This window comes from Gardnerella vaginalis (assembly GCF_040427915.1).
Taxonomy (GTDB): Bacteria; Actinomycetota; Actinomycetes; order Actinomycetales; family Bifidobacteriaceae; genus Bifidobacterium; species Bifidobacterium vaginale_C.
The window spans coordinates 634385-749727 of sequence record NZ_JBETXJ010000002.1; the positions used below are offsets into that span (position 1 = coordinate 634385).

The following is a 115343-nucleotide window of genomic DNA, read 5'->3' on the forward strand; positions in this document are numbered from 1 at the left end:
TATGCGCGAGTGTGCAAAAGCGCGCCAGAAAGTTGCGAGCGCATCGGCATTTTTGTTGTCAATATGCATTTTAATAAGTTGCGCAATGGGAGTAGTCGGATTAGTAGGATTAGTAGGCGAGCCAACCATAGCCTACGCAACTGACGCCGACAAAACCTACAACAGTTGGTCAGAAGTTTCTTCAGCAGTTACAAGCCAAATAGAACAAGGTAAAAACGAATACAATAGTGCAAATATGGCAGGAGCTGCAACCAGATTCCAAGCTGCATACAACTCAGTATACGTAGCATCCAATTTCATAACCGTTGTTCGAGACACAATTGGGCAGGATAAAGTGCAGTCGCAAAGTGACCAGTTCCAGCAACTGCAAACTTTGGTATATCAACAAAATCAAAGCGCACAGATTAGTGAAGTGGCATCTACGCTAGAAAGAGATATTGCGCAAACCGCTTCTCAACTCGATGCAAACACGCAGCTAGATAAGCCGAATGTTTATGCATCTAAATTGCGCGCTCAAATCGCAAAAGAGCGTAAAAAGCTCGACGCAGCAAAAAAGAAAAATCTTGGGCGAAACGGCAGAACTTGGAGCCAAGTAGCGCGAGAAATGAACGTTATACTAGATAAATCTGCATCAACGTACAAAGCAGCAAAAGGAAATAAGCAAGAAGTTGCCAAAGCTGTTGATTTAGTAAACGAAGCCTATTACCAATATTACGAAAAGCTCGGTTTTGAGAAGAATGTGATGAACGCAATAAGCGGAAGCCGAGTAAGCACTGTTGAATACCAGTTCAAAGAGTGCAGACAGGCTATGAACAATGGCAAAACATTTGAGCAAACAAAAAAGTTCGTGACCGATCTTAAGTCAATGCTTGTTGAAGATGCGGCAAAACTAGACGGAGGAGCGACGTCTAACTCCAATCCGTTCATGCAATTTATAACAAGCTCCTTTGGACAGGCTTTTATAATTTTGCTACGTGAAGGATTAGAAGCGCTGCTGGTTGTCGCCGCAATAATCGCGTATCTTATTAAATCTGGGCACAAGCACATGGTTAAGTACATTTACATGGGGCTTGTCGCTGGAATCATAGCTTCGCTTATTGTTGCTGCGCTATTTGGATTGTTGTTTAACGGCTCTGGCCCGCAGCAAGAAATCACTGAAGGCGTTGTGGCGCTGTTTGCAATGCTCATGCTGCTGTACACAAGCAATTGGATGATTTCAAGGTCTTCTGTGCAAGCTTGGAACGAGTATATTCGCAACCAAACGACGGCAGCAGTTTCTAAAGGAAGCCTGATTTCTCTAGCACTGTTAAGCTTCCTAGCAGTGTTCCGCGAAGGTGCAGAAACTGTAATCTTCTACCAAGCGATTTTTGCCGTATCAAGTGGAGCAGACTCCATGATCTGGGGCGGATTTGTGGCTGCAGCCGCTGTTTTGGTTGTAATCTTCCTGCTAATTCGCTTTGCATCCGTTCGCATACCAATTCGCCCATTCTTTACAGGAACCAGCGCTCTAATGTGCATCCTAGTGGTGATTTTTGCTGGCGGCGGCGTACACGCGCTCATAGAGGGTGACGCAATCGCTGGAGTTTATATTCAAGGCTTGCCAACTAACGATTGGCTTGGATTCTATCCGTACGTTGAAACGATTTCAGCACAAGTTGTAGCTGCAATCGTGGTTATTGCACTGCTATGCGTGTCTATTTTGCGCACACATAAGTCGCCAGCAACCGTTCGCGGATAAGTCAAAACTAAAAGTCAAAACTAAAAATCAAGCAATAATAAACAAATAATTAACTAACAGAAAAGGTTAGATATGAAGAACAAAAAGATGATTGCAATCGCAGCCTTGGCGCTCGCAGGAATGCTAACTCTTACGGGTTGCGGTGCAAATGGAAACGCAGCAAAGTCTACGTCAAAGCCACAAGCATCCGAGCAGAAGGCTGACGACAAGGGCGGAGACAAGGGCTTTGAAGAGGTTCCAGTTGGACCTAACCAAGACCAGAACATTGGACCACTTACGATTGGTGCAGTGTACTTCCAGCCAGTCGATATGGTTCCAGCAGGCATGGGCTTAAAGGCAAGCGAGGCAAGCTTCCACCTTGAGGCTGATATTCACGCAAACAAGGAAGGCACAAAGCTTGGCTACGGTAAGGGCGAGTTCATTCCAGATTTGACTGTAAATTATCAAATTATTGATAAGGCGAGCGGCGACGCTGTTGTAAAGGGTACGTTTATGCAAATGAACGCTTCCGATGGCCCACACTACGGCGCAAATGTTAAGCTCGATAAGGCTGGAAACTACAAGTTGGTGCTTTCTGTTGAATCGCCAGAAAAGAAGGGCTGGATGCTTCACGTAGATCCTGCTACGGGCGTGACTGGCAGATTCTGGACTGAGCCAATTACTGCTACATTCGACGATTGGAAGTACACTCCACGTCAGTGGTAGTTTTGCCAGTGGTAGTTTGTGAATAAAAACAACAAATAAATAATGCATAATGCATGAATAAAAAACAAAAATAAGTAAATAAAAAACAAAAATAAGTAAATAAAAAACAAAAATAATATGTAAACAGTAAAGGAGGGAGACATGCTCAGGCTGTTCGTTACAGTACTTCCAGGGCTGCTCCCTCTTGCGCTGCTTACAATGGGATTAAGCGCAACTCTAAGCGTTGGCGAGGGGAGAGATAAGCCAATCAGCTCCCGCTGGCGACTTTTCGGCTTGATTTTTGGAACAGTTGCGGCGCTTGTTTTTGCATTTTTGCGTGCAAGCGTGGTGATTAATCAGCGCAATTTTGTGAATCTTCCAGCGCTTTGCATTGCCGTTCCGCTAGATATTGCCGCAATCGTCTGTGTTGCTGCATCTGGCAAAACGGTTGCAAAATGGCGCAAAAATCCGCTGCCCTTGCACATAAGCAATGCAATTAGTGCGCTATGCCTAGCGTTTACAGTGTTTTACGCGCTTCCAGACGTGATTTTGCAGCTTACGATTTTCGTTGACTCCAGCACGCCTCCGTTTACTTCCGATATGCTTCTTCGCGCACTGGGATTTATTCTTGGCGCGGCTGCTGCGATTTGCATAAGTCTTATGGTTAGGTCTTTGCGCACAACCTCCAGTAAAATCGCCTTTAAAATCGCAATTATTCTAAGCATAATAATCTTGCTAATTCAGCATTTAACGTCTTTGCTGCAAATTATGCAAGGAAGTATTTTGCTGTATATAGACGATTTTTCGTTTAGAATTCTTGTTTGGCTTATAAACAACGCTCCGCTTATGATTATTGCGCAAATTTGCGTGTTCTTGATTCCTGCATTTGCGTCTATTGTGATTGGTTTTAAGACGCCTGTAGTTGGAGAAAATCCTGCACAAATCCGCGCAAAGCGAGCGTTTAAGCGCAAATCTAGAAGGTCCGCGCTTGCAGCTCTTTTGGCTGCAATTGTAGTAATACTTACTCTTACTGCTGGCGTGTCTCTTATGAATATTAAGCCAACACTTACGCCTCCAGAACCGTATGAGTTGCACGATGGCGTAGCAACAATCAACTTTGTTCAAATTAGCGATGGCCACTTGCATCGATTCCAATATAAAGCTAAAGATGGCACTGTTATGCGCTTTATAATCATCAAGAAAAATGGTGGAGCGTATGGCGTGGGCTTGGATGCTTGCGAAAATTGCGGCGATGCTGGCTACTACGAAAAAGATGGCAAGATAATATGCCGAAAATGCGATGTTGCAATAAACTTGGCGACTATTGGATTTAAGGGCGGATGCAACCCGATTCCATTCCCGTACAAGGCTGGTGGTGGCAAAATTACCATTCACACAGCCGATTTAGACGTGCTTAGCTCGCACTTTAAGTAGGAGTGCTTGCAAATGTTTATGATTCGAATGGTTGCGCGATCTCTTGCAAGGCAGATTAAAAAGCGAGTTCTTATAGCGATTGTTGTGTGCTTGAGTGCGTGTGTAAGCGTGGCAATGCTTAGTGTTGTTTACGACGTTGGAGACAAAATTAACGCGGAGCTTAGCTCTTACGGATCCAATATTATTGTTCAGCCTAAGTCGAATGCTGTTGTGAACGACTTGTATGCTTCTCGCACAAAGTCAGCTTATAGTAATTCGCAATCTTCTCAAACTTTGGCTGATGCGGAAAGCGAAGAATCTACTGCTTTTTTGAAGGAATCGGATGCTGCAAAAATCAAAATGATTTTTTGGGCGTTTAACATAACGAATTTTTCGCCAAAACTAACGATTTACGCAAATCTTAAAGCAAATTCTTCTACTGAATCTGCTAATTCTGCTAATTCTGCTAACTCCACTAATTCTGCTAATTCAGTAGTTCCGATTGTTGGCACTTGGTTTAATCGCAAGCTTGCGCTCGCTTCTGGAGAGACAACAGTTGTTGGCGTGCAAGGAATGCGGTCTTGGTGGAAGATGATTGAAGGCAGATTCCCACGTGATTTTAAGCGCGAAGCCGCTGTTGGCACAAATCTTGCTAAAAGTCATAATCTAAAAGTTGGTCAGCTAATAAAACTAACTCGTTCTGGCAGGCAAATCTCACTTAAAATTGTTGGCATCTACGATTCTGGAGATAGCGACAATAACGCGATTTACGCGGATTCAAGCGAAGCTCAAAGCCTTGCAAATAAGCCAAATATGGTTGAGGCGATTGAGGTTAAAGCATTGACTACGCCAGAAAACGATTTAGCGCGTAAAGCGGCTAAGAATCCAGCGGCTCTTAGCCAAGAAGAGTGGGAGACTTGGTATTGCACGGCTTACCCAAGCTCGATTACTTACCAAATTGAAGAAGTGATTCCAGGAGCTGTTGCAAAGCAAGTGCGGCAAGTTTCGGCTATGCAAGGCAGCGTGCTTAACAAGACGCGCGCTGTGATGGTGCTTATGACGGCGCTTAGCTTGGTTGCGGCGGCTGTTGCGGTTGCGAATCTTATGGCGGCTGCGATTTCGGAGCGCTCGGGGGAGCTTGCGCTGCTCAAGGCGCTGGGTGCGCGCGATGGCGCTGTTGCGCGGCTAATGCTTATGGAAACAGCGGTTATTGCGTGCGTTGGTGCGCTTATTGGCATGATTGCAGGCTTTGGAGTTGCGCAAGTGATTGGATTTGGCGTGTTTGGTTCTGCGATTTCGCTTCGACCAATGGTATTTGTGCTGGTGTTTGTTCTTCTTGCGATTACTGTTCTTGTTGCCGCTGGCTCTTCTATTCGCTCTATTTTGCATGTGCGTCCTGCGGAGGTGCTTCATGGGCGTTAAATCTGGTTCTGGTATGACTTCTAATAGCGCAATGTTTGCAACTATGCTTTTTGGCGCGGTTTTTCGCCGAAAGTCGCGTGCGCTTATGGCAGTAGTTGCCACTCTTGTTGGTGCTGCAACGCTATTTTGTTTGGCTGCAATTTGCATTGTTGTTCCTCAACAAATGAGTGACGAAATGCGCGCGTATGGAGCGAATATTATTGTGACGCCGCTTGCAGGCGAGTGGAAGAATGGCATTGATCGCGCAATGGTTTTGCACACTAACGACATGGTTCTTGCAAAAGGCGCTATGCGATCTGCTACGTACCGTTACGAAAATGTGCGCATTAATGCAGCTCCGTACGTGCTTGCTGGAGTAGATGTTTCTGCTGTTAAGTCGCTTAATAAGCATTGGAATGTGGACGGCGCTTGGCCTAGCAGTGGAAACGTTATGGTTGGGCGAGATGTGTCTCTTGCTATGGGCTTAAAGATTGGTTCGCGCATTGCAATCGCGTATCGCGCTGGCGATAATTCCTCGGATTCACATAAGCCTGCACAAAAGTCGCAAGGTAAGTCGCAAGATAATCAAGCAGATAATCAAGCAGATAATCAAACGGAAAAATCTTCCCAAAATAAGCTTGTTGAAGGCAGAGTTTCCACGGATATTATGGATACTCACGGCACAACTTTCCGCGTTTGCGGCATTCTAGACACGGGAGATGCCGAAGATTCCATGCTTTACGCAACTAACGCGGATTTGCGTGCGCTTACAGGCGTTAAGCGCGGCGCGGACGTGATTGCTTACTCGTCTTCTGCGCCGAATGTAGAGGCGGTTGTGCGCAGCATTAACGATATGACTTCTATGCGTGTTCGCGCGCAACAAGTAACCAAAGTTACGGCTGCAGACACTGGCATTATTGCTATGCTTCGCAGCCTATTTTGGATTGTTTCGCTGGTTGTTCTTGCGCTGATGATGGTTGGCGTAAGCACTACGATTTCTTCGATTGTGCAACAGCGCAGAAATGAGATTGGCTTGCGCAAAGCTTTGGGTGCGAGTGCTAAGAGCATTGGCGTTGAATTCACTGCGGAATCTGGGCTTTATGGCTTTATTGGCGGAATCGCCGGTACGGCGGTAGGGTATGGTTTTGCGCGCTTGCTTGCATCAATGGTGTTTTCTAGAGATTTGAGCGTTAACTGGTGGCTGGTTGCGTTTTCTATTGTGTTTAGCGTTGCAGTGTCTTGCGTTGCTGCTTTGCCACCTGTTTTGCGCGCGTCAAAAATCGACCCTGCGATTGTGCTTCGAGAAGAATAGTTTAGAGTGATTTTAGAATGATTTTAGAATGTTTAGTTAAGGATTTTTAAGGATTTGATATGGCAGAGAATGTAGAAAATAGGCAGGAAAATACTGATTCCAAGCCAGAAATGCTGTTGACTTTGGACCATGTTTCCAAGATTTACGGCTCTCTTCGCGCTGTTGACGATTTGTCTCTTACTGTGCCTCAAGGCGAGTGGCTTTCGATTGTTGGCTCGAGCGGTTCTGGCAAAACTACGCTGATGAATATTATTGGGTGCATGGATTCGCCATCTAAAGGCTCTGTTGCTTTGCAAGGCCGAAAGCTCGAGGATTTGAACGCAGGTCAGCTTGCAGACGTTCGAAAAAACGTAATCGGTCTTGTGTTTCAAAAGTTTTATCTTGTGCCGCATTTAACAGCAGTTGAAAACGTGATGGTTGCGCAATACTACCATTCTGTTGTAGACGAATCTCAAGCCATGGAAGCCTTGGAGCGCGTTGGCTTGAAGGATCGCGCTCATCATTTGCCGAGCCAGCTTTCTGGCGGTGAGCAGCAGCGTGTATGCGTTGCTCGCGCGCTTATTAACTGTCCGAAGTTGCTTATTGCGGATGAGCCGACTGGTAATTTGGACGAAAAAAATGAGCAGATTGTGCTCGACTTGTTTAAGCAGCTGCACAAGCAAGGCACTACGATTATTGTTGTAACGCACGATTCTTTGGTTGCTCAATGCGCAGATCGCGAAATCATGCTTAATCACGGTGTGCTTGTTGGCGAGCGTTGGAATAATGATAGTGCACGCAAAGCGTACGAGGCGATTGGTGGCAAGCCTGCGTTTACGAGTGCTCACGTTGATGAAAGTGTTGCAGAAGCTTTGCAAAATCATGAGCCGACTAAATCGCCTAAATTAGCGAATTTAGATGATTAGTTTTTATATGATTAGTTGCGTATGGGTTTAATTTAAGATTTAAAGGCGATGATTTTATGGTTTCAGATAATATGTTTCACGATGTTTCACGCTGTAATAATTTGCGTGATGATTTGAAGTCTAAAAAAATTGCAAAAACGGTTGCTGCGATTGCGGTTTTAGCTAGCTCAAGTGCGCTTCTTGCATCTTGCGGCGAGCCGAGTGCTGTGCCGATGAATGATGAGTTTGCAGGAAACTCTGGTCAAAGCGAAAACGATAGTGGCAATGCTTCGAAATCTTATGATTCTGGCGCTAAACAATCGCATGCTTCCGCGCAAAGTGAGGATTCGCAAAATCAGCAAAATCAGCAGAATCAGCAAAATTCTCCTAAAACAGACACTGGCAACTACAAAGATGGCGATTACAAAATCAAAGCTACGTATGGTCCAGTTGCAGAAGACAGTATTGATGTGAATTTAAGTGTTGCAAGCGGAAATGTGAGCAGTGTTGAAATCACGCCTCATCCGTTTACACCGATTTCCAAAAAACACATGAGCGCTTTTAGCGAGGCTATTCCAGGAAAAATCGTTGGAAAACCGCTAAAAGATTTGCATATTTCGGTTGTTGCTGGAGCAAGTTGGACTAGTGACGCCTTCAACAAAGCGCTTGACGTTGCTCGCCAAGAGGCTTCAATTCAATCCGCGCAATAATATTAACCACCTTACTCCATGACTTCAAGAATAGTGCCTTCGTTGCGAATCATCGTTGCTGCCATAGCTCCGATTCCTGCCATAAGTGGAATAATGGCATCACTGTATTCGTGCATGAACTGTGCAAAATCATGATCATAAGAAATAATCGCAACGTACAAAAGAAGGAATTCGACTGCTGTAAATATTGCCCACTTAAGAATCCAAATAAGCGTTTTTTTAATAAGTTTTATAGAGTCCTTGCTCATGAGTTGCCTTCTTTCTAATTTGCTGTTTTATTTGTGAGCATTGTAGCTAATTCGCGCACATTTCTTATCGTTCGTATGCGTTTTGTATTTCTAGTATAAATATTGCAATCCCTCGAGCAATATGATGTACTCAAAACTCAGTACTCAATATTGCGCGGAAAATGTTTGTAATTAGACTTAAAGCAACGCACAAATATGTTGCGCAAATACGTTACAGATACAAGGAGATACAAACATGAGTAGCGCAGATATGGGTAGTGTAAGCATGAGTGATTTTGGCATAAACTCTTGGCATCCAGAAGATAACGTAAACAAAATAGGAAAAGTTTGCGAAAATAGCATTAATCAAATTCAAAAGCAGGAAGATAACCTTGCGGAAAATAGTAGCGAAGAGCTTTCACAATATGAAATTGATGAATTAGCTAAGCAATTAGAAGAATTCTTTACAAAATATATTGTGCTAGAAAATGGCTCTTTTGTTGTAAAAGAGGATGCTATTATTGCAGACGGCTATGGCGATCATATAGAAGATTTTCGCAATGCCGCAAAAGGATTAAATCTTTCAATGGAAGATCAACAATAAGCTTAAATCCTTAAAGTCTAAATCCTTAAAGCCTTAAATCCTTAAAAATCGCTTTCATCAATAGGGTGACCTTGTGGGCGCTTTATTACTCGCCACAGAATCGCCAATGTTACAACGCCATTTGCAATTCCATAGTAATAAATCCAAGGAACGTGAATAAGCCCACAAATAAAGCATGTAATAATATTTATTAAATTATTTAGATAATTGCTACGTATTTGCTTATTTTGTGATTCGACTTTTTTGCGCTCTTGCTCAAGAGTAATTATGTAATCTTTGTTGCTTTCTATATTCTCAACATCATCACTTGTTCTGTTAGCGCCTGCGCCATCAATCTTAGATATATTATTTTCTATATACGCATTTTTTTCTTTAATAACGCTTTTACGCAAGAAAAAATATGCATAAGAATACAATGCAACAGAAAGAAGTCCTGGTACAAGCCACAAAACGAAAAAGCCAAAACTACGCATAAAAGCAGCTGTTGAGGCAAGCGCCACCGCAGCTACTTCTGCGGAGTGCAATACTACTAATCGTTTTGTCATATAATCCTGCTGCAATCATTATTGAATATGAATTTCAACGCAACCAAAAGTCGCATATTGTTACTTATTATAACCAAGTTTGACTTACGTGCATTACTTGTAATCATTTATTACTACACAATTTGCCCTACTTTGCGCGCGTTTATAAAGTAGAATATAAGAAAAGTAGCGTGTGATTGCAAGAAAGCCATTATGCCAAAAACGTATGCAATAGTAGATAACGACCCACTAGTTTTAGCGGTTATGCGAAACGTGCTCAGCAAGCTTTTGCCAAGTGAGTACGTGTGCAAATGGTGCGTAAAATCAGGCGTTCAAGCTTTGCAACACTGCCAAGTAACAAAAACAACTCCGGATTATATTCTGATAGATATGTCAATGAAAGACATGTCTGGAGTAGAGGTAATACGCGCAATTCGTGAGCAAAACAACAGCATTATTTTAATTGGCATGACTTCTTACGATTGTAGATCCTACGCTTCGATGGTTGCGCAAGTTGGTGGGCAAGCTATGGTTGCTAAAGACAATTTCAAAGGACTAGCAGAAGCTTTGCAATATTGCGATAATCAGCACGTGTATGGCTGCCGATGTGTTAAAGATGTTGCTTACGATTTTGCTACTCCGCAAGAATCTTTTATTAGACTTTCTAAATCAAGGTCGCGTAGCGTTTTGCCGCCTCAAGAACTAAAAATCATGGATCTGCTCGCTAAAGGCTACACAACAAATCAGATTGCGGCTCAACTTGGTCTTATGCCAAACACTATTAACACGCATATTCATAGGATTTACAAAAAATTGCACGTTTCTAACCGCGTGCAAGCAATATCCGCATTTGCTGCAATGCAAAATCGTGAGCAAAATAGCAATATGCAATATTTTAATGATTCGCTGCAAAATCATCCGAATCTTTTGCAAGAAACGGATAGCGCATGTTAATGAAAACATTTTCGCGCGTTATTGAGTTGGTTAAAAGCTGGAAAATTCAGCGAACTTTATTCATAATATTGGCGATTCTTGTAGTGTCAATGGATGTGCAATCGTGCAATACAGCTGGTTTGTGGCATAACCCGCAGCAATCTGTGTGCCAATACGTTTGGATGTTCGTAATATTTCTTTTGATTGCTTTTTCGCGTCAAATATCCCTCGTAACTCCGATTTTATATTGCGTAACGTTAGCAGTACCAGGCGTAAATGCAACTTGCTTTCTTTTTTCATTGATCGCTAGCATGTTTGTTGCAGGCTTTTACGATTCGTGGAAGTATTTGCTTTGTGCGTACATAGTTTCGCTGAATATTATGTACTTTGCAAAAATGGCGTACATTCCGCTTACTTTTCCTTGTTTTATTCTTATTTCCATGATTTGCGGTTACGCTTTGCGCAAGTATTTGAACATGTTGGAAGAAAATAATCGCGCAAAAATGGATATTGTGCGCAGTGAGTTCCAGTCTTATATTGCGTCTGTTGCGTTGCAATTGCATGACGATGTGAACAATGAGATTACGGATATTACATTGCTTGCGACTGATGCTTTGTATGCCGAGAGCGGTGAGCATACAAAAGAGTCATTAGAGCAGATTGTTGAGCATTCTCGTAATGCGCTTTCTAAAACGCGACTTGTTATTAATCTACTCGAGCAAGCTGAGCATAAGTATGATGATTCTTTAGATTCAAATATTGCTAGTATTGCTAGCACGCAGTTCGTTTATGGTTCTAATGGTAATAATTGCGTGACTTTGGCTGATTTTCTATGCAATATTCGCGCACGATTGCAATCTGAGCGTAAGATTTGCGAGCAGCTTGGGTATTATGGCTCGATAACAGTGGTTGATAAAAGTTCGGGGAGTGGTGATTTTACTGCATCTGCAACTGTTAGTACTGAAAAAGCTCAATGTGCTATTCGCATGTGCAGCGAGTTGCTTACTAATATTCGTAAGCATTGCAATACTAGCGTTGATTTTTCTATGAATGTTACGGTTGATGAGCGAGAATGCAAAATAATGTGCATGAATTCGATTTCGACGTTGAATAAGTTTGGCGAAAGACTTGTTTTTGGCAAAGGGCTACTATTCCACAAAAAATCTGTGGAACGCTTAGGTGGATCTTTAAGCGCGCAAAAAGATGACGACACTTGGCTGGTCAATGTTGTTATTCCGCTAAACTAGCATCACTCAAATCATGCGTTATCGTGGCATTTTTTGTTAGATTTGCAATTTCTGCCACGATAACGTGTATAACATAGCAACGAAACAGCATTCTGCATTGCAAATTAACCGCCTACTTGCATCTGCCATGAAGCAGACGCGTCCAAATACTAGATTAACGCGCAAGAGAAAGCACAATAAGTATCTTTCACAATGGCTATTTCTCTACATGAAGCGGAATGTGTACATTAATAATCCACGAATCGCCATCTTCAATAACTTTAAAAGTTCCACCAACGCGTTCCGCAAGTATCTTATGAAAACGCAGTCCATATCCTAATTGCAAGTTAGCAAGAATACCTCGTTGCGCACTATTTATACACGTAATATGACATTCATGGTCATTAAGCATTACATTCATGGCGTATTCTTTAGGCTTTGCAGCATGCTTTTTTACGTTCGCAAGCAGTTCTCGGCAAATATACTCAATTTGAGAACATTCTTCAAAAGGCAAATGCGCTGATCTCGAATCTTCAGCAGCTAAATCACTACTAAAGTCAATGGAACCAATATAGCCAAGCTTCTCAAATGACTTTTGCTCACCATCAAATAAAACGCGTAATCCTGTACAAAAATCTTTATAACATGTAGTCGATTGCATAACATCGCCAGTGCTTGCAGTTGTAGCATTGTCAAGAAGAGAAATGATATTACGTGCTCTATGAACAGTTGTAGTAGCACGTTGAAGAATCTCTCGCGAATTTTCATGCTCTTGGTCATGAGTCGTTTTAGGTTCAATAGATTGTTGAGCCATCATCATAATGCTGGAAAGCTCATTAGTTACTTCATCGTGCATGCGAATTGCGGCAATAGTGGCATATTTTTGAAAAACGTTGTAACGCTGTGCAAATAACTGTTCCTGCTGTTGGTGAATAGTAGAAATATAGTATTTTACGATTGCGCTAGAAATAAGAGTTATAAGAAGCCACCACGCTAACACATGAGCGTTTTGAAAATCGCAGATAATAAAGAACCATGAAGATACTCCGCAAGAAGAAAGCACGGTGTACCAAGGCTGAGTGATTACAGCAATTGCCAAACAAATCAATATGGTAAGCATCATAGATGAGTAGTTGATATTTGGCGCAATAATTACCAACGGCATCCAAATAAGCACAATAAAAGATGCTTTACGAGGCCATATTGCAATACATAAGCAGATTACAATCCATACTATTTCAACTGTAATTGCATGCCAATTAGAGTAGTAATGAAGATTATTATAGGAACAAATTTCAAGAATCAAAGTACAACTTATGATTACACCAATTCCAATTTTCTGCCATGCGTCATGCGGCAAAAAATTGATCATACGCGTTAATAATTTCATAACTACCTACTTTTACACGTTAATTTCTTACACGTTATATGTCATGCGAATATTTTGCGAGCGCAGCAAGCGCCTGCATTCGACTTCGGACTTGAAGTTTTCCATAAATACGCCGTAAATGCGTGTTTACTGTTGAAACTTTCACATTAAGCTGATCTGCAATCTCTTTCGTAGAATACCCCTGTTTGCACAAGCGCATAATTTCCGATTCTTGAGGAGACAAAACTGAAGTCTTCGGAAGTTGAGAAATCATATTAAATGATTCTTGCGGAGTGTGAAAATAGTCAATATATTTTGGCAATTCTGGGCAACCGTAGCTTGTTGTGCGCGATTGGATAGCTGCAACTACGTCTGCTAAATTGTCTTTATGCACTAACGCTTGACCACCCGCCTTAGAAACTTGCAATACGTATTCATCCAGCATGTAGGAAGTAATGCCAATTAAAACAATATTGCTATTGCGCTCGCGAATTGCCTTAATTACATCAACACCACTCATTTCTCTCATTGACATATCTACTAAAAGTACGTCAGGAGTATTTTCTGTAACGCAACGATGAATAGCTTGTTTTGCAGAAGAACACATCCATGCACAAACAAAGTTTTCAGGCAAACGACTTTTCAGAAGGAGTTGCATATATCGCAATACAAGCGTGTCATTATCAACAATTGCGTAAGTAGTGTTCATACAATATATGGTATCTTGTTTTGGAATCCACTTATCAAGAGATGTGCGATTGTATTGTTTTTCTCAAATTATCAAGATTGTACACATTAAAGTGCCATACGCTAGCACTTTCCGTTGGCACACTCCATTCTTCGGTTTTGCCATTCGCAGTAAAACGAATTATTTGAGTTGTTGGTTTACTTATAACTTCAAAATTAGTGAGTTGATTCCACGCAATACGACGAAGATACTTATCGTCTAATTTAGCTAGATTACCCGAGCCTAAAATGACATTCGGATTAACAACAATAAACTCATTATTAGTGGCAGCGACAATACGTGTAGCAGTACCTTCCATGGCGTACCACAGCGTGTTGAAGACAAACAATTTTAGTAAATCTTTCCACCAAGGGTTGTACTTCATAGTAAGCACATATGTTTTACCAACTGAAAGATTATGCGCTTTAAAGTACTTAACAATATCCTCTTCTCTTATACCGCGCAAAGGATTAGTCATAATAAGCACCTCCTTGTGATTCTTGTTTTGTGAATTACCAACATGCTAACGTTCAAATTTTATCTACACAAATAGGCGTACTTATTTTTAACGATAGCGTTTTTAGAAAACTTTTTAAAAACTTTTACTATTAGCAGTTTGTATGTTCTCAACAATCAACATTTAAGAATATTTCCGTTTTGGAACTATTTTTAGATATCCGCGTACTTATGGAGTTATCGTGGCAGTTTTTGCTAGATTTGCAATTTCTGCCACGATAACTTGCTTAAAAAATATGGTTATACAAAAGGAATAACATTTTCAAGCGTACTTGATGAAATTATAAACTTATTGAACGTTCTTAACGCTAAGCAAAATGACTAAATTTTGTATCCATTGGCGACAAAGCGACAATTCTGGCGACATAAAAATGTCTCTTTGCGTCATATCTCTCATGTTCATTCTTGACAAACTCACACAACAACTTTAATATTTTTAATAAAAGTTTAATTTAATTAAAGTTTTATAGGTTGACGAAAGGGGTGATATGGATCATATTCCAAAATGGATGGCTAATCTCACAGACGAAGATATGTCGTTTATAAAGAACTTTGTATTATCGTCTGGATCGTTAAAAGAAATGTCGCAAATGTATCAAGTCTCTTACCCAACGATGAGAATCAGGCTTAACAGGCTCATTGAAAAACTGCGTATAAGCGACAATGAACCAGAAGACCCATTCGTTCTTTTAGTAAAGAGTCTTGCTATTGACGATAAATACGACGTTGACACAGCTCGAACACTCATAAACGAATATAGAAAAAGAAAGGATGAATCATGAGCTATGCATTATTTGGTCCAATAATTGACATTCTTATCGCACTTGCCATATGTGCTTTAGTGTTCTTTATCGCAAGAAGTCTTATTCGCTATGCGCATTCTCTTAAGAAAGACGATAAGTCATCTAAGCAGTCTGCAGAAGATAAAAGAATTGCATTACAAGACTTATAAAACACAAAACTGCCACGATAACTCGAATTTTAACAAGAAAGAAGAGAAGCAATGCAACTACCGAGCTAGCGCCTCAATATGCAACACACGATCACACCGCTGAGCAATCAAAGGATCATGCGTCACTACAAGCAATGTCTTGTTATATTCTTTATTCATCGCTTGCAATTGCGCAAACACTTTATCAGCAAGATCTCTATCAAGTGAACCCGTCGGCTCATCTGCCAAAATCAACGAGCCAGGTTTCAGCATTGCACGAGCAATCGCAACTCGCTGCTGTTCACCACCAGAAAGCACAGCAATACGGTCATTTTTAGCATACTCAATATTGAGTTCAGCAAGAACTGCATCAATCATTTGGTGTTTAACAGACTTTGACTCTTTATTATATGCCATCGCAATCCACAAATTATCAAGCACAGTTCGATCATTGAGCAATGCAAACGATTGAAATAAATAGCTAATATGATAACGACGTAACTTGGTAGCAGCAACGGAATTAATAGCTGGAAGTTCTTTGCCAGCAATCTTTATTTCACCTTTATCATAGGTTTCAAGCATGCCGAGAATGTTGAGAATAGTGGATTTTCCAGAGCCAGAAGCCCCCATGATTGCTAACGATTCTCCTTGTTGCACACTAAAACTAAGATTATGTAAAACCGGTCGATTTCCATATGATTTATAAAGATTGCGTACACTTATTAAAGGTTCAATACCATTGTTTTGCATTATCAACTACTCCTTTACCATAGAAGTAATGTGTTTATTACTCAAATAATATGTTTGTATCGTTAATAATATGAGTTCAATAATTGCCGAAATCAGCACATATATCATGCCAGAACGAGTACGTTCAATCGAAGCAATAACAAAAAGTACTCCTTGAACGATTCCTACAAGCAAGAACGGCATAGAAAATATGCGTAATAGCGAAAAACCAAGCAATCGTTTCACTGCAATACTTTCTTGATAACATGCTGCAAACATAGCAATAACCGCTATAAGCAATATCAACATAAGTAGGGTAATAAGCAGAATTACACTACCAAACAATTGCAACGTCTGCATAATCGTCTTTTGATAGCCTGCAATGCATTCTCCTACTTGTAAGAATTGAAGATGATTATCATCAAGATGATACCGTGCAGTATAAGCGTCGCTCAGATATCGAGCTGCTGCTTGATCATTCAATTTAATGTAACTATTGTCAAGGCCGCCAGCAAGTAATGATTCACTTTCAGATGCATTCAAATTATCACTTGTCGCATAAAAAATAATAGGATCTTTTACAATAACCTTATGATGAATATCTGTGGACCAGTTAAACCACTCGCGAGAAGGATGATACGTGCGGAATGCGAATTGTGGATGCATAGTAAACTTGGTCGAAACATCAGTAGACGTTAAGTTGTCTGACTCTTGAAGCCACCGCCTCATCGAAGTCTGCTCTTGAGGATTATACGTATCGGGAATGAAGTAGATGCGCACACCCTGACGAGCAAGGTTTTTGACCTCGTTATTTACAGTAAACCCTTGATCTTGCAAGTACTTAGGTGATGCCACAAACGACCAGAATGGCTTAGAAGGTACATGCTTATATACGCTACCATTGCGCCAATCTTGTAGTATATCTGCATCAAAGAAGCTTGTGTAAATAAGCCTTACTCCTGGCTTATCCTCAATGGAACGATACCATGCAAAAGCATCTTTGGCGTACTGCGTCGATTGACCAGATACCGAAGCACCATCTTGCCCTACAAGACGGTGATACATAATTCTCTGGTTTAATACAGGATGCCACAAACGAGCAACTTCCACACTTTTCTCCAACTCGCCTATTGGCCCATCTATGCTATGCACACCTTCTAATACGCATGTTGATGCAATAGCATAAACGAGTGCAAGAGCAATAAGCATACCGCGTTTGGTGATACGATTACGAATTGCATCTACTGGTTTTACAGAAATAATCATCAAAATGACTAATGCACTGAGAAGCAACACAACTGCAATAACTGGCAACGCTATAACCAGCGCCTGCATTAACAATTGAATATTCCATATAAATCCGCGAGTAAATAAACTCATCACGATACAAACAAGAGGATATACGGCGAGCGTTGAAACAAGTATCGGCATAAGATGACGCAAAGCAAACGATGAACGCGACCAACCCAGCAATAAGTAGCTTCCCAATGTTCTATACGAAAGATACCCATCAGCAATTATCGTAATGCCAAGAAGCAACACTGTTACAATGCAGACAATAATAAAAGTAAGTTGATTAAAACTATTGGATCGTGCTATTCCAGATTTTCCACGTTGAAAATCTTGGTAGGTTGTACTAGCGATGCGAGCAGCTTGAGTAACTAATGCATGGTAGTCTCGATTGGAAAGTCCCACAATCCTGTAATCGCCAAGCTTTGTTTTACTATTGTCGACGAGGGCATCTAATTGACGAACAACTAAACGCGAACCCTCAATGGAAATAGCGGGCAGATCAGCAAGCATATCTGCTTTTGCCATATCAAGTCCAAGCGTTTTGCTACTTTCGCTGTGCAATAATTGCGTAAAGGCATGCGATGTCAGAATCGGCGTTCCGAGATACGACAAAGTGAGCAAATCATCTTTACCCCGCGGATTGCCAAATATGCCAAGCTCAAAACCATCTACACCAGCATCACTAGCCGCTAGGCGCATATCATTACGAACCACAAAAGCATTATGCTGAGCAACAGTCTTCTTGAGTAATGCATAAATTTGATCAGCTTTGTCTTCTGTCACACCGCGCAATGAAAAAAGGCGACTCGTTTGTGGATATATAGCAATACAATCGCTCAAGGAGTCACTCATTCTTGTCAAACCTAGCAGCGATGCAAATAATGCAAGCAGAAGAACAAGTGCGCATGACAATGAACGCAACAATCGAGACATCGCATCCCCTATGATAAGTTATTCATACATACAGATTATTTGCAATCCCAATAGGCAGTAGCACATGGCACCAATGCCATGGAAACTGCTAGTACTACTGTCGATACAATACGTGAAATTTTCTTCATCGTAAACCTCCAACTTATTTGTCGGGGGGGGGGCAATGTGCCTCCCACTAACATGATAGATTTACTTGTTTGTTGCGTCAACAAGAAATGTTAAGGATGCGTTTTAATCGAGTATTTGGACCTATTTCAATCGAGTACTTGGACGAACCTTTGCGCAGCAGATGCAAGTAGGCGGTTAATCTGTGACGCATAATGCTGTTCCGTTGTTATGTTATACGAGTTATCGTGGCAAAAATTGCAAAATTAGCAAAAACTGCCACGATAACGCATGATTTCGGCTGCGCGATATAGTATGTAACTATTGTCTCGTAATCAGTTAAAAAACATTGTTTGTGCGTCAACAAAGTTGATGCTTGTTTTAGCATGACGAGGATTGTAAGAAGTTGGATACTTTGTAAAAAGCATAAATATTTTCTTATAATCGCGATTTTTTGCATTCTCAACTAAAGTTGCTCGCTGCAACAACTTGCTCACTGTTTCAGCTTCGTTGAGATTATTACGCCACTTACATTCTGCAATAAGAAGCTGCTTGTTAATATCGTCTTCTGCAACAATATCGATATCAGTTTGTTCGCGCGCAATAGGATCAGCACCCCACCATTTACCTAACTTAGTTGGCAAAAAGTCCATTCTGCCAATTTTGCATTGGCGCACAATCCACTGTTCGCACATTTTCTCAAACTGTTGACCTACAAAAGTGCTAAACACTTCATGTTCGCCACCAAGAACGCTACTTGCGGCAGCGATTGAAAGTCCGCGTTCGATCAATCCTTTATTAGGTGCTACAAACCTATACCAATACGCAAAAAATGGGTCACAAATCTGCCATAATCCTTTTTTACAATGAAGTGGATTCATGCCGAATGGAATATTTCTTTCAATTAATCCAAGGCCTTCTAATGTTTTCAAATACACGTTCACCGATGTAGCTGGCAATCCAATACGATCCGATATCAAAGTCGGAGTATTGCATCCCGTAGCAAGAGCATTTAGCACACTATTGTATGTTGACGGATCGCGCAATTCCTGGCGCATAAGCATGTCTGGTTCAGCGTACAAAATTCCCGAAATGTTAAAACATAATTGCTCAAGATTTTCCGCAAACGAAGACTTATTATCTAACTGCTCAATATAGTATGGTGTTCCTCCAAGAGATGCAAAATAGTTGATTTTATCTTCCCAAGTAGCATTATTTGGCATAAGCTCAGATGCTTCAAAAAGATTAAATGGTTGTAAGCGAATCTGTGCGGTACGCCTTCCGTAAAGTGGACTCTTTTTGCCAAGCACTTCACTTTCCATGAATCCTTCGTTACTGCCGCACAAAATAAGAGTCATGTTCGTGTTCTTAAATTTATGATCTATTGCGACTTGGAATGTTGACGCTAAGGATTTATCTGCTTGAGCTGCGTACGGAAATTCGTCGAAAACTAGAATAAGTGGAGATTGAGAAGCGCTTTGATTTGCGTTGTTAGATTGTTTCGCAACAAAATCGAGAGCGTCGTTCCAATTATTAAACGATCCTGTAGTTGACGGTAGATTGAAGAAGTCGTACACAACGCGCGAGAAATCACGTAAATTCTCGATATTGGTTTGTTCGCGAGCAGTAAAAAGTATTGCGCGCTTATTTTTACAAAATTGTGAAATAAGCGAAGTTTTTCCTATTCGTCTTCGGCCATAAACTATTGCCATCTGGAACGAGTGTTTGCTGCTTTCATACAATTTTTCCAGTACTTGCAACTCGTCTTGTCTGCCAACAAAAACCATATTCCACCTGCCGCTATGCCAATAATTGCAATATTTTTCAGCGCATCTTCTGGCTGCCGAATCTGCGCTCTAGTTAATATAATCGCGATTATTATAATCATAATTATAATAATCTAAATTATATTATTTTGCAATATACTCAACGCAACCGCACGTTATCGTGGCAGTTTTTGCGATTTTTGCAATTTCTGCCACGATAACGCCATAAGTACGCGGATATTTAAGAATAGTTACAAAATGTAAACGTTCTTAAATAATTAAATAAAAAAAAGAGGTTGCTTATGAAAAGTGCATAAGCAACCTGATTAATTATCGACTAGTGTCTAGTGACTAGAAGTCCCAATCGTTGTCGTCAGTTTCAACAGACTTGCCCATAATGTAGCTGGAACCAGAGCCAGAGAAGAAGTCGTGGTTTTCGTCGGCAGCAGGAGAAAGAGCTGCGAGAATTTCTGGACTTACATGAGTTTCTTCTTCGCTGTACTTAGCAGGGTAGCCAAGGTTCATCAAAGCCTTGTTAGCGTTATAACGCACGAAATCAAAAACGTCATCGTGGAAGTCAAATCCTTCATAAATCTGACCAGAATACTCAACTTCCAAATCGTACAAAGTATCGAGCAAGTTCATAGTGAACTTTTCAAGATTCTTCTTATCGTTCTCGCTTCTAAGCTCCAAGCCGCGCTGGAACTTGTAGCCAGAATAGTAGCCGTGAATTGCCTTATCACGCAAAATCAAGCGAATCATATCGGCAGTGTTCATCATCTTACCGCGAGAAGCAAAGTAAAGCGGAAGATAGAAGCCCGCGTAAAGAAGCAGCGAAGAAAGCATAGTTGCAGCAATCTTGCGCTTAAGCGGATCTTCGCTCTCGTACTCGCAAAGCACGGTGGTAACACGCTGCTGCAAAACGTCGTTGCCAACAGCCCAACGGTAAGCTTCGTCAATTTCTTCGCTAGAGCAAAGAGTAGAGAAAATAGAGGAGTAGGAGCGAGCGTGAATCGACTGCATAAAAGCAATATTCGTGTAAATAGCCTGCTCGTGCTCAGTGCGAGCGTGCTCAATCTGGCAAAGCTCACCAATAGTTGCCTGGCTGGTATCAAGCAAAGTCAAGCCTGTAAAAACGCGAGTAGTAGTCTTGCGCTCAAGGTCGGTGAGGGAACGCCAAGAAGGAATATCGTTGCTCAGCGGAACCTTTTCTGGAAGCCAGAAGTTAGCAATAAGACGATTCCAAACGTCCAAATCCTTGTCGTCAACAATATTATTCCAATTAACTGGGCGCACGCGCGAACCGTGATGGTAGCGGTACTGAGCTGGAGTGATGGAAGCTGCCATCATAGCGTCATCTGCGATTACGCGATTCGTGCCGAAAGGCTTATCGAGGCTACTTCTAAGCTCGGTTGGGCTGAGTTCTGTCATAATTACTCCTGATTTTGTGTTTACGTTTTTATAAAATTTTTAAGTTTTTGATTTGGCGTTCGAAAGATTTGCAACCATAAGGTTTACAGCGTGCAGCTTACGCAACCCTCGATTTCCGTACCTTCCAAAGCCTTCTGGCGAATACGAATGTAGTAAAGAGTTTTAATTCCCTTACGCCATGCGTAAATCTGAGCCTTGTTCAAATCGCGAGTAGTAGTAGTGTCTGGGAAGAACAAAGTAAGTGACAATCCTTGATCCACATGCTGCGTTGCTTCAGCGTAAGTATCAATAATCGCCTTCCAGCCAATCTCGTATGCATCCTTAAAGTACTGCATATTGTCGTTCGTCATGTATGCAGCAGGGTAGTAGACGCGACCAACTTTGCCCTCTTTGCGAATCTCAATGCGAGAAGCAATCGGGTGAATCGAACTCGTGGAATGGTTGATGTACGAGATTGAGCCAGTTGGAGGAACAGCTTGCAAATACTCGTTGTAAATGCCATCGCTCAAAATCTCATCGCGCAAAGTCGCCCAGTCGTTTGCGTTTGGAATTGCAACGTTAAAACGAGCAAACAAATCGCGAACCTTTTGAGTTCTAGGCTCAAGCGAGCGGCTGCCATCTGTGTACTTATCGAAGTAGTTTCCTTGGCCTGCAGGCTTAGCGTAAGCGCTCGTCTTAAAGCTTGCAAAAGCGTGGCCGCGCTCTACAGCCAAAGCGTGAGAAGCCTTATAAGCGTGGTAGGCAACCGTCATAAAGTACATGTCTGTAAAGTCAAGAGCTTCTTCGCTTCCGTACTGCATGTGTTCGCGAGCAAGGAAACCGTGCAAATTCATTTGACCCAAGCCAATAGCGTGTCCTTCCGCGTTTCCGCGACGAATCGAAGGCACAGAATCAATCGAAGTGTGCTCGGAGACAGAAGTGAGCGCACGCACAGCCAAATCAACGCTTGCGCCTAAGTCACCATCCATCGCCTTAGCAATATTAAGAGAGCCAAGATTGCAAGAAATATCGCGGCCAACGTGACTATAAGACAAGTCGGCGTTATAAGTGCTTGCTTCTTGAGTTTGCAAAATCTCTGAGCACAAGTTGCTCATAGTAATGCGGCCCTCAATAGGATTCGTGCGATTAACAGTATCCTCAAACAAAATGTAAGGGTAGCCAGACTCAAACTGAATTTCCGCAAGAGTCATAAAGAATTCGCGAGCATCAATGTACTTCTTGTGAATACGAGGATTTGCAATCATCTCATCGTAATGCTCGGTAACAGAAATGTCTGCAAACGGCTTGCCATATTCGCGCTCAACGTCGTAAGGGCTAAACAAAGCCATCTTTTCCTTACGCTTAGCAAGCTCAAAAGTAATATCTGGAATCACAACACCCAAAGAAAGCGACTTAATACGAATCTTCTCGTCCGCGTTCTCGCGCTTAGTGTCAAGGAAACGCATAATATCTGGGTGGTGAGCGCTAATATACACGGCACCAGCGCCCTGACGAGCGCCAAGCTGATTAGCGTAAGAGAATGAATCTTCCAAAAGCTTCATAACAGGCACAACGCCACTCGACTGATTTTCGATGCGCTTAATAGGAGCGCCAAGTTCGCGCAAATTCGTAAGCAGAAGAGCCACGCCGCCGCCTCGCTTAGAAAGTTGCAAAGCAGAGTTAATTCCGCGCGCAATAGATTCCATGTTGTCTTCCAAACGAACAAGGAAGCAGCTCACAGCCTCTCCGCGCTGAGCTTTACCAAGATTCAAGAACGTTGGGGTTGCCGGCTGGAAGCGGCCTGCAAGCATCTCGTCTAAATAATTGAGCGCTGCTTTTTCATCGCCGTCTGCGAGTTCCAAAGCGACTGCAGCTGCGCGCTGAGCGAAGTTTTCCAAATACCGCTTGCCATCAAAAGTCTTCAAAGCGTAAGAAGTGTAGAACTTAAAAGCGCCCAAGAATGTGCCAAAAGTGTGGTGAGCGGCTTCTGCGTGCTCATAGAACTTATCTAGAAACTCGTCGCTATATTTGTGGAAAACGTTGCCGTTGTAGTAATAGTTGTCAATTAAATAATTCAAGCGCTCGCGAGTTGAATCAAACTTCATGCTGTGCTCTTGCACGTAACCCGAAACGTAAAGCTTCTCTGCTTCCTGATCTTTATCAAACTGAATGCCTTTTTCTGGGTCGAAAAGACCGAGCATAGCGTTAAGAACGTGGTAGTCGCGGCTGTTGCGAATGCGTTCTGCTGTGCTGCTAGCAATGCTGGCGTCGTCAGTGTGATCAAGATTAAGCGAAGTAGATTCGCTCATCGGATCCGTGCTATTCATGGGTTTTATTCCTTTCCTTGTGCGTTGTTTTTGCTTTTCAAACGCTGGTTGATTTTATTTGTCTTTGTTTGTTTATCTTTATTTATCTGCTTCTTTTAATTGCCTTAAAAATCTTGGTATTCCCTGCGCTACTTTTTCAATATCTTCTTGAGTTCCCGTGAGCTCAAACGAATACATATTTGGAATTGCGCATTTTCCTGCAATTTGACCGCCTGCAGCGCAATATGCGTCACCAAAATTCGTATTTCCAGAAGATATTACGCCGCGAATAAACGAACGATTTTCGCGATTGTTTAAGAATTTGCGCACTTGAATCGGTATCGCTTTCTTAATGTTTCCACCGCCGTAAGTTGGAACAATCAAAACATATGGTTCGCGAACGTGCAATTCTGGCTCTTTTGGACGAAGCGGTATGCGATACACGTTCACATTATTGCTTGGAAAGTCGCAATTTTTCACGAATCGTAGTGTGTTTTCGGAGACGGAAGAAAAATAGACTACAGCTCCGATTGATTCGCCTTGCGCGCGCGCTTCTGGCTCGCTTGGTTGTGACATATTTTCTTGATCACACATTTTTATGCTTCTTAATTGCTTTAATTGCTTTGATTGTTGATTGTTGGTTGCTTTAATTGTTTTCGTTTAGATTTTCGTCTTCTAGTTGACTTGCGATTTGCGCAATCAGGTCTGGACGGTATCCGCTCCAAGACGAATCTGGTGTAATCACAACTGGCGCCCGACGGTATCCTGCTGCGCGCAACTGGTCTAAAGTAGAAGGGCTTTGAGTTAAGTCTACTGTTTCAAAATTCACGCCGAGCTTAGTGAATTGACGCTTTGTGGCATCGCACTGTGGGCAATGTGGCTTGGTGAAAACTGTAATAGTCACGGTTCGTCTCCCTTCGTTATGTGGTGTTTAAGTTTTTTGCTTGATAATTATTTAAGTTTGTGCTTTTTAGCACGATTTAATAGTTTACTATCAGTTAACACTATTTATAGTGGTGTGTTGTATAGCTAATCACTATATTTAGTGTGTCCAAATTTTTGCGATTGCGCGTGTCTGTAAGATTTAAGCGGCATCTAAGACTTTTTAAATAGGTTTGAATAAAAGTAAAAATGTAATCTTTATCACAAAATCGCGATTCTTGTGTGATCTTTAAACATGTGCTTTATCTTGTGCATATAGGTCGATAAACTTAAAAAAGTGTGTTTTGATTGGTTAAGTGTTAAAGATAAAACAATCATAAAATAATAAAACGGTTATAAATATTACTGTTATAAATATTAAAAGATAGAGGTGCAAAATGGCGGAAACTCAAGCTAGAGCAAATATTGGTGTTGTTGGCTTGGCTGCAATGGGATCGAATTTAGCGCGAAATCTTGCGCATCACGGCAATACAGTTGCTGTTTATAATCGTCATTATTCGCGCACTGAAACTTTGATGAATGAGCATGGCAGTGAAGGTGCTTTTGTGCCTGCTAAAACTGTTGAAGAATTTGTGGCTTCGCTTAAGCGTCCACGCACAGCAATCATTATGGTAAAAGCTGGTGCTCCTACAGATGCTGTTATTGAAGAACTTGCGAACGCTATGGAGCCGGGAGATATTATCGTTGACGGCGGAAACTCCTACTTTGAAGACACGATTCGCAGAGAGCGTAATATTCGCGCGCGCGGACTTCATTATGTTGGTTGCGGTGTTTCTGGTGGCGAAGAAGGAGCTTTGCGCGGCCCTTCGATGATGCCAGGTGGCACGGAGGAATCTTGGAAGACTCTTGGTCCTATCTTAAAGTCGATTGCGGCTGTTGCAGAAGGTGAGCCTTGCGTAACTCATATCGGCACCGATGGTGCTGGCCACTTTGTGAAGATGGTTCACAATGGCATCGAGTACTCGGATATGCAGCTTATTGCAGAAAGCTATGATTTAATGCTTCGCGGTTTGGGAATGAAGTCCGACGAAATTGCGGACGTGTTCAGCGAGTGGAACAAGGGCGAGCTTGATTCTTATTTGATTGAGATTACGGCTGATGTTTTGCGTCAGAAAGACGCTAAGACTGGTAAGCCTTTGGTTGAAATGATGGTGGATCACGCTGGTATGAAGGGCACTGGTACTTGGACTGTGCAATCTGCGCTTTCGCTTGGAATCCCTGTAACTGGTATTGCGGAAGCTGTGTTTGCTCGCGGACTTTCAAGCCAGGTTGCTTTGCGAGAAGCTGCAGAAAACCAAGGTTTGACTGGTCCAGATATGCATTTTGATTTGAACGATGCTGAGCGCGAGGCATTTATTGAGGATATTCGCCAAGCTTTGTACGCTTCTAAGATTGTTTCTTATGCTCAGGGCTTCGATGAGATTGCAGCCGCGGCTATTGAACATGATTGGAAGATTGACCAGGCTGCTGTTGCTCGCATTTGGCGCGGCGGATGCATTATTCGTGCTCAGTTCTTGAATCGCGTTTCCGAGGCTTTTGAGTCCGGTGAGGCAAGCGTTTCTCTGCTTTTTGCTCCTTACTTTAAGGATGCTATTGAAAAGTCTCAGGCTGCTTGGCGTCGTGTTATTGCGCGCGCAGTGGAGCACGGTGTGCCTGTTCCAGCGTTCTCCAGCTTGCTTGCATACTACGATGGCTTGCGTTCTAAGCGTTTGCCAGCTTCGCTTATTCAAGCTCAGCGCGATTTCTTCGGTGCGCACACTTACGGTCGCATCGACGAGCCAGGAGTATTCCACACTTTGTGGGCAGATGCTAATCGTCCAGAAGTAAAGCAAGACTAAAACAAATAATATTTAGAGATAACAGACCTTTGCATTATTATGCAGAGGTCTGTACTCTATTCTGATCTTTTTTAGCATATTTTATTGCTGAATTTTACTAATATTCTTAAATTGATTGATTTCTTTGATATTTCAATGGTTTTATAAAGATTTTCGCAAATGCGCCATGTTTTTAGGGGCTGTTTTTCGCAAATGCGCCATGTTTTGAACATGCTATTTTCGCATTTGCGCCAACTTATGTAGCGCATTTAATTTTTGACTTGCTGAATATTATGCAGATTACTGAATTGCGGCGTGCAAAGTTTCTGCAGTGGTTAGCCATGCGATTTCTTCCGTGCCGTTGGCAAAAGACGCAGGATAATCTGGGTTATTATCCGAAGAAAGCGCGTTCATTAAAGCTTTTCCTTTTTTCTCGCCAGCCGTTAAGAACCAAGTGCGGCGGCTATGAGCCAGCACGGGTGCGCTAAGAGTTAATCTCATTGGCGGCTGCTTAGGGGAGTGATTTACGCCTAGAACTATGCGCTCGCGATTATGAATCTGTGGTAATCCTGGGAAAAGTGAAGCCATATGTGCGTCTGGTCCCATTCCAAGAATTGCCAAGTCAAACACTGGCTCTTTGCCTAGTAAGCCTATAATTTCTTCTTCGTAATCGCGTGCTGCTGCGTCTAAAATCGCATTGTTTTCAGCATCGCCAGCATTCGCCACTTCTTGCGCATTGCGATCATCTGCAGGCATTTCGTGAATATGAGACTCCTGCAAAACTTTGTGATCGCTAAGCATGTTAAGAAGTAGCTCGCGAGCCTTGAGCGCATTGCGATCTTCGCTGTTATAAGCTACAAAACGTTCATCTGCCCACCAAATATGAACATTGGACCAGTTGATTGCTGGAAGCAATGGGTTGCTAGCTAACATTTGAAACATGCGAATAGAATCTGTTCCACCTGTTAGCAAAAGATGGAATGGCTTATTAAGATTTTCAACATTGTTTTGCCATTGCATAATCAAAGTCACAAGTTTTTGCGCAGCAACAGCAGCTAGAATATCTTGATTATCGTAGCCGTACACTGTTGCGTTGTGTGCAAATCTAAAATCTTCAGCCATAATGAATCCTTTTATTATTTTTTACCCGTTGTATTAAAGTTCGTTATCTTGCATTGTGCAACAATCTGCGTGAACAAGTTGAGCATAGATCTCGTCTGGATCGATTCTACGCAACTCCTCACTCAAGCAATCTTCTAAAGATCTAATTGGCATTGCAATTGGCTGTGTTGCTTGTCCTGGAAGACTTATCATTGCTTGTTCTTCCCCAGAAGGACGAGTCAAAGAAAGCACGCCATCTTGTCTTTTAAGACTTACTTCCGTAATTGCATGCGCGCTCGAATCCTCAACAATTTCAACAGGAACATTAAGCGATATTTTTAGCCATTGTGCGAGCAAATGCATCGGAACATAATGCTTTGGACCGCTAACCTTAGCGCTAATAACAGGTAAATGCGGAGGCTGGTCAAGCATAGAAGCTAGCATTGCACGCCAAGGAGTGAGACGAGTCCAAGAAAGATCAACATCTTTAGAAGACCAATTTTTGCGCAAATTTTTCACAGTTTCAAGAGTGTTGTCCGCATTTTGAGCATCAGTGATTCTGCTACTTGCCATAGCTCCAAGTAAGTCCTTAGCAGGATTTTCTGGTGCATTTGTAGGCCACCACGCAACAATTGGCGCATCTGGGACAAGCAGAGGAATAACAAGCGTATCTGGATGTCGAACTAAGCCATTATGAGGGTAGAGAATAATGATTTCCCCAGCTCCAGCATCTGCACCAAAACGCACTTGCGCGTCTAAGTTTGGCATTTCTTCGCTTTGTGAATCTGCTGTATTGACTTGTGATTCTCGAACAATGGCAATAACTCGGCAAGGATGCTCTCGACTAGCCGAATTTGCTGCTCCCAGTGCATTTTCCAAATCGTTAAGAGTGGTGTCAATAAGAAGAGTGAGCACGCGTCCAGTTGCAGATTCTCCACGCTCTTCGTGAAGCTCGTCGATTTTTGCAGAGATTTTGCTTGTATTAGTATCAGGAAGATTAATAATCATGGCAGCCTCCAATGGCGATTATCGCGAGCAAGCATAGCGTCAGCTTCTGCTGGACCCCACGTTCCAGCACGGTATGGCTGAGGTTGTGTGCCAAGCGAACTCCAAAAATCTTCAATAGGATCTAAAATTTTCCAGCTTAAATCAACTTCTTGTGTAGTTGGGAAAAGCGGTGGCTCGCCAAGTAAAACGTCTAGAATAAGGCGCTCGTAGGCTTCTGGAGAGTTCTCTGTAAAAGATCTTCCATAACTAAAGTCCATAGAAACATCGCGAACTTCCATAGATGTTCCGCCTGGCACTTTTGCCCCAAACCGCATTGTCACGCCTTCATCTGGCTGCACGCGAATCACAATCGCATTACTACCAAGTTCACGCACAGCAGTGGACTCAAAAGGCAAGTGTGGAGCGCGCTTAAAAATCACGGCAATCTCTGTAACGCGCTTGCCTAAGCGCTTGCCCGTTCGCAAGTAGAATGGCACTCCAGCCCAGCGACGAGTATCTACATCTAAACGCACGGCAGCGTATGTTTCCGTAGTGCTTTTAGGATCTATGCCTTGCTCTTGTAAATATCCAATAGCCTTATACGATCCTTGCCATCCTTCTGCGTATTGTCCTCGCGCAGTATTAGAAGCCAAGTTTTGAGGTAGTCGGATTGCGGATAAAACTTTCGTTTTTTCAGCCGTCAAGTCGCTAGCACTAAAACTCACTGGTTCTTCCATAGCAGTAAGAGCCATTAGTTGCAGCAGATGATTTTGAATAACATCTCTGGCTGCTCCAATTCCATCATAATATCCAGCTCTTCCGCCTATTCCAATGTCTTCTGCCATAGTGATTTGCACGTGATCAACATAATTAGCGTTCCAAATTGGCTCATACATTGCATTTGCAAAACGAAAAGCTAGCAAATTTTGCACAGTTTCTTTGCCTAAATAGTGGTCTATGCGGAATACAGAATTAGGGTCAAAAACTTCGGAAACTACGCGATCCAACTCTTGAGCGCTTGCTAAATCGTGGCCAAATGGTTTTTCGATTATCACTCGTCTCCATGCGTTTTCGGAGGAGTGCGAAAGCCCCGATGCTGCTAACTGCTGTGCCACAACAGGGAAGCTAGAAGGTGGAACTGACATGTAAAACGCGTGATTTCCGCGAGTTCCGCGATCTCTGTCTAGCTCGCTTACTGTTTTGCTTAAGCGTTCAAATGCGCTTGCGTCGTCGAATGTTCCGCGAACAAAACGTATGCCTTTAGCAAGGTTAATCCATGTTGATTCACGAAATGGTGTGCGGCAATGTTGTTGAATATTTTCACGCACAAAGTTTACAAAATGTTCATCCGTCCAGTCGCGTCTTGCGAAGCCAGTTAAGCCAAATCCAGGTGGCAAAAGCCCTCGATTTGCTAAATCGTATACGGCTGGCATCAGTTTTTTGCGCGCTAAATCGCCAGTAATTCCGAAGATTACTAAACTGCATGGTCCTGCAATACGAGCCAAACGTAAGTCTCGTGGATCGCGTAGCGGATTTTTCCAAGCTGTGGTTTCTTCGCTATGTCCAGTCGAGCATATTGTGGTTCTTAATTCAGTCATGTATACCATCGTAATGTTTCGACTTGATTTGCTGCTCAGGACTTACCAGGATTTGCGCATGTCTTACAAGGATTCTCACTAGGATTTACCGGTAAATCATCCTCCGCACACGGCTAGTCTTATCATTCGCGCGTATTGTGGACCTCCAATAGGAGTCAGATGTATTCCATCGTCTGTTAAGAATTCGGAGTGTCCTGCGCTTAAACCATACCAGTCTATTATTCCAACGTTTTTGCGTTTTGCTGCAAAAGCGCGCAGTCTTGCGTTTGTTTCGTCTTGCCAAGGTTGTGGAACGCGAGTCGTTACAAAATACACTGGTTTGCCACCTGTAACATTTACCATATTTTGCAAAACAGATTCATCCCTAGGAGGTCCGTTTGTTCCAAGCTCATAGATTACAACGCTTCCAGGGTGTTTCTCGACTAAATCTTGTTGATAATCTTCCGCTCCGTGGAATATTTGTCTGCTCACTTTTCCGTCAATCCAAGCATTTGGTAATGCTTGCATAAGGTATGGTTTTGCGCCTTCTGTTACGGAATCTCCGACCATTGTTATGTCTGCAGTGCAAACATTGCGTTTTGAATCTATTTTCCACGGTTTTGTATTTATGTTTTCTGGCACTTTTTCTGCAATTGGGTTGAGAATCCTATGGTCAGATGGTTTTGTTGGAAGCGTTTGTTTTTCTATGTTCTCGCGCTTTCCTCTTGTTTTTTTCTTCGTATTAGCGGAATTTTTTTCTTGAGTTTGGTTTTGTGCAGTTTGGTTTTGTGCAGTTTGGTTTTGCGTATTCGCGTCTTGCGCGTTTAATTCTGGTCTTAATTGTATAGCTCGCGCTTGCGCAATACTATTCCAGTTAACTGGCGCTGCAATTATTGCTAGTCCAACGATTGCACAAATCACTATTACCGTTCTTCTCAAAACAAACGGCAATCTTATATTCTTGCTTTTAACGTTTAACGTATCTGAAGATAAATCAGGAGATAAATCAGAGTTTTTCGCGTCAATATTATCCGAGATAATATCGTCTTTCTGGCTAATGCTAAGAGTTATATGTTTATTGGCAATAGGCATTTCGAATATTCTGTAAAAAACTTCTGCTGCAATAATAACTATTACGCATTGTCCTGCCTGTTCCCAAAGAGTTATCTGTGTGGTTCTTGTAGCAGGGTTTAGTATTTCTAGAATAGGGAAGTGGACTATGTAAATCGCAAAAGATCTTACTCCTATATATTTCAGTGGAGCAATTTCAAGTATTTTAGTGCAAATACTATTTTTCTGTAGGCATGACCACATTAAAATCGCGCAAACTATTGCGAATATCGTGTATCCGCCGTAAACAATCCAGGTTTTTGAACCGTCTTCTTTCACTAAGCACCATAGAATAAAAATTAACGCAGCCAATCCTATAATCGATTTTTGTAGTGTGCTTAGAGGTTTTTGAAGAGTTTTTGCTATTTTCGCGAAGTTACCAGATTCTGATTTATTTTTTAGATCAGTTTTTACGTTATTGGTGTTTTCTGACTCGTTGGTTTGTTGCCACTTTTCCTCTGCAATTTCATTATTAGATTCATTGGATTCGTCATATTCGCCATCTTTATCAGATTCCATCATGTTTATTTGCAATCCTGCTCGTAAATCAGCTGGTATCGAGGCTTCTGAGGATTGGCTTTTATCTTGCGCATTTTGCGCTTCTATCTCTGATGAATCTTCTATTTTTTCGATTTGTGTTTTTTCTCTTTTGTTTCCAAAAATATATCTACAAGCATCCGCAATAATTTTGAGAATAGAACGTCCGCTAAACCATGTGAAATACATTGCGAGTAATGCACCAATTAAGAATTCTCCAGCTCGAGTGTCAATAGAGTAATACACGCGAGCAATGGTTTGACCATCTCCATAAAAAAGGGTAATTGCTAGGTTTGCCAACGAACATGCAAGCATAAGAATCGCAGCAACGCACATTCTTACAAATTTAGAGTGCACAATTTTAAGAATCACCCATAGTATAATCGGCCAAAATACAAAGATTTGCATAATAAGTCCCAAATACCAAAGGTGTTTTATTGGGGATGGTAGTCCTGATTGTTCAAAGTAAGATACTTTTCGCAAAATATACGCCATATTGCTTGTAAAGCTAGCGCCTGTTAGTGCGTCAGATTGCAGTTTTGTTAAAAGACTTGGTGAAAATAGCCACATTAGTGGTGCACTCAGAGCAATAATCCCTATAGTAGACGGCCAAATTCGTTTTACGCGTTTAAGCAAGTATTTTAAGTAGGCGATTATTGTAGACTTTGTTTGTGTTTTGGTTTGTTCGTTGGTTGCTGGCGACTTTTGTGCATTTGATGTTTCAAACATTTTTAGCAGAGATACAGTGCTGAAGTATCCAGCCATAACAAGAAACATTGTTACTCCCAAGAATCCTCCTGGAAGTACTATTGGACGTAGGTGGAACGCTACAATCGCAATAACAGCAATAGCACGCATGCCATCTATTGCAGCGTTACGTTTGCTTGTAGTGTTAGCTGCGTTGTTTATCTCTGTCATTTTGCCTGCAACTTGCTAATACGTGGTTTAATTTTGGTTGTGGGCATGAATTGTTTTATGACTAACATCGCCCAAAACGTAGTCATATTATCTACGTATTAAGACACTGTAGTTAGTTATAGCGTGTCTTAGTTTTTCCCTAGTTTTTCCTTGATTTTTCTTATGTTTTTTGCAAGTTTTATAAAATTTTTTAATATGAATTTAAATATTTTTCAAGGTAATTATTCGTTTTTATTAAGATTTTTCTCTGCTATTTTTTAGTGCGGTTGCTTTCGACTTTTGTTTGCTAAAATGCCAATGTTATACAACGCGTTTTACGTGCTCTTTGCTGCGCGCTAGAGTTAGACTGAACAGTCTAATTTAGGTGTATAAACGTTAGATTGATAAACAGTGTGTTTTACGCATTATTTTACGCATTAAGGAGTAAACATGGCAGAAACATTCAATGTTGTGGTAGAAATCCCACGCGGATCCAAGAATAAGTACGAAGTTGATCACGAAACTGGTCGCGTTTTCTTGGATCGTACCCTTTTCACAGCTATGGGTTATCCAGATGATTACGGTTACATTGATGGAACTTTGGGCGAAGATGGTGATCCACTCGATGCTCTTGTTATGATTCCAAACTCTGTGTTCCCGGGATGCGTTGTTGAGTGCCGCGCTGTTGGCTTGTATCACATGGTTGACGAAGCTGGCGGAGACGATAAGGTTTTGTGCGTTCCAGCAGATGTTCGCTTCGACGATATTAAAGATATTGACGATGTTAACGAGTATCACAAGGCTGAAATCAAGCACTTCTTCGAGCAGTACAAGGCTTTGGAGCCAGGTAAGGAAGTTCTTCCTGGTGACTTCTGGGCTGGAGTTGAGCAGGCTGAAAAGGAAATTGTCGCAGCTCGCAAGCGTCTTGAAGAAAGCGAAAAGTAGTTTTCGGGATTGGTCGTAAGCTTCCGAGCGTTTTAGAAACGCGTTTGCTAGTGTCTAACACATTTTTATGTGTTAGACACTTTTTTATTTTAAAAAATTTAAGCTATTAGTAGCATTCCTAAACCAGTTGCGTAAACAACCATTCCGCCCATCATCACGGGAATTAAAGCAGTACCAACTTGTGGCAAAAGCATGTCAGTATTGTATTTTGCATCTTTAACCCAAAGATGAGAAAGACCAGCTAGAACAATCACGGCAAGCAAACCCAATACTGCTACCAGTACGCCAAGTTCTAGAATACGCACGGAGAATGTGAAACGAATAATCGAAGGCAAAAAAAGCCATCCTGGAAGAGCTGCACAAGCAATACTTGCGGTAAGAGAGTGTGAAATATTTCTTACAAGATTAGATCTCTCTTCCCTAAGCATTTGACGACCAAAGCTAACAAAAGTTGCAGCAACAAGAATTAGAGCAAAGCTCACAGCCCAACGTTCATATGGGTGAATAGCTGCAATGAACTTATCCATACTAACTTCTGTATTATCGATTACGCTGCTAGGAAGCCAACCTTTTAAAGCTAATGCTGCGCACCACATAGATGCGATTCCAGCACAAAGCGGAATAGCTTTATCTGCTGTAGAACCTTGTAGCGGCCAGAAAGTAACTAGAGCAAGAAGAATAATCACGCAAACTGTTATAACGGCTTTTGCTGTGGCTATTGGCAGAATGGCCGCAATTGCTAAAAGAGCTATAGCAACGAATTGAGTTACAACAATCGTAATGTGATTATGCATTGCATTATGTGCGATGTTATCGTTGCTCATATTACGCTCCTATCGCGTTTTATAAGATAATTTTAATAAAATATTTAGCCGTATTAACTTATTTTATATGTAAGCGTACACTTGCATGCTCCGATTCGTATTAAGTATCTTAAGTATGGATTACAATTCTCTTTTAACAGCTTGATTTTGAATTTGTTATTCAATTCTATGCGTTCTGGAGGTATCAATATGACGGATATTACATTGATGACCTCTTGTGCCGCGCCTGCAAAGGTTTTGCCATCTTTGACTCTACTTTCGCATAGAGTGCGAGTGCTCCCAATGGAACCGTCTAGTATTCTTAAGATGCCAGAAAACACTATTCTTCTTGTAGATGCTAGAGAAGATTTGTCTTTGGCGAAATCTTTATGCTCTATTGTTCGTGCTTCTAATTTAACAATGTCTGTTATCTTAATTCTTACAGAAGGCGGATTCACGGTTGTTAATGCATCTTGGGGTGTTAGTGACGTTATGCTAACAACCGCTTCGCCAGCCGAAGTAGAAGGTAGACTTAGACTAGCTTCTCAACGAGGTGGGTCGGCTGAATCTACTTCTAAAGAACATGCAGTTGATTCTGGTAGCGTGGAAATTAACAGTAGCGGCCAAATGTGCTCTGGTGATTTAGTCGTAGATACGCAGAGTTACACGGTTAGCTTGCACGGAAAGCCTATTGATTTAGCGTATAAAGAATTTGAGCTTCTTAAATACTTTGTTCAGCATCCTCGGCGAGTATTCACTCGTGCTCACTTACTTCAAGAGGTTTGGGGTTACGATTATTACGGTGGAACTCGTACAGTAGATGTCCACATTCGTAGGCTACGTGCGAAATTAGGCGTTGAATATGAGCACGTTATTGGAACGGTTAGGAATGTTGGGTATCGTTTCGATCCTTTAGAGTCTCAGGATGAAGTTGTAGATTCTGCAGATTCTGATAATAATGATTCGTCGGCGGCTTCCGACTAGAATTCCTGTAGCGGATTAGTGGTTTATTATATTGGTTAAATTACAAAACGTAAATAGTAGTCAAGAATCATCTTCCGATCCTAGAAAATCTAAAAAAATTGCTAGGATGAGCGAAGAGTATCGGATTTTATGCGAAGAAATACCGAATCCAAAGTGTGCATTAAATTTTACAAATCCATTTGAACTACTAGTGTCCACTGTTCTCAGCGCACAAACCACTGATAGACGTGTAAATATTGTAACGGAACAACTTTTTAGAACTTATCCTACTCCAAAAGATTTAGCGCGCGCACCAATATATAAGGTACAAGAGATCATTCATCAACTTGGATTTTATAGAGTAAAAGCGCAGCATATTATAGAGCTTTCGCAAAAACTTATGGACGATTTCAATGGTGTAGTTCCAAATAATATGGATGATCTCACAAAACTTCCAGGTGTAGGAAGAAAAACAGCAAACGTTGTATTAGGCAATGCTTTTGGTATCCCAGGGTTTCCAGTAGATACCCATGTTATGCGTGTAACGTCAAGGCTTAGATGGAGAAGTGATTGGAAAATTGCTAAGTCAGATCCTATAAAAGTTGAGCGTGAAATTACATCTTATTTTCCGCCAGAAGAATGGACTAATTTGTCTCACCGACTTATTCTTCATGGTAGAAAAATATGTACAGCTAGGAATCCGCATTGTGCTGACTGCCCTCTAAGATTTCTGTGCCCATCTGTTTCGCTGTAGCTATGTTGTAGGTTTTGTTGTGGTTTTGTCGTGGTTGTCGTAGTTGTGACGTAACGGATTTTTCTAATATCTCATATAATCAACTTTTAGAATATTCTTAGGGTATTTTTAGATTATTTTCTGCATAAATTCTACGTATGATTCAATCGATGATATAGACTGTTGGCTATGTCTGAATTTGAAAGATACTCATCTGGCTCGCATTTGAGAAAAGCACGTTATGCAAAAAAAGCTAAAAAAGGCGTGTCCTCATGGGTTATTTTTATAGTCTTAATTGCCATTATGTCTGTTGTTGCATGGGGCGGATGGCGATTTTTAGATGGAAGATCAATTATTCCAGAGAGTATTGTTCCGGCATCAAGCTCAGTTTTAAAAATAGGCTTGCGTACAGCCCCAGCATCCTTAGATATTAGGACTGACGACAGTGATTCACTGCAACAAGCTCTTATTGAAAACGTTTATGAAACACTTATTAAACGAGACGGCAATAATGCTTTAAAACCAGGTCTTGCTCAGTCTTGGAGCGTATCTTCCGACGGTTTGAATTATAAGTTTAGGATTCGTTCAGGCGTGAAGTTTGCAAATGGAGACGTAATGGACTCTGGCTCCGTACTGCAATCACTTCAACAAGGTATTACAAAAAGCTATCCAGGCTATGAAAAGTTGACGAATATTACAAGCGTATCTAACTCAGGACCTAATATTCTAAACATTTCATTAAAAATGCCAGATCCATTACTGCTGCGAAGATTAGCAGGTAGAGCTGGAATTGTATATGACACTCGCGCTTCATTAAACTACGCTTCAGACGCTATGGGAACAGGACCTTTTAAAGTTAACGGATATAGTAAAGGTTCAGACCTTGTTCTTGTGAGAAACGACAAATATTGGGGTACAGCATCTGGCTGCGCTAGCATAACTCTTAAATACTTTAATGACGATACATCTTTAGCAAATGCCATGCAGAATGGCGATATTCAAATGGCTGTTCCTCTTGATGGCAATGAAAACAAACGTATGGCGTCAATGCCAAATACTCAACTTGTTGAAGGCCAGAGCACTAGAATACGAATGATTGCGTATAACACTGGAATATCGTCTATTTTCTGCGATCAGCACGTTCGTAGAGCGAGCAGTTACGCAATGGATATAAACACTGTTTTATCGGCTGATCCATTTGGCGGTCAAATTGTGCGCGGACCAATTTCCCCATTGTCGCCAGGATACGAGGATTTAAGCGGCACTTATCCACATGATCCTCAAAAAGCTCGATCTCTATTCTCATATTTCTCTGCTGCCTACCTTGGTAAAATTACATTCCTCGTACCTCTTGGAATGAGCAATATTGGTAATGCGCTTGGTTCTCAGCTAAACGCTACTAGCGGTTTCCGTGTGACTGTAGAAGAAGTAGATGAGAACACCATGAAACAGCGGATTCATGATGGTAAATATGATTTAGCACTCACATGGATGAATCACACTTTGGATTCTGGAGCGTATGCAGACACAAAGTCTACTTATTTGTTCCAAGATCACGAGTCTCAGAAATATTTTGCCCAAGCAATGAAATCACCCAATGCAGAAGGGTATGAGTCAAATATCAAACAGTATGCTAGAGAGTTGAATAATTACGCTGTTTCTGACTGGATGTATGCGCGAAAGAGCATTGTGGTAGCTAAATCTAATGTTAGTGGATATCCTACAAACATGACTGATCAGCTTTTGCCATTGCACGATGTGAGCGTAAAGTAAATCCAAGATTATTTCAGGAATATAAGTGCGTGTGGTTTGAGATTAGTCGCAAGCAACCGTTGATTTGAATAATTTTTACAAATATTAGTAAAAATATTGACGTTGTCGCGCTGAGTTTCTAATATTCAGTTCATGAGCGAACAGGATAATAACACAGTAAAACACGCACATTTAACGCCTCTTCCTAACAAAGTTGGCGTTGATGGTCTTGAAGACAAGTGGCGTAGTAATTGGGACGAAGCTAAGACTTACGCATTCCATAATTCTCGCGATCGTAAGGCCGTATATTCTATCGATACGCCGCCTCCAACAGTTAGTGGCCACTTGCACGTTGGTCACGTATTTTCTTACACGCATACTGATGTGATTGCGCGATATAAGCGCATGCAAGGTTTTGACGTGTTCTACCCAATGGGTTGGGACGATAACGGCTTGCCAACAGAGCGCCGCGTGCAAAACTATTACGGTGTGCGAGTGGACACTTCGCTTAAGTATGACCCTGATTTTAAGCCGCCATTTGAAGGCACAGAAGGCAAGAAGATTGAGGCAAAAGATCAGGTTCCTGTAAGCAGACAGAACTTTATTGAGCTTTGTGAGCGCTTGACTTCTCAAGATGAGAAGCTTTTTGAAGCATTGTGGCGCAGGCTCGGTCTTTCTGTAGACTGGTCGCAAACTTACCACACTATTGGCGAGCAGCCTCGTCGAGTTGCGCAAAAAGCATTCTTGCGCAATCTTGCTCGTGGAGAGGCTTATCAGAAAGATGCTCCAGGATTGTGGGATGTGACTTTCCAGACCGCAGTTGCACAAGCTGAGCTTGAAGCGCGCGAGTATCCTGGTTTCTACCATAAGATTGCGTTCCGTTTTGAAGATGGTACGCCAATTTATATTGAAACTACGCGCCCAGAGTTGCTTGCTGCTTGCACTTCTTTGATTGCGCACCCAGACGATGAGCGTTACAAGAAGTACTTTGGTCAAGAAGTCTACTCACCGCTGTTTAAGGTGAAGGTTCCGATTTTGGCGCATCCTGCAGCTCAAATGGACAAGGGTGCTGGCATTGCAATGTGCTGTACTTTCGGTGACGTAACAGACGTTGAGTGGTGGCGTGATTTGAATTTGCCAACCCGACCAATCATTCAGCGAAACGGCCGCATTGTAATGACGACTCCTGATTGGATTACGGACGAGTCTGGCCGCGAAATGTTCGAGAAGATTGCTGGCAAAACCACGTTCTCTGCTCGCAAGGAAGTTGTTGAAGCTTTGCAAGCAGCTGGAGATATGGAAGGCGATCCAAAGCCAACAAAGCGTATGACGAACTTCTACGAAAAGGGCGATAAGCCTTTGGAAATCGTCACTTCTCGCCAATGGTATTTAAAGAACGGCGGCACAGACGAAAAGTTGAACGCTGAGCTTATTGAGCGCGGTAAGGAACTTAACTTCCATCCAGACTTTATGCGCGTGCGCTATGAGAATTGGGTTCACGGCTTGAATGGTGACTGGCTTATTTCTCGCCAGCGCTTCTTCGGCGTGCCATTCCCATTATGGTACCCAGTAAACGAAAATGGGGAAGTGGATTACGAGCATCCTTTGACGCCTAGCGAAGACAGTTTACCAATCGATCCAACTATTGACGTTCCAGAAGGATTTGATGAATCTCAGCGAGACCAGCCAAATGGCTTTACTGCTGAGCAGGATATTATGGACACTTGGGCTACATCTTCCTTAACTCCACAAATTGTGACTCGTTGGGAAGAGCCAGGTGAGGAAAATCAAGCTTTGTTTAAGGCTACTTTCCCAATGGATTTGCGTCCACAAGGCCAGGATATTATTCGTACTTGGCTGTTTAGTACGGTTGATCGCGCGCATCTTGAAAACGGCTGCTTGCCTTGGAAGCATGCTGCGCTTTCTGGCTGGATTCTTGATCCTGACCATAAGAAGATGTCTAAATCTAAAGGCAACGTGGTTGTGCCAAATAAGCCAATCGAAGAGTTTGGTGCGGATGCTGTGCGCTACTGGGCAACTTCTGCAAAGCTCGGCTTGGATGCAACTTACGACGAAGGCCAAATGAAGATTGGCCGACGCCTTGCGATTAAGCTTTTGAATGCTACAAAGTTTGCGCTCGCGATTGGTCGTGAAAACGAGGAGCATCAGGTTCTTGAGTCTGCCAGTGCGGATTGGGATTTTGCAGATGTTACGGAAGTTTTGGATCGCTCTGTTATGGCAAAGCTTGCATCCGTTATTCGTACCGCAACTGATGCGCTTGAATCTTATGAGCATTCTAAGGCTTTGGAAGCAATCGAAACCTTCTTCTGGGAGTTCTGTGACGATTACATTGAGCTTGCAAAGAATCGTGCTTATGGAACTGCGGAATCCACTGGGCGCACTCCAAGTGAAGCTGCTGTAAAGTCTGCTCGCACAACTCTTGGCCTTGCACTCGACGCTTTGGCTCGTTTGCTTGCTCCTTACTTGCCATACGCTACGGAAGAAGTGTGGAGCTGGATGCATGAAGGCGAAGGTTCTGTGCATCGTGCTAGCTGGCCATGCGCTAAGGCGTATGAGGCTGCTGCAAACGGTGTTTCTGCAGATGCTTTGGCTTACGCGGGCGAGGCTTTGGCTACTTTGCGCAAGATTAAGTCTGAAGCAAAAGTTTCTATGAAGACTCCTATTTTGCAAGTGACTTTGAATGTTGCAGATAATGCTTATAAGGCTGTTGAGGAAACTTTGGATGACGTTGCTGAAGCTGGACGCGTTACTGGAGAAGTAAAGCTTAACGCTGTTAAGGCAGCAGTTGCTGGAGATTCTTCTGATTCTGAATCTGAATCTGCGGAATCTGATGCAGCTAATGTAAACGTTTCTGTTGCTCAAAGCGAACTCGGCGAAGCTCCTGCGAAAAAGAAGTAGTTTGCAAATAGTCGAAAATAATTAGTCGCAAAACAAAAGCGCTGGAAGTCAATCTTCGACCCCAGCGCTTTTTGTGTATTTAAAAACTAAGCATAATCACTTATTATAAATCCTGCTGCGATGGTCAATATCCACAACAAAAACGGTCAGTACATTATTTTCAATTGCACAAATCATTCTGTAATCCCTTACTCTATATCTCCAAAATCCCGAATAGTTACCAGTTAGTGCTTTGCCTCTGATTCGAGGATTGTCGAGATTGCTAATTTCACGAAGTTCCTTAACGATTTGCTTAGCAATTGTTTTGTCAATTTTCCCTAGCTGTTTTTCAGCTCTTTTAGATAAATTAATCTTCCAGATCAAGGCGCTTCACCACATCGTCGAGTGGAGATGTTTCTAATTCTCCACGTTTGTATGCTTCAATATCTGCCATTAGTCCATATTCATGTTCAAGTTCATCGATTTGAGCTTCTAGCGCTTGATTCATGTAAAATGAACGAGTGCGGTGAGTGGTTTTAGCGAGCTGATCATAACGATCTAAAACGTTGGAAGGTACTCTTAATCCTGTAATTGTTGCAGCCATTTCTAATCTCCATTGTAAAACATGTAAAACATATATTACACTATATGTCGAATAATGCAATCCAATACATTGCAATCGCGAAGCATCGCGCGGTAACGCTAGACTGTAAACCATGAATCCAGAAAGCTTAAGTGAATTAATTGAAAAAATTGCTAAAGATTTAGTAGCAAGCGGTAAAGCTGGCAGTTTAACAGAAGATTTGATTCCTGCTGCCGAAAAACTTGCAGTTATGCGACCAAAAGATCGCGCACACGGCGATTGGGCCACGAACGTTGCTATGCAGCTCGCTAAAAAAGCTGGTATGAAGCCTCACGATTTAGCTGAACTTTTTGCCGAGCGTTTGCAAGAAGCAGAAGGTATTTCGCTCGTAGAAGTTGCAGGCCCTGGCTTTATTAATATAACGCTTGACTCTGCTTCTGCAGCGGCTGTTGTTGACGAAGTCTTAAAGCAGGGTGCTGATTTTGGCAAAAATACTCATTTGAGCGGCAAAACTTTGAATCTTGAGTTTGTTTCCGCGAACCCAACTGGTCCAATCCACATTGGTGGCACGCGCTGGGCTGCAGTTGGTGATTCTATGGCTCGAGTCTTGGAAGCGAACGGCGCAAAAGTTGTGCGCGAATACTACTTCAACGATCATGGTGAGCAAATCAACCGTTTTGCTAAGTCTTTAGTTGCTGCAGCTCATGGCGAAGAAACGCCTGCAGACGGCTATAAAGGCGCGTATATTAACGAAATTGCGGACGCTGTTATAAAAGAAGCGAATGCGGACGGTGTTGACGTTCTTTCTTTGCCTAGAATCGATCTTGGAAAAGATGAAGAAGGTTTGCCACTCGGCGAAGGCGATTCCGAGCAGCGAGAAGAGTTCCGAAAGCGTGCAGTGCCAATGATGTTTGCGGAAATTCGCAAATCAATGCGCGATTTTCGCGTTGGTTTCGACGTGTGGTTCCACGAAAACAGCCTGTACGAGGACGGCGAAGTTGAGCGCGCTATTGCAGACTTGCGTGAGCGCGGAGACATTTTTGAAAAAGATGGCGCAACTTGGTTTGAGTCTACTAAGCATGGCGACGACAAAGATCGCGTAATTATTAAGTCCGACGGCAACTACGCTTACTTTGCTGCAGATATTGCGTACTATCGCAACAAGCGTCACCGCGAGCAGAATCCTGCAGACGTAGCAATCTACATGCTCGGCGCGGATCACCACGGTTATATTGGCCGAATGATGGCAATGTGCGCGGCTTTTGGAGACAAGCCAGGCGAAAACATGCAGATTCTTATTGGTCAGATGGTAAACGTTATGAAGGACGGTAAGCCAGTACGCATGAGCAAGCGTGCTGGAAACGTTATTACGATTGACGATTTAGTTGATGCAATTGGTGTTGACGCTTCGCGTTATTCGCTTGCTCGCACCGACTACAACACAAGCGTTGATATTGATTTGGATTTGCTTGCTTCTCACAGTAACGATAATCCTGTGTACTACGTGCAATACGCTCACGCACGCAGCTGCAATGTGGCTCGAAACGCGGCAGACGCTGGAATTAGTGCAGACGGAGCTGATTTAAGCTTGCTTAATACTGAGGCAGATGGCGAAGTACTTGCTGCTTTGGCTCAATGGCCTGCAGCTCTTGCACAAGCTGGCGATTTGCGCGCTCCGCACAGAGTTGCGCATTATCTTGAGGATTTGGCTGCAAGCTACCACAAGTGGTACAACCTTGAGCGCGTAGTGCCAATGGAGTTGAGCGACCCAGAAAATCGCTTGCCAGAAGCGGAGCGTGAGGCAGTTCGCATCGCAAAATGCCCAGAGGCAGCACGTGCAGCAGCGCGTTTAAAGCTTAATGCTGCTGTGCGCACAGTAATCGCCTCTGGCCTTGATTTGCTTGGAGTTTCTGCTCCAGACAAGATGTGATTTAGCGCATTTGCCCTTTATTTAGGACGCTAGCTTTTATGTTAGCGTCCTTTTATTTTTACAAAAAGACACGCGCGAAATTGCAAATTTTTTTCGATTAAGTACATGCGATTTATTAATATACCCCCTAATATTATTTTTCGGTTTCAGTTTTGTTATTCAATGCGTTAAATAATATGCTTAAACAATTTTCACCATATAGGAGGTGTAAGCATGAGCGTCACAACACAAAGTGTCAGCACAGACAGTGCCCCGAAAAAAAGGAACTTGACAATTATTGAATCCGCGTACGTGGCGGTCATGTTGTTTGGCATGTTCTTTGGCGCTGGAAACCTGATTTTCCCAGTATTCCTTGGTGCTAACGCAGGAAACAATTCTGCTCCTGCAGCATTAGGCTTTATTGTTACTGGCGTTGGCTTGCCATTGTTAGGCGTTACTGCTCTTGCAATGAGCCGTGCAAACGGTCTTTTTGAACTTTCAAGCAAAGCTAGCAAAAAATACGGCATGTTCTTTACATGCGTTCTTTATTTAACAATCGGCCCGTTCTTTGCAATTCCGCGCTGTGCAACAACTTCATACACTGTTGGATTGGAGCGAGTTATTCCGCAAGACGGGAACGGTCAATTGTACTTGTTCTTGTTCTCTGTAGTATTCTTTGCGCTCGCGTTCTTCTTTGCTATGAAACCAAGCGGAATACTTACGTGGGTTGGTAAAGTTCTTACGCCAATCTTCCTTGTGTTCCTAGCGATTTTGGTGTTTACCGCACTATTTTCCCCTATAAGCGGTGCTTCTTCAGATGCTGCTCCTATGGGAAATTACGTTAATAAGTCATTCTTTACGGGATTCTTAGATGGTTACAACACAATGGATGCTTTAGCTAGCTTGGCATTTGGAATTGTGGTTGTTAGTACCATTCGCCAGTTTGGTGTAAAAGATCCTAAAGATGTGGCAGTAAATACTGCTCGCTCTGGATTCTTTAGCTGCTTGCTAATGGCTTTGATTTACGTTGCAATTGTTGTTGTTGGTGTGCGTAGCCGCGCGTTATTCCCACCTGCGGAAAATGGTGGTGTAACTTTGGCACAAGTTGCACGCTATCATCTTGGAAATGCTGGCTTATTCGTGCTTGCTGCAACTGTAACGCTTGCCTGCTTAAAGACTGCGGTTGGATTAATCGTAAGTTGCTCGGAAACCTTCTCTAAGTTATTCCCTAAGGGTCCTAGCTACCGTGTTTGGGCTGTATTAATTACGCTTGTTTCGTTTGGTCTTGCAAACTTTGGATTGAGCGCAATTATCGAATACGCGGTTCCAGTATTGATGTTCTTGTATCCACTGTCAATCGTATTGATTCTTTTGGCTTTGTGCGGTCGACTTTTTGGAAATTCCAAAGTCGTGTACGCTTGGACACTTGGTTTTACTGGTGTTGCAGCTGTATTTGACTTTTTGAATAGTTTGCCATCAGCTTTGCGCGACGCATTGCATATGAACGATATGTTGATTGTTGCTCAAAACTGGTTGCCGTTCTCGGAATTTGGAATGGCTTGGGTTTGCCCTGCTGTTGTTGGATTTGTTGTTGGCTATGTTCGCATGGTTATATGTGACAACAAAGGTATGGAAGAAGTGGCTCGTGTAGCTGCTGGTCCAGATCTTGAAGGCAGTGTTGCTAGTAGTGATGACTATTCTTCAAGCAGCTCTGAGTTTGACGAGCCTAATTTTGGCAATCAATCTTAGTGACTATTGGTATCTATTTGTATAGATAGTTGTAATAATAAATAATCGCCATATTGCTGCTCGTATGAGTTGCTATATGGCGATTTTATGCGATTTGCGACTAGCAGTTAGATGCCTACATGGGGACAAAATGTCCCCAGAGCGTAGGCTTGCGACTTGCGACTAGAAGTTGCCGCCGTTCCAACCCCAGTCAGTTGTTGCAGTGTAGCGAATGTAAGTGCGATCTTGTGGAATTCCAAGCTCGCGATTCAAAGCTGCCATAATCTGCTCTGTCAACTTTTCCCAAGCGGATCCTGGTACGCTGGATCCAAACACGTTCACTTCAACGTATGCTGCAGGCTTAGTATTATCTCCAGCAAAATAAATTGGCATGTTGTCTTCAAATGGGCACATAAGCCAATGTTCGCTTTTGCCTGGAACTGCGCTAATCGCCTTGCCGTACGCTGCTTTTAAGGCATCGCGCTGAGCAGGTGTAGTGCTTACGGAAACGTGAGTGTGAATAACTGGCATAATCGCTCCTTTGCTAAGTTTTATGAATTTGCTAAGTTTTATAAACTTGTATCACGCAACTTGCGTTACGCAATAATTATAGTGAATTGTTAGCCTCCGCGTGTTTAATTGAATGTATGAAAAAACTTATTGAACAGGTTGTTAAGTTTGGAATCGTAGGCATTATTGCGCTGATTATTGACGTAGCGTTGTTGAATCTGTTGCTTCTTGTACATTTTAATAACGTTGTTGCTGGAACAATATCTTTTATAATCTCTCTTATTTTTAACTACATTGCCAGCATGAAGTACGTGTTTAAACACCGCGAAGACATGGCTCGTTGGATGGAATTGCTGATTTTTGTTATTTCTGCAGTTATTGGTTTGCTTATCAACGATGCGATTATTTGGCTTAGCACGCTTGGAATGGCGCAAACTTTGCGTGGTACTGCGATTTACATGCTTCGCACAAACATTGGCAAGCTTATTGCAACAGTTGTTGTAGCTGTGTGGAATTTTGTTATTAGAAAATGGCTTTTAGATGATACAAAGTCGCAAAAACCTGGTTATGATGCCGCTAAGGACAATACTTTTGCGCATAAGTTGGGCGAGTGGTCGTTAAGTCACACTCCAAAAGGATGGAAGTAGGTTTGGAAGTAGGTTTAGAAAATATGCCAGCTACGACTATTCATTTTGTACGCCACGGAGAAGTAGAAAATCCAAATCACGTGCTTTACGAGAGGCTACCGGGATTCCACTTATCTAATCGCGGCTTAAAAATGGCTCGCGCTACAGCCAAATATATTGCGACTGTTCCGCAAATGCGCGGAATTAGTGCGATTTATTCGTCTCCTTTGGAGCGTACACAAGAAACGGCGCAACAAATCGCAAACGCTTTACAAATCAGCCCAATTATTTTAGACAATCGTCTAATCGAAGCGGAAAACAATTTTCGAGGAAAAAGAATCGGCTATGGCGAAGGCGCTTTGTGGAAAAACAACAATTGGAAGCTTGTATCTAACTTGTGGAAGCCGAGTTGGGGAGAATCTTACAAAAGTATTGCGGAGCGCGTTGGCGATTTTGCGTGCGAACAAGTGAAAAATCACCCAGGCGAACAAATCGTAGCTGTAACGCACGAATCGCCAATATGGTCTTATCGTCATTTGCTAGAAACGGGTCACGCGGAGCACAATATGCTTTTACGCAAAACGGCTTTGGCGTCAATTACGTCAATTACATATGATTGCGAAAATATGAATGTGCTTTCCATCACATATGTGGATCCTGCGGCGCGTGTGCAGTAGAACGTGTGGAATAATAAGCAGTAGACTTAAAAATATGCGTGAAAGATGCGTAGAAACCGTGTTTTTTAAAGCTTAATGCGAAGGAGCGTTATTATGGGTGATTCTGTAGAAAAGCTGGATTCACAGGCTTTAGATTTGCTTAAAGCCGCATCCATTGCTGCAGCGGATTTAACTAAATTGTGGCCTTTAAGCGAAGCACGCCATTTAGATAATGACGCAAAATATGCTGAAAACCTTGAGGTCAGGGCGATTCGCGCTATTGCTCGAATTGTTACGGATTTAGACGTTACTGTTCCAGATGCAGAATTTGTGTATGAGGGTGCAGATGTGATTCCAGGTCGTCCACAGGAGATAGTTGATGCTCTTTTGGCAGCAGCAAACGCTTACGACGATATGGATTTATGCTACGACCCAGACTATAGTGAAGCGCAAGAAGAACTAGAAAATAACACGAATGATGTTAGTGCTATTTTCAACAAGCTTGAATCTAATATTTCTAAAGACGTTAATGCAATAAATAGTGCAGCGGATTCTTTAGGTGTTGCAGGAAATTGGTGTGCTGAAAGTCTGCAGGATTCTGTTAGATGCGCAAAACAAGAGTGCGAACAATCATATGAACAAGAACGTGATTTTTACGCGTTAAATCTTGTAGAATCGCAAAAAATTACAGCAATACTGTCTATTCTTAAAAGTCTTATTGAAAAAACCAGCAACATTTACGAAACTTTGCCTATATTCCTATATGTTAACGAAGTGTGCGAGTGCGCTGGAGTTCCGCGAATGATGTTTAAGGACGATCAGTGGCGTGAGCTTGTTGATTGCGTAAAAAGTGGCAATGATGGCAATAATGGTGAAAATAGCAGAAATAACGAAAATAATATGAGCGCGCTGGTTGAATTTGCGGCTCCATTGCTTGAGCGTGAATGGTCAAAGCATAAGGAAGATGTTCTTTGGGACCCAGAAGAGGCTAAGAAGCTTGCAAAAGAAGAAGACGATAGAAAGTCTCGCGAAGCTCTTGCTGCTAAGTTTGCGCATGTGGAAGGTAATAAGGAATCAACGCAAGCTCTTGACTAGATTGGCACGTCCGTAACGCGCGGCACAATGGAACCTATGACTGATATCGAGGAAACTCAAGAAGTTGCTAATAATGCAACAAAATCCACAAAGCCTGAACTTCCAAAGAATGTTCGTGTGCGTTTTTGCCCTTCGCCAACTGGTACACCTCACGTTGGCATGGTTCGTACAGCGCTGTTTAACTGGGCGGAGGCTCGCCATACTCACGGCAAATTGCTGTTCCGCATTGAAGATACTGATAATGAGCGCGATAGTGAGGAAAGCTACCAGCAGATTATTGAGGCTCTTCGCTGGCTCAATATTGATTGGGATGAGGGTATTGACGTTGGCGGAGATAACGGGCCATACCGCCAGTCCCAGCGTATGGAAATTTATAAAGATGTAGCGCAAAAGCTTTTTGATGCAGGATACGCTTATGAGTCCTTCTCTACTCCTGAAGAAATTAAAGAGCGTAATATTGCAGCAGGTAGACCAGCTGAGTTTGGTTACGATGGCTACGATCGGAACCTTACTGAGGAACAGAAGCAAGCTTTCCGCGATGAAGGTCGTAAGCCTGCACTTCGCTTGAAGATGCCAAATGAAGACATTACTTTTAATGATTTAATTCGTGGCGAAATCACTTTTAAAGCTGGATCTGTTCCTGATTATGTGATTGTTCGCCCGAATGGCGATCCACTTTACACGCTTACGAACCCTGTTGACGATGCGTTAATGGATGTAAATGTGGTTTTGCGCGGTGAGGATATTCTTAGCTCCACACCTCGTCAGATTGTGCTTTACCGTTATCTTATGGAAATGGGTATTGCTAAGGAAACTCCGCTTTACGGACACATGCCTTACGTTATGGGCGAAGGTAAGAAGAAGCTTTCTAAGCGAGACCCTGAGTCCAACTTGTTCTTGCATAGGGATAATGGCTTTATTCCAGAAGGCTTGTTGAACTATTTGGCTTTGCTTGGCTGGTCGATCGCTCCTGATCGTGACGTGTTCACTATGGAAGAAATGATTGAAAAGTTTGATGTGCGAGACGTTAAGGCAAATCCTGCACACTTCGACTTAGACAAAGCAATTTCCATTAACGCTGAGCATATTCGCATGCTTGATTCGCAAGATTTCTTGAATCGTTCTGTGCCTTACTTGCATAAGGATGGCGTAGTAAGCGCGGACAATTGGGATGCGTTAACTGACCGCGAGCGTGAAGTGCTCACCGCTGCTGCTTCTCTTGTTCAGCCTCGCGTGCGCTTGCTTGGTGAGGTCGCTGGAATGGTTGGCAGTTTGTTAAGCGAAGATGGCTACATTGAGCCAGATGACGATGCGCGTAAACAGTTGAAGGAATCTGCAGGAGCTGTGCTTGACGCGGCTATCTCTGCTTTGAATGGCGTTGATGCTTCTGATTGGCATACTGATTCCTTGCACGAGCTTTTGAACAAGAAGCTTGTTGAGGAAGCTGGATACAAGCCGCGCTTGGCATTTGGTCCTGTGCGAGTTGCACTTTCTGGCCGTCGTGTTTCTCCGCCACTGTTTGAGTCCATGGAAATCGTGGGCAAAGACGTGACATTGGCGCGTTTGGCTGGATTGCGTGAGCATTTGTAAAAATGATTAAGCTTTAACGCGATTTGCCCCAATGCTTGTTGATTTTTGCTTGCATTGGGGCATTTTTGTAGCTGATTTGGGGATTATTTTTCGTTTGGTACGACACGCCGCGGTTGCGTATTGAGCAGTTATGTTGTAAAGTCGACATTTGTTGCGTCAAGAGGCGTAGCAGATAAATGAAGCCCCCGTCGTCTAGCGGCCTAGGACTACGCCCTCTCACGGCGCCAACACCGGTTCAAATCCGGTCGGGGGTACAAGACGGAACGGTTCCAAGAGCCGCGAAGCCTGCCAATTGGGGTATGGTGTAATTGGCAACACAGGTGATTCTGGTTCATCCATTCTTGGTTCGAGTCCAGGTACCCCAGCGAATAACCCTCGTATTTTGCGAGGGCTTTTTTGTATTTCAAAGATAAAAGATATAGCTTACATTGCTCGTACTTTTCTTGTTTGTTATATTTGTATCGCGCATGAGACATTTGTAACGTTTTTCGACTGATTTTCGTTATATTTGCATCATGTGAGCTACAAATATAACGCAAGCTATTGCTTCTGCTCTAATAGGCTCAGCGAATCGAGGTGATCTCGCGCATTGTGCAGCTCGAAGTCGTCGATTCGCGCAATATACACAAAGCATGACACAATAGTATGTAGTGTGTTTTTTGAAGGGAGCAGGTTCCGTGGGAAGTCGACAAACCTTACAGCGTTGGATGATTACAGTAGGTGGTGTCGAGCAGGCGCGCGTTGGAGCGGGTCAGTCTGTAGAGATCGGCAGAAAGCCTATACGACCTTTGCGCGAAGACGGTTTCATGCGTGTAGACATTGTAGATAATAAGCGCTCAATGTCTAAAAGACATGCGCTTTTTATAGTAGACACAAGTGGCGTGGCTACTATTCGAGATTTGCATTCTACAAACGGAACTTATCTTGTAAACGAAAGCGGCGATTTGCTGCGATTAGATCCAGATGTTGATTTTCATATGCCAGACAGCATTGTTCGCATGCAATTTGGAGACGTGCCAATTGACTTTGTGCGTATAGAAGAGCCAGCTCCTTTGGTTGAAAATAGTGCGGAGCCTGTGCGCGACTTGTTCTCTTATGCGGCTGACGGCTCAATTAAAGAGCCAGATGCTTCGGATTTGTCGGTCGATGATATTCTTGATATTCGTGCTGGGGAGCCAACAGGTGTTTTCCGTGCACAGTCTGTTTCGCACCCTAATTTAGTGTGGGATAATCAGTCCAAATTAAATGCTGCTGGTAAAGCTGATGATGTTTATAGTGCAAGTAAGACTGATATTTCAGTAAATCCTGTAAAACAAAGTGATCCAGTGATTGCTAGTCAGGTTGTTCTTCCTGTTGTGCGTGAAGATTTTGAGTCTGATGCAGAACCTCGTAATCTTTTTGATGATGCAGCACAAGTTAATGCAGCACAAGTTAATAGTGACAAAACTAATAGCGATGAAACTGTGAATCCAGATAATATTGTGGATAACAGTGCTGTTGCAGGTAATGCTGCTATTTCTGACAACAGTGTTGTTGCAAATGATTCTTTTGATTCTCACGATGTTCAAGACGATTCTAAAATTCAGGACTCGCAAAATGTAGATGTTGAAAACGAGGATCACACAACGCAAGATCAGAATACTGAACAAAAAGAGATAGCAGAAATTCAAATCAATTATCAAGATGAGAATGAATTACAAGATGGGGCAGAAGATGAGTCGCAAGCAACCGACGATTCATTGCAAGATGAACCTCAAATTCAACTAAATCATGAACAATTCATTCAATCCAATTCAGTCAATATTCAAGAAGATTCGCAATACACTCCAGCTTTTGAACCAGGGTCTGTGTTCGAAAAAGTGTCAAATGGAGAATTCAATGCGCATAAAGAAATTGTACAAGCAGGTGGATTCACTTCGGAAGAAGCTCAGAAAACCACTGATTTCTCTAAGCAGTTTGAGATAGCAAAATATCAAGAATTACTTCCATTTTTAGCCATGAATACAAGTCTTTATGACGATTTATACGCTTGGCTTTCAGCTCAAGGCAATGCAGACGTAGATGAAGCTTTAGCGCAAAATAGCGGGTATAACGCTTACCGCAACGCAGTAGGTTTATAAACAGGGGAGTTTAGTAGTATGAGCGGCGAACAGAATGATTTTATAAGCCAAGTAAATCAAGCGCATAATGCGAGTGAACAAAATTATCAAGAAGCTTACGGGCAGAATGCGCAAATAAAGCATGAAAGTGCGCAGGCTACAGCTTCGCGAGATGAAAAGTTAAGGCGAATAAACTCTTGGCGTGAACAATACAAGTCACAGCTTGCGCCTTCGCCGCTTGAAGACATAACGAAACTTTCCGCACAATTAGAATTAACGCATGCTCACCCATCTGGGATAGCGCAACTTTTTGCGAGTGGAAAAGTAACTCTTCAGGCGTTATTCCGCGATTCTGGAATGTTGCGCGCAGCAGGGCGCAGACTAGACAGGGTTTTTGAAGATAGAGACAATAAAGCGCACGAAAATGGTGTTTCGGAGCTTTCGCTTGTTGTTGGAGTGGCATCGTGGAGCGGTAATCATGTGCCAGTTTTAACATACCCAGTGCGAGTTATTCGAGACTCTGGCAAGGATGAAACATACGCAACAATCTACTTTTCTGGCAATGTGCGCTTAAACCATGCTCTTGTTCTTAGATTGCAAGAGAGAGGCGTGAATCTTAGTGAAGATGCGCTTTTTGACGGCGCAAACTATGAAAGCGGAACACCAGAAACGTCAGCTGTTTTTGATGCAATTTGTGCATCTGCTCGCAGCGTGTTCCCAGATTTTGATATTGAACGAGATATTGTTCTTGGATGTTTTACTGATTCGGGATCCAGATTTTTGGCTGAAACCGCTCAGATTTTGCAGGCGCTTAAAGTTGGGAATGTTGGAAACACTATGATTGATGCGGTTGCTGGCGATGAGCGTGCGCTTCAAGAGTTGGCGGCAAATGATAGGCAAGAGTATTCTCCACTAGATGTAGACCCTCATGGTGAATATGAAGTCGGTGATGTAGATAATGTTGTACGTTATGCATCTGGTTTAGCTGCTAATGGCGTTTCTCTGGCTTTAGACGTGGATGCTGGATCTGATTCTGCTTCTATCGCGGCTGCAATTTCTTCACGCTGTGTTCTTGCTGGAAAGTCCATTTTATATGTTCCAAATGTTATGGAACAACAGCGTCGATTCCGTCATGCTCTTAGTGCGAATGAGATTTCTTCGCTTGCGCTAGACGTTTCGGATTCTCACCTTGCGAAACATGTGGATTCTCAGCTCATAGCTGCAGTTGGGGCGCGTCAAAGCGTTGCTTCTAGCCGTTTTGAGCAGGTTTGTGACGAGTTAGTTGGTGTTAAAACTCGTTTAAATCGTTATTTGGGAGACTTGCACGGAGTAGATGAGCGTTGGGGTGTATCAGCGTATCAGACAATGCAAAATCTTGCTGCTATTGCAATGTTGCCTACTCATCCTTGTACTCATGTAAGACTAGATGTTGCTGCTGCAAGATCGCTTTCTGGTCATTTAGATGAATGGGCGCAAAAATTACATCAAGCAGATGAGCTTGGAGAATTTACGATAAAGCCTGAAGATACCCCGTGGTTTGGCGCGTCTTTGTTCAATGAGAATGAGGCTGTTGCTGTATATCAGCGCGTTGTAGATGTTCTACTAAAGCTCCTTCCTGCAGCACGCGAACATGTTAAATCAACTGTTCAAAACTGCGGTTTCCCTGTTCCTGCTACCGCACGCGAATGGGGTAGACAGGTTACGGTGTTAAAGAATCTTCGCCGAGTTTTAGATGTTTTCCAAGCAGATATTTTTGAACGTGATCTTAGCGCGATGATTGAAGCAAGTAAGCCTAAAGCTGTTCGCAAGCGTGAAGGTACAGTAATGGGCTTCTGGGAGCGTAGACGTCATATTAAAGAAGCGCGTAGTCTTTTGCGTGTAGGAGCTAAAGTAGATGATCTTCATGAGGCTTTGAAGATTGTTGCTCAGCAAGCTGCTCAGTGGCGTACTTTTGTTCCTCATGGAGGGTGGCCTGTGTTACCGCCTAAGTTAGATGAGATTGTTAGTACTCAGGAGCTTTTGGATCGTAATCTTGTAGCTCTTGATGCTGTTCTTTCCACCACGCGTTTGGGTGCTGATCTTGAAAATGTTGAGTTTACTAAACTTGATGAGCGTTTACAGGCTTTACATGACGATCGTGCTTCCTTAGATACTTTACCTGGTAGGTGTGTGATTGAGCGCGATTTACGCGGTGTTGGTTTAGAAGACCTTGTTTGCGATTTGCGTAGGCGTAATGTTACTGGTTCTGCGTTAGATGGTGAGCTTCACTTGGCTTGGTGGACTACGGTTTTTGAAGATATCGTTAATTCTTCCGCGATTATTTCTAACCAAGATGGTTCGGCTATGCAAGATGCTTCTGACCGTTTTGTTCAGGTAGATACTGAGCACGTGCGCTCTGTGGGACCTATGGTTCAACAAGAGACTCTAAAACGTTTGTGTGAACTACTTTTCTCTAGGTCTCAGGAAGCTAATCAGCTTCACACAACTCTGGCAAGTAATAGTTCTGGCGTGACTTTTACCAAATTGATGAATTCTCATGCAGATCTTCTTCTTGCTGCTAAGCCAATTATGGTTGCTATGCCTTCTACTTTGACTATGATGACTGAATTTAAGCCGATTGTAGACATTGTGATCCTTGATTCTGTTGAGCATTTGAGCAATATTGAGCTTCTTAGCATTCTCGCTCGTGCTCGCCAAGTTGTAGTTATTGCTCATAAGAATACGGTAAGTTCACAGAGCGTTAACGATTTAATTAGTGTTTTGCCTTCTGTACATGTTAAATCTCGTGCTACTAGGCGTTCGCTTCGTCTTGCCAATTTCCTTGAAAATCATGGGTATGGTTCGCTTCGTCACGATGTTCCTGTAGATAGAATGCAAGGTAAAGTTAAGCTTCACCAAGTTGAGGCTTCTGGTGTTCCTGTTATGTCTACTGGTTTGATTGAGAGCAGCCAGAGGGAAATTGACGAGGTTGTTTCCTTGATAAAACAGCGTGCTACGACTTTCACTGTAGTTTCTTCCAGCTATGTTCTTGCAGTTGTAACTCTTACAAGTGTGTTTAGGAATCGTTTAGGAGCGGAGCTTAAGGCTCTTGCTATTAAAGATGAAAATATGAATAGATTCCTTCGTCATGTTCGTCTTGTAGATGCTAGTGAGTCTGTTGGTGCTACCGCTACTGATGTTATTCTTTCATTATGCTATGCAAAAACTTCGCACGGTAGGCTTTTGCAACAATTTGGTGTTTTGGAAGAAGAAGGCGGTAAGGGCATACTGCTTGATTCGCTAGCGTTAGCTCGTAGGAATTTAGATATTGTTTGCGCGTTTAAATCTAGTGATATGGAAGATGAACGTTTGCATCAGGATGGTCCTAAGCTACTTAAAGAATTGCTTATTTGGGCTGAGCAGCTGGATGATAGTCCAGTAAATCCAACTGATTTTGACGAACCAAAACCTGAATATGATCAAGATAAGTCAGAAGATAAGTCAGAATCTGCAGGTACAAGTGTGGAGGCTTTTGATTCTTCAGTAGACAGTTTTAATAATGTTTTGTTTACTGATTTGGCGGATCGTATTCGCGCTCGCGGATTGTGCGTAGCGGTGAATTACGGATTTGATAAGGAACACAGTATTCCTCTTGTTGTTGGTTTGCCAGATAAGCCTTTTGCTCTTGCCGTTTTAACGGATGATATGAGATTCATGAATATAGAATCAACGCGTGAACGTCATCGCATGTTTGCTCAAGATCTAGAGTATCTTGGCTGGTCTGTTATGAATGTTTGGAGCGTTGGAGCATTCGTAAATCCTGAAAAAGAGGTTGAGCGAGTTGTTTCTAGAATAGGCGAGCTTTACGGTGAAGATCAGTGAGCTGTGGTAGGTGACTATAGGTGAGTGACTATAATCCCAATCGTAGATGTTCTAGAACGCATAATCGAGTAGTTCGTAAAGGCTCTGAGCTTTTTGATGCTGATGGCGTTAAGCTGGAGCCTTCGGATTTTCAGACTTTAGACCAGCGCTCTAAAGATGACGATAATCGTATTCTTGGAGAGCTTCCACCTCATTGGGCAGTTTTTAGTGAACGTGGTAGATAAGGCTGTTTTATCCTCGTATTGCAATAACCGCAAGGTTTGGAATAATAGATTGTGTATTTATTATCTGTAACGCAGACTCTGCAGACATGGCTAGTAACGCGTTTTGAGATGAATTACCTGTTTTGACTACTATTACGTCGCGGATAAATGAAATGTTTTTGTTTTCTTGAATAATGTCATTCTCGTTATTATCTCCTCTTGAAACTTTGCTAAATGCTATTGAAATATTTTCGCCAATGTTTAAATCTTGGTTGTTGCTTGCCAGTTTTATTGAAATCGTTGTAAATCCTGGTGGAATTTTTGCTTGTTGTGTAATCTGACTAGTAAAAATAGGCATGCCATATTTGATATTGCAGGTTGCGATAATAGCATTTTTGATCAAATCTTTATTAATAACATGATTAAAAACACCGTTTTTTGGCACGTTAACATAAGATAAATCGTCTTGTTTAATAAGAGTGCCTTTAGATATATCTCTAATTGCTACAGGTATGATTTGCGTTTCTTGACAGCTAGTAATCATATTTATTGCAATAAGTGTTGCAACGCTAATAAAAAATACGGTAAGCGCATTTAACAAAAGTGCTTTCTGCCTGCGTTTTAAAAGCATGGCTGGCACTTGATTTTCGTGCGCATCATGCGTGCTAGATGTGTTTTTTAATATTGATATCATGCTCATAGAAGCATCATCTAATAAAAGGTGATGCTTCTACAAGATATTTTTGTCAATGTGGTTAAAGGTTATTTTCTATTGTAAATCAGATGATTTTTATACACTTTTCCACAAATTGGTTAATAAGCGAAATTGCTTATGCACATTTCCACAAATTGTTTGTATCTGCTTGAAAAATTATTTATCAGTGCGATAAAATCCACTACCTTTAAAATTGATTGGTGGTGCAGAAAACACCTTACGAAGCTCTGGTTTTCCGCATTTTGGACACACTGTAATTGGGTCATCCTCAAACGATTGATATTCCGAAAAATCATATCCACATTGCTTGCAACGGTAATGATAAGTAGGCAACGGTTCCTCCGATCTTTATTTCCATCACATATCCTAGCTCATGCCCGCACCGCATGAAAGATGACTTAAAATATACGCAAAAAGACGCAGTAATTTGTAAAAATTTAATGTAATAATTCCTATAATTGCGACACGCCGAATTGATTTTGGCTCTTCACATCCGTAACGCACTTTATATTTATACGTATGGGTTATGAATCGGTGAGTGCGTTAATTGTATTAATCATCATCATAGCCTTAATGTTTGGTTGGTTGCCTAAGCGCACTGTTAACAGCATGAAGTCAATGTTGGAACACAGCGAAGATAGGTATTCACCTTCGCTGCATATTGTGGATGAGCGTAGTGCTTCGCTGTTCCATGAGTGTAGTGGTGCGATGGCGAAAGGGGTTGGAATGCAACCGTCAGAGAAGCGATCGAATAAAAATAAGAACACTAAAAATAAGAGCAATAAGTCAAAGGTGTTAAGAGATAATTTTACTCCACAACATGTGGCTCGTATTCGTGCTCTTCGTCGCGCTGCGGTTCGTCGTCGCCGTATTTTGGTTTTTTCACTTGTTTTCTTGACCCTTGTGGTTCTTGTAGCTGGTTTGTCTGGATTATATTCTGCTTGGTTCGCTCTTATACCATTCGCTATGGTTTCAACAGTTCTTTACTTTGGTTCTATTGCGGCAAAGCATGCGCGAGATTGGGAAGCGCAAGTTGCTGCCTATAACAAATCTGCTGGCGTGCCGCAAAATTATGGTCAAAAAAGCTATGGTGAATCTGGTGAATCTATTGTGGAACCAGTTTTTGACGCGATTGTCAATTCTGTTGTAACTCATGAAGAAGAGTATCAAAATTATTCATCAGGCTCTGTTACACAATATTCGTCGAATACTCAAGACAATACAGAAACTTCTGTTATGCAGCAGCGTGAAATTAGTATGGCTTTAGAACGCGTCAATTCGCAGAATGCTAATGATTATATTGCTGCTGGTAATCAGTCATCGTCTTTGCCTGATGTGTCTGATTCGTCTGATTCTTCTAAATCTCATCAAGATTTAATATCTTTCTCGTTTGGGTCTGATTCTACAGAATCTTCTTCAAATGACAAGAATAATGGTCCGTTAAGCTTAGAAATAAAGTCCACTAAGCAGGTTGCTAAAGCAATTTCAGCTAAAGAACCGCTTTCTACTAAAGAATCTTCCGATAATAATGTGGAGCCACCAGTTAGTACTGAAGATTCATTAGGAAAAGCTGATTTGCGAGATGTTTTAGCTCGTCGCGCCGCATGAAAATAAGCTTAAAAGCAGATTAAAATACATATATTTTTAAAAAATTTTCCAAAATTTTAGCACTCTAGTTGGTAGAGTGCTAAAAACGCGCTATTATAAGTCACAGTGCGCGATAGTTTTGACGTGATCGTCAGCCTCGTCAATATTATTTGTGCGAATAGTTACATTTCTCTTAAGAAAGAGGTGGCGACAGTGTCGATTAAGCTCACACCGTTGGAAGATAAGATTATTGTTAAGCAAGCTCAGGCAGAAACTCAAACTGCTTCTGGCTTGTATATTCCAGATAACGCTAAGGAAAAGCCACAACAGGGCGAAGTATTGGCTGTTGGACCAGGTCGTCGCGACGACAAGGGTGAGCGCATTCCTATGGACGTTAAAGTTGGAGACAAGGTTCTATATTCCAAGTATGGTGGCACAGAAGTTCACTACGAAGGCGAAGATTATTTGATTGTTTCGTCTCGTGACGTTCTCGCAATCCTTGGCTGATTTTGATTAATTGTTTGGTTAATTTCTTTATTAATCATTTGTAATTAATCAAACAATATTTGAATCTATTTAACGCTGAAAATAACGGTTCGCCGCTGTTTTCAGCGTTTTTTGTTTAATTTGTTTAAGACACGACTATTATAAAATCATGGATTATAAACATCGCAGTATTCTAGATACTTTGCCAAATTACAAGCAAGGCAAACCAGCGCCCGCATTAGACGGTATTCGCGCATATAAGATTTCTAGCAACGAGAACCCATTTGAGCCGTTAGAAAGTGTGAAAAACGCCATTTCTAGCCGTGCGCTTGGGGTTATTAATCGTTACCCAAATATGCGTGGAACAGAAGTCGTAGAGGAGTTAGCTAAAAAGTTTAGCGTTACACCAGATGAAGTTGTGCTTGGCTGTGGCTCCACGGAGGTTATTACGCAACTCGTAGACTTAGTTGCAGGTCCTGGAGACGAAGTTATATACCCATGGAGAAGCTTCGAGGCATATCCAATTATTGTTACGGGCGCTGGCGCTACAAGTGTGCAAATTCCTAATCGTGCAGATGGATCGCACGATGTGGATGCAATGATTGATGCAATTAATGAGCACACGCGTCTTGTTATTTTGAACAATCCAAACAATCCTACATCCGCGCAACTTTCTGATGAGGATGCTAGAAAGGTTTTGGATGCTGTACCAAGCGACGTTTTGGTGCTTATTGACGAAGCGTATGTGCAATTTAACAACGCAAAGGGTACGGCGGATGGCATGCAGCTTTACCGTGAATATCCGAATGTTGTTGTTGCTCAAACTTTCTCTAAAGCCTACGGATTGGCTGGGTTGCGTATTGGATATGCTGTTGCTGCAGCAGATGTTGTAGAAGGAATGCGAAAAGTGGCTGTTCCGTTTGGAGTAAGCCAAATCGCACAAGTGGCAGCTCTTGCGTCTTTGGAACCTCAAGCGCTTGTAGAGATGCACAATCGCGTAGATGCGCTTGTTAAGGAGCGTGCGCGCGTTGTAAGCGGCTTGCGTGAGCAAGGTTGGAATATTGCTGAGCCGTATGCAAACTTCTTCTGGATGCCGTTTGGTGAAGGCACAGAGCGAGCTAATCAGCGTTTTGTTGAGGCAGGTCTTTCTGTGCGAGCGTTTGCTGGTGAAGGTATTCGCATCACAATCGCAGAAACCGAAGCAAATGACCGTGTTCTTAAAATATGCGAGTTTTTAAAGAAAGATGGTTTTTCGCTTAAATAATCATATTTTTGACCGCATTTAGATGTGATTTTTGCCTTTCGGCGTGTCTTAATCTTGCATTAGTCTCGCGTTCGTGGCAAAATAACAAAGTTGCCGTTTGGAGATATTCCTCTCCGCTCGGAAACATTGGCGGGTTACCAGAGCGGCCAAATGGGACTGACTGTAAATCAGTTGCTTCGTGCTTCAGTGGTTCAAATCCACTACCCGCCACGCCTCGATAGCTCAGTGGTAGAGCACTTCCTTGGTAAGGAAGAGGTCGTGAGTCCGATTCTCACTCGAGGCTCTCTGGCGGGGTAGCTCAGCTGGCTAGAGCGTACGACTCATAATCGTAAGGTCAAGAGTTCGAGTCTCTTCCTCGCTACAATGGCCAGCAGGAGTTGGTCAACACACAATATTCTAGAGGTGAACGAAATGGCAAGTAAGAGCGCAGACATCCGTCCAGGCATTACGCTTGCATGCACGGAGTGCAAGGAGCGTAATTACATCACGACGAAGAATCGTCGTAATACGCCTGATCGTCTCGAGTTGAGCAAGTTCTGCCCACGTTGCGGCAAGCATACTCTCCATCGCGAGACTCGCTAAGCGAGTGAGCTTCGGCGAAGTTTTGTAGCTTTATTACCCCGCGTTTTGCGGGGTTTTTTGTTATTTAGTGCTGTTAGGATTAGGCATATGAGTATGCAATCATCCTTATCTGGATCTGATAATCCAACTTTCGCAGACCTTACAACAATCGGAGTTGGGGGTACTATTGCTCGTTTTGTAGAACCTAATAGCAGGGTGGCTGTTATTGAAGCTGTAGAAGATGCCGATTGTGCGGGATTGCCATTGTGTGTTATTGGTGGCGGATCTAACATGCTCGTTAGTGATGAGTCGTTTAATGGAGTTGTTGTCCGTGATGCTCGGCGTGAAATTTGTGTTTTAGATGAGGCTGCTCCTAGCGAAGATGGTGTTGATAAGGATAGTGGAGATTGTTTAGTTCACGTTAGTGCAGAAGCAGGATGCAATTGGGATGATTTTGTATCGCACACGATTCAGCTTGGATTGGAAGGCGTAGAAGCACTTTCTGGTATTCCTGGAACTGTTGGGGCATCTGTGGTGCAAAACATTGGCGCATATGGGTCAGAAGTAGCGAAAAGTGTTGAATCCGTAGAGGTTTGGGATCGTAAAGACAAAACCACTTTTTATATGGGTCTAAAAGACCTTAAATTTGGTTACCGTACGTCTGTTCTTAAGCAAAGCATGTATAGGGCGCCTGGTGTTCCTGCTGATTGCTTTTTCCCAACGCCTAGATACGTTGTTTTATCTGTTACTTTTTGCTTAAAGCATTCAAAAACTGGTGTTGTTGCTCATTCGCAGCTTGCTCATGCGCTTGGAGTGCAAGTTGGGGATCGAATGGAAACAGCTAAGATTCGTCGCGAAGTTTTGCGTGTTAGAGCATCTAAGGGCATGCTTGAAGATGCTATGCGCTACGCAAACAAGTGGATGTGCTACGCAAAAAATGAAAGCGGCGTTGAGTCTGCGATTAGTCTTCAAAATGAAGACTATGTTTGTGGAGATTTGTTAGAAGGCGATTCTAAGTATGCCGATCGTCATAGTTGTGGAAGTTTCTTTATGAATCCGATTTTGACAGAATCTCAGGCAGAGTTGCTCCCAGAAGACGCTCCGCGATTTGATGCCACTTTGCCAGATGGATCTAAGGGCATCAAGACTTCTGCAGCATGGCTGATAGATCATTCTGGATTCCATAAAGGATTTAGGCTTACGCAAAACAATGGTATAAAAAGTGAGGCTGGGTTGTCTTCTTTGCACACTTTGGCATTGACCAATCGTAATAACGCAAAATGCAAAGATATTGTTGATTTAGCGCGCAAAATCATAGATGGTGTTTATGATTCTTTTGGCGTAAAACTTGTTCCAGAGCCTGTTCTAATCGGCATTAACTTAGATTGTTAATGTAAGTTGTTAACACAAATTTAGCATAATTTAACATAATAAATCGCGATTTGTGTTGTGATTTTCCGCTGAACACAGTACTATGCTCTTTTAATATCGTAAAAATTATTGTTTGATTGCACTTAATGTGTGTTGAACTGTATTTTTTGCGATTAATAACATATATACCCTTATATGGAATGTTTTAGACGTAGTTTTAGAGAAGGTTGGATTATGCAAATATGGAGAAAAAAGTCTGTTGAACAGACTATTGCAGAAACAATGGATGGTGATCGCCATCTTAAGCGTACGTTAAATGCATGGGATCTTGCCGTTATGGGCGTAGCTGTGGCAGTTGGTGCTGGCATCTTCTCCGTTGGTGCTCAGGCTGCAGCGTTCCACGCAGGTCCTGCAGTTATTATTAGCTTTATCATCGCTGGTATTGTTTGCGGAACGGCTGCAATGTGCTACGCGGAGTTTGCTTCGATGATTCCTGTTGCAGGTTCTGCATACACATTTACATATACCACAGTAGGCGAGCTTATTGCTTGGATTATTGGCTGGGATATGATTCTGGAAATGCTTATGGCAGGATCCGTTATAGCTAAATATTGGGGAGTTTATCTTAACGATTTAATGCACTTGTTTGGTCTTAACGTATCTACTTCGGTAAAGCTTGGTAATTTTACTTTTGATCTTGCTCCAGTAGTTATTGTTGCGTTCTTTACGATTATGCTTGTTGTTGGAACAAAGCTTTCTGCTCGTTTTGATGGTGCTTTAACAATCTTGAAGATTGGTATTGTTCTGTTCGTTGTTGTTGTTGGATTCTTCTACATTAAGGCTTCTAACTTCACTCCATTCGTTCCACCTGCAACAGACGTTGCTAGCGTTAAGGGTATTCACGTTTCTGGCACCATGAGCCAGCCGCTTTGGCAGTGGATTACTGGTATGCAGCCAGCTGTTTATGGCGTTACGGGTATTCTTTCTGGCGCAGCTCTTGTGTTCTTTGCTTTTATTGGTTTTGATGTTGTTGCAACTACTGCAGAAGAAACTAAGGATCCACACAAGAACATCCCTAGGGGTATTGGTCTCGGTCTTTTGATTGTGACTGTTCTGTACATTCTTGTGGCTGTTGTTACAACTGGCATGGTTTCATACAAGGATTTGGCTAAGCAAGAGGCTCCTTCGCTTTCTACAAGCTTTGAGCTTGTAGGCGCAACTTGGGCAGCAAAGATTATTTCTCTTGGCATTGTAATCGGCTTAACAACTGTTGTTATGGTTCTTCTTCTTGGTCTTACGCGTATCGTGTTTGCTGTAAGCCGCGATGGTCTTCTTCCTCGTAGCTTCTCTAAGGTGAGCAAGCGCGGTATTCCTGCACGTATTCAGATTGTTTCTGGCGTTGTAGTTGCTATAATCGCTTCTACATTAGATATTGGAATTCTTTCTGATATGGTGAATATCGGTACGCTTTCTGCGTTCTTGCTTGTTTCTGCAGGTGTTCCGATTATGCGTATGCGTAGGCCAGATTTGCACCGATCCTTTATGGTTCCATGGAATCCAGTTTTGCCTATTTTTGCTGCGCTTTCTACGTTCTGGCTTATGCTAAACCTTTCCGTGCTTACATGGATTCGTTTTGCGATTTGGCTTGCGATTGGCTTTGCAGTGTACTTCGGCTATTCCTACCGCAACTCTTTGCTTGGAAGGCAGTTACGCAAGGCTAAGAAGCTTGGTGTTCCTGTAGAGTCATTGTTTGCTCAAGATGCTGTTGCAGCTGAAAAGATGGCTCAGGGAGAATCTGAAGATCAGGCTCGTGCAGAAGCTGCTCAAGAGACAGGTAATAATTGATTATAAAATCTTGAATTAAGATATTATCTTATTTTTAGATTTATTGATTCTAATCACGTTGAGTCGGCATGCGGTTTTACGCGTGTCGACTCAATTAGTTTTGCGCGACGTGTTTGCACTATAATAGAAAAGTTAAATTGTTTCATTAGTGCAAAATTAATGCAGAAAGGGGGCGTTTGTTATGCCTTATGTTATTGCAGAACCTTGTGTTGACGTTAAGGATAAAGCTTGTGTTGACGAGTGCCCTGTTGATTGCATTTACGAAGGCGATCGCACGCTTTACATAAACCCTAACGAATGCGTTGATTGTGGTGCTTGTGAACCAGCTTGTCCTGTAGAAGCCATTTTCTACGAGGATGATGTTCCAGAAGAATGGGAATGGTATAAAGACGCCGCTGTAGAGTATTTCAACAAACTTGGCGATTTGGGCGGAGCGCAAGAAGCTGGTCCATCTGGCTGGGATGAAGATCGTGTAGCTGCTCTTCCTAAAAGAGATGCTTAAATACCTAGTTGCGCCGCATTGTTTCCATATTTTTCTCTTACAGCATCTAAAACATGTTCTGCGTGACTTATTCGTGCATAAGTATTTTTTACTGCGTTTTCTCTAATTGGTGTTGAATTTTTGTATGTATCGTTGTTTATTGCGGTTTCTCTTTTGCTTTCTTCAAGAATGTCATTAATGGTTGGTTGAATGAACGTTTTGCTGCATTTTACAAGATTGCTAGCGCTTACTCCTGCCAGTCTAACTGGGCTTAATAAGCAAATATTATTTCCGCCTAATTTATGATTGTGTACTATAGGGTCTGCATCCATTAACAATGCGTCAACGTGCTTATATAATTCATGGGAAGAATCCGTTGCGTTTCTTAACGTTTTAGATCTAGTAACATAGTGCAAATCACTGAATCGTAGCTTTAACGTGACAGTTTTGGTTGCCATATTGCGTTTGCGTAGTTCTTGCGCCACGTCATTGCAGCAGTGCCTGATCAGGTTTTTCACTGCTGCAATATCCGTGGTGTCAGAATTGAGAGTTTGTTCTGTACCGATGGATTTTTCTGGAACATGGGGCATGACTTGCCGATTATCGATTCCGCGCGAAGTGTTATAAAGCATTTGTGCAACAATCTTAGAGCCGGCAATTCGTTCCAGAGTCTTTTCATCTATATTTCTTAGTGTTTCTATACTATTTATTCCCCATGCTGCTAGCTTTTTTGCCAGAGCTGGTCCAATTCCTGGTATTGCTCGTAATGGCATTATTGACACAAAGTCAGCGTTGCGGTTCTGGGGGACAACCAGCATTCCATTTGGCTTTGCATTTGTTGATGCCATTTTTGCTATTAATTTATTGGATGCTATTCCCACTGAGCAGGTGATATGAAACTTACGCGCGACTTCGCTTCGTATCCATTCGCCTATAACAATAGGCGAATGCCAGCGTAAAAGTGCGGAGTTAACATCCATATAACATTCGTCTACAGAGACTCGTTCAACCCTATCTGTGATTTTTGAAAAAACCTCCTTAAAAATCCTAGATGAAATGGAAACGTAGTATGGCATGTCTACCGGCAAGAAAATGCCATTAGGGCACAAGCTTCGTGCTCGCGCTGTAGGCATAGCTGAATTCACGCCATACTTACGTGCCTCGTAGCTGGCTGCCGAAACTACGGAGCGCGAACCTGTACCAATAATCACAGGTTTACCAAGTAACCTAGGATTACGCGCCGCCTCGAGTGATGCGTAAAACGCATCCATATCGATATGAAGTATTGTGCAGCCAGACGTGTCATGCCCCCAGTCGCGTTTAGCTGCTGTAACTCGCGGTGCTGTGCTCATGGATTTATAGTAGAACAAACGTTCGATTTTATCTATAGTGTGTCGTAATAAATTTTACGAAAAATATAGTCAAAATATGCAAATATAACTACTGCCGTGTAGGGTATGCTGTATGAAACAAATCATAGTGAACGCGCTAAATCGCATGCCTGTTTTGCTTATTGTTGTTGTAGAAGCGGCGATGGTTTATTTAGCAACATCAATAGCGAAAGTCGCGTTTAGTCAGCTCGATCCGTTGTATTCTGTGTGGTATCGCGTTGGATTTATGACTTTGTTTTTGCTTGCTTGGAGAAGACCTTTTTCGCACAAAAAACGCGCGCGCAATTCTTTGCCTAAAACGTTAAAAGAATGGTTAATTGTTGTTGCAGTAGGAATTTCCGTTGTTCTTATGAATACCATGTTTTATTTAGCTATTAGTTGCATGGCTGTGGGGGTCGCGGTTACTATCGAGTTTGTAGGACCGCTTATGGTTGCTGTTATAACAGGTAAAACGTGGCGTGAGCGCATTGGTATAGTTATTGCCGCGTGTGGAATCGTGCTTCTTGCAAGCGCTTCTATGGGTTCTAATGAAAGTCCGCATTTTCTTGTTGGATTAGTTGCAATTCTTATTGGCGGATCCATGTGGGGAATGTATATTGTCTCTGGGCGAATGTTGGCTAGAGGTTCTAATGCTATAGACAGAGTTAGTGTAGCTATTTTAATTGGATGGTTGTTGCAGTCTAGCGTACTTGCGGTTCCTGCGATTTCTCATGTTATATACCCTAAGCCAGGAGCTACTTGGGCTGCACAGTCTGGCGGTTCTATAAAGCTTTTAGCTTTGATGGTTGTTATTGCGATATGCGCATCTTTTATTCCTACGCTGTTGGATCAGGTTCTTTTAAAGCGCGTGTCTTCGGCAAGATATTCTGTTATGCAGGCTTTATATCCTGCTATTGCGGCAGTTGTTGGAATGGGATTTGGAGAAGTGCCAACTTGGATTGATGTTTGTGGAATGGCTCTAGTTATGTTGGCTGTTGCGATTACATTTTCGGGAGACCATAATCCTGCATAAATATTGTTGTTTGGCTATTCAATCCACTTTTGCGTGTTTGGTGTGTCGCTGAAGCATTGTGCACGTCCTCAAGAGGTGATATAGTCTGAATCTGTTGCTATCTTGAATAGCTACAAAGTGGAGTCATGCCTGAGTGGCCGATAGGGGCACCCTGCTAAGGTGTTAGTCGTGTAAGCGGCTCGAGAGTTCGAATCTCTCTGACTCCGCGGTTTTAGCTCTAAATCGTTGATTTTTCAATGATTTAGAGCTTTTTGCGTTTTGTGTAGATTCCCGTAATTACAATTTTTCCCTTGAAATATTTTGGGCTATAACCCTTGGTTTCCCATTGAATAGTCGCAAGCAACCGCAATTATTGTGGATAACTCTGTGGATAAGTTGCCTTTAAAATAGGCTTTAACCACATTGATAGATTTTTATTTACATATGAAATTCCTTAAACCATAGTTAGACCCATGAGTGTTCTTGTAGCTCATCGTGACTAGCAAAATGTTGGTTACATTAATTGAAAACAATGTTAAGGAGTTTTTTATGGGAAAACATAGTGATAAAAAACCGCCAATCCTGCTGAGAAGTATGAGAAGTAAGCGCGTAAGACTTTTCTCATTATTTACAGCACTAGCTGCTTCAATTTCCATTGTGGTTGGTAACGGTGTAATTAGCGGAGCATATGCATTCGATACGATTCCTACGTATTCAAACACAATTACTGGTTGTGGAGTTGTGAGTAATTATCAGAGATTATCTGCAGTAGACGATAGGGACACGTATTGCGTTGATACTTATGCTGGGAATAGTCTTTATGCGGATACTTCTTGGAATCCTGTAATAAATAATCGTGAAGTTGCGATCGCTGCAATGATGATAAAGCTCAGCAATCGTGAAAACCAGTATAGAGATAAAGTAGCAATTGCCTATGCTATGCATGAGCATTTTGATTCTGATAAATCTAAATGGGAGGATGCTAAAAGGCGTTCGTTCAGTACTAAGGATTTTAGTGAAATAGCTGCTAAAGCTAATGAACTTTGGGAAGAAGCTGCTGGCAAAATTCCTACAAAGGTTTTATTCAAAGATGAAAGTTGGTATGGAAGTGATGTTGGTGAAATAAAGGTAAAAGCAGAAGGTATTACTAGAACAAGATATGACAGAAAAGATGGTGTTAAATTCAAAATAACAGCATCGAATAATAATGTTGTATTCCAAGATAATTCTTATTATGGCAATAAAGAAAAAACAAAAGAACGAAATGGTGTTATATCTACAAGCGAAGACTATGCAGATGATTTTAAATGGATCGCAAATGGAGAAGGAAAAGTTAATATTAAAGGCGAGTATTATCTCCCGAACTTAGAGAAACAAAATACAGAACATGGTTGTTATTTGCTTAGATTATCGCAATCTACTGTGAAATATGATTTTGATGGTTCAGTGTCGGTTGATGTTCATAGAGAATTCTACCCAACTGTTACTTCAAAATCAGACGTTAATGAGCTAAAACTAGGTGATTCGGTTGAAGATAAGGTTAAAATCGGTGTTAAGCATGAAGATAAAAATCCGTGGATAGAAAATAAGAAGATTCGCGCACGTGGGTATTACTTTGTCGGTTCATATGACAGCATTCTAAAAGAACGAGCAGCAGGTGACAATGTATCAAATTATATAAAGAATTTGCGCGCTGATTCTACTATTAGACAAGTAGCTGCAAGTGATGTTTACTTTAACAAATTAGGTGAAGAAGTTAAAGCAATAGCTCATATAACAAATGGTGACATGAATCCAGAAAACCTCAAAAATTCTGCACAATATAAGGTTACTAATGAGGACGCTGGACTATTTGGAACATGGGTTTGGACTATTTCTAAAGATGAACAAGAAGATGATGTTAAAGGTTTTGTAGCTACTGATTTCATCGAAGGATTTGGTAAAACTAAATCTACATCGGCACATAAAGCAAAAATAAGCATAAAGCATATAAAAGATACTAAGAATAAAGATTCAAATAATGTATCAGACACAATAGTTGTTAGTGGTGTGCCAAAAGACTACGGAAAGTTTAATGGCAGTAAAGACTACGGTTTTAGCAGCGATGCAAAGATGAAAGTTCGACTTTGGTGGAATGCTAATTTAGATGAAAAATTAGATGCAGAACCTAATGAAGATTCCAATCACAGTAAGGTTGGAGAGTGGGAAGTTCCATTGCGAAATGGTACATATACACTTGCTGACGGAAAAATTATGTTGAAATACAGAGAAAATTCCTCAGCGGAAGAGAAAGTAGAAAAATTAGCCAGCATTGTGAACGTAAATGCTGGTAATACTGGAAAATCTGGATTATATGTATTTGTATATGATTTCCCTGGATCTTCTAGAGCAGAAGCGTTTAAAACGGCATATAACGATGAAGACAGTAGAAGCAGATTTACTCAAGAAAAAGAAGAGCATAAAACAGTAAATAATAATTCTGCAGGTAATACTGGTGATTCCAAGCCAAGTGGAGATGTTAAGCCGAGTGGCGGGAATAAGCCGAGTGGCGGAGATGTAAAACCAAATGGTGATAAGCCAGATGGTGGTAATAAGCCGAGCGGAGACGTAAAGCCGAGTGGCGGAGATGTAAAACCAAATGGTGACGTTAAGCCAAATGGTGATAAGCCAAATGGTGATTCCAAGCCAAGTGGAGATGTTAAGCCGAGCGGTGGAAATAAGCCAAATGGTGGAAATAAGCCGAATAGTGATTCCAAGCCAAGTGGTGAAAGTAAGCCAAGTGGTGATGTAAAGCCAGATGGTGACGTTAAGCCGAGTGGTGGGAATAAGCCAGATGGTGGAGATGTTAAGCCAAGTGGTGATGCGAAGCCGAGCGGTGACGTTAAGCCAAATGGTGATAAGCCGAGCGGTGATTTAAAGCCGAGCGGTGAAAGTAAGCCAAGTGGTGATGCGAAACCAAGTGGAGATAAGCCAGATGGTGGTGATAAGCCAAGCGGAGATGTAAAACCAAATGGTGATGTAAAACCAAATGGTGACGTAAAGCCGAGTGGTGACGTAAAACCAAAAGGTGACGTTAAGCCAGATGGTAATAAGCCAGATGGTGGGAATAAGCCTAGTGTGGATTCGCAGGGTGGCAACTCTGGTCAGAATACTCAGAATGGTGTTAATAAAGGTGATAACGTATCTACGAATAACAATGATAATAAAAATGATAATAAAGTAGACAACAATGATAATAGTGGGGAAGAATCTGGTGAAGTCACTAAGAATGAGATAGATCCAAAAACGTCTGCTGGAGGCGCTGTTGTAGACAATATCGTCAACAAGCAAGACTCTCATGATCAAGGTGAGCAACAAAATAATAAACAAAATACGCAGCCAAATACTAATCAAAATACACAAAGTCAAGGCAATAGTACCCAGACTGCGCAGAATCAAGGTGACCAAAACGCTGGTTCGCAAAAACAACATCAGCAAACTGGTGATACTGAAGGTAAACAAGATAACAATATTAATGTAGATAATTCTCAGAGTGGTTCTGATTCTCATTCTGATGCTAATAGTGATAATACAAATGTAAACGGTTCTTCGCAAAAGAATAATGAAAGTAATAAAGTAGATAAAAGTAATAAAGAAAATAATGCTGGCGTAATAGATAAAACAGACGCAGGTAAATCAGGTAAATCAGATAATGCTGTGAATGCTGGTAAAGCAGAGAATTCTGGTAAAGCAGATAAAGCAAGAAACGCTGGTAAATCAGATGTGAATGCTGATAACACAGAAAACACAGGTAATGAGAATTTGAGTAGCAAAAATGTTCACAGTGATAAAGCAGATAAGTCATCTAAGAAAGATTCTGGTAGTAGCGTAACTGGGCATAAAGTCAATACGAATAATGATAAAAAAGATGCTCGCACAACAAAGAAAGCAGCTTCTGCAGCAGTTTCTAGCTTAAATACTGATGAACAGAATGATAATAAATATGAAGAAGGAGCATCTGGTTTAGGATCTGAGTCGTTTGCAGAAAGCCAATCAGGGTCTACAAATACAAAAAGGAATAAGCACAGACATGCCCGTGCAGGTGCTGTAAGTGCCACATCTTTATTTAATGCTGGTATAAAAATTGAGAGTGTTTTGATGCTTTCTATGGCAGTATTACTTATTGCTGGTGCTATAGTTTTGGGCAAAAATATATATCGCGTTGTATATTAACAAAATATTAAATACAAATAAAAATTGTTGCGTTGTATAATATGCATAAAGATATGGTTTATTGACGTGGTGTAGTTTATGCATGCATACTATACAACGCACAATTTTGATATAGACAATATGTAAGAAGTGCTGTTTATATTACGAGGTTTTATATGAGCGACTACAACATAGATAAAGAAAAAATGTTGGTTCGTCTGCATAGGGTATGTGGACAGGTTCATGCTGTTGAGAATATGATCGAAAAGGGAGAAGATTACACAAATATTCTTATGCAGCTTTCTGCTTCTACGGCGGCTCTTAGAGCTGTTGCTCTTATAGTTGCTCATCAGGAAATCTCAAAAGCTTTAGAGGCTGCTCAAAATGCTTCAGATCAAAAAGTTACCGACAAGAAAGTTGCTGAACTTGTTGATGTCGTAGATCATTTGATGAGATACGATAAATCGTGATTCGTGATTCTAACGGTTTCGTATGATTTATTTGTAGCGTTTAAAACTGTTTGAATTAAAAACGACTTGAATATTAAATATGAAGAGTATGCGAACCGTAACTGATTTATCTGAAGAGCCTGCGCACTTTGCTTTCGTGGAAAAGAAGTCTGAATTTATTTCAGATGTTTGCCATATAACAACTCTTGAAGAAGCAATAGATTTTGTAGAGTCTATTAGGCTAAAACATCCTAAGGCGAGGCACGTGGCTTATGCTGCTGTGTGCGGAGACAATAATGGCAGACTGTGCGAGCACATGAGTGATGACGGAGAGCCTTCAGGTACTGCTGGGAAACCTATTCTAGATGTTGTAAGAGCTTCCAATCTTACAGATACAGTTGTAACAGTTACGCGCTATTTTGGTGGTATTTTGCTTGGCTCTGGTGGATTGATGCGAGCTTATTCACGTGCAGCAGCTGGTGCTATACAATCGAGCAAAATGTCAGATATCATAGAATGTAATTGTTTTTCTTGCAAAGTCGAATATACTCAGCTAAGAATGTTTAAAAGCTTATTGTTAAAACATAACGCAGAAATTATGGATGAAGAATACGGAATTTCTGTAGATTTAAAGGTTTGTGTTCCTTTTGAAGAGTCAGACAGATTTTTAGAATCAGTAAAAAATACATTTTCAGCTATAGTAATTCCTAAATCATGTGGTGTTTACAGTAGGATTTCCTGATAAAGTTTTTCTCACCTTGTCTGTTTTAGAATTTGTGTCGTAAAACTGATACATTATATTGGACATTGGTAGCTAAAAGGTTGGTGAGTAGATTATGAGTGATATACAAGATCAAAATAATCTTGAGCACAATGATGATTCGCGTAGTAATTCTCATGACGATTCTCATGAAATTTATGAGCCTTTGACATCTATTTATGAGCGTTTACGCCACTCCAGTAACTCTAAAGAGCTTCACGAATTTGCTGTAAAAGAACTCCCAGATAGAGCGGATCAAGCAGAATTTTCTAGGGCTACGGCATTACTAGAAGCTGTAGCTGGGAACATAAATACTCCAGAAGAAGATCGTATTCATCTCGCAACAGTGATGCCATTCCCTAATATTTTGGTTAAACTTTCACAAGATAAATCTGATAATGTTCGTTTAGCTGTTGCTAAAAATCGTAATGCTAAAAATTGGCTAGTAGGAAGACTTACTAAAGATTCTTGCGGAGAAGTTAGAGATGCTGCGTTGTGCAATCCGCAGACATCATGGAAAATGCGTCTCGAGGGTGCTCAAACCGAAGGCGTTGGGTCAAAAACATTAGATTACTTAGCCTCACTTGGTGTAGGTGAAGAAAGTAAGGATTCGCCAGTACTTTCCGCAATGGTAAGAAGAGCAGTGGCGCTTAATCCTGGTGTGTCGCAGCCAACATTGATGGCTTTGTCAAAAGACAAAGACCCAGATGTTTCCTCTGCTGCATTAGAAGTTTTAAATAAATAAAGTTTTAAATAAATAAAAAAATTTATATAAGTCTTGAGTGTAAAATTAAATTAAACAATAATTGCATACGTTTGCATAAAAAACTCACATATATACTACGATGGAAACTATGAACAATAAAAATGAAGAAAGTACTCAGCAGACAAGCCCATTAAGGCGTTTGGCTGAGTTAATGGGAGTACGCTCCAAATTCGTTGGATCGGATGGAGTGGAACATCAGATTGCTGATGACGTGCTTGTAAAAGTATTGCGCTCGCTGTGCGTAGATGCAAGCACCGATAAAGCGATTGAAGAATCAATGCAGAAGATTCTTTTGGAACGTCATACACGTTTAGTTGCTCCAACGGTGTTGCATACGGTTGGTAAAGAAGACACTGTTATAATCAACACGGGTATTTTGGAGTATCCTACAGCGACTTTGATATTGGAAGATGGAGAACAGTACAAAGGTGACTTGCAGATTTCTCCATGCAAAGATGATGTTGCGTTCCCTGTTAATGGTACTTTTGTGGCAAGCTCTTTGTTGACAATTCCAGCAGACGTGCCTATGGGGTATCACACTTTACGAATAAGCGTCGCGGATCGAGTAGAAGAGGCGTCACTTATTAGTGCTCCAGAAAGCATCGATACTCTAGAAAAACTTGAAAAAGATGGAAAGCAGATCTGGGGATGGATGGCTCAGCTTTATTCCATTCGTTCTTCTAAGTCTTGGGGTGTTGGCGATTACGCAGATTTGGCTGATCTTCTTGTGCAATCAAAGAAAAAAACAGGCGCAGATTTTGTGCTTGTAAACCCATTGCATGCAGGTGAACCAGTTGCGCCATTAACACCATCTCCTTATTTGCCAGTTGCAAGAGGAATGGTTAATGTAACCTATATTCGCCCAGAAATCATTCCAGAATACGATTCGCTTAATGATAAGGATCGTAAGACTGTTGACGATCTTCATAACGAAGTAGAGCCTCTTAATAATGATGCTCAAATTGTTGATCGTGACTCCATGTGGCGAGTAAAAATGCATGCTTTGTGGATTATTTTTAAATCTGGGCTTTCTGCTGAACGCTCCGAAGAATTTGAAGCATTTAAGCAGGACATGGGTGAGCGTCTTGAATCTTATGCAACCTGGTGCCTTTGCTACGATAAGTGGGGTGCTCCTAAGGGAGAAGACTGCTGGGAGAAGCATCTTACTAAAGATTCCGATGAAATTAGCGCTTTATGTAAACAATTCCCAGATACTCTAGAGTTTTATCGTTGGCTTGAGTGGATTGCGTTTACGCAATTGCATGATGCTCAAGTTGCAGCTAAAAATGCGGGTATGCGCATCGGCATTATGTCTGATATGGCTGTTGGTGTGCATCCTGCAGGCTCCGAGGTTTGGTGGAATCCAGAGCGATTTGCCAATGGTGCTTGCGTAGGTGCGCCTCCTGATTACTTCAATCAGCAGGGTCAAAACTGGTCTCAGCCTCCTCTTAATCCATTCGAGCTTGAGCGCACTGGATTTAAAGTGTACAAAGATATGGTTCACGGAATGTTTGCGTCTGCTGGTGCTGTGCGAATTGACCATATTCTTGGGCTTTTCCGCTTGTGGTGGATTCCAGAAGGATCTACTCCAGGTGACGGAGCTTACGTTTACTACGATGCAGATGTTATGCTTGGCATTCTTGCGATTGAAGCCACGCGCGCAAATGGTGTTGTAGTTGGAGAAGACCTTGGTGTTGTGCCAGCTGAAACTTTGGAAGTTTTGGCTAAGAATAAGGTTCTTGGATGCACAGTTGAGTGGTTTGAACAAAGGGACGGCGAATTCCGCGAGCCTAAGAAGTGGCGTGAAATGACACTTGCTTCTGTAAACACTCACGATTTGCCACCTGCTGCAGGCTACTTAAACTACGAGCACGTTAATATTCGTGAGCGTTTGAATCTTCTTTCGGGATCCGTAGAAGAATTCCGCGCTGGGGCTGTTAAAGAGCATAATGCAATGTTGAAAATGCTTGTTTCTGGAGGTTTCTTAGACAAGAAGGCTCTAGAAAATGAATCTGAGCATGAGCAAGAGATTGTGGAAGCGTTATATCGAGCGCTTAAAGCTGCTCCTTCCAAGCTGCTTGCTGCATCCATTGTTGATGCAACGGGTGAACATCGTGCTCAGAATCAGCCTGGCACCAATGATGAATATCCAAATTGGCGTATTCCTTTGGCTGATGCTAATTGTAATCCTGTTCTTTTAGACAACTTATTTGACTTGCCTAGAGTTAAGTCTTTAGTGCAAATCATGAATAAGTAGTTCTAGATGTGTGATTAATTGCGGGCTGCAGCGTTTGCCGATATTCGCGAGCGTTGCAGTCCGCATTGTATGTAAAATAGAAACTTGCAAATAGTCGTCATATAGCGATATACTTGCAGATTGTTGTGTTTCCCTAAGGGGTCCTTCAAAGCGCTTTTCCCACTCGCCATCGAGGACTTTCAGGGAGCCCACGGATTATGAGCAGCATATCTCCTATAAACCAAGAAGATATAAAGCTCGAAACACAATAGAGAAAAGGTACGATTGTGAAGACTTTCACACCGAAACCAGCAGATTTAACTCATGACTGGTATATTATCGACGCCACTGATGTGGTGCTTGGTCGTTTGGCTTCCCAGGTAGCCATTTTGCTGCGTGGTAAGAATAAGCCAATATTTGCTCCTCATGCTGATTCTGGCAATCACGTCATTATCATTAACGCAGATAAGATTGCTTTAACTGGCAATAAGTTGAGCAAGGAATTGTATTCTCACTCTGGTCGTCCAGGTGGACTTCGTCGCGACAGCTATGCTGAGCTTTTGGAGAAGAATCCAAAGCGCATCATCGTTTCCGCTGTGAGGGGAATGCTTCCAAAGAATCGTCTTGCTAAGGTTCAGCTTGATCGCCTTCGTGTGTTCACTGGTGCTGAGCATCCTCATATTTCGCAAAAACCACAGGTCTTCGAGATCTCTCAGGTCTCTCAGCAAGCTAAGTGAATCGTAAGGAGAATATGATTATGGTAGATAACAACAACTCCGCGGTTCTTGAGAATGAAGAAGAACTGACTAGCTATACAACTGAGACAAACGCTGGCGCAGGCACTGGTACTTCTGCCGTTGCTCCAGGCTATGGCACTGGTCGTCGTAAGGAAGCCGTTGCTCGCGTTCGTTTGATTCCAGGTACTGGCAAGTGGACTATTAATGGTCGCGCTCTTGAGGAATACTTCCCATCTCGCTTATTGCAGCGTGAAGTTAATTCCCCATTTGTGCTTTTGAAGCTTGAAGGTAAGTTCGACGTTGTCGTCTTGGTAGACGGTGGCGGCACCACTGGTCAGGCAGGTGCAATCCGTTTGGGTGTTGCTCGTGCTTTGAATGCTATTGACCGTGATGCAAACCGTGCTTCCTTGAAGAAGGCTGGCTTCTTGACTCGCGACGCTCGCGTTGTGGAGCGCAAGAAGGCTGGTTTGCACAAGGCACGTCGTGCACCTCAGTTCTCAAAGCGTTAAGCTGCGAAGAATTTATATTTTCAATGGCTTCTGGCTTTTGCTGGAAGCCATTTTTGTATCTAATGCGCTTGAATGTTCTAAATGTTATTAATCGTTTATAAGTAATCATTAAATCTAACATTCTAGAAAATTTAGAGGATAATCGCACATAAATAGTCACAAATAATAACAAATAACGAACATTAGAGGATAAACCTCGCTCATAAATAGCGCAACTCGCTGCAAATCCAAAATAGTACAGTAAATCAAGTAGATTGTGAACTGTATCACATTGTTAGACATTTAAGATGTGTTTATAAAGAAGATTCTTCATGTAAATGTCTGCATATGAAATGTAAATATAAAATATATGAATGATCGAGGAGGACCAAATGGCGCAGGCGCAAGAAAAGGCGCAAGAAACAGTGCTTGATGAAAAAGAGCAAGCAGCATTAGCAGCCAAACGAGAAGTAGATGAATTAGCTAAAAAAGCAAAGGTTGCTTTAGAAGAGTTTGAAAAATTAAATCAGGAGCAAGTAGACAGAATCGTAGCAAAAGCGTCTATTGCAGCGTTAAACAAGCATTTAGTCTTAGCAAAAATGGCTGTTGAAGAAACAGGTCGTGGATTAGTTGAAGATAAAGCCACAAAAAACATTTTTGCATGCGAACATATTACTCATTATCTTGCAGGTCAGCGCACAGTAGGAATTATTCGAGAAGATGACGTTCTTGGAATCGATGAAATCGCTGAGCCAGTAGGCATAGTAGCAGGCGTGACTCCAGTTACAAACCCAACATCTACAGCCATTTTTAAGTCTCTTATAGCTCTTAAAACTCGTTGCCCAATTATTTTTGGCTTCCATCCATTCGCTCAAAAATGCTCCGCAGAAGCTGCAAGAATTGTGCGCGATGCAGCGATAGAAGCAGGAGCGCCAGAAAATTGCATTCAGTGGATTGAACATCCATCAATCGAAGCAACTGGAGCTTTAATGAAGCATACAGATGTTGCAACAATTCTTGCAACAGGCGGTCCTGGAATGGTTAAGGCTGCTTATTCTTCGGGAAAGCCAGCATTAGGTGTGGGTGCAGGAAACGCTCCAGCATATGTTGATGCGGATGTAGATGTTGTGCGAGCTGCAAACGATTTAGTGCTTTCAAAGCATTTCGATTACGGTATGATTTGCGCAACCGAGCAGGCGATTATTGCGCATAAAGACGTGTATGAGCCATTGTTAAAGGAATTGAAGCGCAGAAAAGCATATTTCGTTAATGCTGATGAAAAAGCGAAACTCGAACAGTATATGTTTGGTTGCACTTCGTATTCAGGTCAAACTCCTAAGCTTAATTCAGTTGTTCCAGGAAAATCTCCTCAATATATTGCTCATGAAGCTGGGTTTGAGGTTCCTGAGGATGCTGTGATTTTGATTGCAGAGTGCAAGGAAGTTGGCGAAATGGAGCCTCTAACAATGGAGAAGTTGGCTCCTGTTCACGCTTTGCTTCGCGCGGAAAATAAGGAACAAGGCTTTGAGATGTGCGAGAAAATGCTTGTGCACGGAGCTGGTCACACTGCTGTGATTCATACCAACAATCAGCAGCTTGCTCGCGAATATGGTAGCCGCATGCATGCTTGCCGAATCATTTGGAACTCTCCAGGATCCTTGGGTGGTGTTGGCGATATCTACAATGCAATCGCGCCTTCTCTCACTTTGGGCTGTGGTTCTTATGGTGGAAACTCTGTTTCTGGAAACGTTCAAGCAGTAAATCTTATTAATATAAAGCGCATAGCGCGAAGGAATAACAATATGCAATGGTTCAAGATTCCGGCCAAAACGTATTTTGAGCCGAATGCTGTTCGCTATTTGCGAGATATGTATGGCATTGAGCGCGCAGTTATTGTGTGCGATAAAGTGATGGAACAGCTTGGAATTATAGACAAGGTGATTGATCAGCTTCGCGCTAGAGATAACCGCGTAACGTTTAGGATTATTGACTACGTTGAGCCAGAGCCAAGCGTTGAGACTGTTGAGCGCGGCGCGGAAATGATGCGCGAAGAGTTCCAGCCAGACACGATTATTGCTGTTGGCGGTGGATCTCCTATGGATGCTGCAAAGATTATGTGGCTCCTTTACGAGCATCCAGAAATTTCCTTCGCAGATTTGCGAGAAAAGTTCTTCGATATTCGTAAGCGCGCGTTTAAGATTCCGCCTCTTGGTGAAAAGGCTTGCTTGATTTGTGTGCCAACGTCTTCTGGAACTGGATCGGAAGTTACTCCGTTTGCAGTTATTACAGACCATAAGACTGGCTACAAGTACCCGATTACGGACTATGCGATTACGCCTTCGGTTGCAATCGTGGATCCAGTTTTGGCGCGCACACAGCCTCGTCGTTTGGCTTGCGATTCTGGTTTTGACGCTTTGACGCACTCTATGGAAGCTTTTGCTTCTGTTTATGCTAACGACTTTACGGACGCAATGGCATTGCATGCAGCAAAGTTGATTTGGGATAATCTTAACGATTCTGTGAATTCCAATGATTCCGAGCGCAAGATTCAAGCCCAAGAAAAGATGCATAACGCTGCTACTATGGCTGGAATGGCGTTTGGTTCGGCGTTCCTTGGAATGTGCCACGCAATGGCGCATACAATCGGCGCTTTGTGCCATGTTGCACACGGCCACACAAATGCAATTTTGCTTCCATACGTGATTCGCTACAATGGTCAAATTCCACAAGAGCCTACAAGCTGGCCAAAGTACAATCGCTACATCGCTCCAGAGCGCTACCAGCAGATTGCAAAGAATCTTGGCGTAGATCCTGGTAAAACTCCTCAAGAGGGCGTTGAGAATTTGGCGCGTGCTGTTGAAAATTATCGAGATAATCTTCTTAGTATGGATGCTTCGTTTAAGGCGTGCGGCGTGGATGAAGAATACTATTGGTCTTTGTTGGATCAGATTGGTATGCGTGCTTACGAAGATCAGTGCGCTCCTGCAAATCCGCGTATTCCTCAAATCGAAGATATGAAGGATATTGCGATTGCAGCGTATTATGGTGTTTCCCAAGAAGAAGGACATCGTATGCGTTTAGAGCGCGAATCTAAGTAGAATCTAAGTAATTTTAGATCACGAATATAAGTAATTATTGAATGATTATCTAAGTGATTCTCGAATGATTATTTAGATGATTATTGAGTGATTTATTGTATATTTAGTTGCAAATGGCAGAGGCTGCACTAGCTGTAGTTTCTGCCATTTTTCGTTGGAAAATAGCCGACACGCCCGATTTTTGTTAATCCAAGGTTGATGGTTTAATTACTTAGTTGCCTGTTTTTAAGGCTCGCATATTGTAATTCAAAAAAGCGAGCGCAGAAACAGAAATCGCAATTTTTGTTGATTTTTGTAGGCTGCGCACTGATGTGGAATGACCTTTAGTGTCTATTCTCCCGGTGCCCTTTGATACAGGTTGGTAAACAGTAAACGAATCGCTAGAAAGGGCGGACGGCAATGGCGGGACAGAAAATCCGCATCAGGCTTAAGTCCTATGACCATGAGGTCATCGACCAATCGGCGAAGAAAATCGTCGAGACGGTGACGAACGCGGGCGCCACAGTAGTGGGTCCGGTTCCTCTGCCGACCGAGAAGAACGTGTTTGTTGTTATCCGTTCTCCTCACAAATATAAGGATTCTCGCGAGCATTTCGAGATGCGCACTCATAAGCGCCTCATTGACATCGTTGATCCAACGCCAAAGGCTGTGGATTCTTTGATGCACATTGACCTGCCTGCGGATGTAAATATCGAGATTAAGCTGTAGGAAGGGGGGTAAATAATGTCGCAAAATAAGAATCGCACTGCTTTGCTCGGCCGTAAGCTGGGCATGAGCCAGGTTTGGGATGAGAACGGCCTTTTTGTCCCCGTAACTCTGGTTGAGGTTGCTACTAACGTAGTTACCGCTGTTAAGACCGAAGAAACTGACGGTTATTGCGCCGTACAGCTCGGTTATGGCCAGATTGATCCTACCAAGGTTACCAAGCCATTGGCTGGTCACTTTGCAAAGGCTGGCGTGACTCCTCGTCGTCACCTCGCTGAGGTGCGCACTGAAAATGCAGCAGATTACAAGCCAGGTCAGGAATTGACCGCTGAAGTATTTGCTGAAGGTGCCGAAGTCGACGTAACGGGTACTACAAAGGGTAAAGGCTTTGCTGGCACAATCAAGCGTTGGGGCTTCAAGTCTTACCGTCGTACTCACGGCTCGCACAAGAATGAACGTCGTCCAGGTTCTGTGGGCGCATGTGCAACTCCAAGCCGCATTTTGAAGGGCAAGCGTATGGCTGGTCGCATGGGTCATGTGACTTCTACTGCGCTCAACCTCACAATCGTTTCTTCGGATGTTGAGAACGGTATTTTAGCTATTAAGGGTGCTATTCCAGGACCTAAGGGTGCTATCGTTCTCGTCCGTTCGGCAGTGAAGGGAGCCTGATTTAAATGGCAAACGTAACTCTGAACGTAACTGACACCAAGGGCAATGCAAACGGAACTGTTGAAGCTCCTGCTGAGATTTTCGGCATCTCCAACGAAGACGTTTTGGCTCACGGTCCATTGGTTCATCAGGTCGTTATTGCTCAGCTTGCTGCTGCTCGACAGGGTACTCACGCGGTTAAGAATCGCGCTAATGTATCTGGCGGCGGTAAGAAGCCATGGAAGCAGAAGGGCACTGGTCGTGCTCGTCAAGGCTCCATTCGTGCTCCACAGTGGGTACATGGTGGCGTTGTACATGGTCCAGTTCCTCGCAAGTACGATCAGCGTACTCCAAAGAAGATGAAGGCAGCTGCTCTTCGTTATGCTCTTTCGGATCGTGCAAATGCTGGTCGCATTGCAGTTGTGGACTTTGGTATTAAGGATGTTCCATCCACCAAAGCAGCAGTTGCAGCACTTACACCAGTAACTAAGGATCAGTTCACCACTGTTGTTCTCTCTCGTGAAAACATCAATGAGTGGATGTCTGTTCGTAACATTCCAACGGTGCATGTGATCTTCGCTGATCAGCTCAACACCTACGATGTCATCACCGCTCAGTACGTAGTCTTCTCCAAGGAAGGTTTCGAAGCCTTCGTTGCAGCTAAGACCGAGCCTGAAGTTAAGGAGGCCTGATTTAAATGGTCGCAGTCCATAACCCAGCACATGACATCATTTTAAAGCCAGTTGTTTCTGAAAAAAGCTATGCAGCTTCCGATCGTGGTCAGTACACCTTCGTTGTAGCTCCAAATGCTAACAAGGTTCAGATCAAGCAGGCTATCGAAGAAATCTTCAAAGTCAAGGTAACGAATGTTAACACCTTGAATCGCGCTGGCAAGCTTAAGCGCTCTCGCACCGGCTTCGGTCGTCGTGTGAATCAGAAGCGTGCTATTGTCACCGTGGCACAAGGTCAGACAATCGATATCTTTGGTAACTGAAGGCTAGCCGAGAAAAGTAAAGGAATACTACATTATGGCTATCCGCGTTTATAAGCCTACGACTGCAGGACGTCGTAACGCATCCGTTTCGGACTTCTCCGAGATTACGCGTTCCACTCCTGAAAAGTCGTTGGTACGCAAACTCAGCAAAACTGGCGGTCGTAACTCTTACGGTCGCATGACTTCCCGCCATCGCGGCGGCGGACACAAGCGTCAGTATCGTCTCATCGATTTTAAGCGTTGGGACAAGGATGGCGTGCCAGCAAAGGTTGCTCATATTGAGTATGACCCTAATCGTTCCGCTCGCATCGCATTGTTGCATTATGCAGATGGTGAGAAGCGCTACATTATCGCTCCTGAAGGCATTTCCCAGGGAGATGTTATTGAGACTGGCGCCCAGGCTGATATTAAGCCAGGCAACAACTTGCCTCTTAAGAACATCCCAACTGGTACCGTGGTGCACGCAATCGAGCTTCGTCCACTTGGTGGCGCAAAGATTGCACGCTCCGCAGGTGCTGCCGTTCAGCTCGTAGCTAAGGATGGCGCTTACGCTCAGTTGCGTATGCCATCTGGCGAAATTCGTAACGTGGACGCTCGTTGCCGCGCTACAATCGGCGAGGTTGGTAACTCCGACCACGCTAACATCGAGCTTGGTAAGGCAGGTCGTGCTCGTTGGCTTGGTCGCAGGCCAATCACCCGAGGCGAATCTATGAACCCTGTTGATCACCCTCATGGTGGTCGTACCCGTGGTGGTAAACCACCTGTTTCTCCATGGGGCAAGGGCGAGGTTCGTACCCGCCGTCCGAAGAAGGCTTCGAACAAGATGATTGTTCGTCGTCGTCCGAATGGTAAGAACCGCAAGTAAGGGAGTGTCGAACAGATGACTCGTAGCATCAAGAAGGGCCCTTTCGTCGACGCCCACTTACAGAAGAAAGTCGACGAACAAAACGACAAGGGCACGCATAACGTCATCAAGACGTGGTCGCGTCGTTCGATGATCACTCCTGATTTCATTGGACACACCTTTGCCGTACACGATGGCCGCAAGCATGTGCCGGTATTCGTTACCGAAGCAATGGTTGGTCATAAGCTCGGTGAATTCGCCCCAACCAAGACCTTCAAGGGTCATGTGAAGGACGACAAGAAAGCACGCCGCTAAAGGAGAGTTAGGACACATGGAAGCTAAAGCAATCGCTCGTCACGTACGTGTGACGCCGCGCAAGGCTCGCCGCATGGTCGACCTCATCCGAGGCAAGCGTGCAAGCGAAGCTATTACCATTTTGAAGTTTGCTCCTCAGGACGCATCTTTACCAGTGCGTAAGGTTCTTGAAAGCGCGATCGCTAACGCTCGCGTTAAGGCTGAAAAGGCTGGAGAACCATTCCGTGAGCAAGACTTGGTCATCAAGGAAACCTATGTGGATGAGGGTGTAACGCTTAAGCGTTTCCGCGCTCGTGCACAGGGTCGCGCTGCGCGCATTAACAAGCGCACAAGCCATATCACTGTTATCGTCTCGCTTAAGGAAGGGGATCGCTAAAGATGGGTCAGAAGATCAATCCTTTCGGCTATCGCCTGGGCATTACCGAGAATCATCGCTCTAGGTGGTTCTCTGATTCTACTAAAGCCGGCGAGCGTTACCGTGACTTCGTCCTTGAGGATGACAAGATTCGCAAGGAAATGAGCCATGACCTCGAACGTGCAGGCGTGTCCCGCATCGTTATCGAGCGTACTCGTGACCGCGTTCGTGTTGATATTCACACCGCTCGTCCAGGTATTATTATCGGTCGTCGTGGCGCAGAAGCCGAGCGTGTTCGTGCAAAGCTTGAGAAGCTCACTGGTAAGCAAGTACAGCTCAACATTTTCGAAGTGAAGAACGCTGCACTTGACGCTCAATTGGTTGCTCAGGGAATTGCGGAACAGTTAACCAACCGCGTTACATTCCGTCGCGCTATGCGTAAGGCACAGCAGGATGCAATGCGCGCAGGTGCAAAGGGTATCCGTATTAAGCTCTCCGGTCGCCTTGGTGGCGCCGAAATGAGCCGTTCTGAGTTCTATCGTGAGGGTCGCGTTCCACTGCAGACCCTGCGTGCCCTTATTGATTACGGCTTCTTTGAAGCTAAGACTACCTACGGCCGTATCGGTGTAAAGGTATGGATTTACAAGGGTGATATGACCGAGCGTGAGTTCGAAGAGCAGCAGGCCCAGCAGGGTAAGCGTGAGGGTCGTCGTGGCGATCGTCGTCCACGTCGTGGCGCACGCTCTGCTAACCAGCAGAAGGCTGCCGAAGCACAGGCTGAAAAGCCAGCTGAAGCTGCAGCTGCTGAAGCTCCTGCCGCAACGGAAACGAAGGAGTGAGCAGATGCTTATCCCAAAAAGGACTAAATATCGCAAGCAGCACCGTCCTACCCGTAGCGGCATGTCTAAGGGTGGAACCGCTATCGCTTTCGGCGATTTCGGTATTCAGGCGCTGGCTCCGGCGTACATCACTAACCGTCAGATCGAGGCAGCCCGTATCGCAATGACCCGCTATATTAAGCGTGGTGGTCGCGTGTGGATTACGGTTTTCCCTGATCGTCCATTAACCAAGCACCCGCTTGGTGCACGAATGGGTTCCGGTAAAGGCGCTCCAGAATTCTGGATTGCTAACATCCATCCAGGTCGTGTAATGTTCGAGATCGGTGGTGTTTCTGAGGACGTCGCTCGCGAGGCTTTGCGCCGCGCTATCGACAAGCTCCCAATGAAATGCCGTGTTATTGCGCGTGAAGGCGGTGACATCTGATGCCAGTCGGAACTGCAGACTACACCATCAAGAATTTAAACGAGAAGACTAATGCTGAAATCGAAGGCTTCTTAAAGAAGTCTAAGGAAGAGCTTTTTAACTTGCGCTTCCAGGCAGCAACTGGTCAACTCGAAAACAGCGCTCGCCTCAAGGCGGTCAAGCACGACATAGCCAGGATGTATACTATCCTGCGTGAGCGTGAACTCGGCATCAGCCAAGAGCCTGGCGCCACTGAGGTCAAGGAGAAGTAAGCATGGCTGAGAACCAAGAGCGCAACTTCCGCAAGGTTCGTCGCGGCTACGTCGTGTCCGAGGCCATGGACAAGACAATTGCCGTGGAGCTGGAGCAGCGTTCGACACACCCACTTTACGGTAAAGTCGTCCGCTCCACACGCAAGGTCAAGGCACATGATGAGCACAATGAGGCGCATATTGGCGATCTCGTGAGTATCATGGAAACTCGGCCTTTGAGCAAGACCAAGCGTTGGCGTCTCGACTCGATTATCGAGCGCGCCAAGTAAACAAGTTCAGCAAGGCTCCGCGCTTCACCTGTGCCTGTTGTTTAGTAGGTACGGGTGAGCGGGGAGAACCAGCTCGACTAAGGAGAATCAATGATTCAGCAGGAAACGCGGCTTCATGTCGCCGACAACACGGGTGCTAAGGAATTACTTGCCATCCGCGTGCTCGGTGGATCGAAGCGACGCTATGCCGGCATCGGCGACATCATCGTCGCCTCCGTCAAGGACGCTATCCCTGGCGGGTCGGTCAAGAAAGGCGACGTAGTTAAGGCTGTCGTCGTCCGTACTGTCAAGGAACATCGTCGTGTTGATGGTTCCTATATTAAGTTCGACGAGAACGCCGCTGTTATTCTCGGCTCTGGCCGTGAACCAAAGGGCACTCGTATCTTTGGACCAGTCGGTCGTGAATTGCGTGATAAGCGCTTCATGAAGATTGTGTCCCTCGCCCCGGAGGTGATCTGAGATGGTAGCCAAGATTAAGTCCGGCGACCAGGTAAAGGTTATCCGCGGCAAAGATCGCGGTAAGGAAGGCAAAGTACTCCGTGTACTCGCCGAAGACCGTTTGATCGTCGAGGGTGTCCAGGTTGTTAAGAAGCACGTGCGTGCTACCCAGCAGGGTCAGCAGGCAGGTATCGTCTCTGTTGAGGCTCCAATTCACCGTTCTAACGTTATGGTGATTGACCCAGAGACCAAGCAGCCTACCCGCGTGGGCGTGATTGTCAAGCAAGAGGCTCGTGACGGCAAGGTAAAGACCGTGCGCGTGCGTGTCGCTAAGAAGTCCGGAAAGGAGCTGGCATGACCGATACTACAGTTGAGGCGCCGGCAACTCCGCGCTTAAAGCAGCAATACAATGATCAAATCGTTCCAGCTTTGGAAAAGGAATTTGGCCACACTAATCCTATGCAGGTGGCTCGTTTGCAGAAGGTCGTCGTCTCTATGGGCGTTGGCGCTGCAGCTCGTGATTCCAAGCTTATCGAAGGTGCGATTAAGGATCTCACTTTGATCACTGGTCAAAAGCCAAAGGTTACTAAGGCTAAGAAGTCTGTTGCACAGTTCCATCTGCGCGAAGGACAGGCTATCGGCGCTTACGTAACTCTTCGTGGTGATCGTATGTGGGAGTTCTTGGATCGTTTGCTCACTCTGGCTCTGCCACGTATCCGCGATTTCCGTGGTATCAATGGCAACCAGTTCGACGGTCAGGGTAACTATAACTTTGGTCTTACGGAGCAGTCAATGTTCCACGAGATTGATCCTGATTCGATTGATCATCAGCGTGGTATGGACATCACCGTGGTGACCACCACCAAGGACGATGTGGAAGCGAAGTCGCTACTTAAGCACCTCGGTTTCCCATTCAAGGAGAACTGATATGGCAAAAACCGCTCTGAAAAACAAGGCGGCCGCTAAGCCGAAGTTCAAGGTGCGCGCTTATACGCGTTGCCAGGTTTGTGGTCGTCCTCACTCCGTGTATCGCAAGTTCGGTCTGTGCCGTGTATGCCTTCGTGAAAAGGCACATCGCGGTGAGTTGCCGGGTGTTACGAAGTCCAGTTGGTAAATATCGACGCTGAAGGTCCACTGCTTTAAGAATAACTAAAACAGGCGGTGGAAACCACGGCGAGAAAGGGCGTTAGCCCAACATGACAATGACAGATCCTATCGCAGACATGTTGACACGTCTGCGTAATGCGAGCGCGGCAAAGCACGATACCGTGGAAATGCCGTACTCCAAGTTCAAGGCGAATATCGCCGAGATTCTGAAGCGTGAAGGCTATATTAAAGACTTTGCTGCTAAGGAAGCCAAGGTTGGACAGACTTTGGAAGTCACATTAAAGTATGGCTCCAATGGTCAGCGTTCCATCCAGGGCATCAAGCGCATTTCTAAGCCAGGCTTGCGTCGTTACGCAAAGTCTGATTCTTTGCCTATGCCTCTTGGTGGTCTCGGTATCGCTATTATCTCGACCAGCTCGGGATTGTTGACTCAGAAGGAATGCCTCGACAGAGGCATTGGCGGCGAAATCGTCGCCTACGTATGGTGAGAAAGGAGAGCTGAAAATGGCATCGCATATTGGTAAGCTCCCCGTCGACATTCCTGCAGGCGTGGAAGTAAAAATTGAAGGTCAGTCCTTTAGTGCTAAGGGTGCTAAGGGTGCTGATTCCTATGTAATTCCAGAAGGTATTACCGCTGAAGTTGCTGATGGCAAGATCGTTTTAACCCCAGTTGACGATTTGCGTCCAACTCGTGCAAAGCATGGTTTGGCTCGTGCAATCGTAGCGTCCATGGTTAAAGGTGTGCACGAAGGCTACACCAAGACTTTGGACATTGTTGGAACTGGTTATCGTGCTGTGATGAAGGGTAAGGGCATTGAGTTCTCACTCGGATATTCTCACACTATTACCGTTCAGCCACCTGAGGGCATTGAGTTTGAATTGCCAAACGCAAATCAGGTAATCGTCAAGGGTACTGACAAGCAGGCCGTTGGTCAGGCTGCCGCTAACATTCGCAAGCTGCGTGCTCCAGAACCTTATAAGGGTAAGGGCATTAAGTACAGCGATGAGCGTATTTTGCGCAAGGCTGGAAAGGCTGGTAAGTGATATGAGCGTTAAGATTTTCGGTAAGGGTACCAAAGTCGCGCGTTTGCGTCGTCACGCCCGTCTTCGTAAGCGCATTTCTGGCACTCCAGAGCGCCCACGTTTGGTAGTTTCTCGTTCTAACCGTCACATGGTTGCTCAGATTGTGGATGATACTAAGGGTCTTACCCTTGTAAGTGCTTCCACCTTGACTTCTGACTTCGCTGGTTTTACTGGCACGAAGACTGAAGCTGCTACCAAGGTTGGCGAGTTAATCGCTGCCAAGGCGAAGGAAGCGGGTATTACCGCTGTAATCTTCGATCGTGGCGGTAATAAGTATCATGGTCGCGTCGCAGCAGTAGCTGAAGGCGCCCGTCAGGGAGGTCTAGCACTGTGAGCGATAACGAAAAGGAAACCCAAGTGGCTGAAGAAACTCAGAACACTCAGGCATCCGCCGAGGAGCGTACTGACGATCGCCGTTCCCGTCGCTCTAAGGGCGAAGGTAAGCGCGGAGAGCGTCGTAACCGTCGTGAAGAAAACCGCGGCGAAGAGCTTCTGGATCGCGTAGTTACTATTAACCGTGTTTCCAAGACTCACAAGGGTGGTCGTACCTTTAGCTTTGCAGCACTTGTTGTTGTTGGCGACGGTAAGGGCACTGTTGGTGTTGGCTACGGTAAGTCTCGCGAAGTTCCAGCAGCTATCGCTAAGGGTCAGCTTGATGCTAAGAAGCATATGTTCACTGTTCCACGTATTCGTGGTACCGTAACCCACCCTGTGTTGGGTCACGATGCTGCTGGCACAGTTTTGCTTCGTCCAGCTGCTCCAGGTACTGGTGTAATTGCTGGTGGCGCTGTGCGTGCTGTTATGGAGTGCGCTGGCATTACCGATATCCTCACCAAGTCCATGGGCTCTGCAACCGCTGTTAACGTGGTTCGCGCTACTGTGGATGCTTTGAAGAAGCTTGAAGAGCCAGAGGAGATTTGCGCTCGTCGTGGACTTTCCCTCGAGGAAGTTGCACCAGACGCATTGCTTCGTGAGCGCGCTGCAGGCATTGCCGAAGCTCGCAAGGCTCGTGAAGAAGCTCAGGCTGCTAAGGCTGCCCAAGCAAAGGATGGTGAGTGATGGCTAACTTGAAGATCACTCTGGTGCACGGTTTGGTTCATTCCACCGAGCGTCAGCGCGCGAACGTTCAAACTCTCGGTCTTCACAAGATTGGCCAGAGCGTTGTTCGCGAGGACAATCCAGTCAATCGTGGCTTGGTTATGGCCGTTCGCCACTTGCTGAGCGTTGAGGAGGTTGACTGATTATGGCTAATGAAGAACCAATGTTGCACATGCACACGTTGCGTCCAGCTCCAGGAGCTAAGAAGGATCGCATTCGCGTGGGTCGTGGTGAAGGCTCTAAGGGTAAGACTTCGGGTCGTGGCGATAAGGGTACGAAGAAGCGTTACCAAGTTCGTCCAGGCTTTGAAGGCGGCCAGCTTCCACTTTACATGCGTTTGCCTAAGCTTCGTGGCTTTAAGAGCCCATTCAAGAAAGAGTTCCAGGTTGTTAATGTTGCAGCCCTCGAAGAACTCTTCCCAAATGGTGGCGAAGTTACTGTTGCTGATTTGGTAGTTAAGGGCGCTGTGCGTGATGGCTATCCAGTTAAGGTTTTGGGCGATGGCGATCTTAAGGTTGCTTTGACTCTTAAGGGAGTTAAGGCTTCTGCATCCGCTAAAGCCAAGATTGAGGCTGCTGGTGGCTCTGTTAGCGAAGAGTAATGTACTCAGCTGATAATGCTAATTAACGCAGTGATTTAACTGTTTAATAATCCCTCTAGTTTTAGCTAGAGGGATTATTTTTTATTGACTAAACTCACGGAATAACTGTATCGGTATGCACCGTGATATAAACTATTGCCTCAGAGTTTGTTTTTTTACTGTTGCGCCTAGATCGTAGCGCAAAAAAGGGAGGAAGACCCAGGTGAAAACGTTAATCCAGGCCTTCAGGACGAAGGAGTTGAGGAATAAGATCCTCTTCGTCTTCGCAATGATTATCATCTACAGAATCGGTTCCTTTATTCCGATTCCTGGCGTTGATTACAAAGTTATACGTGCTTGCACAGCCAAGCTTGCTTCTTCTAGTGAAAACTTTATTGGTTTGGTGAACCTGTTCTCTGGTGGTTCGCTTTTGCAGCTGTCTATTTTTGCATTGGGTGTTATGCCTTATATTACGGCATCTATTGTTATTCAGCTGCTTAGAGTTGTGATTCCTCGCTTTGAGGCTCTTCACAAGGAAGGTCAGTCTGGAGAAACAAAGCTTACTCAGTACACTCGTTATTTGACTATTGGCTTGGCAATTTTGCAGTCCACAACCATTTTGGTTACTGCACGTTCTGGTGCACTATTTAATTATCAGTGTGGTCAGGTTATTCCAGATGGCTCTATGTGGAGCTTACTGGTTATGGTTTTGATTATGACTGGTGGCACTGGTTTGATCATGTGGATGGCAGAACTTATTACGGATAAGGGTATTGGTCAGGGCATGTCAGTGTTAATCTTCATGTCTATCTGCTCTGGCTTCCTTCCAAAGCTGTGGGAAATTGGTTGGGGAACTAATGGTACTAATGGCGATTGGACCAAGTTCTCTATTGTCGGTGGTGTTCTGCTTGTAATTCTTATTTTCGTTGATTTCGTGGAGCTCGCTCAGCGTCGAATTCCTGTACAGTATACGCGCCGAATGATTGGTCGTAAGATGTACGGCGGTTCTTCCACATACTTACCTCTTAAGGTCAATATGAGTGGTGTTATCCCACCAATTTTCGCGTCTTCGATTCTTGCTATTCCAACTCTTCTTGCTCAGTTTGGTGATAGTCGTAAGGATTGGGTGCGTTGGATTAATGCCAATTTAGCAAATTCTACTTCTGTGTGGTACATAGCTTTGTACACAGTTATGATTGTGTTCTTCTGCTTCTTCTACACTGAGATTACTTTTAATCCAGATGAAACTGCAGATAACATGAAGGAATACGGTGGTTTTATCCCAGGTATTCGTGCTGGTAGTGCTACAAGCCGTTATCTTAGCTATGTTATGAATAGATTAAACACTGTTGGTGCTGTCTATTTGCTATTCGTAGCGTTGATTCCAACAGTTTTGATTATGTCTTTGCACCTTAATATGAAGCTTCCATTTGGTGGTACTACGATTCTTATTATCGCAGGTGTTGGTTTGGATACTTTGCGTCAAGCCAAGGCTCAGACCGAACAATTCCAGTATGCTGGATTCTTGTTTGATCATGACGATAGTAAGCAAGTTACTAAGTAGTATTACTAGATAGGTTTTGTTGTTAAGATTTGCGATGGAGCATAAGAAACAAGGAGATTAATATGCGATTGCTAATTATGGGACCGCAAGGCGTTGGTAAAGGCACTCAGGCTGCTTTGCTTGCAGAGCATTATGGGATTCCTGCTATTTCTACTGGCGATATTTTCCGTTATAACTTGAAGAATCAAACGGAGCTTGGTAAGAAGGTTCAGGGTTATCTTGATAAGGGTGAGCTTGTTCCAGATGAATTGACAAATAGCATTGTTAAGGACCGTCTTGCTCAGGATGATGCTAAGAATGGCTGGATTCTTGATGGATATCCACGTAATGCATCTCAGGTTAAGGCTTTGGATCTTATGCTTGAGGAGCTTGGTACTCCTTTGGATCATGTTGTTGCTCTTGAAGCAGAGCGTGAGGTTTTGCTTGAGCGTATGAAGAAGCGCGCAATTGAGCAGGGTCGTTCAGATGATACTCCTGAGGTAATTGCTACTCGTTTGGAAACTTACGAGAAGGAAACTGCTCCTCTTCTTGATATTTATGAAAGCCGTGGTCAGCTTGTTGAGGTTGATGGTGTTGGCGATATTGCTGAGATCAACAATCGCATAGTTGAGTCTTTGGTATGAGATTTATTTAAGATTTAGATTTTCTCACATTTATGATGCGCCTTTTGCGACACGCCGAGTGTTGTATTGGGCGCATTTACTGTATCATAGAAGATTGGCGTGTCTTCGGATACGTAAAGTAGTACGTCCAAGGAACGGAACGAGGCTCATGGCAAAAGACGGTGTGATTGAAGTTGAAGGCACGGTAGTTGAAGCACTGCCAAACGCGATGTTTCGCGTTCAGCTTGAGAACGAGCACATTGTACTGGCTACGATTTCTGGAAAGATGCGTAAGAATTATATTCGTATTCTTCCGCAAGATCGTGTTGTGCTGGAGATGAGCCCTTACGATTTGAACCGTGGTCGTATTACGTACCGCTATAAGTAAAGGTACAAGCAAAGGAAAACCATGAAGGTCAGCCCTAGCGTGAAGAGGATCTGCGAAAATTGCCGTGTGATCCGCCGTCACGGTCGCGTCATGGTGATTTGCATCAACCCACGTCATAAGCAGCGTCAGGGCTGAGTGGATCCCCACCGCGAAGATAAAGGAATAAGGCGCTAAGTCGCAGCTAAAGCTGAACCCTGGGTGCGCAGGCCCAGGCCGCAGAATTGCGGGAGACTTGGTGCACGACCTGCGTAATAGTAAAGGAATTACAATGGCACGTCTTGCCGGAGTAGATATTCCCAATGAGAAGCGCATTGAGATTGCCCTCACCTACATTTTTGGTGTAGGCCGTACTCGCGCTAAGGAAACGCTTGCCGCGACCGGTGTTAATCCGGATACCCGCGTCAAGGATCTTACGGATGAACAGTTAATCACTTTGCGTGATTATCTTGAAGCTAATTATAAGATTGAAGGCGATTTGCGTCGTGAAATCGATGCAGACATTCGTCGTAAGATTCAGATCAACTGCTATCAAGGCCAGCGTCATCGCAAGGGTCTTCCTGTGCGTGGTCAGCGTACTAAGACTAATGCTCGTACTCGTAAGGGTCCGAAGCGTACTGTCGCCGGGAAGAAGAAGGCCACCAGATAGTAGTCGGTGGTCGGCTCTAGGCCACGAGTTAATTCTCATCGCCTAGACATACCAACTAATTCGTCATTAGGAAACGAGGGTCAATGGCAGCTGCAAAGCAAGCCTCGCGCAAGCCGCGTCGCCGGGACCGCAAGTCGGTACCGGTTGGGCAGGCGCATATTAAATCAACATTCAATAACACGATTATTTCCATCACCGATCCATCGGGCGCAGTCCTTTCTTGGGCTTCCGGTGGCGATGTCGGCTTTAAGGGTTCCCGCAAGTCGACTCCTTACGCTGCAGGTATGGCTGCTGAGTCTGCTGCTCGTAAGGCAATGGAACATGGCCTGAAGAAGGTCGACGTGTTTGTTAAGGGTCCAGGTTCCGGTCGTGAAACCGCTATCCGTTCCCTTCAATCCGCGGGTCTTGAGGTCGGTTCTATTACCGACGTCACCCCACAAGCGCATAACGGCGTTCGCCCACCAAAGCGTCGCCGCGTCTGAGCACTCTTACGAATCCATCCATCCAACCCGCTTATGGGCGGCGAGTGCACCACCGACCAGAAGCTGAAAGGATACAAAAGTGCTTATCGCACAGCGTCCAACACTTACCGAGGAATCACTGAATCCCCAGCGTTCTCGCTTTACAATTGAGCCGTTGGAACCAGGTTTCGGATACACGCTCGGCAATTCGCTGCGTCGTACCCTGTTGAGCTCCATTCCAGGTGCTGCCGTAACTTCGGTACGCATTTCTGGCGCTCTCCATGAGTTCACGACTCTGCCAGGTGTTGAAGAGGATGTCACTGAAATCCTGCTGAACATTAAGGGTATCGTACTTACAAGTGAGTATGACGAGCCAGTAGTGATGTATCTTCGCAAGAGCGGCAAGGGTGAAGCAACAGCTGGAGATATTACTCCTCCTGCTGGCGTCACTATTGCCAATCCAGAGATGCATATCGCTACACTTGCTGAAGATGGCGAGCTTGAAATTGAGTTCACTGTGGAGCGCGGTCGTGGCTATGTGCCTGCTCAGATGAACAAGCAGGAAAACAGCGAAATCGGTCGCATTCCAGTGGATTCGATCTACTCACCAGTTTTGAAGGTGAGCTATAAGGTTGAAGCTACCCGCGTGGAACAGCGCACGGACTTCGATAAGCTCATCCTGGATGTGGAAACTAAGCCAGCTATTACACCACGAGATGCAGTTGCATCTGCTGGTTCGACTTTGGTTGAGCTTTTCGGTCTTTGCCGTGAGCTTAACGTCGATGCAGAAGGTGTTGAAGTTGGTCCAGCTCCAGTCATGGGAGAAGTTGATTCTCAGATGGCTACCCCGATTGAGGATTTGAATCTTACGCAGCGCAGCTACAACTGCTTGAAGCGTGAGGGAATCCACACTGTCGGAGAGCTGGTAGTACACACTGAGCAGGATTTGCTCGATATTCGTAATTTCGGCATGAAATCCATCGATGAGGTTAAAGAGAAATTGCAGTCTATGGGATTGTCTCTTAAGGCCTCGCCGCTTGGCTTTGACGCCAATAATCTCGAAGGTGGCACGTTCTTCTCGCCAGAAGACGAGTAAACAATCCACCGCCAATCGTCGTGGTTTTTGGATGTTCGGGTTTTTGCCCACCTGAATTCTGCGACAATAAGGAGTAATAATGCCTACACCGAAACAAGGGCCTCGTCTGGCTTCTAGCCCAGCGCATGAGCGCCTGATGCTGGCCAACATGGCTACTAGCCTCTTCCAGCACGGTCGTATTGTGACTACTTTGCCAAAGGCAAAGCGTCTTCGTCCACTTGCTGAGCGTTTGATTACATTCGCTAAGCGTGGCGACTTGCATTCGCGCCGCCGTGTGTTGCGCGTGATTCGCAATAAGTCCGTTGTTCACATGCTTTTCACTCAGATTGCTGAGCAGATGAAGCAGCGTGAAGGTGGCTATACCCGCATCGTTAAGATGGCTCCTCGTCGTGGTGATACTGCTCCACAAGCTATTATTGAGCTTGTTGTTGAGCCAGTAAGCCCAAAGAAGGCTGTCGTTAAGGAAGCTGAGTCTGCTGCTAAGGTTGCTGCTAAAGAAGAAGCAGCCGAGTAGTTTAGATTAGCATCTTGATGCATCGGTAAGTAAATCTTTTGCGATTAATCGCAAGTATAAAGGTTTATTAGACGGGTTGGAGTTTTATCTCCAGCCCGTTTTTATGTTTTTGTAGTTATCTTTTAATGTCTTTTAATGTCTTCTGATGTTTCTGACGTCTTTTAGTATCAAGCAACATCGAGTAGTATCAAGCAACATCAAATAATATTAAGTAGTATCAAGTATCAATTATTATTGAGTTATGCCAAATATTCTCGATTTAGTGAGCAATGATTTTACTGATTTTACTAATCGTAAATTTAATGCTGTTGATTCGCTCGTTTTTTGCGAACTGGCTTATATTTGCATGCCTGATTCTATTCCAAAATACGATGATGATTCGGATAATTTGAATACTGTTCCTTTGTGCGACTTGCTGCGCGCTGAGGATTTTTCTTCAATGTTTAGCTCTGGTTCAGCTAAAGTTGATGATTTTCGAAAGAGTCTTTTTCTTGCTGTTGCGGCTAGTCCGCGATATAGGGGAATACGCGTCGGTGAGGTTCTTGAGCGTTTTGATGAGTCGAATATTGACGATTCGTGTGAACAGCAGTTTGCTGCAGTAACTTTTGACTTGACTGATTGTGTTGGCTATAGATGTTTTGTTGTTGCTTTCAGGGGGACTGATAACACGCTTGTTGGGTGGAAAGAAGATTTTAATATGGCTTTTCGCTGCCCAGTTCCAGCTCAAGAGTCTGCTGCAGAATATTTGCTTTCGATAGCAAGGCGTGTGCATAAAAATTATTGCAATAATAGCGTTAAGAATAATATTTTTCATAGGATTTTTGGTTATATTGCGAATTTGTTTGGGAAGAAGCCAGAGCAAGCTGATATGCTGCAATCTGATACGCTGCAAAACGATATTGTGAATCAAAATAATGATTCTAATATTTTTGTTGTGGGTCATTCAAAAGGCGGGAATATGGCTGCATATGCGGCAATGCGTTTGGACGCAGAAAATCAACAACTTGGTGATCTTGTCAGTAAAATTTATTCTATGGACGGTCCTAGTTTTGGCTCGGATGTTGTTGATCCAAAGGTTTTTTCTCGCGTTGTTTCTAGGATTGAAAAAGTTGTTCCACAATCTGCTTTTATTGGATTGATCATGGATACTGGCGTACCGTATAAAGTTACGGTTGCTGAGTCGATTGGATTGATGCAACATTTTGGCATGTATTGGCAGGTTAAAGACGGAGATTTTGACTATTGTGATCATGTAACTCCGCGTGCGCTTGCTGTTTCTAAAGCTGCTAATGATTGGATGTTGAATTTGTCTTTCGAAGAAAGAAAACGCAAAATTGATGGTGTTTACAACGCTTTAACTAGCTTAGGATATCCTACTTTTGATGAAATTTCTGCGCATTGGTCGGAGCTTTTGCCGAAAATATTGAGCATAGCAACGCATATGGATTCAAAGACTTATGAGTTAATTCGTAATATTATGAGTGCGTTTACTGGTGTTGGTGGATCAGAACATAAGAATTGAAAAGATTATTGTTGCAGTCTGGAGACTAGGGCAACTAGGGCGACTAGGGCAACTAATATTCGGTTTTTATAATAATTGTTTTGGAAGGTTTTTTTTGATGCGTCTTCGTTTGGATTTAGCTTATGATGGCGGTGATTTTTACGGTTGGGCTAAGCAGCCGAATTTAAGAACAGTGCAAGGCACTTTGGAAGACGCTTTATATAAAGTTTTGCGTGTGCATGATGGCGATTCTTGTTTTCCGCTTCGACTCACAGTTGCTGGTCGCACGGATACTGGTGTTCATGCTTCTTATCAGGTTTGTCATTTAGATGTAGAAAATGATATTTTACAAAATTGTGTTGGACACACAAATTTGACGCCTGTAAAAGCTTTAGAATATAGGCTTCGTGGGGTTTTGCCTAAAGATATTTCGATTCACAGTGTAAGCATTGCACCAAGCGGTTTTGATGCTCGTTTTTCTGCGCTTGATCGCACATACGTATATAGGATTAGTGATGCGGCAAATCGCGCGAATTTAGATCCGCGTATGCGTGGTTTTGTGTTACAACTTGACTACGATTTAAACGTTGATGCCATGAATCAGGCAGCAGCTATGATTGTTGGTTTGCGCGATTTTGGGTCTTTCGCTCGCCCAAATCCTGGTGGAACTACGATTCGCTGCGTTAAAAAAGCGGTTTGGAATCGCGTTTGTTCGGATGGTTGCGCGTCTGTTGGTTCGTCTATTGCTTCTAGATCAACTGGCAATATTCCGCCTATTGAGCATGGTTTGATTGAGTTTACTATTGTTGCTGATGCGTTTGCACATAATATGGTTCGTTCTCTTGTTCAGGCTTGTGTACAAGTTGGTTGCGGTAAGCGTTCTGTTGACTGGTTTAAGGATAAGATTGAAAATCCGATTCGAGAAGGATCTACTGGTCCTATTGCGGCTAATGGTTTGACTTTGGAATATGTTGAATATCCTCCAAAAGATCAACTTGAAGATAGGGCTAATGCGATTCGCGCTCGTCGAACTCTTGAAGAACTTGATTGATTGTTTGCAAAATTATCAACACAAATTTGTGTATATTCTAGGGTTGGTTTACAATTGAAAAGTTGCGTTTCTTTCTGCGTTTTGCAGTTCGCGCAAAATGGATGAATGTCCGAGCGGTCTAAGGAGCACGCCTCGAAAGCGTGTGAGGGTTACACCCTCCGCGAGTTCAAATCTCGCTTCATCCGCGAATAGGGTTTCTGGCTTTTGCTAGAAACCCTTTTTTGTTCGCGTTTGTGTATTTTTGCCTGCGTTTGTTTCTTTTATCCCATGTTTGTTCCCAAAATTGCCAAATGCGTAAACAAACACGGGCAAGTGTTCCCGCATTTGTTTCTTTTATCCCGCGTTTGTTCCCAAAATCGTCAAATATGTAAACAAACGCGGGCAAGTGTTCCAGCATTTGTTTACCAAATGGGTCAAAAAGGGAACAAACGCGGGAATTTAATTGGGTGCGATTATCTTGTAGTGTGGAATTTGATGTGGCGCCGGTGTGGAATTTGGTTTGGTGTGATGTTTGTGCGGTGCTAGTTTGGTGTTGGTTGGTTGTCGGCGTGTTGCGTGTGTGGGTTGTGTGGAATGTTGATTTTTCAATGGTTTTCAGGTGTTGGTGTTCTTGTTTGAGTAGTTTCCTGAGAAAAGTCTGGGAAAATTCTTTAAAAACCTTGAAACAATGTGTTTTTACGGTTTTATTAGTGTTAATCCACAAATATTATGGTGAAAATAGTTTTTATTGTGGATTAGTTTGTGTGTAACATTATTTTTTTCTGTTTGTTTTGTGTGGTTGCCTCTTGACTTTTTTAAACGGGGGGGGGGTATGTTAATAACAGCTGCTAGCTAGATGCTCTAGATGGTGGTTATCCACAATGTTTTGAATGTTGTTGGATGTTTAAAATTTTTCTTCGTGTACCTGCACGGAGGAGAAGAAGAAAGGAAATTAAAATGATGAATAAGAAGGCTATCGCCGCTTTCGCTGCTGGCGCTACTTTGCTTGCCGGCTTCGCAATGGCAACCCCAGCATTCGCTGGTGCTAGAAAAGATGCTGCTGAGCATACTCTTGAAGTTCTTGCTGCTAATAAGGACTTGAGAACCTATATGAAGAATTTGGCTGAAGCAAATAAGCAGCTTATCAAGGATAACGCTACTCTTGCTGCAGCTACTGTTAAGGCTTCTACTTCTAAGGCTAAGGCTGATGCTGCTAAGAAGGTTGCAGATGCTGCAGAGCAGAAGATTAAGGATGCTCAAAAAGCTTATGATGATGCTCTAAAAGAGGAGTGTGGCGCTAAAGGTGCAAGCGAACAAGCTAATAAAGATGCTTTTGCTAAGACTGAAAAGGGCAAGAATCTTCAGAAGGTTATTGATGAAGCCACTGCTGATAAGGATAAGAAGACATATACTTATCAGGAACGTGGTGCTGCTGGAGTGACAACTAAGAAGGATACTCCTGCGAATGCTTACACTGCTTTGCAGGGATATGCTGATGCTGATGAGCTTGTTCGTGCTGGTGCTGAGGCTGCTGTTGAGTCTCAGAAGCAGCTTGTTGAGCAGGCTAAGGCTAATGTAAAGATGCAGCAGGAAATTATCAACCAGCTTAATGGTGTTACACCTGATTCAACTAAGCCTGATCAGACTAAGCCAGATCAGACTAAGCCAGATCAGACTACCCCAGATCACACCAAGCCTGTTCAGACTGCTGATCCAACTAAGTCTGCTGCTTCTGCTGAGTTGATGCGTACTCAGGTTGTGTTGGCTGAGGCTGATGCTACTAATAAGGATGCTCAGGAGAAGTTTGTTAAGTCTAAGGCTGATTATGAGGCTGCTAAGACTCAGATGGCTGCTTTTGATGCTCAGGTGAAGTCTGCTGCTGATCGTGAAGAGGCTCTTCGCGTGGCTGGTAAGACTGATACTGATGCTTACAAGGCTGCTGTTATTGATTTGAAGGCTGCTCAGTCTAGGGCTAATGCTTATAGGACTCATGAGTATGCTAATGCTGAGAAGGATTTCGGAGAGAAGAGTGGTAAGGCTTTGCTTGCTGCTGCTGCTTATAATGCTGCTCTTGTGAATTATCGTGCTGCTTATAATAAGGCTGTTGAGGTTGAGGCTTCTGCTGTTAAGGGCTTTGCTGATCCTAACACTTTGAACCCAGTTTCTACTGATTTCCCTGCTGCTCCTGCTGCTGCTAAGGCTGAGGCTAAGAAGGTTGAGGCTAAGGCTGAGGCTAAGGCTGCTGCTCCAGCTGGTGTTGCTGGTAAGGCCGCTGCTGCTAAGGGTGAGCTTGCTGGTATGGGCGCCAAGGGTGGCAATGGTCATGGTGGTAAGGCTGGCGAGAAGCTTGGTAATGCTGGTGTTGGTGTTGCTTTGACTGCTTTGGCTGCTTCTATGCTTGCTGGTATGGGTGCTGCTGTTCGCAAGATGCGTCACTAAGCATTATTCACCACCTTATTTAAGGTTTGCGCTCAACGACTGGTGTGGTGTTTTGTAGGGAAGCATCACACTGGTTTATTCCCGGTTCTCTTTGGTTTTATTGTTTTAACATTGGTTTGCTATTGTTTTTCTTTTCTTCCCAGTGTTGATTCGTTTAGCTTATTGGGTTTTGGGTGTTGAGTGTTGTTGCTTTCGGTTTTGTTTGCTACTAGGGGCTTGCAAAACCGAAAGCATTTTTTGTTTTTAAGAGCTTATTGTGTGTGATAGCTTTTATAATTAATACTCTATGAGTATTAATTTTTCGATAGATGAATTTAAAAATTAATTTTTATATAAATTTTGAGCTTTTAATAATAATTATTGATCTTACTAGTGCAGCGATTTTTATTTGAAAACGTTTTCAAATTTATTATTAAGTTTATCGTTAACTGCAATAAAGCCACTATATATAAAGAAAAAATCATATTTTTATTATTTTTATTATTTTGGTAGCGCTTTCAAACAATATGCGTTACTATAAAGGTGTCACAAGCTTTGTCGAGTGGCGTATGAGTTTATTGCCAAGAAGGTTCAAAGGAGAATTCAATGAAAAGGCAAACTATTCTACAGCTGGCATTAGTTGGTGTACTCAGTCTAGGATTGACTTTGTCGGGATGTGGTAATCCTGCTGCTATGAGTAATAATTCTGATGAGTCTACAACTTCTGCAAATTATTGGCCGAATGCAAATAGGAAATTATCAGGAGTTAAGCTGACTTTTTGGGTTGGTCAATCTGATAATAAAGTACCTGTGCGTGTTATAAAGGATTTTGAACATGCTACTGGCGCAAAAGTGGATTTACAAACAATTCCAGACACTTATGAAAATAATGTACAAACAAAGATTACTACTGGAGATATGCCAGATTTAGCGACTTGGGAACCTACAAATTCTATGCTTGCTGGGTTTGTTAGTACAGGAAAATTACAGAAGTTGGATCACGCTCCATGGGTTAAAAATTATGCGTCTGGTATTTCTGAATTAGGGAAAACAAAGGGTCATCGATATGCAGCTTTGATATCCCCAGTTAATGTTATGGGCGTTTGGTACAACAAGAAAGTATTTGAAAAAGCTGGTATTACTGATCTTCCTAAAGGATGGGATGGGTTGCTCGAGGCTGCTAAGAAAATACAAAAGACGCATGCAGCACAGTCTCCATTCTTCGAAATGGGTGGTTCTCAATGGGGTACTCAGTGGGGTGTTCAGGTTCAACTTGCAGAATCGGCTCGTGCTGGACTTTGGGATCGTGTAAATAGCGGCAAAGAGAAGTTTACAGACAAAATCATTATGACTGCTATAAAGAATTATAAGAAGTTATTTGATGATGGATTGTTTAATAATGATGCTGGTTCTGCAACGCTTAATGATCAAGCTGCAGCATTATTTGAAGGCAAAGCAGGTATGATTTTTGGTAATAACGCTCAATTTAATATTGCTGCTGCATTAGCCAATAATGATAAGAAAGTTATAGATGATACTTTAGGGTTCTTGCCGATTTCTGCTTCTGGTAATATCTCGTCGTTGTCTCCTGGAGCTTCAAGCGCAGTAGTAGCTTTCAAGACTGGTGATGCGCAACGTGAATCTGCAGCACGACAATTCTTGAATTTCTGGATGTCTGTTGGCTATAAGAATTTTGTTAATGATCGTAACCTTGTTTCCGCTCTTAAGACTGTTGCATCTCCATCAACTGTTCCTCAAGCTTTGATTGATGCTGCTAATTCTATTGGTCATAGTGCTCCATCTATGCAGTCAGCTGCTATTGCTAATCCAGATCTTTATTTGAATCTCGCTAACATGATAAATGGAACTGTGAATCCAGAACAAGTAGCTAAAGCAACGCAAGATCAGTTTGCCCAGATTGCAAAAGCCCAGGGTGCAAAAGGATTCTAACAGAGTTTTGATTCTTAAAAATATTCATTAATGAGGTGATTAAGAGATTTATTTTTTAAATCTCTTAATCACCTATAGCGGGTATTGAATTATATTCATCTGTCTGCGTGAAGTTATTTGAAAGGTATTTATTATGGGTACTCATAGTAGTTTAATGAGAAAAAATTACCCCTTAGCTTTTTTGATTCCTGCAGGTGTTATGCTGACAGTTTTCTTTATTGCTCCAACAATTATGAATTTTGTTTATGCATTTACTGATTGGTCTGCTTTTAAAAATACGATTAATTTTAATGGTTTTGATAATTTTCTTTCATTATTCCAAAACGGAATCTTAATGAAAGATATACAAATAACATTGTTTTATGCCATATGTATTGCTATTTTTCAAAATGTATTTGGATTATTCTTGGCTGTTTTGTTAGAAAAGGATACTCTGTTAAATAGATTAGCAAGAATAATGTTTTTTATCCCTGTAATTATGTCTGCATTAGCTGTTGGATATATTTGGCAGGCAGTTTTAAAAAATTCAGGTGCGCTAGATCAGATTCTCTCAGGTATATTTGGTCATAGTATAACTACTGGATTATTGGCTAATACCCATACTGCAATCATTACAATTGCGTTCGTTCAAGGATGGAAGTGGATGGGTTTGTCAATGCTTATATTCCTTGCAGGATTAAAAACTATTGATTCAGATGTTCTTGAAGCTGCTTATATTGATGGTGCAAGTAGCGGTCAGATTTTCTGGAAAATTAAATTCCCTCTGTTAGCTCCCGCATTCACGTTTAATGTTGCGACAAGTTTACTTGGTTCATTAAATGGATTCGATATGGTGCAGGCTATGACAAAGGGTGGACCTGGTGGTTCTACAGAAATTCTTAACATCTTTATTTGGCGTACATTTGGGCAAGGATTATATGCTCAATCGACAACAATGAGTATGATTCTTTTCATTTTAGTAGCACTTATTGCTTTACCTGTTATATATATTCTACGCCGTAGGGAAAGGAATATTTTCTGATGTTAATGCGTTTGTTAAATTTATGTTTTCGCAATCAGACGATTGTAAATTCCAATAGTTCTGTTAGATTATCAAAGATTAATCGCGTTGCTCGACGTGTAGTTCATGATATTTTTGTAATTTTTATCATGATTATATTTCTTGCAATTCCATTTTGGCTGTTGATAATTACCGCTGGTAAAACACAGAGTGAAGCACTGAAACTTAGTATGTCTGTTCCTAAACAATGGCATTTGCTTGAAAATTTTTTGACTGTCATACGTGATGGGAAAATGTTAGCGGCATTTTTTGGATCTATAATTGTCACGTTACCATCTGTGTTTATTGCTATATTTGTCGGGTCAATGGCTTCGTGGGTTTTAGCAAGACGTGCAACTAAGCCTGTTGCAGCTTTGTATGTTGTAGGTATATCTGGGCTAATATTGCCTCCTGCCGTAGTTACAGTAATGATGCTGTTGAAAATGATTGGTCTTTCTGGAACTGCAGTAGGAATGATTTGCGTTTATGTTGGTATTTATTTGTCTACAGTTATATTCTTTGTAACTGGATTTATTCGTACTATACCTACGGCTTTAGAAGAATCGATGAGGGTAGATGGTGCTTCGCCTATTAGAATATTCTTCATGCTAATTCTTCCGCTTCTTGCACCAACAATTGCTACTGCAACCATTCTTCTTATACTCTATATATGGAATGACGTTTTTTACGCTCTATTTATACTTTCTGGAAAGATGAGTACATTGCCTCTTAATTTGTATAATGTTGCTAGCGCTGGATTGTATCTTAATAATTGGCATTTGATTTTTGCGTATATAGTTCTTATGAGTCTGCCATTGCTTATAGTTTTTGGTATAGCACAGCGAAAGATAATCAGTGGTATTACTGGAGGTGCAGTAAAGTAGTAGCTGCTATTTGTGGTTGCATTGGTTGTTAGATTTAATTAGTAGTTTTAATATTAAATTGTGGTTTTGATGGGAGATTATATTGTGACAAAGAGGTCGAACAATAATAATAAACCGCCATCTATTAGTGATGTGGCTAAGCTTGCTGAAGTATCTACATCGTCTGTATCTAGGTATCTTAATCATTCTGAGAGTTTAACGCCAGCTAAGAGGGAAAGTATTGCTAATGCTATTAAATTACTTGATTATCATCCGTCATTGCTGGCGCAAGGTTTAGCTTCAAAGCGATCTAATGTAATAACATTTTTCGCTGGTCAAGATTTACTATATGGCGTTGTTGGTTGCATAAAAGGCGTTGAAAGAATAGCTTCGCAATCAGGAGTTGTGGTTAACGTTATTTTGTTTGATGAGCATCAATCTCCTTATACTCTTAAGCAATGTATTAAGTCAGCATTAAGTACTAATCCATTGGGAATAATAATTGATCAACCTCGATATGGAATAGCGTGTGATGAAATTATTAGAAATGCGCAGAAAGATTTACCAATTGTTCTTATTGGTGGGAATAGGCGTAAGGGACAGTATCAATTGTTCACTCACGATGATCAGGGTGGATATGCGATAACAAAATATTTGTTATCTCTCGGATCAGATACTGTCTATTATGTTGCGCCTCCAGAAGAAGATGAAGAGCAAACTAGGCAATCTGGTTGGAAAAAAGCCTTAGAGGAAGCTGGAGCAGTAATACCAAATCCATATAAAACCTCGTGGGATCCATTAGATGCTGAAAAAATTGGTGTGTCTCTTGGCAGGCGCAATGATGTAACTGCTATTTTTGCTGGTAATGATGAAATTGCTTTAGGAGTTATGCGTGGTTTATATTCAGTTGGTAAACATGTTCCTGAAGATATAAATGTTATTGGATTTGACGATAACCCAATTGCTAGATTATCTGTTCCAGCATTAACTACATGGCACCAAGATTTTGAACTTTTTGGAGCTTATGCTGCTCAGATAATTCTAGATCAGTCAAATGGTAAAGCAGTAATAGATAAAGATGAGCCACATTTTATAGGTCATAATACAGAGCAATTAGTTATTCGTGAATCTACTCGTTATCGTAAAAATGGATAGTTTATATGGATTTTGTGTTGCTAGTGGTTAATCAGGTGAAAGAATAAATATGGTGTTGAAAACTAAAATTTTTACAAATAATGGGATATCGGTTATTTATCGAAATATAGGTTGCGATAACGTTGATTTTGTATTGGTTCCAGAGAGATTTGCCGATAAAGCAATGCGTGATGATTGCAAGCCAGAACCATTAGTACAAGCGAAAATTGTTGGTGATTCTTATCCAGATGGTTTCGCGCAAGGCAGAACAATGAGAAATTCATCTACGGTGCAGGGTATGCATTTCGTTTCTCAGAATTGCGTTATGAGAGGCAAATCTTCGTTTATTACTACAGTATTAGAAGACAGTAGACATGTACAGTATATTCATAATTTGCAATTTGGAGCTTGTTCGTCAACTATAGAGATCACTACAGAAGTAAAAAATTGTGGAAATAAACCCGTTACGTTAGAGATGTTGTCGAGTTTTACTTTAGGTTCTCTATCGCCATTATTGACAGGTCTTGCAGCAGAAAGCATGAGAATACACAGACTTCATAGTACTTGGAGTGCAGAGGGACGTTTAATCACAGAAAGACCAGAAGATCTTCAGCTAGAGCCTGATTGGCAACAGCATAGTGCAAATTCTTTACGGTTTGGAAGTGTAGGGTCTTTCCCCGTGAGAGAGTGGGCTCCTTTTATTGCAATAGAAGATATTGTAAATAATGTTACATGGGCTGTATCAACAACTCATGCTTCTAGCTGGCAGATGGAAATATATAGGCGCGATAATGGTCTTTCTATATCTGGAGGTATTGCAGATCGTGAGTTTGGTCATTGGATGCATACAATTAACCCTGGGGAATCTTTTACTGCTCCTTCTGCTATCGCAACTGTAGTGCAAGGTGGAGTTGACTTAGCATCTCAATGTTTATTGGAACATACTCGTGAGAATTTATCTCTGCCGAAAAATGAGAAGGCACATCTTCCTATAATTTTTAATGAATATTGCTCAACATGGGGATTGCCTACTGAGAAAAGTGTTCTTTCGCAATCTAAAATAATAAGTAAGCATGATATTGACTATGTTGTTATTGATGCTGGTTGGTTTGATCATGAGTCGTTTGATACTGCAATAAGGTTCGGAAAATGGTGTGTTGATAAGCAATCTTTTCCTCACGGTATGAAATATGTTGTAGAAAGGCTTCATAACTTAGGTTTAAAAGTTGGAATATGGTTTGAATTTGAAGCAGTGGGAGAAGATGAAGAATCCTTATTCAATCGTACGCAATGGCTGCTTAAAAGGGATGGTGTTCCTATAACGTCAGGGCAACGTCGTTTTTGGGATATGAGAAATAAAAATGTAAGAGAATACTTACGTGTGCGAGTAATTAATTTCTTGAAAGAAAATAAAATTGATTACCTTAAAGTGGATTACAATGACTCTATAGGCATAGGTTGTGAAACCTTAGATTGCGATTATAGGTGTGATTGTAACTCTCTTGGTGATGGTCTTTACTCGCATATTCAAGCTACTATGTCTTTCTTTGATGAAATACGAAAATCTTTACCTAATCTTGTTATTGAAATATGTTCAGCTGGTGGTCATAGATTAGTTCAATCTTTTATGCAAATTGCTTCAATGGCTAGCTTCTCTGATGCACATGAATGTATTGAATCTCCTATCATTGCAGCCAATATGCATAGGATGATTTTGCCGAGACAATCGCAAATTTGGGCAGTGATGAGGGAAAATCTCGATGAGAATGCTGTCATTTATAGGCTTTGTACGGGTTTTCTAGGTAGATTGTGCCTATCTGGGGATGTTGAAAGTTTATCTGATTGGCAATGGAGGTTAATAGATAAGGCTATAGGTCTGTATCAAAAAATTAATAAAACAATCGATTGCGGTATAAGCAGTTGGATTGGTAGTGGAATAGTCAGCTATCGTAGTCCTAAAGGTTGGCAAGCAATCATAAGGAAACCTATGGATTGTAATAATCCTCTGTTTGTTGTGCTGCATACTTTTGCTAAATCACCTTGTAAAGTTATATTGCCTATTCCACATCAATTTGTGGATAAAAATATAGAAACTTTTATGTCAGAAAGTATAAAAATATCGTTCGATGGCGATAGCTTGTGTATAAGTAATCTTCATGATTTTGAAGCGGCTGTTATTGTTTTTGACTAGAATGAGAAAATTTTGCAGGAGTTAATGCAGAGTTTAAAAATTGATATGTTTTTGATAATCCGGAATTAAGGGTTTATATATGTGACTTATTGATTAATTGTCATCGCGGCTACGAGTGATTTATGGTGGACAGTATAAGTGGCAAACAAAAATTCTCGTAGCTTTCTCCTATAGGGCGGCATGAAGTTTGTGTTTTACATGAGCTTTATGCCGCTTTGCCCATGTTTGTGTATTTTTGCCCGAGTTTGTAGTCAGATTTGCTCAAAAGGGAACAAACGCTGGCTTAATCCTTATGTTCTCATGTTTTGACCTTTTGATCATATTGTTGTGTATTTGGTATCATCTAATTCATTGATTTTGTATGTAATTTACATGTATGAGTTATCTCTATTTATGTATTTATTATTTCTAGTACTATTTATGTCTTTTATTTATCTATCTACGATTTATTGGCATGTGTTGCTTGCTGATTTAATTAAGCTATTTTTCTAGTCTCAAGTAAATTTGTAAGAAACGCCGAAATAGTAAAATCATTTGACAAACTTAGGTTAATCATTTTACTATATTGATATCGGCATGAAGTCGTGCTGGTTTGAGCAAAGGAGCAATATGAGTTTATGGGATATTGATAAGATCGAATATGTAGGTAGAGCGCAAGGTCCAAAGGAGGGTCTAGCTTTTCACTACTACGATGCAGATAGAGTTGTAGCTGGAAAAAAGATGAAAGATTGGTTGCGCTTTGCTGTTGCATGGTGGCATACTTTCGACCAAACTCTTGTTGATCCATTTGGAACTGGTACAGCTCATAGACCGTATTATGGCAAATATAGTGATCCTATGGATGAGGCTTTAGCTAAAGTCGATTATGCATTTGAGCTTTTCCAGAAATTGTCGGTAGGATATTTCTGCTTCCATGATCGCGACATAGCTCCAGAAGGTGATACTCTTCGTGAAACCAATCGTAATCTCGATCGTGTGGTTGATAAAATTGAAGAGAATATGAAGTCAACAGGTATTAAATTGCTATGGAATACCTCGTCATTGTTTACAAATCCTAGATTTGTGTCTGGCGCTTCAACGTCTCCATTCGCGGATATTTATGCATACTCTGCAGGTCAGCTAAAGCATAGTTTAGAGATTGGCAAACGCTTAGGTGCTGAAAATTATGTATTCTGGGGTGGTCGTGAAGGATACGAAAACCTGTGGAATACACAAATGAAGCGCGAACAAGAACATATGGCAAAATTCTTCCACATGTGCCATGATTATGCGCAGGAAATTGGTTTTGATGCGCAATTCTTGATTGAGCCAAAGGCTAAAGAGCCAACGATGCATCAGTATGATTTTGATGCTTCGACTGCAATCGCGTTCTTGAGAACATATGATTTGATGGATGTATTTAAGCTGAATCTCGAAGGTAATCATGCTAATTTAGCTGGTCATACTTATCAACATGAGATTCGTACTGCTAGAGAAGCAGGTGTTCTTGGATCTTTGGATGCAAACCAAGGTGACAAGCTTATTGGGTGGGATATGGATGAATTCCCAACTGATCTTTATGAAACTTCAACTGTAATGTGGGAAGTTTTGCAAGAAGGGTCGATTGGTCCTCATGGTGGTCTTAATTTTGATGCTAAGCCACGTCGTACGTCTTTTGATGCTGAGGATTTGTTCCGTTCTCATATTGCTGGTATGGATTCATTTGCAGCAGGTTTGTTGGTAGCTGCAAAAATGCATGAAGATAAATTCATTGAGAATTTACAGGCAGATCGTTACTCTTCATATGATTCTGGTATTGGCTTAACTGTAGAAAACGGCACAGCCAGCTTGTCGTCTCTTGAAGAATATGCTTTGGATATTCCTCAAGAAAAGTTGATTGCTGCAACTAAATCTGATCATCTTGAATCAGTGAAGGCAACGATTAACAATTACATTATTGATGCGCTAAGAGAAGGGTGATTCAAACTGTATCTAGTATGACTGAGTAAAAGTATGAATATTTAATAACAAAATATTTGTTAGAGTTATTGCGTCATTCTCTTCCTTCCTCCTAACTTGGCGTGTCGCTCTGATTTTTTCGGGGTGACACGCTTGGTTGTATGTAAGTATTTGAAAAGATATTTTACAATTTGTCGTTATTTACTAAATAATATTCCGTTCAAAGCCGAAAGGGATAATGATGAAAAAGTGGAAAAGATTATTGGTATCGCCGGCGCATTGGCTATGTTGTTGCCATTTGCTGCTTGTGGAGCTCCTTCTACGCGAGGTGGTGCTAGTGGAGCTGCTAATAAGACTGGAAAGATTAGTGTTGGAATTTCTATGCCAGAACAGCAATTGGAACGCTGGCAGATTGATGGCGAGAATCTTAAGAAAGAACTTGAGCATTTTGGCTATAAAGTCACCCTGCAATATGCTGATGGTAAAACTGATTTACAGTCTTCTCAAATTCAGAATATGGCAAATCAAGGTGCAAATTATGTAGTTATTGCATCAATCGATGGAACTGCTACTGGAGCCGCTGCTGAGCTTGCTGAGTCTAATGGTGCAAAAGTTATTGCCTATGATCGCTTGATTATGAACACTGATGCTGTTGATTATTATGCTACATTCTCTTTGACAGATGTTGGTCGTATGCAGGGAGAGTACATTGTAGACAAGCTTGGTCTTAAGGAAGGTAAAAAGGGACCATTTAATGTCGAATTGATGTCTGGATCTCCAACAGATAATAATGCTAGATATTATTATGAAGGTGCTTGGAAAGTGCTAGAGCCTTATTTTAAATCTGGTGTCTTGAAATCTAAGTCCGGCAAAGTTCCAAAGAGTCTTGATGATTGGAAGTCAATAGGTATTGACAATTGGGATAGGCAAAAGGGACAGGCTGAAATGGAAAACCGCATTAATTCCTTCTATAACGATGGTACGAAGTTAGATGCAGTTCTTGCGCCAAATGATGCTATTGCGTTGGGTACTGTCAACGCTGTTGAGTCTGCTGGATGGAATTATTTCCCAATTATTACTGGTCAAGATGCTGAAAAGGCTAATGTTGCCGCAATTGTTCAAGGCAAACAGGCGATGACAGTGTATAAAGATACGCGTAAGCTCGCTAAGGCTACAGCAAAAATGATTAAAGATCTTGTTGATGGTAAGAAGCCAAATACAAAGGATGTCTTTAATAACGGTAATAAGGATGTTACTTCTGTTCTTCTGTCACCAGTATCTGTAGATAAAACAAATGCCAAGAAAGAGCTTGTTGATTCTGGCTATATCTCGGCAGCTGATGCTGGTTTGTGATACTAGTTGAGCACTCGGCTGCTAAACAATTATGTAGCCGAGTGCATTTGATACTGGTTCAGTTGCGACAATATCGTATTTCATTAGGAAAGGAAAAAATCAGTGACTGACAAACAAGATGTCATCCTTGAAATGCGTCATATCGTGAAACGTTTTGGTTCGGTTACAGCGCTTGAAGATGTAACATTGAAAGTTCAACGTGGACAAATATTTTCAATATGTGGAGAGAATGGCGCTGGTAAATCAACGTTGATGAATGTTCTTTCTGGTGTATATCCTCATGGAACATATGAGGGAGACATTATTTATGAAGGTAATGTTTGTAAATTTAAAACGATTCGTGATTCTGAGGCAAAAGGAATTGTTATCATTCATCAAGAGTTAGCTTTAGTTCCGTATATGAGTATTGCTGATAATATTTTCCTCAGCAATAGGATTAAAAAGGGAATTGCTATAGATGATACTGAACAATATCGTATTGCTCGCGAAGTTATGAAAACTGTTGGATTGGATGAAGATCCAAGTAATCTTATTGCTAACATTGGTGTTGGTAAACAACAGCTTGTTGAGATCGCGAAAGCTTTGACGAAAGATGTAAAGCTTTTAATTCTTGATGAACCTACTGCAGCCTTAAATGATGAGGATTCTGCAAATTTGCTTCATCTAATTGATCGTTTGCGTCGTGAGCGTGGTATTACGGCTATTATTATTTCCCATAAACTTAATGAAATAGCTTATATTGCTGATGCTGTACAAGTGATACGTGATGGTAAGACAATTACTCATATTGATGTTGATGATCAGCATCCATTGGATCAAGATGAGTTGATTCGCCATATGGTAGGTCGTCCTCTTACTAATAGGTATCCTGAGCATGTTGCAAAAATTGGTAATGAGGCTTTTCGAATAGAACATTGGAAAGTGCATCATCCGTTAGATGAAAAACGATTAGTTGCCAATGATGTTAGTTTCAATGTGCGTAAGGGTGAGATTGTTGGCTTAGCTGGATTGATTGGTGCAGGACGAACCGAAACTGCGATGAGTGTTTTTGGTCGACAATATGGCACTAATGCATCTGGTAAATTGTACTTAGATGGCAAAGAGGTTAAATTCAATTCTGTTCGTTCTGCAATTGATCATGCTGTGGCATATGCTACAGAAAATCGTAAAGTTTATGGATTGAATTTATTAGCTTCTATTCGAGAAAATACGTCATTAGCTAATTTAAAGTCAGTTAGTAAGCTAGGTGTTATTGATAGACATAAGGAAGCGAAAGTTGCTGAAGAATATCGTCACGATTTTCGTATGAAGTGTAACACTATTGAAATGCCAGTAGGTAATCTTTCAGGCGGTAATCAGCAGAAGGTCGTATTGGCAAAATGGGTGGCAACTCAGCCTAAGCTTCTTATTCTTGATGAGCCTACGCGTGGCATTGATGTAGGCGCTAAGTATGACATTTATGAGATTATCGACAAGTTAGCAGATTCTGGTAGTGCGATAATTGTTATTTCTTCGGAATTGCCAGAATTGCTTGGTATATGTGATCGTATATACACGATGAGTCAAGGCAAAATTACAGCTTGTTTGAATGCTCATGAGACAAATCAAGAAGAATTAATGAAGTATATGACTTGTGATGTTCCATTGGAATATGAGAAGTCATTTACCGTTGAATAGTTCAATCTATCAGATTTTATTAGTAATTAAACTTCGCATCGTTGCGTAGCAAAGAAAGAGGATATTATGTTTGGATCAATATCTGCTTATTCAAAGAAGAAAAATACAGCTATTGGTACTCCTGGATTAAAAGAGCTATTGCTGGGGAATGCTCGTTCTTACGGTATTTATCTTGCTCTCGTTGCTGTTATCATTATTTTCCAAGTGTTGACTGGCAATAGGTTGTTGTATCCAAATAATGTTGTTGCATTATTCCAACAAAATGCATATGTTATGATTACGGCAATCGGTATGCTTATGATTGTTGTTGCTACACATATTGATTTATCTGTTGGATCTGCTGTTGCATTCATTGGTGGCTTAGGTGCTTTTGCTATGAAGCATTGGGGAATGAATTGGATGCTTGCAATCGCTTTCATGCTTTTTATAGGTTTATTAATAGGTGCTTGGCATGGATTCTGGGTAGCGTATGTTGAAGTTCCTGCATTCGTAACCACTTTAGGTGGCATGTTGATCTTTAGAGGTTTGGCAACTGTTGTTGCAGGTGAGTCTATTCCATTACGTTCTCGCGAATTTAGAGCTATTGCAAAAGATTATCTTCCTAATATTTTTGGATTCTGGGGCGGATATGATGGATTAACTATCGTTGTAGGTGCTCTTGCTATTGTAGGTGTAATTGTTGTGCAACTGCGTAAGAGAGCGAAGTCGTTGAAGACTGGATTATTGATTGAGCCACTTTCGTTTACTATTACGAAAATTGTTGTATCTGTTGCAGCTATTGGTTTTATCACTTATTTATTGGCATCTTCTGGAAATTCTCAGCAAGGCGGTATACCAATAGTATTGGTTATTATTGCGGTTCTCGTTGGAGTTTTTTGGTTCGTGCTGAATCGCATGATTTTTGGTCGTGATATTTATGCTGTTGGTGGAAATAGAAAAGCAGCTATTCTTTCTGGCATAAATACTAAATTGGTTGATTTCAAGATTTTCTTAACGATGGGTGTTCTTACAGCAATAGCGTCTGTTGTAACATTGTCCCGACTTGCATCTGCTACCGCTGCAACTGGGCAAGAATTTGAGATGGATGCTATTGCTGCATGCTTCATTGGTGGTGCTGCTGTTTCTGGTGGAACTGGTACGATTCCTGGCGCTATGGTTGGTGCATTAATCATGGGTGTTCTCAATCAGGGCTTGTCTATTATGGGTGCGGATGCCGCTATTGTCAAAACTATTAAAGGTTTGGTGGTTGTTGCTGCTGTTGCCTATGATTTGATTAGCAAGAAGCGCAAAAAGTAATTTTAGTAATTGCAGCTTTAGTAATTATTGTAATTAAATTATTGTAATCAAAATTGTGCATGTATCGTAAGGTGCATGCACTTTTTATATTTTTAAATACACATGCATATATTAAAATGCTCTGTTATATTACATTGAACAATGTGCTATAACAGAGCATTTTCAAATAAATGTCATATTGGAATGTTTATTTTATTTATTTTTCTAAGTTGCGGTAATGTAAATACTTTTTGTATATATCTTCGTTAGGTTCTCCAGACAAAGTTGTTTCTATTTCATTCTGCCAAATAGGTGGATACTCTTTACCTGAAAGAGTCCAAGCTGCTTGTCTTGCAGCACCGATAGCAACATATTCGTCGGTTTTTGGTAAAGTGACATCACTTCCTAATATAGATGGTGCTAATGCTCGTATTGCTGATGATTTTGCACCACCTCCAATTAGTAGAATCTTTTTTACTGTGACTCCTAGTGATTTTATTAATTCCAAACAATCGCGCTGAGAGCATAACAATCCTTCTGTAAAAGCGCGCGCTATGTTAGAAGGTTTTGTGTTTGCTAATGTTAGCCCATATATACTAGCCGTAGAATTTGGTCTATCTGGAGTGCGTTCTCCGTCAAAATATGGTATAAGTGTAATTCCTTGTGCTCCTGGTATGCTTTGTGCTGATAGATTTGCGAATTGTTCGTAGTCGACGCTTAGTGCTTTGCATCCAGCGTCTATTATTCTCGAACCATTAATTGTGCATGCTAATGGAAGCCAGTGTCCAGTGCAGTCGGCAAAACCTGCAACTGCAGTAGTCATATCGTATATTGGTGTTTGACAAACGGCTGCGGCTACTCCTGATGTTCCTAGTGATATAGATACATCTCCAATTCCCATGTTTAAGCCTAAAGCAGCCATAGCGTTATCTGCGCCTCCAGGAGCTATTAAGCATCCTCCGGCCACATTTTTACCTGCTATTTCTGGATCTGCATATGCTCCTATTTCGTTAGGGTTTAAAACTTTAGGTAAAATTACATCGTCTCTACCGAATGCAAGTTTTATCAAATCTCGTCTGTAGTTATTAGTGGTTGAATCAAAGTATCCTGTGCCAGAAGCGTCTGAGCGATCCGTGAAAAGTTTATCAAGTCCAATAGTATCCCTACAAGAATGATTAGAAGTGCTAGATGGACCATATCCTGCAATTCTCCAGCTTAGCCAATCGTGAGGTAAACAAATAGCCGCTACTTTATTTGCTAGTTCAGGTTCATGATTGGCTACCCAAGCAATTTTTGTTACTGTGAATGACGCTACAGGGGATAATCCAACTGCACGAACCCAGTTGCGCTTTCCTTCAAGGGTTTGGCTTTGTTTATCAGTGTTTTGTTCTGATTTACCTTGTAGACTCTCGATTAACTGTGTAGCCTCTGGTGCTGAACGAGTATCATTCCATAGTAGTGCATCTCTAACAATGTTTCCTTGCTTGTCTAGAAGTACCATACCATGTTGTTGACCTCCGACTGACAATGCGCTAACGTCATCTAGTCCTCCAGCTTGTTCTTTTGCTTTTAGGAACGCTTCCCACCATCTATCTGGGTGTATGCTGGTTCCTTCTGGGTGTTTTGCTTGTCCGAAACGTACTAATTTTCCTGTTTCGGCATCTGTAATTCGTATTTTTGTTGATTGAGTTGATGTGTCAATTCCAGCAACAAGTATTTGTGTCATAGTTACTCCTGTGTAGACTGTTATTCTTTTTGACATTTTTATTTTTTCTATTCATCTGAAGGCAATTGCGCAAAAATTGCACTCGCTGATTTGCAATTAGTTAGATGAATGAACTAAAATAAAGTTTAACACGGTTTATGAGAATTTTCCATTAGTCTTGTGGCCTACAGGTTGATTACTTGTGCGTTAGATTTATGTGTCGTATTAGAATTTGTCAAGTAATGAAAGAGGTAGCATGTCAGCTTTACGAAGTATAAATCAGGATGATTTGCGCAATCATAATTTGTCTGTTGTTTTAGACACTATTTTGCGCTCTGTAGAGCCTATGACTCGTGCGGAATTGGCTCGCGCAACTGGTTTAACCAAGGCTACAATATCTTTGCTTGTGCAAATACTTATATCTAGTAAGGTTCTTCATGAGGCAGATAGCGTTTCTGTGCATTATGGTCGTCCTGGTACGTCACTGGCTGTGAGCGTTGGAAGTTTTTGTGCTTTTGGATTACAAATAAATACTGATGGTTATGGTTTTGCTGCTGTTGATGTAAATGGTGATGTTATTGACGAGCAATGGGTTGATTGTGATATGGATCAGCTCACCGCTAATGAAGTTTTTGATAATTTAAATAATATTGTGCTTGATAGTGAAACAAAAGCTAGAGAATTAGGGTATGTTATACTCGGCGGTGCATTAGCTTTGCCTGGTGTTGTGATTGATGGATCTATCTTGTTGGCGTCGCCGAATTTAGGATGGAAAAACCTTAATCTTGGACAATATGAGCTTGTTAAGAGGCTTAATGTGTTTGCTGCAAATGAAGCTAATCTTGCGGCTATAGCGCAGATTCCTGGTTTCGCTACGCAGCGTAAAAACGATAGCATTATGAAGCCTTCGGATTCTTTTATCTACATATCAACAGATATTGGTATTGGTGGTGCTGTTGTTAGAGATG

The 115343-nt window shown here is 42.4% G+C and carries 111 protein-coding genes and 7 tRNA genes (1 of these 118 cut by a window edge); 92 read left to right on the forward strand and 26 right to left on the reverse strand.

The annotated features are described in order from the left end of the window. Position 1 precedes the first annotated feature (1 nt). The 7 genes from ABVC65_RS02580 (at position 2) to ABVC65_RS02610 (ending at position 8142) form a co-directional block, all read left to right on the forward strand. The gene (locus ABVC65_RS02580; RefSeq protein ID WP_353582534.1) at positions 2-1738 is read left to right on the forward strand and encodes an FTR1 family iron permease; all 1737 of its coding nucleotides are present in this window, start codon (positions 2-4) and stop codon (positions 1736-1738) included. 72 nt (positions 1739-1810) lie between these two features. Next, positions 1811-2443: an iron transporter gene (locus ABVC65_RS02585; RefSeq protein WP_004122746.1), complete on the forward strand. Its 633-nt coding sequence runs from the start codon at positions 1811-1813 to the stop codon at positions 2441-2443. 141 nt (positions 2444-2584) lie between these two features. Then, complete coding sequence (locus ABVC65_RS02590) at positions 2585-3856, forward strand: DUF2318 domain-containing protein (protein WP_353582535.1); 1272 nt, start codon at positions 2585-2587, stop codon at positions 3854-3856. Positions 3857-3868: 12 nt separating this feature from the next. Next, positions 3869-5257, forward strand: coding sequence for an ABC transporter permease (locus ABVC65_RS02595; protein WP_353582536.1), 1389 nt, complete (start codon positions 3869-3871; stop codon positions 5255-5257). Further along, positions 5247-6548 (forward strand): ABC transporter permease, encoded by a 1302-nt coding sequence (locus ABVC65_RS02600; RefSeq protein ID WP_353582537.1) that lies wholly within the window; start codon positions 5247-5249, stop codon positions 6546-6548. The genes ABVC65_RS02595 and ABVC65_RS02600 overlap by 11 nt, the downstream gene beginning before the upstream one ends. Positions 6549-6607: 59 nt before the next feature. Next, positions 6608-7453, forward strand: a complete 846-nt coding sequence (locus ABVC65_RS02605; protein WP_353582538.1) for an ABC transporter ATP-binding protein — start codon at positions 6608-6610, stop codon at positions 7451-7453. A 56-nt stretch (positions 7454-7509) separates the two neighbouring features. Beyond that, the gene (locus ABVC65_RS02610) at positions 7510-8142 is read left to right on the forward strand and encodes an FMN-binding protein (protein ID WP_353582539.1); all 633 of its coding nucleotides are present in this window, start codon (positions 7510-7512) and stop codon (positions 8140-8142) included. A gap of 11 nt (positions 8143-8153) precedes the next feature. Here ABVC65_RS02610 and ABVC65_RS02615 read toward each other — a convergent pair whose 3' ends face one another. Beyond that, complete coding sequence (locus tag ABVC65_RS02615) at positions 8154-8390, reverse strand: hypothetical protein (RefSeq protein WP_004122761.1); 237 nt, start codon at positions 8388-8390, stop codon at positions 8154-8156. Positions 8391-8625: 235 nt separating this feature from the next. Between ABVC65_RS02615 and ABVC65_RS02620 the strand changes: the two genes are divergently transcribed. Beyond that, complete coding sequence (locus ABVC65_RS02620) at positions 8626-8973, forward strand: hypothetical protein (protein ID WP_353582540.1); 348 nt, start codon at positions 8626-8628, stop codon at positions 8971-8973. 41 nt (positions 8974-9014) lie between these two features. Here ABVC65_RS02620 and ABVC65_RS02625 read toward each other — a convergent pair whose 3' ends face one another. After that, positions 9015-9518, reverse strand: a complete 504-nt coding sequence (locus ABVC65_RS02625; protein WP_353582541.1) for a hypothetical protein — start codon at positions 9516-9518, stop codon at positions 9015-9017. A gap of 192 nt (positions 9519-9710) precedes the next feature. On the opposite strand from ABVC65_RS02625, the gene ABVC65_RS02630 reads away from it, so the two are divergent. Further along, entirely contained in the window at positions 9711-10451 is a 741-nt protein-coding gene (locus ABVC65_RS02630; protein ID WP_353582542.1) for a response regulator transcription factor, read from the forward strand. Next, positions 10445-11677, forward strand: coding sequence for a histidine kinase (locus ABVC65_RS02635; RefSeq protein ID WP_353582543.1), 1233 nt, complete (start codon positions 10445-10447; stop codon positions 11675-11677). Before ABVC65_RS02630 ends, ABVC65_RS02635 begins: the two co-directional genes overlap by 7 nt. A 196-nt stretch (positions 11678-11873) precedes the next feature. On the opposite strand, the gene ABVC65_RS02640 is transcribed toward ABVC65_RS02635, so the two are convergent. Genes ABVC65_RS02640 through ABVC65_RS02650 form a run of 3 tightly spaced genes read right to left on the reverse strand, consistent with a single transcriptional unit; the run spans position 11874 to position 14230 of the window. Beyond that, positions 11874-13046: a hypothetical protein gene (locus ABVC65_RS02640; RefSeq protein WP_004122770.1), complete on the reverse strand. Its 1173-nt coding sequence runs from the start codon at positions 13044-13046 to the stop codon at positions 11874-11876. A 34-nt stretch (positions 13047-13080) separates the two neighbouring features. Beyond that, the gene (locus ABVC65_RS02645; protein ID WP_004122771.1) at positions 13081-13734 is read right to left on the reverse strand and encodes a response regulator transcription factor; all 654 of its coding nucleotides are present in this window, start codon (positions 13732-13734) and stop codon (positions 13081-13083) included. A 34-nt stretch (positions 13735-13768) separates the two neighbouring features. Continuing rightward, positions 13769-14230: a hypothetical protein gene (locus ABVC65_RS02650; RefSeq protein ID WP_004122772.1), complete on the reverse strand. Its 462-nt coding sequence runs from the start codon at positions 14228-14230 to the stop codon at positions 13769-13771. A gap of 526 nt (positions 14231-14756) precedes the next feature. Between ABVC65_RS02650 and ABVC65_RS02655 the strand changes: the two genes are divergently transcribed. Both ABVC65_RS02655 and ABVC65_RS02660 read left to right on the forward strand, forming a co-directional pair. Then, positions 14757-15050 carry a DUF2089 family protein gene (locus ABVC65_RS02655; RefSeq protein WP_004110367.1) on the forward strand — a complete coding sequence of 98 codons (294 nt, stop codon included), beginning with the start codon at positions 14757-14759 and terminating at the stop codon, positions 15048-15050. Further along, the gene (locus ABVC65_RS02660) at positions 15047-15220 is read left to right on the forward strand and encodes a hypothetical protein (protein ID WP_004110365.1); all 174 of its coding nucleotides are present in this window, start codon (positions 15047-15049) and stop codon (positions 15218-15220) included. Before ABVC65_RS02655 ends, ABVC65_RS02660 begins: the two co-directional genes overlap by 4 nt. A 57-nt stretch (positions 15221-15277) precedes the next feature. Here ABVC65_RS02660 and ABVC65_RS02665 read toward each other — a convergent pair whose 3' ends face one another. The 8 genes from ABVC65_RS02665 to ABVC65_RS02700 all read right to left on the reverse strand — a co-directional run bounded on the left by ABVC65_RS02665 (position 15278) and on the right by ABVC65_RS02700 (position 24645). Continuing rightward, positions 15278-15949 carry an ABC transporter ATP-binding protein gene (locus ABVC65_RS02665; RefSeq protein ID WP_004122773.1) on the reverse strand — a complete coding sequence of 224 codons (672 nt, stop codon included), beginning with the start codon at positions 15947-15949 and terminating at the stop codon, positions 15278-15280. 6 nt (positions 15950-15955) lie between these two features. Beyond that, entirely contained in the window at positions 15956-18154 is a 2199-nt protein-coding gene (locus ABVC65_RS02670; protein ID WP_004122774.1) for a hypothetical protein, read from the reverse strand. Positions 18155-18594: 440 nt separating this feature from the next. Then, complete coding sequence (locus tag ABVC65_RS02675; protein WP_004122775.1) at positions 18595-20046, reverse strand: ATP-binding protein; 1452 nt, start codon at positions 20044-20046, stop codon at positions 18595-18597. Next, complete coding sequence (locus tag ABVC65_RS02680) at positions 19962-20147, reverse strand: hypothetical protein (protein ID WP_353582931.1); 186 nt, start codon at positions 20145-20147, stop codon at positions 19962-19964. Before ABVC65_RS02680 ends, ABVC65_RS02675 begins: the two co-directional genes overlap by 85 nt. Positions 20148-20376: 229 nt before the next feature. Continuing rightward, on the reverse strand, positions 20377-21456 hold the full coding sequence (gene nrdF, locus ABVC65_RS02685; RefSeq protein ID WP_353582544.1) for a class 1b ribonucleoside-diphosphate reductase subunit beta: 1080 nt from the start codon (positions 21454-21456) through the stop codon (positions 20377-20379). An 83-nt stretch (positions 21457-21539) separates the two neighbouring features. Further along, entirely contained in the window at positions 21540-23762 is a 2223-nt protein-coding gene (gene nrdE, locus ABVC65_RS02690) for a class 1b ribonucleoside-diphosphate reductase subunit alpha (protein WP_435528272.1), read from the reverse strand. Between the two features lie 78 nt (positions 23763-23840). Next, the gene (gene nrdI, locus ABVC65_RS02695; protein WP_353582545.1) at positions 23841-24335 is read right to left on the reverse strand and encodes a class Ib ribonucleoside-diphosphate reductase assembly flavoprotein NrdI; all 495 of its coding nucleotides are present in this window, start codon (positions 24333-24335) and stop codon (positions 23841-23843) included. Positions 24336-24387: 52 nt separating this feature from the next. After that, the gene (locus tag ABVC65_RS02700; protein ID WP_353582546.1) at positions 24388-24645 is read right to left on the reverse strand and encodes a glutaredoxin family protein; all 258 of its coding nucleotides are present in this window, start codon (positions 24643-24645) and stop codon (positions 24388-24390) included. A gap of 415 nt (positions 24646-25060) precedes the next feature. Here ABVC65_RS02700 and gndA point away from each other — a divergent pair, with 415 nt between their 5' ends. Continuing rightward, on the forward strand, positions 25061-26521 hold the full coding sequence (gene gndA / locus ABVC65_RS02705) for an NADP-dependent phosphogluconate dehydrogenase (protein WP_353582547.1): 1461 nt from the start codon (positions 25061-25063) through the stop codon (positions 26519-26521). A gap of 279 nt (positions 26522-26800) precedes the next feature. Here gndA and pgl read toward each other — a convergent pair whose 3' ends face one another. The 4 genes from pgl to ABVC65_RS02725 all read right to left on the reverse strand — a co-directional run bounded on the left by pgl (position 26801) and on the right by ABVC65_RS02725 (position 32730). Further along, complete coding sequence (pgl, locus tag ABVC65_RS02710) at positions 26801-27622, reverse strand: 6-phosphogluconolactonase (RefSeq protein ID WP_285067710.1); 822 nt, start codon at positions 27620-27622, stop codon at positions 26801-26803. Between the two features lie 33 nt (positions 27623-27655). Next, entirely contained in the window at positions 27656-28609 is a 954-nt protein-coding gene (locus ABVC65_RS02715) for a glucose-6-phosphate dehydrogenase assembly protein OpcA (protein ID WP_353582548.1), read from the reverse strand. After that, on the reverse strand, positions 28606-30186 hold the full coding sequence (gene zwf, locus ABVC65_RS02720) for a glucose-6-phosphate dehydrogenase (protein ID WP_004122794.1): 1581 nt from the start codon (positions 30184-30186) through the stop codon (positions 28606-28608). Before zwf ends, ABVC65_RS02715 begins: the two co-directional genes overlap by 4 nt. A gap of 96 nt (positions 30187-30282) precedes the next feature. Next, positions 30283-32730 carry an acyltransferase family protein gene (locus ABVC65_RS02725; protein WP_353582549.1) on the reverse strand — a complete coding sequence of 816 codons (2448 nt, stop codon included), beginning with the start codon at positions 32728-32730 and terminating at the stop codon, positions 30283-30285. Positions 32731-33159: 429 nt separating this feature from the next. Here ABVC65_RS02725 and ABVC65_RS02730 point away from each other — a divergent pair, with 429 nt between their 5' ends. Continuing rightward, positions 33160-33654: an inorganic diphosphatase gene (locus ABVC65_RS02730; protein WP_004105658.1), complete on the forward strand. Its 495-nt coding sequence runs from the start codon at positions 33160-33162 to the stop codon at positions 33652-33654. A gap of 98 nt (positions 33655-33752) precedes the next feature. Here the strand turns inward: ABVC65_RS02730 and ABVC65_RS02735 are convergent, their stop codons facing one another. Further along, the gene (locus ABVC65_RS02735) at positions 33753-34478 is read right to left on the reverse strand and encodes a hypothetical protein (protein WP_016811426.1); all 726 of its coding nucleotides are present in this window, start codon (positions 34476-34478) and stop codon (positions 33753-33755) included. A gap of 189 nt (positions 34479-34667) precedes the next feature. On the opposite strand from ABVC65_RS02735, the gene ABVC65_RS02740 reads away from it, so the two are divergent. The 4 genes from ABVC65_RS02740 to valS all read left to right on the forward strand — a co-directional run bounded on the left by ABVC65_RS02740 (position 34668) and on the right by valS (position 40824). Then, positions 34668-35441, forward strand: a complete 774-nt coding sequence (locus ABVC65_RS02740) for a response regulator transcription factor (RefSeq protein ID WP_004122801.1) — start codon at positions 34668-34670, stop codon at positions 35439-35441. A gap of 31 nt (positions 35442-35472) precedes the next feature. Further along, entirely contained in the window at positions 35473-36174 is a 702-nt protein-coding gene (gene nth, locus ABVC65_RS02745) for an endonuclease III (protein ID WP_205727566.1), read from the forward strand. A 168-nt stretch (positions 36175-36342) separates the two neighbouring features. Then, positions 36343-37926: an ABC transporter substrate-binding protein gene (locus ABVC65_RS02750; RefSeq protein WP_353582550.1), complete on the forward strand. Its 1584-nt coding sequence runs from the start codon at positions 36343-36345 to the stop codon at positions 37924-37926. 132 nt (positions 37927-38058) lie between these two features. Continuing rightward, positions 38059-40824: a valine--tRNA ligase gene (gene valS, locus ABVC65_RS02755; RefSeq protein WP_353582551.1), complete on the forward strand. Its 2766-nt coding sequence runs from the start codon at positions 38059-38061 to the stop codon at positions 40822-40824. Between the two features lie 96 nt (positions 40825-40920). Here the strand turns inward: valS and ABVC65_RS02760 are convergent, their stop codons facing one another. Together ABVC65_RS02760 and relB are read right to left on the reverse strand one after the other, a co-directional pair. After that, a complete protein-coding gene (locus ABVC65_RS02760; RefSeq protein ID WP_353582552.1) occupies positions 40921-41187 on the reverse strand; it encodes a type II toxin-antitoxin system RelE family toxin in 267 nt (88 codons plus the stop codon). Then, a complete protein-coding gene (relB, locus tag ABVC65_RS02765) occupies positions 41171-41407 on the reverse strand; it encodes a type II toxin-antitoxin system RelB family antitoxin (protein ID WP_115794039.1) in 237 nt (78 codons plus the stop codon). The genes ABVC65_RS02760 and relB overlap by 17 nt, the downstream gene beginning before the upstream one ends. A gap of 112 nt (positions 41408-41519) precedes the next feature. Between relB and argS the strand changes: the two genes are divergently transcribed. Together argS and brnQ are read left to right on the forward strand one after the other, a co-directional pair. Then, positions 41520-43316 (forward strand): arginine--tRNA ligase, encoded by a 1797-nt coding sequence (gene argS, locus ABVC65_RS02770; protein WP_353582553.1) that lies wholly within the window; start codon positions 41520-41522, stop codon positions 43314-43316. A gap of 213 nt (positions 43317-43529) precedes the next feature. Continuing rightward, a complete protein-coding gene (gene brnQ, locus ABVC65_RS02775; protein ID WP_353582554.1) occupies positions 43530-45044 on the forward strand; it encodes a branched-chain amino acid transport system II carrier protein in 1515 nt (504 codons plus the stop codon). A gap of 162 nt (positions 45045-45206) precedes the next feature. Here brnQ and ABVC65_RS02780 read toward each other — a convergent pair whose 3' ends face one another. Continuing rightward, positions 45207-45554, reverse strand: coding sequence for a phenylpyruvate tautomerase MIF-related protein (locus ABVC65_RS02780; RefSeq protein WP_004124315.1), 348 nt, complete (start codon positions 45552-45554; stop codon positions 45207-45209). 116 nt (positions 45555-45670) lie between these two features. Between ABVC65_RS02780 and ABVC65_RS02785 the strand changes: the two genes are divergently transcribed. The 9 genes from ABVC65_RS02785 (at position 45671) to ABVC65_RS02825 (ending at position 55684) form a co-directional block, all read left to right on the forward strand. Then, a complete protein-coding gene (locus ABVC65_RS02785) occupies positions 45671-46180 on the forward strand; it encodes a GtrA family protein (protein WP_004122815.1) in 510 nt (169 codons plus the stop codon). A 23-nt stretch (positions 46181-46203) separates the two neighbouring features. Further along, positions 46204-46836 (forward strand): histidine phosphatase family protein, encoded by a 633-nt coding sequence (locus ABVC65_RS02790; protein ID WP_353582912.1) that lies wholly within the window; start codon positions 46204-46206, stop codon positions 46834-46836. Positions 46837-46929: 93 nt separating this feature from the next. Then, positions 46930-47910, forward strand: coding sequence for a hypothetical protein (locus ABVC65_RS02795; RefSeq protein WP_353582555.1), 981 nt, complete (start codon positions 46930-46932; stop codon positions 47908-47910). A gap of 27 nt (positions 47911-47937) precedes the next feature. Beyond that, the gene (gltX, locus tag ABVC65_RS02800) at positions 47938-49500 is read left to right on the forward strand and encodes a glutamate--tRNA ligase (protein ID WP_080572659.1); all 1563 of its coding nucleotides are present in this window, start codon (positions 47938-47940) and stop codon (positions 49498-49500) included. Positions 49501-49681: 181 nt separating this feature from the next. Beyond that, a tRNA-Glu gene (locus ABVC65_RS02805) sits at positions 49682-49754 on the forward strand. A 39-nt stretch (positions 49755-49793) separates the two neighbouring features. Then, positions 49794-49865, forward strand: a tRNA-Gln gene (locus tag ABVC65_RS02810). 312 nt (positions 49866-50177) lie between these two features. Continuing rightward, positions 50178-51620, forward strand: a complete 1443-nt coding sequence (locus ABVC65_RS02815; RefSeq protein ID WP_353582556.1) for an FHA domain-containing protein — start codon at positions 50178-50180, stop codon at positions 51618-51620. Positions 51621-51638: 18 nt separating this feature from the next. Further along, the gene (locus ABVC65_RS02820) at positions 51639-55460 is read left to right on the forward strand and encodes a helicase (RefSeq protein ID WP_353582557.1); all 3822 of its coding nucleotides are present in this window, start codon (positions 51639-51641) and stop codon (positions 55458-55460) included. 20 nt (positions 55461-55480) lie between these two features. After that, positions 55481-55684 carry a hypothetical protein gene (locus ABVC65_RS02825; RefSeq protein ID WP_004114310.1) on the forward strand — a complete coding sequence of 68 codons (204 nt, stop codon included), beginning with the start codon at positions 55481-55483 and terminating at the stop codon, positions 55682-55684. A 7-nt stretch (positions 55685-55691) separates the two neighbouring features. On the opposite strand, the gene ABVC65_RS02830 is transcribed toward ABVC65_RS02825, so the two are convergent. Beyond that, positions 55692-56363, reverse strand: coding sequence for a hypothetical protein (locus ABVC65_RS02830; RefSeq protein ID WP_004122827.1), 672 nt, complete (start codon positions 56361-56363; stop codon positions 55692-55694). Positions 56364-56534: 171 nt separating this feature from the next. After that, positions 56535-56711 carry an FmdB family zinc ribbon protein gene (locus ABVC65_RS02835; RefSeq protein ID WP_004114314.1) on the reverse strand — a complete coding sequence of 59 codons (177 nt, stop codon included), beginning with the start codon at positions 56709-56711 and terminating at the stop codon, positions 56535-56537. 240 nt (positions 56712-56951) lie between these two features. Here ABVC65_RS02835 and ABVC65_RS02840 point away from each other — a divergent pair, with 240 nt between their 5' ends. From ABVC65_RS02840 to fdxA, 10 genes are all read left to right on the forward strand, one after another. After that, the gene (locus ABVC65_RS02840) at positions 56952-57986 is read left to right on the forward strand and encodes a hypothetical protein (RefSeq protein ID WP_353582913.1); all 1035 of its coding nucleotides are present in this window, start codon (positions 56952-56954) and stop codon (positions 57984-57986) included. Positions 57987-58178: 192 nt separating this feature from the next. Further along, positions 58179-58472 carry a co-chaperone GroES gene (gene groES, locus ABVC65_RS02845; RefSeq protein WP_004114319.1) on the forward strand — a complete coding sequence of 98 codons (294 nt, stop codon included), beginning with the start codon at positions 58179-58181 and terminating at the stop codon, positions 58470-58472. A gap of 148 nt (positions 58473-58620) precedes the next feature. Beyond that, the gene (locus tag ABVC65_RS02850; protein ID WP_353582558.1) at positions 58621-59715 is read left to right on the forward strand and encodes a histidinol-phosphate transaminase; all 1095 of its coding nucleotides are present in this window, start codon (positions 58621-58623) and stop codon (positions 59713-59715) included. Positions 59716-59843: 128 nt separating this feature from the next. Then, positions 59844-59925 (forward strand) — tRNA-Tyr (locus ABVC65_RS02855). 1 nt (position 59926) lies between these two features. Further along, a tRNA-Thr gene (locus ABVC65_RS02860) sits at positions 59927-59998 on the forward strand. A 4-nt stretch (positions 59999-60002) separates the two neighbouring features. Beyond that, positions 60003-60076, forward strand: a tRNA-Met gene (locus tag ABVC65_RS02865). Between the two features lie 50 nt (positions 60077-60126). Further along, complete coding sequence (gene rpmG, locus ABVC65_RS02870) at positions 60127-60297, forward strand: 50S ribosomal protein L33 (protein ID WP_004114322.1); 171 nt, start codon at positions 60127-60129, stop codon at positions 60295-60297. Between the two features lie 87 nt (positions 60298-60384). Beyond that, positions 60385-61668, forward strand: coding sequence for an FAD-binding protein (locus ABVC65_RS02875; RefSeq protein WP_353582559.1), 1284 nt, complete (start codon positions 60385-60387; stop codon positions 61666-61668). Positions 61669-61881: 213 nt separating this feature from the next. Continuing rightward, a complete protein-coding gene (locus tag ABVC65_RS02880) occupies positions 61882-63492 on the forward strand; it encodes an APC family permease (protein ID WP_353582914.1) in 1611 nt (536 codons plus the stop codon). Positions 63493-63673: 181 nt separating this feature from the next. Continuing rightward, positions 63674-63994 carry a ferredoxin gene (gene fdxA / locus ABVC65_RS02885; RefSeq protein ID WP_004114327.1) on the forward strand — a complete coding sequence of 107 codons (321 nt, stop codon included), beginning with the start codon at positions 63674-63676 and terminating at the stop codon, positions 63992-63994. Here fdxA and dinB read toward each other — a convergent pair. Continuing rightward, a complete protein-coding gene (gene dinB / locus ABVC65_RS02890) occupies positions 63991-65325 on the reverse strand; it encodes a DNA polymerase IV (protein WP_353582560.1) in 1335 nt (444 codons plus the stop codon). The two genes, fdxA and dinB, sit on opposite strands and share 4 nt — an antisense overlap. 112 nt (positions 65326-65437) lie before the next feature. Here dinB and ABVC65_RS02895 point away from each other — a divergent pair, with 112 nt between their 5' ends. From ABVC65_RS02895 to ABVC65_RS03100, 42 genes are all read left to right on the forward strand, one after another. Next, positions 65438-66376, forward strand: coding sequence for an EamA family transporter (locus ABVC65_RS02895; RefSeq protein ID WP_353582561.1), 939 nt, complete (start codon positions 65438-65440; stop codon positions 66374-66376). Between the two features lie 119 nt (positions 66377-66495). After that, a tRNA-Ser gene (locus ABVC65_RS02900) sits at positions 66496-66582 on the forward strand. A gap of 322 nt (positions 66583-66904) precedes the next feature. Next, positions 66905-70567 carry a hypothetical protein gene (locus tag ABVC65_RS02905; RefSeq protein WP_353582562.1) on the forward strand — a complete coding sequence of 1221 codons (3663 nt, stop codon included), beginning with the start codon at positions 66905-66907 and terminating at the stop codon, positions 70565-70567. 155 nt (positions 70568-70722) lie between these two features. Then, positions 70723-71016, forward strand: coding sequence for a metal-sensitive transcriptional regulator (locus tag ABVC65_RS02910; RefSeq protein WP_004114342.1), 294 nt, complete (start codon positions 70723-70725; stop codon positions 71014-71016). A gap of 79 nt (positions 71017-71095) precedes the next feature. Continuing rightward, positions 71096-71737, forward strand: a complete 642-nt coding sequence (locus tag ABVC65_RS02915; protein ID WP_353582563.1) for a YigZ family protein — start codon at positions 71096-71098, stop codon at positions 71735-71737. Positions 71738-71831: 94 nt separating this feature from the next. Next, positions 71832-72500, forward strand: coding sequence for an AbrB family transcriptional regulator (locus tag ABVC65_RS02920; protein WP_353582564.1), 669 nt, complete (start codon positions 71832-71834; stop codon positions 72498-72500). 109 nt (positions 72501-72609) lie between these two features. After that, on the forward strand, positions 72610-74778 hold the full coding sequence (gene malQ, locus ABVC65_RS02925) for a 4-alpha-glucanotransferase (protein ID WP_353582565.1): 2169 nt from the start codon (positions 72610-72612) through the stop codon (positions 74776-74778). Between the two features lie 266 nt (positions 74779-75044). Further along, positions 75045-75494 carry a 50S ribosomal protein L13 gene (gene rplM, locus ABVC65_RS02930; protein WP_353582566.1) on the forward strand — a complete coding sequence of 150 codons (450 nt, stop codon included), beginning with the start codon at positions 75045-75047 and terminating at the stop codon, positions 75492-75494. A gap of 20 nt (positions 75495-75514) precedes the next feature. Then, entirely contained in the window at positions 75515-76003 is a 489-nt protein-coding gene (gene rpsI, locus ABVC65_RS02935; protein ID WP_004114350.1) for a 30S ribosomal protein S9, read from the forward strand. A 371-nt stretch (positions 76004-76374) separates the two neighbouring features. Next, positions 76375-79080: a bifunctional acetaldehyde-CoA/alcohol dehydrogenase gene (gene adhE, locus ABVC65_RS02940; protein ID WP_353582567.1), complete on the forward strand. Its 2706-nt coding sequence runs from the start codon at positions 76375-76377 to the stop codon at positions 79078-79080. A gap of 399 nt (positions 79081-79479) precedes the next feature. Next, entirely contained in the window at positions 79480-79788 is a 309-nt protein-coding gene (rpsJ, locus tag ABVC65_RS02945; protein WP_003808013.1) for a 30S ribosomal protein S10, read from the forward strand. Between the two features lie 15 nt (positions 79789-79803). Beyond that, positions 79804-80454, forward strand: coding sequence for a 50S ribosomal protein L3 (gene rplC, locus ABVC65_RS02950; RefSeq protein ID WP_004116043.1), 651 nt, complete (start codon positions 79804-79806; stop codon positions 80452-80454). 5 nt (positions 80455-80459) lie between these two features. Next, entirely contained in the window at positions 80460-81125 is a 666-nt protein-coding gene (rplD, locus tag ABVC65_RS02955) for a 50S ribosomal protein L4 (protein WP_004114353.1), read from the forward strand. Between the two features lie 5 nt (positions 81126-81130). Then, complete coding sequence (gene rplW / locus ABVC65_RS02960) at positions 81131-81427, forward strand: 50S ribosomal protein L23 (protein ID WP_004114354.1); 297 nt, start codon at positions 81131-81133, stop codon at positions 81425-81427. Positions 81428-81461: 34 nt separating this feature from the next. Further along, the gene (gene rplB, locus ABVC65_RS02965; RefSeq protein ID WP_004114355.1) at positions 81462-82292 is read left to right on the forward strand and encodes a 50S ribosomal protein L2; all 831 of its coding nucleotides are present in this window, start codon (positions 81462-81464) and stop codon (positions 82290-82292) included. A 15-nt stretch (positions 82293-82307) separates the two neighbouring features. Beyond that, entirely contained in the window at positions 82308-82586 is a 279-nt protein-coding gene (rpsS, locus tag ABVC65_RS02970; RefSeq protein ID WP_004114357.1) for a 30S ribosomal protein S19, read from the forward strand. Positions 82587-82602: 16 nt separating this feature from the next. Further along, positions 82603-82962, forward strand: coding sequence for a 50S ribosomal protein L22 (gene rplV / locus ABVC65_RS02975; protein WP_004114358.1), 360 nt, complete (start codon positions 82603-82605; stop codon positions 82960-82962). 2 nt (positions 82963-82964) lie between these two features. Further along, positions 82965-83780: a 30S ribosomal protein S3 gene (rpsC, locus tag ABVC65_RS02980; protein WP_004114360.1), complete on the forward strand. Its 816-nt coding sequence runs from the start codon at positions 82965-82967 to the stop codon at positions 83778-83780. 4 nt (positions 83781-83784) lie between these two features. Further along, positions 83785-84204 (forward strand): 50S ribosomal protein L16, encoded by a 420-nt coding sequence (gene rplP, locus ABVC65_RS02985; RefSeq protein ID WP_004114362.1) that lies wholly within the window; start codon positions 83785-83787, stop codon positions 84202-84204. After that, positions 84204-84455 (forward strand): 50S ribosomal protein L29, encoded by a 252-nt coding sequence (rpmC, locus tag ABVC65_RS02990; protein ID WP_004105502.1) that lies wholly within the window; start codon positions 84204-84206, stop codon positions 84453-84455. The genes rplP and rpmC overlap by 1 nt, the downstream gene beginning before the upstream one ends. Positions 84456-84457: 2 nt before the next feature. Beyond that, entirely contained in the window at positions 84458-84724 is a 267-nt protein-coding gene (gene rpsQ, locus ABVC65_RS02995; RefSeq protein WP_004114365.1) for a 30S ribosomal protein S17, read from the forward strand. A 90-nt stretch (positions 84725-84814) separates the two neighbouring features. Next, the gene (rplN, locus tag ABVC65_RS03000) at positions 84815-85183 is read left to right on the forward strand and encodes a 50S ribosomal protein L14 (RefSeq protein ID WP_004114366.1); all 369 of its coding nucleotides are present in this window, start codon (positions 84815-84817) and stop codon (positions 85181-85183) included. 1 nt (position 85184) lies between these two features. Further along, the gene (gene rplX, locus ABVC65_RS03005) at positions 85185-85520 is read left to right on the forward strand and encodes a 50S ribosomal protein L24 (RefSeq protein WP_004114367.1); all 336 of its coding nucleotides are present in this window, start codon (positions 85185-85187) and stop codon (positions 85518-85520) included. Continuing rightward, positions 85517-86089 (forward strand): 50S ribosomal protein L5, encoded by a 573-nt coding sequence (gene rplE / locus ABVC65_RS03010; RefSeq protein WP_004114368.1) that lies wholly within the window; start codon positions 85517-85519, stop codon positions 86087-86089. The genes rplX and rplE overlap by 4 nt, the downstream gene beginning before the upstream one ends. 1 nt (position 86090) lies before the next feature. After that, on the forward strand, positions 86091-86276 hold the full coding sequence (locus tag ABVC65_RS03015) for a type Z 30S ribosomal protein S14 (RefSeq protein ID WP_004114370.1): 186 nt from the start codon (positions 86091-86093) through the stop codon (positions 86274-86276). A gap of 82 nt (positions 86277-86358) precedes the next feature. Next, positions 86359-86757, forward strand: a complete 399-nt coding sequence (gene rpsH / locus ABVC65_RS03020) for a 30S ribosomal protein S8 (protein WP_004114372.1) — start codon at positions 86359-86361, stop codon at positions 86755-86757. Between the two features lie 16 nt (positions 86758-86773). Next, on the forward strand, positions 86774-87313 hold the full coding sequence (gene rplF, locus ABVC65_RS03025) for a 50S ribosomal protein L6 (protein WP_004122847.1): 540 nt from the start codon (positions 86774-86776) through the stop codon (positions 87311-87313). A gap of 1 nt (position 87314) precedes the next feature. Next, entirely contained in the window at positions 87315-87686 is a 372-nt protein-coding gene (gene rplR, locus ABVC65_RS03030) for a 50S ribosomal protein L18 (protein ID WP_004114376.1), read from the forward strand. Then, the gene (gene rpsE, locus ABVC65_RS03035; RefSeq protein WP_004114377.1) at positions 87683-88411 is read left to right on the forward strand and encodes a 30S ribosomal protein S5; all 729 of its coding nucleotides are present in this window, start codon (positions 87683-87685) and stop codon (positions 88409-88411) included. The genes rplR and rpsE overlap by 4 nt, the downstream gene beginning before the upstream one ends. Next, entirely contained in the window at positions 88411-88593 is a 183-nt protein-coding gene (gene rpmD / locus ABVC65_RS03040) for a 50S ribosomal protein L30 (protein WP_004114379.1), read from the forward strand. Before rpsE ends, rpmD begins: the two co-directional genes overlap by 1 nt. Positions 88594-88595: 2 nt before the next feature. Beyond that, complete coding sequence (gene rplO / locus ABVC65_RS03045) at positions 88596-89051, forward strand: 50S ribosomal protein L15 (RefSeq protein ID WP_004114381.1); 456 nt, start codon at positions 88596-88598, stop codon at positions 89049-89051. Between the two features lie 202 nt (positions 89052-89253). Beyond that, the gene (gene secY / locus ABVC65_RS03050; RefSeq protein ID WP_004122850.1) at positions 89254-90594 is read left to right on the forward strand and encodes a preprotein translocase subunit SecY; all 1341 of its coding nucleotides are present in this window, start codon (positions 89254-89256) and stop codon (positions 90592-90594) included. A 62-nt stretch (positions 90595-90656) separates the two neighbouring features. Then, on the forward strand, positions 90657-91217 hold the full coding sequence (locus ABVC65_RS03055; protein ID WP_004114385.1) for an adenylate kinase: 561 nt from the start codon (positions 90657-90659) through the stop codon (positions 91215-91217). 148 nt (positions 91218-91365) lie between these two features. Further along, a complete protein-coding gene (infA, locus tag ABVC65_RS03060) occupies positions 91366-91584 on the forward strand; it encodes a translation initiation factor IF-1 (protein ID WP_004105485.1) in 219 nt (72 codons plus the stop codon). A gap of 21 nt (positions 91585-91605) precedes the next feature. Then, entirely contained in the window at positions 91606-91719 is a 114-nt protein-coding gene (rpmJ, locus tag ABVC65_RS03065; protein WP_003842636.1) for a 50S ribosomal protein L36, read from the forward strand. 133 nt (positions 91720-91852) lie between these two features. Further along, a complete protein-coding gene (gene rpsM, locus ABVC65_RS03070) occupies positions 91853-92230 on the forward strand; it encodes a 30S ribosomal protein S13 (RefSeq protein ID WP_004105472.1) in 378 nt (125 codons plus the stop codon). An 83-nt stretch (positions 92231-92313) separates the two neighbouring features. Continuing rightward, positions 92314-92712 carry a 30S ribosomal protein S11 gene (gene rpsK, locus ABVC65_RS03075; protein WP_004105468.1) on the forward strand — a complete coding sequence of 133 codons (399 nt, stop codon included), beginning with the start codon at positions 92314-92316 and terminating at the stop codon, positions 92710-92712. A 79-nt stretch (positions 92713-92791) separates the two neighbouring features. Further along, positions 92792-93787, forward strand: a complete 996-nt coding sequence (locus tag ABVC65_RS03080) for a DNA-directed RNA polymerase subunit alpha (protein ID WP_004114387.1) — start codon at positions 92792-92794, stop codon at positions 93785-93787. Positions 93788-93866: 79 nt separating this feature from the next. Beyond that, on the forward strand, positions 93867-94301 hold the full coding sequence (rplQ, locus tag ABVC65_RS03085; protein ID WP_004114389.1) for a 50S ribosomal protein L17: 435 nt from the start codon (positions 93867-93869) through the stop codon (positions 94299-94301). A gap of 241 nt (positions 94302-94542) precedes the next feature. Further along, positions 94543-95823 carry an Mbeg1-like protein gene (locus ABVC65_RS03090; protein ID WP_353582568.1) on the forward strand — a complete coding sequence of 427 codons (1281 nt, stop codon included), beginning with the start codon at positions 94543-94545 and terminating at the stop codon, positions 95821-95823. Between the two features lie 97 nt (positions 95824-95920). Beyond that, positions 95921-96853: a tRNA pseudouridine(38-40) synthase TruA gene (gene truA / locus ABVC65_RS03095; RefSeq protein WP_016818987.1), complete on the forward strand. Its 933-nt coding sequence runs from the start codon at positions 95921-95923 to the stop codon at positions 96851-96853. Positions 96854-96952: 99 nt separating this feature from the next. After that, positions 96953-97038: transfer RNA gene (locus ABVC65_RS03100), tRNA-Ser, on the forward strand. Here the strand turns inward: ABVC65_RS03100 and ABVC65_RS03105 are convergent. Beyond that, on the reverse strand, positions 97032-97556 hold the full coding sequence (locus ABVC65_RS03105) for a hypothetical protein (protein WP_353582569.1): 525 nt from the start codon (positions 97554-97556) through the stop codon (positions 97032-97034). The genes ABVC65_RS03100 and ABVC65_RS03105 overlap by 7 nt on opposite strands. Before the next feature lie 233 nt (positions 97557-97789). Here ABVC65_RS03105 and ABVC65_RS03110 point away from each other — a divergent pair, with 233 nt between their 5' ends. From ABVC65_RS03110 to mmsB, 10 genes are all read left to right on the forward strand, one after another. Then, on the forward strand, positions 97790-99271 hold the full coding sequence (locus ABVC65_RS03110) for a hypothetical protein (protein WP_353582570.1): 1482 nt from the start codon (positions 97790-97792) through the stop codon (positions 99269-99271). A gap of 585 nt (positions 99272-99856) precedes the next feature. Beyond that, positions 99857-101200, forward strand: coding sequence for an ABC transporter substrate-binding protein (locus ABVC65_RS03115; RefSeq protein WP_192382370.1), 1344 nt, complete (start codon positions 99857-99859; stop codon positions 101198-101200). 133 nt (positions 101201-101333) lie between these two features. Then, positions 101334-102221, forward strand: coding sequence for a carbohydrate ABC transporter permease (locus ABVC65_RS03120; RefSeq protein WP_004573746.1), 888 nt, complete (start codon positions 101334-101336; stop codon positions 102219-102221). Between the two features lie 128 nt (positions 102222-102349). Further along, on the forward strand, positions 102350-103123 hold the full coding sequence (locus ABVC65_RS03125) for a carbohydrate ABC transporter permease (protein ID WP_020760477.1): 774 nt from the start codon (positions 102350-102352) through the stop codon (positions 103121-103123). 84 nt (positions 103124-103207) lie between these two features. After that, entirely contained in the window at positions 103208-104257 is a 1050-nt protein-coding gene (locus ABVC65_RS03130; protein WP_004116267.1) for a LacI family DNA-binding transcriptional regulator, read from the forward strand. A 163-nt stretch (positions 104258-104420) separates the two neighbouring features. Continuing rightward, complete coding sequence (locus tag ABVC65_RS03135; protein ID WP_353582571.1) at positions 104421-106427, forward strand: glycoside hydrolase family 36 protein; 2007 nt, start codon at positions 104421-104423, stop codon at positions 106425-106427. Between the two features lie 609 nt (positions 106428-107036). Next, positions 107037-108386, forward strand: a complete 1350-nt coding sequence (xylA, locus tag ABVC65_RS03140) for a xylose isomerase (RefSeq protein WP_004120995.1) — start codon at positions 107037-107039, stop codon at positions 108384-108386. 228 nt (positions 108387-108614) lie between these two features. After that, on the forward strand, positions 108615-109718 hold the full coding sequence (locus ABVC65_RS03145; RefSeq protein WP_435528273.1) for a substrate-binding domain-containing protein: 1104 nt from the start codon (positions 108615-108617) through the stop codon (positions 109716-109718). 132 nt (positions 109719-109850) lie between these two features. Beyond that, the gene (locus ABVC65_RS03150; RefSeq protein WP_353582916.1) at positions 109851-111395 is read left to right on the forward strand and encodes a sugar ABC transporter ATP-binding protein; all 1545 of its coding nucleotides are present in this window, start codon (positions 109851-109853) and stop codon (positions 111393-111395) included. A 66-nt stretch (positions 111396-111461) separates the two neighbouring features. Then, positions 111462-112691 (forward strand): multiple monosaccharide ABC transporter permease, encoded by a 1230-nt coding sequence (gene mmsB / locus ABVC65_RS03155; RefSeq protein WP_004120989.1) that lies wholly within the window; start codon positions 111462-111464, stop codon positions 112689-112691. A gap of 196 nt (positions 112692-112887) precedes the next feature. Here mmsB and ABVC65_RS03160 read toward each other — a convergent pair whose 3' ends face one another. Beyond that, on the reverse strand, positions 112888-114396 hold the full coding sequence (locus ABVC65_RS03160; RefSeq protein WP_004120974.1) for a xylulokinase: 1509 nt from the start codon (positions 114394-114396) through the stop codon (positions 112888-112890). 235 nt (positions 114397-114631) lie between these two features. On the opposite strand from ABVC65_RS03160, the gene ABVC65_RS03165 reads away from it, so the two are divergent. Then, positions 114632-115343, forward strand: partial view of an ROK family transcriptional regulator gene (locus tag ABVC65_RS03165; protein ID WP_353582572.1) — the 5' portion only. 524 nt of this gene lie beyond the right edge of the window; 712 of the gene's 1236 nt are visible here — the first part of the coding sequence; it begins with the start codon at positions 114632-114634; its stop codon lies off the right edge, out of view.

Bases quoted from the DNA above. Each gene is read 5' to 3' on its own strand.
- rpsM (WP_004105472.1), top strand. From the start codon at position 91,853: ATGGCACGTCTTGCCGGAGTAGATATTCCCAATGAGAAGCGCATTGAG.
- ABVC65_RS02635 (WP_353582543.1), top strand. From the start codon at position 10,445: ATGTTAATGAAAACATTTTCGCGCGTTATTGAGTTGGTTAAAAGCTGG.
- rplD (WP_004114353.1), top strand. From the start codon at position 80,460: ATGGCAAACGTAACTCTGAACGTAACTGACACCAAGGGCAATGCAAAC.
- ABVC65_RS02905 (WP_353582562.1), top strand. From the start codon at position 66,905: ATGGGAAAACATAGTGATAAAAAACCGCCAATCCTGCTGAGAAGTATG.
- rplB (WP_004114355.1), top strand. From the start codon at position 81,462: ATGGCTATCCGCGTTTATAAGCCTACGACTGCAGGACGTCGTAACGCA.
- ABVC65_RS02580 (WP_353582534.1), top strand. From the start codon at position 2: ATGCGCGAGTGTGCAAAAGCGCGCCAGAAAGTTGCGAGCGCATCGGCA.
- ABVC65_RS03110 (WP_353582570.1), top strand. From the start codon at position 97,790: ATGATGAATAAGAAGGCTATCGCCGCTTTCGCTGCTGGCGCTACTTTG.
- ABVC65_RS02850 (WP_353582558.1), top strand. From the start codon at position 58,621: ATGGATTATAAACATCGCAGTATTCTAGATACTTTGCCAAATTACAAG.
- fdxA (WP_004114327.1), top strand. From the start codon at position 63,674: ATGCCTTATGTTATTGCAGAACCTTGTGTTGACGTTAAGGATAAAGCT.
- rpsI (WP_004114350.1), top strand. From the start codon at position 75,515: ATGGTAGATAACAACAACTCCGCGGTTCTTGAGAATGAAGAAGAACTG.
- rplC (WP_004116043.1), top strand. From the start codon at position 79,804: ATGTCGCAAAATAAGAATCGCACTGCTTTGCTCGGCCGTAAGCTGGGC.
- ABVC65_RS02780 (WP_004124315.1), bottom strand. From the start codon at position 45,554: ATGCCAGTTATTCACACTCACGTTTCCGTAAGCACTACACCTGCTCAG.
- rplF (WP_004122847.1), top strand. From the start codon at position 86,774: ATGGCATCGCATATTGGTAAGCTCCCCGTCGACATTCCTGCAGGCGTG.
- rpsJ (WP_003808013.1), top strand. From the start codon at position 79,480: ATGGCGGGACAGAAAATCCGCATCAGGCTTAAGTCCTATGACCATGAG.
- ABVC65_RS03160 (WP_004120974.1), bottom strand. From the start codon at position 114,396: ATGACACAAATACTTGTTGCTGGAATTGACACATCAACTCAATCAACA.
- argS (WP_353582553.1), top strand. From the start codon at position 41,520: ATGAATCCAGAAAGCTTAAGTGAATTAATTGAAAAAATTGCTAAAGAT.
- ABVC65_RS02715 (WP_353582548.1), bottom strand. From the start codon at position 28,609: ATGATTATTAATCTTCCTGATACTAATACAAGCAAAATCTCTGCAAAA.
- ABVC65_RS02915 (WP_353582563.1), top strand. From the start codon at position 71,096: ATGAAGAGTATGCGAACCGTAACTGATTTATCTGAAGAGCCTGCGCAC.
- ABVC65_RS02590 (WP_353582535.1), top strand. From the start codon at position 2,585: ATGCTCAGGCTGTTCGTTACAGTACTTCCAGGGCTGCTCCCTCTTGCG.
- ABVC65_RS02665 (WP_004122773.1), bottom strand. From the start codon at position 15,949: ATGCAAAACAATGGTATTGAACCTTTAATAAGTGTACGCAATCTTTAT.
- ABVC65_RS03090 (WP_353582568.1), top strand. From the start codon at position 94,543: ATGCCAAATATTCTCGATTTAGTGAGCAATGATTTTACTGATTTTACT.
- rpmD (WP_004114379.1), top strand. From the start codon at position 88,411: ATGGCTAACTTGAAGATCACTCTGGTGCACGGTTTGGTTCATTCCACC.
- ABVC65_RS02605 (WP_353582538.1), top strand. From the start codon at position 6,608: ATGGCAGAGAATGTAGAAAATAGGCAGGAAAATACTGATTCCAAGCCA.
- ABVC65_RS03150 (WP_353582916.1), top strand. From the start codon at position 109,851: ATGCGTCATATCGTGAAACGTTTTGGTTCGGTTACAGCGCTTGAAGAT.
- rplW (WP_004114354.1), top strand. From the start codon at position 81,131: ATGGTCGCAGTCCATAACCCAGCACATGACATCATTTTAAAGCCAGTT.
- rplQ (WP_004114389.1), top strand. From the start codon at position 93,867: ATGCCTACACCGAAACAAGGGCCTCGTCTGGCTTCTAGCCCAGCGCAT.
- ABVC65_RS02655 (WP_004110367.1), top strand. From the start codon at position 14,757: ATGGATCATATTCCAAAATGGATGGCTAATCTCACAGACGAAGATATG.
- ABVC65_RS02735 (WP_016811426.1), bottom strand. From the start codon at position 34,478: ATGAGCAACGATAACATCGCACATAATGCAATGCATAATCACATTACG.
- xylA (WP_004120995.1), top strand. From the start codon at position 107,037: ATGAGTTTATGGGATATTGATAAGATCGAATATGTAGGTAGAGCGCAA.
- rplX (WP_004114367.1), top strand. From the start codon at position 85,185: ATGGTAGCCAAGATTAAGTCCGGCGACCAGGTAAAGGTTATCCGCGGC.
- ABVC65_RS02595 (WP_353582536.1), top strand. From the start codon at position 3,869: ATGTTTATGATTCGAATGGTTGCGCGATCTCTTGCAAGGCAGATTAAA.
- ABVC65_RS03125 (WP_020760477.1), top strand. From the start codon at position 102,350: ATGATTATATTTCTTGCAATTCCATTTTGGCTGTTGATAATTACCGCT.
- adhE (WP_353582567.1), top strand. From the start codon at position 76,375: ATGGCGCAGGCGCAAGAAAAGGCGCAAGAAACAGTGCTTGATGAAAAA.
- ABVC65_RS02680 (WP_353582931.1), bottom strand. From the start codon at position 20,147: ATGATTATAATAATCGCGATTATATTAACTAGAGCGCAGATTCGGCAG.
- rpmC (WP_004105502.1), top strand. From the start codon at position 84,204: ATGCCAGTCGGAACTGCAGACTACACCATCAAGAATTTAAACGAGAAG.
- ABVC65_RS02660 (WP_004110365.1), top strand. From the start codon at position 15,047: ATGAGCTATGCATTATTTGGTCCAATAATTGACATTCTTATCGCACTT.
- rpmJ (WP_003842636.1), top strand. From the start codon at position 91,606: ATGAAGGTCAGCCCTAGCGTGAAGAGGATCTGCGAAAATTGCCGTGTG.
- ABVC65_RS02830 (WP_004122827.1), bottom strand. From the start codon at position 56,363: ATGAGCATGATATCAATATTAAAAAACACATCTAGCACGCATGATGCG.
- rplR (WP_004114376.1), top strand. From the start codon at position 87,315: ATGAGCGTTAAGATTTTCGGTAAGGGTACCAAAGTCGCGCGTTTGCGT.
- ABVC65_RS02880 (WP_353582914.1), top strand. From the start codon at position 61,882: ATGCAAATATGGAGAAAAAAGTCTGTTGAACAGACTATTGCAGAAACA.
- ABVC65_RS02725 (WP_353582549.1), bottom strand. From the start codon at position 32,730: ATGACAGAGATAAACAACGCAGCTAACACTACAAGCAAACGTAACGCT.
- rplN (WP_004114366.1), top strand. From the start codon at position 84,815: ATGATTCAGCAGGAAACGCGGCTTCATGTCGCCGACAACACGGGTGCT.
- infA (WP_004105485.1), top strand. From the start codon at position 91,366: ATGGCAAAAGACGGTGTGATTGAAGTTGAAGGCACGGTAGTTGAAGCA.
- ABVC65_RS02790 (WP_353582912.1), top strand. From the start codon at position 46,204: ATGCCAGCTACGACTATTCATTTTGTACGCCACGGAGAAGTAGAAAAT.
- ABVC65_RS02785 (WP_004122815.1), top strand. From the start codon at position 45,671: ATGAAAAAACTTATTGAACAGGTTGTTAAGTTTGGAATCGTAGGCATT.
- ABVC65_RS02600 (WP_353582537.1), top strand. From the start codon at position 5,247: ATGGGCGTTAAATCTGGTTCTGGTATGACTTCTAATAGCGCAATGTTT.
- rpmG (WP_004114322.1), top strand. From the start codon at position 60,127: ATGGCAAGTAAGAGCGCAGACATCCGTCCAGGCATTACGCTTGCATGC.
- ABVC65_RS02640 (WP_004122770.1), bottom strand. From the start codon at position 13,046: ATGAAATTATTAACGCGTATGATCAATTTTTTGCCGCATGACGCATGG.
- brnQ (WP_353582554.1), top strand. From the start codon at position 43,530: ATGAGCGTCACAACACAAAGTGTCAGCACAGACAGTGCCCCGAAAAAA.
- ABVC65_RS02820 (WP_353582557.1), top strand. From the start codon at position 51,639: ATGAGCGGCGAACAGAATGATTTTATAAGCCAAGTAAATCAAGCGCAT.
- ABVC65_RS02650 (WP_004122772.1), bottom strand. From the start codon at position 14,230: ATGACTAATCCTTTGCGCGGTATAAGAGAAGAGGATATTGTTAAGTAC.
- mmsB (WP_004120989.1), top strand. From the start codon at position 111,462: ATGTTTGGATCAATATCTGCTTATTCAAAGAAGAAAAATACAGCTATT.
- rpsQ (WP_004114365.1), top strand. From the start codon at position 84,458: ATGGCTGAGAACCAAGAGCGCAACTTCCGCAAGGTTCGTCGCGGCTAC.
- malQ (WP_353582565.1), top strand. From the start codon at position 72,610: ATGAACAATAAAAATGAAGAAAGTACTCAGCAGACAAGCCCATTAAGG.
- relB (WP_115794039.1), bottom strand. From the start codon at position 41,407: ATGGCTGCAACAATTACAGGATTAAGAGTACCTTCCAACGTTTTAGAT.
- ABVC65_RS02670 (WP_004122774.1), bottom strand. From the start codon at position 18,154: ATGTCTCGATTGTTGCGTTCATTGTCATGCGCACTTGTTCTTCTGCTT.
- ABVC65_RS02620 (WP_353582540.1), top strand. From the start codon at position 8,626: ATGAGTAGCGCAGATATGGGTAGTGTAAGCATGAGTGATTTTGGCATA.
- ABVC65_RS02645 (WP_004122771.1), bottom strand. From the start codon at position 13,734: ATGAACACTACTTACGCAATTGTTGATAATGACACGCTTGTATTGCGA.
- ABVC65_RS02920 (WP_353582564.1), top strand. From the start codon at position 71,832: ATGAGTGATATACAAGATCAAAATAATCTTGAGCACAATGATGATTCG.
- rplP (WP_004114362.1), top strand. From the start codon at position 83,785: ATGCTTATCCCAAAAAGGACTAAATATCGCAAGCAGCACCGTCCTACC.
- ABVC65_RS02840 (WP_353582913.1), top strand. From the start codon at position 56,952: ATGTTTGGTTGGTTGCCTAAGCGCACTGTTAACAGCATGAAGTCAATG.
- ABVC65_RS03055 (WP_004114385.1), top strand. From the start codon at position 90,657: ATGCGATTGCTAATTATGGGACCGCAAGGCGTTGGTAAAGGCACTCAG.
- rpsK (WP_004105468.1), top strand. From the start codon at position 92,314: ATGGCAGCTGCAAAGCAAGCCTCGCGCAAGCCGCGTCGCCGGGACCGC.
- ABVC65_RS02895 (WP_353582561.1), top strand. From the start codon at position 65,438: ATGAAACAAATCATAGTGAACGCGCTAAATCGCATGCCTGTTTTGCTT.
- rpsS (WP_004114357.1), top strand. From the start codon at position 82,308: ATGACTCGTAGCATCAAGAAGGGCCCTTTCGTCGACGCCCACTTACAG.
- ABVC65_RS03120 (WP_004573746.1), top strand. From the start codon at position 101,334: ATGGGTACTCATAGTAGTTTAATGAGAAAAAATTACCCCTTAGCTTTT.
- ABVC65_RS02630 (WP_353582542.1), top strand. From the start codon at position 9,711: ATGCCAAAAACGTATGCAATAGTAGATAACGACCCACTAGTTTTAGCG.
- ABVC65_RS02675 (WP_004122775.1), bottom strand. From the start codon at position 20,046: ATGGTTTTTGTTGGCAGACAAGACGAGTTGCAAGTACTGGAAAAATTG.
- ABVC65_RS03135 (WP_353582571.1), top strand. From the start codon at position 104,421: ATGCGTGATGATTGCAAGCCAGAACCATTAGTACAAGCGAAAATTGTT.
- rpsC (WP_004114360.1), top strand. From the start codon at position 82,965: ATGGGTCAGAAGATCAATCCTTTCGGCTATCGCCTGGGCATTACCGAG.
- ABVC65_RS02625 (WP_353582541.1), bottom strand. From the start codon at position 9,518: ATGACAAAACGATTAGTAGTATTGCACTCCGCAGAAGTAGCTGCGGTG.
- ABVC65_RS02740 (WP_004122801.1), top strand. From the start codon at position 34,668: ATGACGGATATTACATTGATGACCTCTTGTGCCGCGCCTGCAAAGGTT.
- ABVC65_RS02795 (WP_353582555.1), top strand. From the start codon at position 46,930: ATGGGTGATTCTGTAGAAAAGCTGGATTCACAGGCTTTAGATTTGCTT.
- pgl (WP_285067710.1), bottom strand. From the start codon at position 27,622: ATGGCTGAAGATTTTAGATTTGCACACAACGCAACAGTGTACGGCTAC.
- nrdI (WP_353582545.1), bottom strand. From the start codon at position 24,335: ATGTGTGATCAAGAAAATATGTCACAACCAAGCGAGCCAGAAGCGCGC.
- ABVC65_RS02875 (WP_353582559.1), top strand. From the start codon at position 60,385: ATGAGTATGCAATCATCCTTATCTGGATCTGATAATCCAACTTTCGCA.
- gndA (WP_353582547.1), top strand. From the start codon at position 25,061: ATGGCGGAAACTCAAGCTAGAGCAAATATTGGTGTTGTTGGCTTGGCT.
- ABVC65_RS02585 (WP_004122746.1), top strand. From the start codon at position 1,811: ATGAAGAACAAAAAGATGATTGCAATCGCAGCCTTGGCGCTCGCAGGA.
- ABVC65_RS02750 (WP_353582550.1), top strand. From the start codon at position 36,343: ATGTCTGAATTTGAAAGATACTCATCTGGCTCGCATTTGAGAAAAGCA.
- rplE (WP_004114368.1), top strand. From the start codon at position 85,517: ATGACCGATACTACAGTTGAGGCGCCGGCAACTCCGCGCTTAAAGCAG.
- nrdE (WP_435528272.1), bottom strand. From the start codon at position 23,762: ATGAATAGCACGGATCCGATGAGCGAATCTACTTCGCTTAATCTTGAT.
- valS (WP_353582551.1), top strand. From the start codon at position 38,059: ATGAGCGAACAGGATAATAACACAGTAAAACACGCACATTTAACGCCT.
- ABVC65_RS03115 (WP_192382370.1), top strand. From the start codon at position 99,857: ATGAAAAGGCAAACTATTCTACAGCTGGCATTAGTTGGTGTACTCAGT.
- ABVC65_RS02610 (WP_353582539.1), top strand. From the start codon at position 7,510: ATGGTTTCAGATAATATGTTTCACGATGTTTCACGCTGTAATAATTTG.
- ABVC65_RS02910 (WP_004114342.1), top strand. From the start codon at position 70,723: ATGAGCGACTACAACATAGATAAAGAAAAAATGTTGGTTCGTCTGCAT.
- rpsH (WP_004114372.1), top strand. From the start codon at position 86,359: ATGACAATGACAGATCCTATCGCAGACATGTTGACACGTCTGCGTAAT.
- rplO (WP_004114381.1), top strand. From the start codon at position 88,596: ATGGCTAATGAAGAACCAATGTTGCACATGCACACGTTGCGTCCAGCT.
- nrdF (WP_353582544.1), bottom strand. From the start codon at position 21,456: ATGACAGAACTCAGCCCAACCGAGCTTAGAAGTAGCCTCGATAAGCCT.
- gltX (WP_080572659.1), top strand. From the start codon at position 47,938: ATGGAACCTATGACTGATATCGAGGAAACTCAAGAAGTTGCTAATAAT.
- ABVC65_RS02730 (WP_004105658.1), top strand. From the start codon at position 33,160: ATGGCAGAAACATTCAATGTTGTGGTAGAAATCCCACGCGGATCCAAG.
- rplV (WP_004114358.1), top strand. From the start codon at position 82,603: ATGGAAGCTAAAGCAATCGCTCGTCACGTACGTGTGACGCCGCGCAAG.
- dinB (WP_353582560.1), bottom strand. From the start codon at position 65,325: ATGAGCACAGCACCGCGAGTTACAGCAGCTAAACGCGACTGGGGGCAT.
- truA (WP_016818987.1), top strand. From the start codon at position 95,921: ATGCGTCTTCGTTTGGATTTAGCTTATGATGGCGGTGATTTTTACGGT.
- ABVC65_RS03015 (WP_004114370.1), top strand. From the start codon at position 86,091: ATGGCAAAAACCGCTCTGAAAAACAAGGCGGCCGCTAAGCCGAAGTTC.
- zwf (WP_004122794.1), bottom strand. From the start codon at position 30,186: ATGACTGAATTAAGAACCACAATATGCTCGACTGGACATAGCGAAGAA.
- ABVC65_RS02615 (WP_004122761.1), bottom strand. From the start codon at position 8,390: ATGAGCAAGGACTCTATAAAACTTATTAAAAAAACGCTTATTTGGATT.